Below are 115,343 nucleotides of genomic sequence, written 5' to 3'. Positions count from 1 at the left end.
AAGAGGAAATTTACTCACCTATAAAGAGCGGAACGGGTCGACGACCAAGTTGGAATACTTCGGCGTAGCGGATATTGGCAAAACAGATCTGTTGAAAAAGCGCACTGATTTTGAAGGAACCTCGCTGCCGCATTCTTCCGCCTATACTTACAAGCCCCTGGTGGGGGTTGAGACAGAGTCAGATGTGAATTCAAAAGTCATTTTCTATGAATACGACGATTTCAATCGCCTCAAAAGCACCCGTACCGCCAATGCAGCCGGAGCAGTGCGCTCTTCTTATTGCTACAACTATGCCGGACAAGTAATAGAATGTGCCGCCCTGGCGCCCACTGGCAGTATCGCGGCCAGCACACTGGTGCTGTTGGCTGAATCAGCATTGCCTGTGACGCTACTGGAATTCATTGCGACAAAACTAGAAGACTCTGCATTGTTGAAATGGTCGACTACTAACGAAACTAACAGTGAGCGATTTGATATTGAACGCAGCCCGGACGGAAAACAATGGATGAAAATAGGTTCTGAGCAGGCAATGGGAGAAAGTGATTCGCTAAAATCCTATTCGTTTATTGATGTCAATCCAATGGGCGGCGAGAACCTGTACAGGTTAAAAATGGTGGATGCAGACAGCACTTTTGCTTACAGTCGCATTCAGAGTGTAATTTTTGACGAGGACGAAAAAGTCGCACTCTATCCTAATCCGGTTACCGTTGAAAATACATTGAACCTGCGGATAGAAGATTTAAGCAAAATCAGCAACATCCGAATTTTCGATACCGATGGCAACCTGGTCAAGGAAGAGACCGCAGCCAGGGAAATCAATACCAGCAAGCTGACCGCTGGATTGTACATCATCCAAATTACCTACACCGATGGAAGTATCGCCACTCACCGAATTGTGAAACAGTAGGGCGGCTTTCGGCGATCAGCTTTCGGCCATCGGCAAAAACAATGGTTAGCGGTCAATGGCCGAAAGCCGATAGCCGACTGCCGACTGCTCCACCAACATCCTTTTCCATACATGAACAACAACATAAAAATGAACCATCTTCACAAATACATTATCACTCTCCTGCTCTTCCTGTTCCCGGGAATCGTACTCGCGCAGCAAACCAACAGCCGCAATTATATCATTTCACGCACTTATAAACAGTCGGGTGCCAATTCCAATGATGTGAGCAAGGTAGTTACACAGGTGCAATATCTGGACGGTCTCGGTCGGCCACAGCAAAACGTCACCGTCGGACAAAGCCCTTCTGGCAGCGATTTTGTGGAACCCATTGAATTTGATGCGGCGGGAAGGCAGACCAAGCAATATTTGCCTTATGTAGCTTCGGGCAATGGCGCTTACCAAAACAATGGAGTACCCAGTGCTGCGACTTGGTACATTGCCAATTCTGCGGGTTTACAAGCGACCGATCTGGCCAGACCATACACGGAAAGTTTTTTTGAACAATCACCTTTAAGCCGGGTGACTGGACAAAGGGCACCAGGAGGAAAAAGTGCCAACTCCAATGTAAAGTACAAAACCAATTGTTGCGGTGAATTAAAACGATACGATTATGACATCCCCACCAATGTGATCTCGCAACCCGGAGGCTATGCGCCCGGAACAATAACTTACGTACAAACTACGGACGAAGAAGGAAAAACGGTTACAGAATATACCGATTTGCTGGGTCGCATGGTTTGCAGGCAGGTTGTCGCCGTCCCGGGGGTCGGGCCATCCGCGGTAATCTTGTCGACTTACTATGTGTATGACGACATTGGTTTGCTGCGTGCCGTGTTACAACCTCAATACCAGGATCAGGCCTCGCTTACCGACTTCGCCTTTACTTACGATTATGACGAATTCGGAAGGGTTGTTATTAAAAGAACCCCGGGTGGCGGCATTACCGAACTCGTCTATGACCAGTTCGACCGGCTCGTGGCATCGCGTGACGCCAACCAGTTTGCCCGAGGAGTATGGAGCTTCACCAAATACGACGCTCAAAACCGCCCGATAGTAACGGGTGAAATTGCCACGAATGCTACCCGTACGACCTGGACATCGAACGTCGCCGCCATTGCAGAGCACCATGAGGAACGGAGTAATGGTACAACAGCAGGCTATACTTTGAATAAAACGGCTCCATTGAATGCTACTGAGGCTGATTTGTTGACTATTACTTTTTATGATGATTATGGGTTTTCGAAGGCGGCGAACCTGGCTTATAATGCTCTTTACTACCCTTCAAACAATGCTAATGTGAAAGGGCAGGTTACGGGAGGCCGAGTACGAATGCTTCCCGGAAATGGTGCGACAGGTGGCTGGCTGACGAGTGTTACTTATTATGATGGAGAATATCGGCCAATCCAAACTGACAGGGAGCTTTATGATTTGGGAGCGGGGACAATTGAACGTACTTGGAGAATGTACAAATATGATTTGGCCCCTATAATTGACATTCAGACTACCGTTCACCTATTCCCCGGGAATTTCAATACAGGGTATGAAATATATTTTCAACATGATCATGCTGACCGTGTTCTGGATGCGGTGGAGACAGTTGACTTTGACGATGATATAATTGAAGTTAACACCTCCGCTTATCGCTACAACGCACTTGGCCAATTGCAAAGCAAATGGTTTCATTCCATGGATGGCGTGAACTATGTGAGAAGGACTGATTACACCCACAACATTCGTGGCTGGCTTACAGACGGAAAAACTGTTTACAAGAAGGCTGTTGGCGATCCACCTTTACCCTTTTTTGGATTTGGCCTAAGTTATGCCGACGGTGCAAGTTATACGAATGGTAACATTTCCCAAATGCAATGGCAAAACAAAGATGAAATTGCTTTTACAAAAGGATTAAATTTCAACTATGACGGTGCGAACAGAATATTAAGTTCCACCGGATTGAATGGTTATGCCGAAATCGAAAACGGGCTCACTTATGACAAGAATGGAAATATCAAAACACTTGTCCGTGGCGGTGCCGTCTTGGATAATCTGACCTACACATACATCGGCAATCGGCTGTCAGCTGTCAACGATGCCTCAGGGAGTAATCTGGGAGTGAAAAGCGGTGCAAGTAGTTACGGATATGATGGTAATGGCAATGTGACAAGTGACGGGAATCGCGGTGCAACACTAACCTATAACTATTTGAATTTTCCTAAAACCGTAACGATGGCTGGTAAGACTTTCATCTACGATTATGATGCTGCTGGTTCGAAACACAAGTACGTGACCGATACTATGACTGTAAAGTATGCGGGTGGATTTGAATATCGGCAAGTTGGCGCAACTAATCAGTTATATCGTATTCCATTGCAAGAAGGGCAAGCTGTTCTCAGGGGAAATAAGGTAAGTTTTGAATATTTCCTTAAAGATCATCTGGGCAATGTCAGGGTTGTGTTCAATGCGAAAGGGGAGTTATTGCAGCGGACGGATTACTATCCGTTTGGATTGGAGATTGATAGAAACAGCCCAATTCAGACCCCAGCGGCACGGAATGCCGTTAATCGCTACAATTTTTTAAATCGAGAAACTCAAATTGGCACCGGATATGTTGATTTACTGGCCAGATTCTACGATCCGACGACAGGGCGGTTTATGGCAGTGGATCCGGATACGGAGGGACAAGATGGATTTTCTCCGTATCATTACTCGTTCAATAATCCGATACGGTTCTCTGATCCGGATGGAAGATGGCCGGAATGCTGTAAAGGACTCGGCGATTTTGTAACCGGTATAGGATCAGCATTAAATGACGACATTCATGGTGGAAATCCTATTACCGCGACACCAGGTTATGTAGGTGCCTACAATAGCGGCAGAACGGCAGGTCATTATGCAGCTATGGTTGTTGGAGCAGCGGAAATTGCTGGTGGTGCACTTGTTGCAGGCGCATCTGGTTTTGGAACAGCAGCAAGTGGTGGTGCCGCGTTGCCTATTACATTAGCTGGCGCAACTGTTGCCGTAGCTGCGATGACCCAAGGAGCTACTATCAGTATCAATGCGGTTGATAATTTGAAGAATGATAAGGGGAGGGTAAATGCAAGTTCTACTGAAAATACTGGACGGGGCAGCAATCACTTAAAACCAGATCCAAAAGCGCTAGGGGACCATAGCAGGTTTAGAACCGATTCTAAAACAGGTAAAACAACGAATACAGCAACGTATAAGGAGAACCCGAAAAATCCTAGCGGATTTCAAGAAACCAAGAGAGTTGATATAACGGGGAATCAGCATGGTGGAGTACCAACACCACATGTTAAGGAGCCTGGCACTAAAACGGTACGTCCAGCAAGAAAAGATGAAATTCCTAACCAATGAGACCCATGGAAAACACTAAATATAAAGAAAACTGGAACGATGCCGACTTCGAGAAAATGGGCTGGCATGATTGTAAAATCTATTCCATTCTTTCTGATGATAGTAATTTTAGGTTAATACTTGATATTGACTATATTTTTGAATGGATCACGGATTCTACAAGTGAGTACTATAAATTCCTACTATCTCCATCCACCCTGGTTTTTCACAATGTATGGGATTTGAAAATTGATTTAGAAACTGATGGAGAAATTGAGATTTCAGACATACATAGAGAAAACCCTCGAAAGCCAAAGAACGAAGAGTATATAGATAAAAAAACAGAATGGGACTGGTTGATCGAAACACAGAGCGGAATCATTTCTTTTAGATCTGTCGGTTTTGATCAGTACAGCCGCGACACCCCTGTTTTATCTGAATTTCAAAGTTTGGGTCTGAGTAGCAGGATGGAAATGCTGAAACTTTATAAAATACCAGATTTAAATTTGAAAGAGCCTGAATTCAAACGAGTCAGGCCCGCCAGGCAAGATGAATTACCACGACAGTGAAAAAAGGGCTTTACAGCTCTAATGTAAGTTGAATCAGGCCAACTGTTATGATTAAGCCCCTAAACGTCCCGTATGGATCATTTTAGGGGCTTTTTAAGTTTTCAGACTGAAACTCAATATTTCGGACTTAATCTTTTCTCTTCCAGATTTCCCAACCTACTACACCCCCGTTACCTTTTCAACACATTACCGTATTACATAAAGTAAATACTGTAAACCACAATTCGCATGAAAAGGAACTACATCTCCCCTAAGAACGCAGCAATGACTATGATCATGATGCTAATCTTTGTGTTTAGAGCTAATGCACAGGAAAATTTCCAAATTAAATGGTCAATGGACTACAATCAGGCAGGAACTTCAAGCCATGCCAACTTTTCACCGAGTGATGCATCTTTGCTAGGAGGGGTCAATACCTACTCCTTGCTTAGCGTTTACAGTGCAAGTGGAGCCGTGGTTGTTGGCTATGTCATTAGACCTTGGCCTGCTGCTTTTTCCGCGGGTCGTTGTATGGAGTTTTCATTTAGCGCGAATTCTTTCAAATACAACATAACCTCGATTTCGTTTCGCCTGCGACGCTCTACTGTTGGTCCATCAGCATTTAAATTGCGTACAGTACTCGACAATTTTACGTCAGATGTCGCGGCATCAACATTAATAACTCCAGATGCTTTCTACTCTTACAACATTCCTGTAAGTTTTAACAATCTTTCTAACAACAACTTTTCATTTCGGATCTATGGATTCAATGCCGTGAATTTTGTCAATGGCACCCTCTGGTTCGACGAAATCATCATCAACGGCCAAGTCCTAGCCATCGTCCTCCCCATTGACATTACCTATTTCAAAGCTGAAAAATCTGAGGAAAAGGTAATGCTCTCCTGGGAAACTGCCTGGGAGAAAAATAGCAAGGAATTTGTCGTTGAACGCAGTGCAGACCTCAAAGACTTCCAAGCGATAGGAACATTGAAAGCTGCTGGCGAAACGACAGGCAGAATGCAGTACGAGTTCATTGATGATAATCCATTGACCGGAGCGAATTACTATCGCCTGCGCATGGTGGATCGGGATGGCAGCTTTTCATTTTCCAAGACTTTGGATGTCATCACACCTACCCCGGAGAGCGCGATACAGGTACTTCCCAATCCAGCCTCTCCTGAAAAAATTACAATTTCCGGACAAAATATCGACCCAAACTTCCTCCTCCTCTCCAACCAATCCGGCAACTCAATTTCCTTCCATTTTGAGCCAATTCAGGGAAATTTAATCCATTTATATCCCGAACAACTACTAATTTCTGGTTTATATTTCTTAACTTATCAGAAAAATGGCCGCAAAGAACATGTTAAAATACTAGTTCCATAAGTCATTCTGAGTTTAATTTGTAGAGAATAAGTATAAAAAGGGGCGACCATTTGTCGTTAATAGATCAACGTTCCAGAAAAATTACCTATGTTGAAAAAAGTGCAGCCGAAAGTGTGGTGGGCGGCATTAGCTGTCCTGGTAATCCTTGTAGTGTCGTGGGGATTGGTAAGAAAAAGTAAGTCTAACCCTGAGGAAGTGATCGTCGGTGGTAAGGTCATGGCGAAGCTTGACCCAGTCCCGGTAAAAGATCCAGACACCGAAACTGCCCTCAAAATCTCTAAAATCGAGGATATTTTCAGAAGGAAGAAAAACGCTGGCTTTAATGGCAATGTCCTGATCGTTCAGAAAGGTCAGGTGCTTTACCAGAACTCCTTCGGCTTTGCCCATATCAAACAAAAAGATACGCTTACTGCCGATTCCAGGTTCCAGCTGGCTTCGTTATCCAAGCCATTTACCGCTATTGCGGTGCTGAAATTGATTCAGGAAGGAAGGGTTAATCTCGACGATTCTGTTCAGCGGTTTTTTCCAGAATTTCCCTACCATGGCGTAAAAGTCGATATGCTTTTGAGCCATCGCAGCGGTCTTCCCAACTACATTTACTCATTTACCGATAGCATTCGTCACGGCAAAAAGTACCCTGACAACCTGGACATCATGGATTGGTATGCCAAGGTGGTGCCCACCCCTACTCCCTACAACCGCCCAGGCCGATCATTCAATTATTGTAATACCAATTATTGCGTACTCGCTGCAATCGTTGAGAAAGTGTCCGGCGAAGATTTCGGAAAATATTTATACCACCAAATTTTCGCGCCGCTGGGTATGTTGAATACATTTTTGGTTACTGATACTTCCAGCGCAGCAGTAAAATACAGAACTGACGGCCATCAGTTTGGCCGCAAGCTAGAAAAGGACTACTATGACGATGTCGTCGGCGATAAAGGACTGTATTCTACTACCGGGGACATTTATCGCTTTTACAATGGCCTTACCAAAGGCTTGCTACTGGACAAAAAGCTGCTTGACGAGGCATTCAAACCCCGCAGCTTTGAACGAAATGGCATCAGAAATTATGGCTACGGCTTCCGTATGCACATTAAGGAAGACAATTCTCCACGTTTTATCTACCACGGTGGCTGGTGGAAAGGCTACAATACCATGCTTTGGGTTTGCCCCGAAGATGAAGCCGTCATTATCGTTCTTGGAAATTCTTATAACCGGTCCACCTACGACCTCCGCGAATTGCTGGAAGTAATCCACGGCGGCGCCAAGATTGAGGATATTGAGAAAGACATCTAGCATTGTTTGAATTCGGCCGCGAATTAAGGATATTTGCCGAAACAAACGAATTCCCGCACCTTATGCCCGATTCTGCATACCTGTTACCTGCTTATCTGCTGCTGGGATTGCCGTTTTTGGGTTTTTTATTGCTTTGGATTGGCGGAAAAAGTCTAAATAAAATTGCCGGCTGGGCTGGCGCACTTGTTACAGGAGCCGGGCTTGTTATCTCCCTCCTCTATTCCGATCCAGGCGTTTTGCATTCAGTTACCTTCCATTGGCTGACGATCGGCGATACCTCCATTGACATTTCATTCCGTTTCGATACGCTTACCTGCGTTATGTTGGCGGTTGTGCATTTCGTCGCATTACTGGTTCAGCTGTACTCGACGGCCTACATGCATGATGATAAAAATCTGCACCGTTATTTTTCATTTATCCAGCTGTTCCTTTTTTCAATGATCGGAATTGTGCTCTCCGGGAGCCTGCTGGTCATGTATATTTTCTGGGAACTGGTAGGCCTTTCCTCCTATCTGCTCATTGGTTTCTGGTATTTCAAACCGCGAACGGTATGGGCTGCGCAAAAGGCATTTGTAATGAACCGTATCGGCGACGCCGCCTTTCTGACGGGTATACTTATGCTGTTTTACTATATTGGTTCTACCGACTTTGAGGTACTTTCTCTTAAAATCGATTCCATTAATCCAGGCATCCTTACTGCTATCGGTCTTTGCCTGTTTGGCGGCTGCATGGGAAAATCAGCGCAATTTCCACTTTCAGGCTGGCTGCCCGACGCCATGGAAGGCCCTACCCCCGTTTCAGCATTGATCCACGCCGCTACTATGGTGGCCGCCGGTATATTTTTATTGGCAAGAATATCCTTCCTGCTCACATTCGACGCCAGACTGGTCATTACGATTATAGGAACCATCACCATGCTGATCGGTGCATTCAAAGCGATGAAAGTATGGGATATCAAACGTGTCCTCGCCTACTCCACCATGTCACAGCTCGGCCTGATGGTCATTGCGGTTGGATTTGGTAGCTGGCAAACAGCACTTTTTCATTTGGCGACACATGCATTTTTCAAAGCAGGCTTGTTTCTTTCCGCAGGCTCGGTGATCCATGCCGTAACACCATCTGAATCAGACCCATCATTTGACCCTCAGGATATGCGGACCATGGGCGGGTTGCGAAAAGCATTGCCTATAACATTCATATGCTTCTCAGTTTGCGCAGCCGCATTGGCAGGTTTACCATTCTTCTCAGGTTTTTTATCCAAAGACGCCATTATCACCGAAGGCTTTCTATGGGCGGCCAGATACGGAGCTCTGGGATACATCTTCCCGATTATCGTCATTTTTTCAGCCGGGCTAACAGCCTACTACATGTTCCGGCAAATATGGCTCGTGTTTTTTGGAGAAACCCGGTCCCATGTCAGCCCCTCGGTTCATCCTCATGAATCCCCGGTGGTAATGTGGCTGCCTATGGCTCTTTTGGCAATGCTATCCCTGTTTTTCTGGTTCTCATGGAATCCTTTTGACGCGGCAGGTTGGTTCCTTTCATTCATCGACCCTCACGAAAGCGCTCATCTCGCCTGGGTTCCGGCAGTAGCAAGCGCGGTCACTTTTGTTGCCATCTGTTTGGCATACAGAGAAATGAGGACTGAAAATCCATTCCATGTAAAAACGCCTGAAAGCAACACCATGGCAGCAAGCAAACTATCCTGGCTGCGGGACTTCTTCAATGACCATTACTTCATTATACCTTTTGATTTCATCACCAGGTATTTAAAAATATTTGAAAAACATGTTATTGACGCATTCATTGACCTTATTGCAAAAGGAAGCGTCGTACTTGGGCATCTCATCGGCTGGTTCGACAAGATCTTTGTAGATGGCGGTGTTAACCTGACTGTTTTTTCAATACGCTCCGCAGGACAGGCTGCCCGAAGCTTACAAACCGGGAAAATCCAGTCGTACTACATTGTGACTGCGGTGGGTGTCTTTTTATTGATATTATGGCTGGTAGTGATGTGAAAATCCATTTCCCCGACCGCCTTTTAAATTAATTTTGGATGATTGATCATATACTTACCTTACTCATTGCAATTCCTCTGCTTGGTGCCGCAGCAGTAGCGGTCTGGCCCGCGCATCGGCCTGAAAATTTCAGGATCATTGCACTCATTGCCCTTGTTCTGGAATTGTTGATCTGCGTAGTACTATATTTCTCATTCGAAAATCAAATTCCCGGACATCAGCTAAGCGAGGTAGTCGACTGGATTACGCTGCCTATTGGCTCGCTCGGCATTGTCTCCATTGATTATGCCGTGGCTGTCGACGGTATTAGTTTTCCGCTAGTCCTTTTGGCCGTTATCGTGCTTTTTGCTGGTGTGATCAGCTCCTGGAACATTACGCAGAAGGCCCGTGCCTATTTTGCATTATACCTGTTGCTGACGGGAAGTGTTATCGGCTGTTTTCTCGCGCAGGATTTCTTCCTTTTCTATCTTTTCTTCGAATTCATGTTGCTGCCTATGTATTTTCTCATCGGCTTGTGGGGTGGCCCGAGGCGGGAGTATGCAGCATTGAAATTCTTCATTTACACGTTTTTAGGCTCACTTCTGATCCTCATCGTCATGATCGGCCTTTATCTGTCGGTTATTGATCCTCTGGAAACAGCCCGGGTCGTGGGTGTTCTTGGAATGGAGGACGCCGTTCATCCTGATCTCATTCCTCAAATTCAACAGTGGCTGATCGATGGAAAAATTGCCCCCGAGCAAATCGTCCATACTTTCCGTTTCGCATACCTGGCAGATCCCGGCAACTACATCCCCGGATCTCTTTTGAATGTTACTTCCGAATATTTTGTAGCCAATACCCATTTGCGTTTGCTCGCTTTCTGGTTCCTGTTCATCGGTTTTGCCGTCAAACTCCCAGTGGCTCCGCTTCATACCTGGCTACCTGATGCGCACGTGGAAGCTCCCACACCGATTTCCGTGGTTTTGGCAGGGATACTTCTAAAAATCGGAGGCTACGGATTTATCAGGATCGTCGACGGATTTTTCCCGATCGAGGCGCAATACAGCGCGGTACCGCTGGCTGTTCTGGGAATGATCTCCATTATTTATGGAGGTTTCAATGCGTTGGGTCAAAGTGATTTAAAGAAAATGATCGCCTACTCCTCCGTCTCCCACATGGGATTTGTCCTGTTGGGTATCGCCGCATTCACAGCTGAGGGAATCAACGGCGCTATTTACCAAATGGTAAGCCACGGCATACTTTCGGCTATGTTATTTTTACTCACCGGCGTCATCTACGATCGTACCCACGATCGCCGCATCGATCATTACCGCGGTCTCATCGGCGCCATGCCGAAGTACACAATCCTTACTGGAATTGCATTTTTTGCCTCATTAGGCTTACCCGGTTTCTCAGGTTTTGTTGGAGAACTTTTCACGTTAATGGGCGCATTCCAGTCCCAGTCATTACCCGTCTGGATTCCAGCATTATCGACATTGGGTATTGTTCTGGCAGCCGCCTACTTCCTCTGGACCTACCAACGCATGTTTTTCGGAACATTCTGGTATAAAAACGGCGACAGTCACGTCCTTACCGACCTCACCCGCCGCGAAGCCGCTATGCTCATTCCGCTGGCTTTCCTGGCCGTGCTGCTGGGTATCCTTCCAGGAATCCTGTTCGACATGACGGGCCCTACTGTCGAGGCTTGGCTGGAAGGGTTGAAATAAGGAAGATTACAAAAAGTATGATATTTTCGGATTCAAATCCAAAATAACCATAATAATCAAGGATTGTAATCCAAAATAATTACGTTTTTCGCGTTTTGGCCCCTACTTCCCGAAGATCTGATCCAGGCTAAATCTGCCTTTTTTGGCCAATGCCTGCAATGTTTGTTCCTGCTCTGGGGTAAGGATGTCTATAATTTCAAGTCGTTTTTCTTCGGCTAGTCTTTTTTTGTCACTGCGCCTGGTATCGTCTCGACGTGACAATTTCCTTTCCAGCCTCGCGTATCTCTTATCTATTTTTTTCAACTGCTTTTGCTGGCGCTTGCTCAGGTCCAGTTCCTTTGCGAAGCGGTCCATGTTCTTTTCCAGGCGACGATTGTTGAGCTTACTGTTGGCTAGCTGCTCTTCTGTCCGGTAGGTTTCATTGTCATCGCGAGAATTGGCCGTGTTGGAAGTCGCACATCCTGAAAACCATAAGCCAACGACTACGAAACACAACATCAACGATTTTTTCATGGGGTGAAATTTTATGGGTTAAAAGTTGATGCTTATAACGCAAACCAATGGTTCTGAAATATATATTCTTTCATTATCCTGACTAGTAATATGTTTATTCAAATAAATGTACTTTTGCCGGAAAGTATAAATAGTATTTTTTGCAATCTTTACAGTAAACACAATAGGTTTTTATTTTAATGTATGGCCTTTTTTCCAAATTATATTTCCCTTCACCCTTATTTATCAGATGAAAGATAGTCCTCCTTCGCAAAGGTTATTGTCGCTGGATACGCTTCGTGGTTTTGACATGTTTTGGATTTCAGGAGGCGAAGAAATTTTCGCGGTACTGGCAAAAGTCACAGGTTGGTCGTGGGCTATTTTTATGGCGCACCAGTTCACTCACCCCGACTGGAACGGTTTCCGGGCATACGATCTTATTTTCCCGACCTTTCTCTTTATGGCCGGAGTTTCCACACCATTTTCATTGGGAAGCCGCCTAGAGAAGGGAGTACCAGCTTCTGAACTGATCAAAAAAGTGATTCAGCGGGGCCTTATCCTGGTACTGCTGGGTATCATTTACAATAATGGTCTGTTTCAAACGGAGTGGCATAATATGCGCTACCCAAGTGTGCTCGCTCGCATTGGTTTGGCCGGTATGTTCGCACAGATCATTTATTTATACACAGGAAAAAAAGCGCGCTGGATCTGGTTTGCAGGTTTGCTGATCGGCTATTACCTCTTTATGATGTTTTATCCGGTACCAGGCTGTGGTGCGGGTTTACTGACCATTGACTGTAACCCCGCGAGCTATATTGACAAAATGATCATTCCCGGCCGCCTTCATCTAACCATTCACGATCCTGAGGGTTTGGTTTCGACCATTCCGGCCATAGCTACGGGTTTAATGGGCATTTTTGCGGGAGAACTTTTGAGAACCAGCGACGAGGTGGTTTCTAAAAATAACAAAGTAGTCTATTTGCTTTTTGCAGGTATCGTCAGCCTTTTGGTATGCCTGGTGTGGGATTACTTTTTCCCGATCAACAAGAATTTATGGACCAGCTCGTTTGTGCTTTGCGCAGGCGGTTTCAGCACATTGCTGCTGGCATTGTTCTACTGGGTCGTGGACGTGCTGAATTATCGCAAATGGACATTGTTCTTTGTGGTGATTGGGATGAACTCCATTGTGATTTACATGGTGGGCCGTTTCATCGACTTCGCTTACACAGCCGATGCCCTATTTGGTGGGATACTAAGTTATCTCCCGCACCCGGTTGAAGCCATGGGAGAAGTAATCGCCTTCATTATGGTTCAATGGGCATTTATGTACCTGTTATTTAGAAATAAATTGTTTTTGAAAGTGTAAAAAATAGTCAATAAGTCACTGGGTCATGTGTTGTCTATTGCCGATAGTCACAGAACACATTCAGTCACTCATTCACTCATTCACTCATTCACTCATTAAAAATTCAGTCATTAAAAATATGTCCATCGAAGTTACCAATCTCACCAAAGTATACGGCGCGCAGCGGGCGATAGATGGAATTTCTTTTGCATTGAAAAAAGGAGAAATTGTCGGTTTTCTTGGCCCTAATGGCGCAGGAAAATCGACAACTATGAAAATCCTGACGGGCTACCTTAAACCTAGCGAAGGCGTCGCAAAAGTGTCGGATTTTGATGTGGTAAATCAGCCCATGCCGGCCAGACGCTCCATCGGCTACTTGCCGGAGCACAATCCATTGTACCTTGATATGTACGTGACGGAATTCCTGCTTTTTTCAGGAAAACTGTACGGAATGAGCGGATCGCCCCTCAGTGCGAGAGTCGACGAGGTGATCGCAATGTGTGGTCTTGAAGCTGAAAAGAGAAAAAAAATCGGTGAGCTTTCAAAAGGTTACCGGCAGCGGGTAGGTCTCGCACAATCGTTCTTGCACAATCCCGATGTACTGATCCTCGACGAACCTACCACGGGACTCGATCCCAACCAAATTCAGGAAATCAGGGAAGTAATCAGGACTGCAGGCAAGGACAAGACGGTGCTCTTTTCGACTCACATTATGCAAGAGGTGGAAGCGCTATGCGACCGTGTCATCATTATCAATAAAGGTAAAGTGGTGAGCGATAGCACATTGGAGGCACTTAGAAAAACAGGCGACTCGCTGGAAGAAATTTTCAGGGGCCTGACAAACTAGGTCTAAGAGCTACTTTAATTGTTAAAACCACAATCGTTGAAGCAATTATTAGAATTGCCTTAAAACTGTAATTTTTTAGATTTAAAGCCGTCGTAATTTGTTATCATTGTAAGTTTTCATAAAACTGTATTAGCATTGTCGAAGTCTTAAAACCTAACATTCCCTCGTTAAAATCAGTGATCCAGGTATGAAAAATTGGTTGTTTAGCCGGTTTCGTGTTGTTGTAAGTGTAGTCGTGCTGGTCATTCTAAGCTCAATGGTTTCCGTTGCGTGGAAGCTCATTACCGTTAAAATCAAACCTGCAAAAACTGAAACTGCCGTTGCCTCCAAAAAGAAGGTACACACTCCGAAAAAGCGCCTGGCCCCTGTACTTGTGCTTCCTGAAAATGAGTGGGTCGACAGCACATTGAAATCCCTTTCGATCGAACAGAAGATAGGCCAGCTTTTCATGGTCGCTACTTTCTCCAACCGCGACGAAGCACATTACAAATACATTGACAGGCTGATCGATGACTTTCATATCGGAGGTCTGATATTTTTTCAAGGCGGGCCGGTAGGCCAGGCATTACTTACCAATCGGTACCAGTCACATTCCAATATCCCGCTTTTTGTAGGGATTGATGGTGAATGGGGCCTTGGCATGCGACTGGACAGTACGATGTCATATCCCAAACAAATGGTACTCGGTTCCATCCAGAATGATGAACTCGTTTACCGCATGGGCAGCGACATTGCGAGGCAATGCAACCGGCTGGGAATCCAGATCAATTTCGCGCCGGTTTCGGATATCAACAGCAATGCAGGCAATCCGGTGATTGGTATACGATCATTTGGTGAGGATAAAGAAAATGTAACGCGGAAAGCCGTAGCCTACATGAAAGGCCTGCAACATCATAAAGTGATCGCCACAGCAAAACATTTCCCCGGCCACGGCGATACGGACGCCGACTCGCATTTTACATTACCTGTGCTGGGCCATTCAGCCGCGCAGTTGAATGAAACTGACCTTTACCCCTACCGTGAAATGATCGCTGACAGCCTGATGGGCGTTTTGAGCGGACATTTATTTATTCCTGCGCTCGACAATACACCGAACCAGGCCAGCTCACTTTCCGAAAAAGTAATCACCGGCCTCTTACGTAAAGATCTTGGCTTCCGCGGGCTCGTATTTACCGATGCCATGAACATGAAAGGTGTTTTGAAAACAGGTAAGGCCGCCGAAGTGAATTTGAAAGCATTAATCGCAGGTAATGACATATTGCTATATCCCGAAAGTATTGCCGAAACGGTTGCTAAAATCAAAGATGCGATCAATCAAAAAATCATCAGTGAAAAGATTATTGACGATAAAGTAAAAAGGATTCTTCAGGCGAAATACTGGGCCGGATTGAGCAAGTACCAGCCTATTGATATCACCAATTTGTACGATGACCTTAATACGGAAAAAAGTAAGGAATTATACCGTGAGCTTTGCGAGGCTGCGGTGACCGTTGTGAAAAATGATAATAATCTGATTCCGATCGGGTCGGTCATTGATAATAATATGGCTTCGGTGAGCCTGGGTGAAGGAAGCAGTGCCGCTTTTCAGAAAATGCTTTCGACCTACAAGCCGATGCGGTCGTATACATTTTACGACGGGCCAACATCACAGGAAGAGATTTCCGAAATGCTGACTTATCTGCAGCCTTACAATACTATCATCGTTGACATCCATGGTATTGCGTCCAAGCCAACAAGAAATTACGGCGTGACGAGCGGTATGACGGATTTTGTCAACCAATTGAAACAAAAGAATAAAAAAGTGATCCTTTGCCTCTTCGGCACACCATACAGCATTCGGTTTTTCCCTGAAACCGATGTACTGATCTGTGCCAGCCAGGACGGGAAAGATCAGCAGGAGATTGTACCGCAGATTATTTTTGGTGCTATGAGTGGCGAAGGAAGGCTTCCGGTTTCAGTTCTTTCGTACAGATCGGGTAGCGGCGTAAGCACTACGCCTATCAACAGGATCGCTTTTGGCACACCTGAGAGCGTGGGAATGGATGCAGGCTCATTGAAAAAAATAGATGAAATCGCCACGGCTGCGGTGAGTGACCATGTGTTCCCGGGCTGCGAAATATTAGTAGCCAGAAAAGGCAAGATCATTTACGAAAAACAATTCGGCGCACTGAATTACCGGACGCCGGAGCGGGTAACTTCCGAAACCATTTACGACCTGGCTTCGCTGACCAAAGTTTCAGCAACATTACAGGCGGTCATGCTCTTGTACGACCGCAAACAGATTACCCTGGACGATAAAGCCTCTACGTATCTGCCCGAATTGGCAGGAACCAGCAAACAGAATTTCACCATACGCGACCTGTTGCTGCATCGTTCGGGATTGATCTCGTTTTACCCTCCGCTTTGGGACAGGACCAAAACCAGCGCCGGTGGCTTGCTACCCGAATATTACAGTTCCAAATCAGACACGGCCTACTATTTGCAGGTTGCTCCAAAGCTCTTCGCGAAAGGTGCATTGAGAGATTCTGTCTGGAAATGGGTGGTGGAGTCACCTATGAACAACAGAAAAGACAGGTCGGGGAACTATGGATATTTGTATAGCGACCTTGGATTTTTGACATTACAAAAGATCGTTGAAAAGGTAACCGGTCAGCCTTTGGACATTTTTGTTGCCTCTAATATTTACGAACCGTTGGGTCTTTCCTATCTCGGTTTTAATCCACTGCGCCGTTTCCCCGAAAAACAAATTGCACCTACTGAAAACGACTATCGTTTTAGAGGACAGCTTCTGCAAGGTACCGTTCATGATCAAATGGCGGCCATTGTCGGTGGTGTCGCAGGCCACGCAGGGCTGTTCGGAACGGCACGGGATCTGGCTATTTTATTCCAGATGAACTTATGGAAAGGTAATTACGCTGGTAAAAGATACTACGAACAAACCACCGTTCCTGTGTTCGCACGTGGATACGACGAGTCACATCACCGCGGACTGGGCTGGGATAAAGCACCCTCTGACGGCAATAGCTCATATGTGTCACCGCAGGCCTCATTGAACTCATTCGGGCACACTGGCTTCACCGGAACTATGGTTTGGATGGACCCGGAAGAAGATCTTCTCTTTATTTTTCTCTCAAACCGCGTGAATCCGGACGCTGAAAACACCAGTATCACTACCCAGAGAACACGTCGAAAAATACAGGATGTGGTATACAGCTCATTGCTCGAAAGGAAAAGCGAGCTTCCGTAATACATAGGAAAGTGTATTTCAAAAATATCTCTAACTTTACCAGTCAAACAGGTTAGCGGAAAGATATTAAGACAGATACATGAAAAAAACATTTATTAAAGAGAGTCTATTTGCCATTCTAGCCACGGTTTTCAGCCTGGCATCTTCATTCGGACAAGCAACAATTACAACAGGGGTACTAAACCCAACCACAGTTTGCCAGGGAGGTAATGTGTCAGTACCGTACACAACCACAGGAGTTACCGCGCCATTAACCAATTTTGTCGCTCAATTATCCGACGCCGCAGGTGCTTTTGGAGCACCCGTAGAAATTGGTTCTGCCTTAACTACGCCCATTACTGCCACTATTCCAGCAGGAACGGCAGCGGGTACAGCTTATAAAATTCGCGTCATTTCTGTTCTGGCCACTGTAACTATTGCAACCGGCACAGAAAGCGCAGCGCTTCAAGTAAATGCGCTGCCTGCCGCTCCGGTAGTGGCTTCACCTGTTCCATATGTTCAGGGCGCTACCGCCGTCGCGTTGTCAGCAACAGGAACTGGCCTACTATGGTATGACGGTGCAACAGGCGGTACCGGGAATGCAACAGCCCCGATTCCCACGACAACCGCTGTTGGTACTACCAGTTATTATGTAAGCCAGACCGTCACTGGTTGCGAGGGCCCACGCGCTAAAATTGATGTGAATGTAACGGCTTGTACACCACCCGCTGCACCAACAGTAGCGAATAAAAATTATACCGTTGGAGACGCTGCCGTTCCATTAACAGCAACTCCCAATACAGGACTACTGTGGTACGATGCTGCAACCGGAGGAACGGGTTCAGCGACGGCTCCATCCCCTTCTACGGCATCCGCAGGCACAAAAAGTTACTTTGTAAGCCAGACTGTGAGTAACTGCGAAAGCGCGAGAGCTGAGATCGTTGTTACCGTCACTGCATGTACACCACCCGCTGCACCAACAGTAGCAAATAAAAATTATACCGTTGGAGACGCTGCCGTTCCATTAACTGCGACAGGAACCAATTTAAAATGGTACGATGCTGCAAGTGGTGGCGTAGGCTCAGGTACGGCTCCAACACCTTCTACGGCATCCGCAGGTACAAAAAGTTACTTTGTAAGCCAGACAGTGAGTAGCTGCGAAAGTCCTCGTGCGGAAATCGTTGTGACCGTCACTGCATGTACCCCACCCGCTGCTCCAACAGTGGCCAATAAAAGTTATATAGTGGGCGACGCAGCCGTTCCATTAACTGCGACAGGAACCAATTTAAAATGGTACGATGCTGCAAGTGGTGGCGTAGGCTCAGGTACGGCTCCAACCCCTTCTACGGCATCCGCAGGCACGAAAAGTTACTTTGTAAGCCAGACTGTGAGTAGCTGCGAAAGTCCTCGTGCGGAAATCGTTGTGACCGTAAGTGCTTGTACGCCACCCGCTGCTCCAACAGTTGCTAATAAAAGTTATACCGTTGGCGACGCTGCCGTTCCATTAACTGCCACTGGAACCAACTTAAAATGGTACGATGCCGCAACCGGTGGCACAGGGTCAGGTACAGCTCCGACACCTTCTACGGCTTCGGCAGGTACAAAAAGCTATTATGTATCCCAAACCGTTGGTAGCTGCGAAAGCCCTCGCGCGAAAATCGATGTGATCGTAAGCAATTGTGTACCACCCGCAGCACCAGGCGTAAGTGATATTTCTTATTGTATCAATGGCACAACTGCAACATTAACTGCCACAGGAACTGGTTTGAAATGGTATGCGGCTTCGTCAGGTGGCGCAGCATTGGGCGCAGCTCCCAAGCCTTCCAGTGCCGTAGAGGGAACTACAAGTTACTTTGTAAGCCAAACAGTAGGTGGTTGTGAAAGCACCCGTGCTGAAATCAAAGTAACTATTAACAAAACAAATCCTCCCGCAGTTGAAGATATTACTTACTGTCTCAATGTAACCGCATCTACGTTAACCGCAACCGGGACCGACTTGAAGTGGTATGCTGCCGCAACCGGTGGAACTGGCTCGGCATCTGCACCAACCCCTACAACCAATGCTGTTGGTACAAAAAGCTATTATGTAACTCAGACATTAAATGGCTGTGAAAGCGCAAGGGCTGAAATTAAGGTTACTGTAAAAAACCTTTCTGCTCTGCCTGCTGTAACCGCCATCGTTAATATTTGCCAAAATTCAACGGCCACTGCGCTGACTGCAACCGGAACGGATTTGAAATGGTACACCGCAGCAACTGGCGGTACTGCATTGGGATCAGCCCCTGTACCAGCTACGGCTACGGCTGGAACAACCAGTTATTATGTAAGCCAAACTGCCGCCGGACTGTGTGAAGGCCCTCGTGCGAAGATCGATGTAGTAGTGAAAGACACTCCCGCAGCGCCCGCTGTGACACCTGTCAACTATTGCGTTTCAGCCAAAGCAGTAGCATTAACTCCTGCCGGTGGCGTTTACAAATGGTACACAACCCCAACAGGAGGAACCGGCTCGGCTACAGGCCCAGTTCCAACCACTACTACACCGGGAACGACATCTTATTATTTGACACAATCCAATACTTACGGAAGCCTTTCCTGCGAAAGCCCACGTGCCAAACTGGACGTAATCGTCAATGCAACCCCGGCACCATTGCCAACCGTTTCCGATATTTTCTGCCAGGAACGTGCTGATAAAACTTATACTTTCCCAACGCAGGCAGCAGAAGGAAATACCATTAACTGGTACACAGCTGCGACGGGCGGGACGGCCAGTACTGCTACACCTTCTGTTAATCTGAAGACAGCGGGTGAAACGATTTTCTACGCAACGCAGATCAGCGGAAAAGGCTGCGAAAGCACTACCCGCATTGTTCAGAAAGTGAAAGTAAAACCTCTTCCGGCACTTCCGGGAATTGAAAAACCACTCATTGAATATTGCCAGTTTGTACCGGCCGTTCCATTGACTGCTACACCGGTTACCAATGGAATTTTGAATTGGTACAAAACTAACGACCAGGGTGAAGCTCCTAGCGCTGCTGCGCCTACTCCATCCACAGCAGAAGGCGGTACTACTTCTTTTTATGTAGGTCAAACTTTGGAAGGTTGTGTCAGTGACCGTGCCAAAATTGATGTGAAAATCAATACAACACCGAAGCCTACTACCAAAACTTCCCTGGCCTATTGCCAGAATGAAGTGGCTCCGGTACTGGATGCGACCGGAACTGTGCTGAAATGGTACCGCGAGGCAAATGGTACAGAATGGCAGGGTGTTCCTTTTACGCCATTCACTGAGAAAGTGCAGGACTATTCCTTCTACGTTACTCAAACAGGGGCAAATGGTTGCGAAAGTCCAAAAGAGGAAATTAAAATACATATCAAATCATTGCCTTCTGCTACGATTTCTGGTAGCTCTACCATCGATCTGGGGCAAACCGCAACTGTGACGATCAAATTTACTGGTGACGGACCATGGATATACGCATTGTCCAATGGCATAACTGATACCACCGACCAGGCTAATCATCAGGTTCAGGTAAAACCAAGCACGACCACTTCTTACCTCGTAACAGAAGTTTCCAATGCCTGCGGAAAAGGTCTTCCGATCGGTAGCGCGCTGGTGACTGTGAAAATCCCGACGATTAGCTCAGGAAATCCTTCTGTGGCAGAGGCTTGTGCAGGTAAGACATTCAATGTACCATTCCAACAATCAGGGGACTTCCCGGCTGGAAATACGTTTAAATTACAAATTGCAACCGTGAACGAGGACGCCAAATTCAAGACCATTCCTTCGGTAGCGACGAGCAATTCTGTTACCGCTACATTACCGGATACTACCAAAGGCGGAAGTTACTTTCTGAGAGTGATCAGTTCAGGTGCTAACCCGGATTTCACTGTCAAAGGAAGCGTGAGCGCCATTACCATTACGGCCAGCCCGCTGCCAGTAGCAACATTGACAGGTACGCAAACGATCCTGATCGGCGAAAGTGCTGACCTGAAAGTAGAGATCACAGGGAAATCACCCTGGACATTCAGCTTGAACAATGGCGTGAAGGATACGTTGATCACTGCGGCTGCAACACCATTTACATTCAAAGTAGCACCGAGAGTAACCACGACTTATAACATTACGAAGTCAACAAATGGCTGCGGAACCGGAACGGGTGCTGGCTCGGCAAGGGTACAGGTCGATCCTATCCTCGGTGTTGAACCTCCTGCTCCTGCTGACTGGGTGAAGGTTTATCCTACATTGATCGATTCAAAAATTACGGTTGAAATCACTGGCGTTGTTTCTCCAAAAGAAGCGAGCGTTGAGGTGATCGATTTGAACGGGCGATCGAGGGCGACCAAAGCAATCCGTCAGAAAACAACCGACGTTGATTTTGGAGGTTATCCTTCGGGGCTGTATTTGATCCGCATTCAAAACGGAAATCTAAACACAGTTCAGCGTGTTATGAAACCTTAATTTGCATTATAAAACACTGGATGGGACATTTGTTGCTTAGCGATAAATGTCCCATTTTTTATCACCTATTGGGAAAAGACATTGGATATCCAGACCGACATTCTCGATCATCATTTTATGGCAGAGGCGCTACGTCTCGCGCAGGTTGCGTATGACGAAGGCGAAATACCCGTCGGTGCGGTGGTTGTGATCGGAGAGCGCATTATCGGCAAAGGCTATAATCAGACCGAGAAGCTCAATGATGTGACCGCCCATGCCGAAATGATCGCCATTACGGCTGCTTCTGACCACCTGGGGTCAAAGTACCTGCAGGACTGCACATTGTATGTGACGCTTGAACCTTGTGTAATGTGCGCAGGTGCGCTTTACTGGACACAGATGAAGCGGGTGGTACTGGGCGCGATGGATGAAAAACGTGGTTTCTCTAAATTAGGAAAAGGTATTTTGCACCCCAAAACAAAGTTGTCAAGCGGAATTCTAGCCGCGGAATCGCAGGAGTTGTTAGTCAAATTTTTTAGGCAATTAAGAACATAAAGCGTTTTTCTGCTGTTAGCCAACTAATCAAGCATATTCATTTTTCATTTAAACTACACTTAAAATGGCATTTACACTAGATCCCTTACCTTACGCAAACAATGCATTGGAGCCGCATATCGATGCATTGACCATGGAGATACATCATGACCGTCACCACCAGGCCTATGTTACCAATTTGAATGCAGCAGTGGCAGGTACCGAATTGGAAGGCAAAACAATAGAAGAAATTATCGCCAATATCAGCAAAGCGCCGGCACCAGTTCGTAACAATGGCGGAGGTCACTGGAACCACTCATTTTTCTGGAAATCACTTTCTCCAAACGGGGGCGGCGAACCAACGGGCGAGCTAGGAAAAGCTATCACAGCGAAATTCGGTTCATTCCAAGCATTTAAAGACGAGTTCAAAAAAGCTGCCACAGGTCGTTTCGGCTCAGGCTGGGCCTGGTTGATCAAATCTGGCGACGGCGTAGCGATCACTTCTACCCCAAATCAGGACAACCCATTGATGGACATTGCAGAAGTAAAAGGAACGCCTATCATCGGTTTGGACGTGTGGGAACATGCTTATTACCTGAAATATCAAAACAAACGCCCGGATTACATCGACGCATACTGGAACGTAGTGGACTGGAAAGCCGCTGACGCTCTTTATGTTGGAGCTAACTAAGGGTTGAAAATATAGATTTAGGTTTGAAGGTTGAAAAAAAAGTGCACTGTTGGACTTGCAACCTTCAAACCTTTTCCTAATTTTGTGTCCTCGAAAGGGGTTTTCCCATCAGAACGGAGGTTGTAGCTCAGTCGGTTAGAGCGCTAGATTGTGGTTCTAGAGGTCGCGGGTTCGAGACCCGTCTCCCTCCCATTTTAAGTATTCAAAGTCAAACAAAATGCCTGTAAATCAATGATTTATGGGCATTTTTGTTTTTGGCAGTATGCCAAAATATTCAAAAAAACCCATTCTTTTTGAGCGTCATTCGTGTAGTCTTTTTAAAGACGCTCGAAATAGCCTCCAAAACGGGGTTAATTCATTGATTGTCAAGATGTATGTACGCTGAACATCTTGATTTGCAAGCGCGGCGACTCGACATTTGTTCATTCTAAACGCTTGTGTTATGTTAGAAAACAGTTTCGGGTTGTTTTTCTATTTGAAAACAACGAAAAATCAAAAGGAAGGTTTACGATATGTTTACCTTAGAATTACAGTCGATGGAAAGTATATCGATTTGTCTACCAAACGTCTCTGCAACCCAAACAGGTGGAGCACGGAAGCAGGGCGGGCTACCGGAAATAATGAGGCTGCCAGGACACTCAATGCCTATTTGGACACCTTGACCTCGAAAGTCTTCCAGGCAAGAAAAATGCTCATTGACGATGATAAGCACGTAACCGCAGAAACATTGAAAAATGTTTTGCTTGGTAAAAGCACTGAAAAGCGTACAATCCTGGAAGTGTTTGAGCACCACAACAAACAAATGGAAGCACTTGTTGGCAAAGAGTTCGCACCCTTAACCTTGAAGAGGTACAAAACGGCCCGGGAACACACCCAATCCTTCATTCAGTGGAAATACAAAGTGGATGACTTTCTCATCAGCGATCTTGACTTTGAATTCATTTCGGAATTTTCCTTCTGGTTAAAGACTGCCCGGGGTTGCAATCACAATTCAGCAATCAAATACATGTCCAATCTTAAGAAGATTGTTCTCATCTGTGTCAATAATAAATGGCTGAAAAAGGATCCGTTTCAAGGGTTCAAACTGACGAAGAAAGAAGTCGTCAAAAATCCACTGAGCAGAGAGGAGCTAAAACGTCTGACGGAAAAAGTATTTGAAGTGGAACGGATCAGCCAGGTGCGTGATATTTTCCTGTTTTGCTGCTACACAGGATTGGCTTATGTCGATGTTAAACATTTAAAACGCACGGATATCGTGATCGGAATGGATGGAGATCCCTGGATTGATACAACACGCCAAAAAACCGATGCTCCAACAAGAATCCCATTGCTCCCAGGTGCTCTTGAAATAATGGACCGATACAAGGATGACCCACAATGCAGCAATCTCGGCGTTGTACTTCCGGTTCTTAGCAACCAAAAGATGAACGCCTACCTGAAAGAGATTGCAAGTCTATGCGGTATCTCCAAAACGCTTACTTTCCACATTGCAAGACACACCTTTGCTACCACCGTCACGCTGAGTAATAAAGTACCGATAGAAACGGTTTCGAAGATGCTTGGGCATCGGTCTTTGAAGCAAACTATGATCTATGCGAAGATTTTGGACATAAAGGTTAGTGAGGATATGAAAGCACTGAAGGAGAAATTGAGGAACTTTTAACAGCGCGTGACCGAATCTGTATGGCACTACCGTTGGAACGGTAAAAGCAGACTGTCGCTACCGATCTGAATTTTGCCCTTGTCCCAATCTGCTTTGCTGCTTGAAAAAATCTTCTTTTTGTAATCCGAAATAACCCTTTCCGTCTCAGCAGCAGCCTCTTTTGCAGTAATACTTTTGGAAGAAGGCTGCGCAAACGTGAGCGAAACGAGCAAACAGAACAGGGAAATAAGAGCTGCTTTGAAAAAGGACATATGGAAGTGAAATGTTGGACGTTAATAGAAGAACTGAAATTCGTTGGCAAATAAACAAAAAAGGACAGTCGCTAGCAGTCCTAGAATCTCTAAAATCTACCTTGCAGTTGCTCGCAGCGCATTGCTGAATACCCCAGTGAGGCCAAATGAAACCATAAATTTGCTTTGTTGTCCGGTTTGTTTTGCTTTCATTTGGGTTGTTACCAACATGTTCCACCTCAATGAAAAAGCACATTTCCCTGATAAGTTTGTTGGTCGAGGATTATGACAATGCGATCTCCTTTTATGTGCAAAAGCTGGGGTTCGTATTGCTCGAAGATACGATGTTGAGTGAGACCAAACGGTGGGTACGTATTGCGCCAGGTGCGGCGACCGAATCCTGTTTGCTTCTCGCAAAGGCAGTTACGGGAGAGCAACGGGCCCATGTAGGTGATCAAACTGGCGGACGAGTCTTTCTTTTTCTGAACACCGACGACTTTTGGCGCGACTACCATAATTTGGTTTCAAATGGTGTTCGAATTGTCCGGGAGCCGTCGGAAGAAAGTTATGGTACTGTGGCAGTCTTCGCCGACCTTTATGGTAATCTGTGGGACCTGATCGAAATGAAAAATTAATCAATGCTTATTTCTTCTAGTATTAGAAAAAGCAAGGAAAGAAATTGACATCAGTTTTGGTCTCGGGAATGCAATGAAAAACCTAGGAGTTTAATTCTGAATGAAAATGGATAAATCAAACGGATACGAAGAGAACGCAGCGACATTCATTCGCTGTCGCTCGACGGGCATCAATGGCGTAGGCGTGGCATCGGTTCGGAATTGGGCAAGGTCACTGTTTCTAAATGCAACGGTGCTGGACATAGGCTGCGGTACGGGCCTGCCCATTTCGAAGACATTGGCAGATGAAGGTTTGACCATTTATGGAATGGACGCGTCGCCTTCAATGGTCCAAATCTTCAAGCAGAACTTCCGAAATAGTCCCGTCGCATGTGAAGCCGCAGAAGATTCCTCATTTTTCAACCGGCAGTTCGACGCCATCATTGCCTGGGGGCTCATGTTTCTCTTACCTGAAAAAACACAGAAAGTTGTAATTCAAAAAATAGCAAATGCGCTATCCAATGGTGGAAAGCTGCTATTTACGGCACCTGCTCAGAAAATGAAATGGGAAGATGCCATTACAAGAATCGAATCGGTATCGCTCGGAGCGGAGAGTTATAAAGAGCTGCTGGTAGCGTCGGGGCTTTCGGTTATTGAGGAGTTTGAGGATGAGGGCGGGAACCACTATTATCATGCGGAGAAGCATTAACTACAAAAAAGGACTGTCGCCAACAGTCCCTCATTCCTAAGCTTTCGCCTCCATCTTCTCAAACCCTTCCCAAAGCACCTTCACATCAAAAAGCGCCGATTTTTCAGCCTTATCAAACGGAATATCCGAATGATAAAGCGCCAGATCATGGATCATTTTAAGCGAATGCGCCAGTTCCTTGCAGCCCTGACATTCTACGAGATACCAAAACTTGGCTTGGGACTCTGTCAGCGGATCGCCGACATTTGATGCGTGACGTGCATTAACCGCTGGGTTGACTGAATTTGCATTCGCGTCAACACCTGAACCATCCGAAGTTTGCATTTAAAATGGGTAAGTGTGAATAAATAAGGAGAGGTCACCGCAAACTTCGTCAAAGAGCTAACTTTGATAGGTCTCGGGACTTGCACCCGTATGCCTCTCCAAGGCCATTTTGTCCTAAATTTTAACATTAGCTCTATATTTAATTCTCAAAGTTTGCGGGGCAAATATAGGGGAAAGTTTGGTTGGGTGGGTAGGGGGCTAAAAGGCAAAATCTAATCTTTGGAAACACGACAATGCCAATCAAACAGATTTGCACAACTGCATTCGAAATGTTAACCGATAAATAAATGCTTTCTGCTCCGGCAGGTAGATTTTGTATTTTACAGGAAAAATCTTGAACCTAACCTCTATTTTATGACTGCCGTAGTGGGAATACTAAATAAGACCGCGGTGGCTTTGGCTGCCGATAGCGCTGTGACTGTAACAGGCCCAAACCAAAACAAGATTTATAATACTGCCAATAAGATTTTCAAACTATCCAAATACCATCCGGTGGGAATTGCCATTTACGGTTCCGCGGAGCTTCTCACAACGCCTTGGGAAATCATCATTAAATCCTTCAGAGAATCACTGGGCAACGATAAGTTTAATACATTACTCGAATATCGTAACAAATTTATCGAGCATGTCCAGACAAGTGACAAATATTTAACTCAAGTTGCAAAGGGTCAAGCCATCAGAAGATTGTTGGATGAATTCATACAAAGGCATGTTGGAAAGAAACGATTCAATCCAGCTGGATTTGATCATGCAGCATTCATTTCGTACTTGGACCGGCAGCACAACCGGTTTTCGAATCGGGCAGAAGCGGGTAGCTCTGGAATTGCCCCCAATACTATCAATGATTTTATTGATGCTTACGATTTGCGGCATTTGATAACCCAGCGCGGAATTAATGCAGGCAACGGTGTTTTTGAGGCGGTACGTCGAACAATTGTTGCTTATTTTCAGTCAGGAGAATTTTTTGACAATCTTTCTTCTGGTTTAGTTTTTGCGGGTTATGGAGAAAATGAAATTTTTCCATCTTTACAAAGTATAACCCTTGGGGAAATAGTTGGGAATGTCGCAAGGTGGGTAGAGGGGAAGTCCGATATTATAGATGATTCAAACAGTGGTTCAATCGTACCATTCGCGCAAACAGATGTGATGGAAATGATGATTACAGGAATACATCCCTATTTGACGAGGGTTTATCACAATGGAATAGAGCAAGTTATTACTGATTTATTGAATACGATATCTGGATTTCCCTTGGATCAACCGGCAGTAGATCAACTCAAAGCTCATCTTTCAAGGATAGATGTAGGAGAGTTAGTAAAGAGATTCGACGATAATGTCCAAGGCGCGTCATTTCGATATTATGTTGAACCAACAGTAAGTACCGTAGCGTTCTTATCAAAAGAAGATTTGAGCGACTTAGCTGAAAATCTTATTTATATGACATATATGAAGCGCAGAATTATGTCCGCGGAAGAAAGTGTAGGGGGACCAATTGATGTAGCTATAATTTCTAAAACAGATGGGTTTATATGGATGAAGAGGAAGTACTATTTCAAGCAAGATCTAAATCCTCATTTTTTCCATATATATTATAAAGAAAAAAATAACGCTAATTTTGAACAATCATAACCAATTCATATATGACTTATCCAAGAGAAAAATCAAAAAAAGAAACAGGCCCGTTTTCGTTGCGAGGACATCGTCCCGTGAATTCTGATGTTCTCGGTCAAATTCGAATTGACACTCCCCCGGAAAAAACCGCTTCTATAATTTCGGACAATCTCCGAGACTTAGTCAGTAGGCAGCTGTTCAATGGCAACAGCCACTAATTATAATATACCTTTTAGGCCGGTTCAACCGGCCTTTTTTATACCACATTCAATATAACATCCCAAACATCCAAAGCGGAACCTTCGAGCCATACCCAACTTCAATTCCATCCGCAGCGACATAAGCATCTTCCAGGCCGACAAGCTGCTGCCGTGACTTATTGGCTCCGCCTACTTCGATTGTAATTTGGCGGTCGAGCTTGAAATCACCCTTTTCGGTATATTCTACTTTATGCAAAGGTTGGACCTGGCTCAGAAAAAAGCTCTCGCGCAAAGTGCCCATATCCGGTCTGCTTTGGTGTAATGCGTATTGAAGATTAGGGTGACTCAGGTAGACCTTCTCCGGTTTTTGCAGGCGAGTAATGCCAGAACTATCCCGATGCAGCAACATCAAAACGCCAAGCTCTTCCAGATAATGCATATACTCCACCACCAATGCCCTACTGGTATTCAGTGTCTCACTTAATTTGCTGACATTCGGTTTCAAGGGAACACTCTCTGCCAACACCACCAGCAATTGTTTCAGCTTATCAACCGACGCGTAGCTGATGCCATAAACCGCAGGCAGATCAAGTTCCAAACTCAACTGAATTGTTTCGGTGAGCTTTTGCGCATACACTTCTTTGTTTTCCAGAAAATAGGGGTAGTAACCGTGTTGCAGGTAATCATTCCAATGCGCAAGAGGTTTGATTGTTTGCGTAAGATCGAGGGCAAGCTGCATGTGTCCGCTCAGAAGATCTGAAAGAGTTATAGCCGGCCAGGAAACGATATCCTGAATTTGAAGAAATTCCCGAAACGAGAGTCCATGCAAATGGTACATCACGGCTCGTCGGCTCAAATCACCTTTGCTACGCTCCAAATGCATAATAGATGAACCGGTGAAGACAATACGCAGATTTGGGAAATCGTCGTAAAGATTTTTGATTTCCTGCGACCAGTTCGCATACCGGTGCACCTCATCCAAAACCAGCAGCTTTCCACCAGTCTTCACAAATGTTTCTCCCAGATCGTACAGACGATGTGCACTGAAATATAGGTCGTCCAGACTTACATACAATGTTTGTCCGGACGGAAGAGCCATTTGCTTCAAATATTGAAGTACCAGCGTCGTTTTACCGGCACCCCGTGCACCTTTGATTCCAATCAGCCGATTGTGTTCCCAATCAATCTGATGGATCATATCCCGCACGAACTTTGTAGATGTGCGCTGTAACTTGGCCAGGTATTTTGTGAAAGGAATTTCCAAAGTGTTATTTGTAAGTTACAAAAGTAGTAATATTTTGTAATTTCCAAATAACACTTTGATGTATGGCGAGTTGGAAGAGACCTTACCTAGCCAGCTGCAAATCCGCAATACTCTTAATCCGATTCCGTTCCAAAAACGCATCAATCGTCTCAAAATGCTCGATTACGCGCTTATCCTTAAACTCAAAAACCTTTTGAGATAACCCCTGTAAAAAGTCACGATCGTGGGAAACCAGCACCAATGTTCCGTCAAAGTTCCGGAGTGCCTCTTTCAAAACATCCTTTGATTTCAAATCCAAATGGTTTGTAGGCTCATCGAGAATCAATAGATTCACCGGTTCCAGAAGCAGCTTCACCATGGCAAGGCGGGTTTTTTCTCCTCCGGACAACACACTTACTTTCTTGTCGATATCTTCTCCCTGGAACATGAAAGCGCCCAAAATATTCTTGATCTGGGTTCTTACGTCTCCTTCCGCGACTTCGTCGACCGTTTGGAAAATCGTCAGGTTCGGGTCCAATAAGGATGCCTGGTTTTGGGCAAAGTAGCCGACTTTCACATTGTGGCCAAGCTGGCAGGTTCCATCCACATTGATCTGCCCCATGATGGCTTTGATCATTGTCGATTTTCCTTCGCCATTCCGGCCGACGAATGAGACTTTTTCGCCTCTCGAAATGGTCATACTGGCGTTCTTGAACACGACCTGATCTCCGTAGGATTTTGAAACGTCCTTTACCGTAACCGGATAATCGCCTGATCGTGGCGAAGGTGGAAAACGGAGTTTCAGGGCTGAGTTGTCGATTTCGTCGATTTCGATGATTTCCAGTTTCTCCAGCATGCGTTCGCGGGAGGAAACCTGGTTGGTTTTGGAGTATGTTCCACGGAAGCGTTCGATGAATTGCATGTTATCTGCAATCATTTTCTGCTGTTCCTGATATGCCTTGATCTGGTGTGACCTGCGTTCCTCACGCAGCACGAGGTAATGCGAATAGTTGGCTTTATAATCAAAAATCCGTCCCATCGTTACTTCAATGGTCCGGTTGGTAATGTTGTCGATGAAGGCGCGGTCGTGGGAAATGACCATCACCGCATTGGCCTTATTCACTAAAAAATCTTCCAGCCACATCACAGATTCAATGTCAATGTGGTTGGTAGGCTCATCGAGCAAAATAAGGTCTGGCTTTTGCAACAGGATTTTAGCAAGCTCAATGCGCATGCGCCACCCGCCGCTGAATTCCTTGGTTTGCCGCTGAAAATCTTCCGGGCGGAATCCCAATCCTTTTAATGCTTTTTCAACTTCGGCGTCATAATTGACTTCTTCGAGCTGGTAATATTTCTCACCTATTTCTGTAACCTGCTCGATGATGGCCATATATTCATCGCTCTCATAATCAGTACGGGTTTCGAGTGCGAGATTCAGTTTTTCCATTTCGGCACGCATTTCAAAAACCTGCTTGAATGCCTTGGCGGCTTCCTCGAAAACGGTACAGTTATCCTCGGTGAGTAAATGTTGTGGCAAATAAGCAATTACGGCGTCTTTCGGCGCGCGAACATGGCCGCGATTGGCTTTTTGCTCACCAGCAATAATTTTCATCATTGTGGATTTCCCCGCTCCATTTTTACCCATCAGGGCAATTTTATCGGTAGGATTAATAACGAAGGAAACTTCGCTAAAAAGGACAGAACCGCTAAATTCAACGGCCAAATTTTCAACTGTAATCATCTTCTCATTTTTTGAAGCCGCAAAGGTACGATGATACGATTATTGACCAACAGTATTGAATCAATTGTTAATCAGGAACGTTTTTAAATAAAGGCACGAGGCCCTACTAAACTATTTTAAAAGAAGATAAACAACTAAAATATATGGACTTACGCACAACATTGTCAGTCAATGAGAGCTTTATGGAAATGCTGACAGATATAAAAAATCGTGGAGCAAAAGCAGAAATGATCCTGGACATCAACGGATTGGAACGGGCCGAGGGAGTTATTAAGGAAATTCACGCTGATGATCCAAACCCTTACATCGAACTGCAAGATGGGACGAAGATTGTAGAAAAAACGATTGCCGCGCTTAATGGACTTTTCCGGCCTGAGTATGCCGGGTGTTAATGGCTTTAAAGTCACAAAAAAGGACTGTCGCCAACAGTCCTCCAATTCCTACACTTTCGCCCCCATCTTCTCGAAGCCTTCCCAAAGCACTTTCAAATCAAAAAGCGCCGACTTTTCGGCCGTATCAAACGGAATATCCGAATGATAAAGCGCCAGATTGTGGATCATTTTGAGTGAATTCGCCAGCTCCTTACAGCCCTGACATTCTACGAGATACCAAAATTCGGCTTGTGATTGCGTCAGCGGTGTGCTGACATTTGATGCGTGACGTGCATCATTCGTTGGGTTGACTGAATTTGCATTCGAGTCGACACTTCCTTCATTCGTTAAAGTTTGCATTTGACCATGAAAAAAGAGTGAGAAATAAGGAGAGGTCACCGCAAACTTTAACGAATGAAACTACATCGGTCAGGTCTCGGGACTTGCACCCGTATGCCTCTCCAGGACCATTTTGGTCTGACATTTGAAAATAGCTTCATAAAAATTTATTAAAGTTTGCGAGGCAAATATAGGGGAAAGTTTATCACATCTTCAATACAAATTCTGAGAAGAAATGCCGTGACGCAAAGCTTCTTGAAAAATTATCCAAGTTTCCCATTTTTGGGAAAATTCGCTGTATCTTGCATTAATAATCTAAATTTTCAACGTGACAATGGGAAACAACGACATACCGATCAACATTTCGGATTTGTTTGAACAAGTAGGAAGTGGCCCCTCTGTAAGCTTTTCGGAAATGGTTGAACAGAAAAAATTAGAGCTTGGCATTACAGACTTTCAAATGTCAAAAATCCTGGGGATACCAAAGAACACCTTTTATCGAATGACAAAGAGGATATCCGAGGGAGATGTAGAGTCACTTGATTATTTTTCAATTATAAAAATTAGCCAGCTCTTTAACCTCGACGTCCAGGATTTAACTAAGACTTACGTTGGCTCATTGAACTCGGAACATATCGGACAAATCGAAGACGCCCGAAAGGCCAACTATATCTTACGAACCTTCGACGTCAAGGGCCTTAAAGATTTAAACTTCATTTCATCGACCACCGATTTCCAACACATTGAGAATCGCATCAAATCATTTTTCCATCTTGATTCGATTTTTGATTACAGTCATGAAGTTGGCAGAGTGTTGTTTAGCAAACTGCACAATTCCAATGATAAAATGAGAGAACTTTGGGTTCGATCAGCTTTTTTTCAGTTTGAAAAAATTGAAAATACAAACGAATTCAATCGCGAAGTATTACTGAGTCTTGTCAAAAACATCAGGCCATATACAAGGTATGAAGAGAAAGGATTTCTGACGGTAATACGTGCTCTATTTGGTGTTGGAATTACAGTAATTGTTCAACCTTCTCCACCGAAGGCCAAAGTACGAGGGGGAACGTTTGTCGTAAATGGAAGACCCTGCATCGCTATTACTGACTACAATAATAACTATGCGACGTTATGGTTCGCTCTAATGCATGAGCTATTTCATGTTTTGAATGACCTGGATCAACTAAAAGTCTTGAAATATGCGCTTACAGAAGACGGTGCAGCAGATCTGTTTCTTCTTCAAGAAGAGGATGCTGATTGGTTTGCCCGGGAGATGCTCTTTCCGCGTGAATTCATGAACTACATTAAACATTTGATCAACTCTCCTACATCCGTTGCGAAATATGCCGAAGAAAAACGTGTTCATCCCGCAATAATTTATAGTTTCTTTTGCTACGAAGCTAATAAGGAAATGGGCAAGAACTTGTATGGTCTATATCAGCAATATTTTGGTAAAACTGATACAGCCTTGCGATCATTAAAAACGAATCCTTTCGGCAAGGAATCAATTTTTGAAGAAATATCATTGATAAAAAAAAGACTAACAGTAGAAACAAACTAATCAAACTATATTCTGAAAAATGGAAAGTAAAAAGCCGCAGAAGACTCAGACAGATCGCCTTGAAGAGATGAAGAAATTAATCGAGCAATCGAAAGATATGACATCGATTCAACCTTTATTATTTCCGCTCGAAGAACTCGGAGATGAAGATATCAGCTTTGACTCCAACATATTTAATGACATTGCAGACCCTGACAAGTCTCATCGGTTGTATTTTACTATGCAAAGAATGCTTGTTGACAATCTTCCAAGAGGAAAGGAAAATAAGCCCCTTCGTCAACAAGTTTATGATCAAAAGAATCTATTTCTAAACAGGGGTAAAGCTCTCGACAAAAATGGGATCCGCCATAGCTCTGGCCAAATGACCTATATTTCCACCTTTTTGGAACCAGCATTTAATGTAACCGCTAATTGGGTAAAGTCGGGAGGAGGGCCAATGCACATTTTTATGGCGTTTTATGATCTCAACAAAGCCAATGGTTTTAGCCTTGAGTCATAAATCTATTGTCCACCCGAGTGTAGTATTACTAGCGTTATTTCTCTCATGAAATTAGGCTAGTTCATTCAAGAAGCGCGCCAGAAGAAATCCAAGGTCTTCGAAAATTCCGAATACCTGCGACTGATAGGATAAGCTATTTTGACGACATATTGAATAATCCCGGTGCAGAGAGGCATGATATGGTAGTGTCGTTTATAATTTCCCCAAACTCAATACAACAACCCAAACATCCAAAGCGGCACCTTCGCTCCATACCCCACTTCAAGTCCATCCGCCGCTACATAGGCATCTTCCAGGCTAGCAAGCTGTTTTCGTGACTTATTGGCTCCGCCTACTTCAATTGTGATTTGGCGGTCAAGCCGGAAATCTCCTTTGTCAGTGTACTCCACTTTATGAAGAGGCTGGACCTGGCTCAGAAAAAAGCTTTCCCGCAAAGTACCAGTATCGGGCCTGCTCTGGTGTAGCGCGTATTGAAGATTGGGATGACTCAGATATACCTTTTCCGGCTTTTGCAGACGGGTAATTCCGAAACTATCCCGATGCAGCAGCATCAAAACTCCCAGTTCTTCCAGATAGTGCATATACTCCACCACCAAAGCCCTACTGGTGTTGAGAGTCTCGCTTAACTTGCTGACATTCGGCTTCAATGGAACGCTTTCGGCCAATACCACCAGCAATTGTTTCAGTTTATCAACAGACGCGTAGCTGATGCCATAAACAGCTGGCAAATCCAATTCCAAACTCAGCTGAATTGTCTCGGTGAGTTTCAGCGCGTACACCTCTTTGTTTTCAAGGAAATAGGGATAATAGCCGTATTTCAGATAATCATTCCAGTGCGCAAGAGGCTTGATTTTCTGTGTAAGATCGAGTGCAAGTTGGGTGTGCCCACTCAGAAGATCTGGCAGCGATATGGCTGGCCAGGAAACGATATCCTGAATCTGAAGAAACTCCCGAAATGAAAGCCCGTGCAAATGGTACATCACCGCGCGGCGGCTCAAATCGCCTTTGCTGCGTTCCAAATGCATAATGGATGAGCCGGTAAAGACTATTCGCAAATCCGGAAAATCGTCGTACAGGTTTTTGATTTCCTGCGACCAGTTTGCATACCGGTGCACTTCGTCCAAAACGAGCAATTTCCCGCCAGTCTTCACAAATGTTTCTCCCAGATCGTACAAACGATGCGCACTGAAATAGAGATCATCCAAACTCACATACAATGTTTGTCCGGACGGGAAAGCTATTTGCTTCAGGTATTGAAGTACCAGTGTTGTTTTACCGGCTCCTCGCGCACCTTTGATTCCAATCAGCCTGTTATGCTCCCAATCAATCTGATGGATCATATCGCGCACGAATTTAGTCGACGAGCGCTGTAACTTGGACAGATATTTAGTGAAAAGAGCCTCCAAAATGTTATTTGCAAGTTACAAAACTAGTATAATTTTGAAATTTATAAAATACATTTTTGGATATTTACGTAGTTGACAGATCACTTCATTGTCTTGCTCAGCCGCTAACTCGCATTAATTACTTTCATTTGTACTTTCATACCGACTCCCATGCCCATCCACGTAGCCATCACCCGCAAAGTGCTTCCCGGAAAAGAAGAGGAATTCAAAGATGCGCTGCGGCGTTTTCTGGGAGATTCGTTTCTGCATGGCGGCGTCCACGGCGCGGCCATGATGACTGCTCTTCCGGGCAGTGAGAGTCGGGAAATCGGGATTTTACGGACTTTTGCCGACCAGGCCGAGCGAGATGCTTTTTACAACTCACAGTTTTTCAAGGATTGGGAAGCATATGCGTCGACGCTGACGGAAGAGCCGGTTTACCGGGAGCTGACTGGCCTGGAAGCATGGTTTCGCTCGCCTGTTCCGCCGCCAAGGTGGAAAATGGCAGTTGCAACGCTTTGCGGCGTGTATCCTACCAGTTTGTTGCTTTCCTATGTGCTTGGTCCTCACATTCAGGGACTTCATCCCGCATTCAGAACTTTGATTGTGGCCGGATGTATGGTGGCGATGCTGACCTGGATTGTGATGCCTCAGGTTACGAAAACACTTAAACCCTGGCTTTCCGCAAACTCGAAGAGCAACAAATCAGCTTGACTATAATGCTCCAAGGTTCAAGTCACTGACCAGTGTTAACCTTCACATCTTTGAACATCATCGCATTGTCACTAACCCTCACTGCTTTCCCGCTGGCGGTCGTTACATTCTTTAAAATAACTTCCTTAGTCTTCACATAAGGAAATTTCTCTTTGTAGGAATCATCCCTCATTTCCGGGTTGAAATTGGCAAAAATGGCTGGCCCCTCGTAATTCTCCGGATGCTGTGAGTCATCGATACGGAGATTTTCAATGGTGATTTTTTCGGGCATATAGCAGGTGTAGCCGAAGTCATGCTGGCCTGAATTGGACCCGCCGATGAGCGAAGCGCTGAATGGTTTACCGTCTGCCGGCACGAAAACACAATTGCGGATCACCAGCTCTCCCTGCCAGGTACTACCGTAGTCAGAGCGTAGGTTAACAATATTTCTGCCACGAATGCTCGAATTTTCCACTAATAAACGTCCGGTTCCAATCGCATTGATCCCCATATGCCCCAGCGTCGAATTGCGGATCGTAGCGTTGGCAACTCCCTGGTGAGCATCGAACCGTGAGAGGGTACATTGGTCATAAAGCATATTTTTACAGAAATTAGAACCCAGAATACCCCAGTATTTATTGTCGTTGATGTCATTGGTCTGGGTGCAATTCACGAAGGATACATTCAGCGCACGGTTTGCAGACAGATCGTAAGAACCCATTGAGACAGGCTTATCCGCCGCGCCAATGGTGCTATACGTTTTGTGTCCGGTCAAAATCGAGTTTTTTACCGCTACATAGGAGCAGTCACCAATGTTGATGAATCCTCCATATGGCGCGCCGTGATCTTCTTCACCGGTAATGCGGTGTTCCAGCCCTTCCACAAGTACATTGGATCGCCGGATCGCGATGTTCCGGTTGTAGTAAGTATACTTTGATTCTGCTTTATTGGCAATGGTGGTGAAGCGCCCCCCGGTAATTTTCAATGGTTTCTCGTCGATAGGAAGCGCGGTGAGTTCGGTGATCTGGTCGAAATTCCAGATGATCGGGGCATTCATATCCACATTACCGTTTTTGTCAACCACAAAGATATCCGTCTGTGAGGATCCATTGTTTTGGTTCAGCCCAAATCGGATGTATTGCTTCACGTTAGCATTCGTGACCGTAATCAGGCAAGGTCCGGGCAGCGACGCGTCGATTTTTTTCTGGTTTCTTTTAAGTGCACGTATCGTTTCCAGCTTAAACGGTTTGAGGCCCGAACCGACCATGAAAACAGAAGCATTTCGGTTTTGCACTTCGGTATCGTCAATGATGAAGGCAGCCTTGCCAAAATCAGTGTCAGTCCTGATCACCACAGTACGCTCTTTCCCTCCGATGTAGTAGGTGGCATTGTCGTCGGCTTTCACCGTAAGTGCGTGCAAATTGGCAAATGCATGGGTTGCTGCGATAGCATCTATATCATCCGTCTTGCCATCGCCCTTGGCTCCAAAATTGCTGTAACGGACAGTCCCGACGGATTTATATTTAGCGACATTTTTTGCCGATACATTTACATTCAAAACCCCGTTTTCATCGGTATGCACCCGGGTAGTGCCTTTTTCGGACGTGATCACTACGTTTTCAACGGGATCCTTAGTCTGCCCCTGTGCCACTAGTGCACAGATTGCAAAAACGAGTAGCAGCAGATATTTCATCACAAAAGTTTGGTTAGTCGTCATGAATTTTAAAAAGCAAGATTGCCCGATGGCTACTCTGCAGGTCGTTATTAAAAGAACGTTGTGGCACAATCAAAGGAAAATCTGCAATTATTCGGTTAGAATTAATTTGACTAAATCGATTTTTGACTGTAAATTTTTTGTGTAGCTTTGGTTACATAATTACACAACGACCCTATTCTATTTCTTTTTATCTATCAGTAAAAATGCTTAAAAAAGTTCTCGCAGTCTCTTTCGGCATACTGCTCCTTGCCGGATGTGCCCCTAAAATCCGGACGAATATTTCACAAAAGTATCCGCCGCTCAATTTTCAGGAGGAAGTATGGACGATCCCACAGGCAATCACCCCGCCGGTAGGAGCCGAAGTACTTGGGACAGTGCGGGTTGGCGATGCCGGCATGACTACCAATTGTACCTACTCCGTGGTACTGGAAAGGGCAAAAGAAGAGGCGAGAAAGTCAGGCGGCAATGCCATTCATGTCACCGAACACAAAACGCCTGATTTCATGAGCTCCTGCCACCGGATCACAGCCGAAGTATTGCGGCTCAGCCAAGATCAGATAAGCATGTTTCGACAGAATGAAACTGAAAGCGACTCGCTGATCGATCACGCGGTCCTGTATGTATACCGAACCCGAGGTCCCGGTGCATTAGTATCCTACAATATCAATCTGGGAGACTCGGTGATTTGCCGGGTCACGAACAAATTCCGTCAAAAAATCGAGATCCGAAATGAGGGAGCCTACGAACTCTGGGCAAAAACCGAGTCGAAAGCCTCCGTACCAGTTAATTTCAAAATCGGCCGGACTTACTATCTGCGTTGTGGGGTAGGCATGGGCCTGCTCGTAGGCCGCCCCACACTGGATATCGTTGATCCTGCCACCGGCAAACAAGAATTCTTCGGCAAACGCAAATAAACCCTTCATATGAAAAAAATACTGTTCATTTTGCTCGTCTGCGCTATGCGGACAGGCACCAGCTATGCCCAGGACCTGATCGTCACAAGCGCCGGTGATTCCATATATTGCAAGATCACCCGCGAGCGCGATGGCTACGTGTATTTTAGTTACAACAAAGAAGGCGTACCCACTAACACATTGATAGCTAGCGACTCCATTGCAAACAAGCAAAAGGGATTGTACAAAACACGCATCAGGTATGCCGGTCAGGAAAGCTTCGCACGCTGGCAATATCGCGTACAAGGCGAGTTACATTGGGGCTGCTTTTCGGGAAGTAGTGAATGCTACCCCTCCCCTCTACCATTCCTGAATCACCACCCCAAGCTGCTTGTCAGTCACTGCAAATTCCTTCGCGCCCCAGGGGCGGAGTGTGATTTTGTTCAGGTTCGGGTGAAGGAACTCGGGGTGGGTAGATGCAATTTTTTGATATACAGCGGCGATGTCGTCTGTTTCCAGCCTGAATTCAGGATTGTGCTCTGCTGCCAGGTGTTTGTCTTGGAAAAGATTAATCCTCAGCCCATTTTTTTCAAGAACACAAAATGGTTTGTGGCTTGCTAATTCACTATGCCCGATTGTAAATTCGAGGCAATCAACGAACAGTTTGAGACCATCATGAATGTTCGTGTAAAAAACGTTTGGAACTAGTCTGGTGAAATTCATAGGTTCATTTTTTAGTAAATTCTCCAAAGTGCCACAGGATGCCGGATGGATCGTGTACGAAACATTCGCTGCCCCAATGGTCAACCCGGATCGGGGTTAGTCTTACATTTTTGTATTTACCTGGCAGGTCAAGGGTGACCAGCTTATCCCAGAAAACCTTTACATCCTCCACTTCCAGGAAAATCATGGTATTGTCGATCCAGTCTTTGACATTGGCGTCTTGGAGATAAAACCCTAGATCGGCCGTTTTGAACAATGACATATCTGGCGACAGAACCACTTCCTGGAAACCCAGGTCCCGATAAAAGCTTCTGGATAACTCAAAATCAACAGCTCCAACGAATGGCCTGATGGAGACGGCTTTATGTTCCATATTTTTGCCTTTTTTGAAATTTCTAAGACCCAAAAATAGCATATTGAAACGACTAGCCCGCTTGATCGTAATCAAGAAATGTCTTCACCCCTCGCCATTTTTTCCCTGACCCTGCTGAGCGTTTCTGGTGTAATTTTTAAATAGGACGCGATCATTTTCAACGGAAAAACCTGGACCAGCTGCGGTCGGGTTTTGAGTATGAACTGGTATTTTTCCAAAGGCGTCATAGCTTGGTCAAAAAATTGCAATCTCGACACGGCTCCTTCCAGAACTCTGTTCAATTGAAGAAATGCTAAGGATTTGCCGGTAAGGTAATGTACCGTTTCAAGGCTCAGTTCAATGATCCGACTATCGGCAAATGCTTCAATGAACGTTTCGGACGGCTTTTGACCCAGAAGACTCGTATAATTGAAAACCCATTCATTGGGAAGATGCAGGTCGATAATGTCTCGTTCTTTTTCTAAATTGTCTTTATACTGAAACACGGCTCCTTCCAAAATTAAAGCCAGCGACCGGCATACCTCTCCCTTCTGAAGCAGCACTTCGTTTCTTCTAACTTCGCGTACGCTGACTACCCTTTCAAAGAGCCGGACATCCATGTCACTGTACATCCCGGTTGCCCGCAATATTTCCGAAAACATAGGTGGATCGTGGTAAATCGTTATTTCATTAATTTTGGTTATGCAGATCAAAGAACCATTTTTTCGACAATACAAGCAACACGATAAACTTCCGGTCCGGCTGATTTCGCCAACTTTCGGACACCTGCCTGCGGGCGAGCTGAGTAAGTACGGTCTCACGCAACGCAAAACGTACTACTTTTTGATCCTGGTTTTGGAAGGCTCGACGCGGCATAGTGTCGATCTGAAACAGTTTGATATCAAAACCAATGAGCTTCTCTTTATCCTTCCCCACCAGATCCACGAGCTGCCGTCGGCGAACCAGGCGATTGACTATTTCAAAATCGGTATTGATGAAAGCTGTCTTTCCATGCTCCCGAAACAGTATCCTTTCTTGGTGAATCCATTGAATCAACAGAAGATCCGGTTTGAACCACAGGCTGCTGCAAGGTTAAAATCGATCTTTGGAAATCTTGCTGACTTACTAAGCGATATGAATTCAGATTCTCAGCTCATTCTCGCTCACCTGAACAGTTTGCTTGCCGAAATTAATGCAGGCTACTTCGCGACGGACAAAAATCTGGTCGACGGAAAATTGTCCAAATACATTGGTTTCAAAGAATTTGTGGAAAACAATCTGTCCGATCACCCAACGATCCGGCACATCGCCCAGGCACTTTCCCTCAATACCAACAGCCTGTACAATATCGTCAAGCATTACTCTGGCCTTTCGCCAAAGGAGTTCATCACGAACCGTCTCATACTGGAAGCAAAACGCCGCATTTACTATTCCGAAAGTCGTTCGATCAAAGAGTTGGCCTATGAGCTTGGGTTTAATGATCCCGAGTATTTTTCGCGTTTGTTCAAAAAAGAAACCGGACAAACTATGAGCATGTTCGTTCAGGATTTGTCAGGGATGTAATACGTTTTGTCCGGCTACATTCTTCCACTGTTCCAGACCTTTGTGCAGGAAATAAAAACTTGAATGATGAACAGAACACTTGGAAAAAATGGCCCTGCGGTATCAGCAGTAGGCCTGGGATGTATGGGAATGTCTGGGGCCTACGGGCAGTCGGACGAGAAGGAATCCATTGCTACGATCGAAAGAGCCCTTGAAACCGGGCATAACTTCCTGGATACCGCTGATTACTACCTGGTCGGTCACAATGAGGAGCTGATTTCACAAGCCATTAAAGGAAAGCGGGAAAAAGCGTTTCTCTCCGTAAAAACCGGTCAACTGGTAGCACCTGGGCCAAATGGAGCAATGGGACCGGGGGCGGTAAGCGGGCATCCGGACTATCTTCGTAACGCGGCTTTTTACAGTCTTCGCCGGTTGAAAACCGACTACATTGATCTTTACACACAGGGAAGGGTCGACCCCAATATTCCGATCGAGGAGACTGTTGGGGCATTGTCTGAACTTGTTCAAAAAGGGGTGGTCCGTTACATCGGGCTTTCCGAAGCATCGGCAGATTCCATTCGCAAGGCTGCCAGCGTTCATCCGATTACTGCATTGCAAATTGAATATTCGCTTTGGACCCGCGACATTGAAGCTGAAATCCTTCCTACTATTCGTGAACTGGGGATCGGGCTGGTTGCTTATGCTCCATTAAGCCGGGGCTTTCTCAGCGGCGAAATCAGGACGCCCGAAGATTTGAAAGACAGCCGTATCCATATGCCTCGGTACCAGGGCGATAATTTTTACAAAAACCTCGAATTGGTCGAAAAAATCAAAATATTGGCCATCGAAAAAAGCTGCACGCCATCGCAGCTGGCGATTGCCTGGGTACTCGCACAAGGCGAAGATATCATCGCCATTCCCGGTACCAAACGCATCAAACATCTCGACGAAAATATCGCAGCAGAAACGGTACATCTTACAAACGAAGATCTGCAAAGCATTGAGGCAATGATGCCGGCCGGAATAGTGTCGGGGACCCGCTACCCGGAAAGGTTTATGAATGCATTGAACCGGTGAGGGCTCCCCTCACCCAGGTTTTTCCGCATTATGGCGACGACTTTTAATATTTTACATACAAAACATAAATTAATAAATCTGTTTTACATACATTTGGTTAGAATATTAGAAAAAAGAGCATAAGTACATGAAAGGAGCCAATCTGGGGGAATTCGAGGAGATTGTACTGCTGACGATCGCTTCACTGGCGAGCGAAGCATACAGCGTCGCCATTTGCGATGAACTTGAAAAGTATACCGGCCGCACCGCCAAGCTTGGTGTGGTACATTCGGTACTGAACCGTCTCGAAGAAAAAGGGCTGGCAAAAAGTCGGCTGGGCGAGGCCACAAGTACGCGTGGCGGTAAAAGAAAGCGCTTTTACGAAGTTAGCCACGCAGGTAAAGTCGCGTTAATGAAGGCCAAAGAGGTTCGTGAAAGCATCTGGCGCAATATTCCCGGCTTCAACCTCGAAGGTTCGATATGAAACAAAAGGATCAATCCACGCCGCCGCGCTGGGCCACCCGGTTCCTGCATTGGTATTGCCGCCCCCGGCTGCTTGAAGACCTCGAAGGCGACCTGAATGAATACTTTGAGCGCAATGTGAAGCGAAAAGGGATCAAAAAGGCCCGATTGATCTACGCCATTGATGTGATCAAGTTTATGAGACCCTATACCATCCGAAAAATAGAATTCTTTACTCTTTTCATTCACTGGATCATGATCGGCAGCTATTTCAAAACTTCCCGGCGAAGCCTCGTCCGCAACAAATTGTTTTCTCTGATCAACATCGTAGGACTGGCCGTGAGCATGTCGGTTGGCTTATTGGTCATATCCATCGTTGCCGATCTTTACTCCTACGACGATTTTCAGGAAAAGAAAGACCGGACTTACAGGGTGATTACCAAAACAAAGGAAAAAGGACAGTCGTCGGAAATGAAGTTGGCTTCTACTTCCATTCAGGTAGGAGAAAAGATCCGGGAGGTGATCCCAGCCATTGAAGATGTTTCCATCATCCGGCCCGGCTTTTCGGGGGACGCCACCGTCGGGGACGCCACCGTCGGGGACGCCAAAGTTGGGGAGGCGACATTTCCGTTAGAAGCGACCTGGGCTGATAATTCCTTTCTAAAAGTCTTTTCATTTCCCCTGATCAAAGGCGACGTAGTCACGGCACTCAAAGACCCTTATTCTTTGGTACTGACCGAAAAAACGGCGAAAAAATTATTCGGAGAGTCTGATCCACTGGGCAAAACGGTCCGGTTTGACACCGTCAACTATGTCGTCACCGGGGTAGTGCAGGATGTTCCGAAACTCTCTCATATGTCTTTCGAAGCATTAATTTCTCTTGCTTCGTTGGACGCTGGACACAAGGACGCCGATCTGCACAGCTGGGCCAACATCTGGCAAAATTATGTGTACGTCACCTTCCCCGAAAAGACGGATCCGGCAACACTGCAAGCCGCGCTCGACCGGCTGAGCAAACAGGAGAATAAATCCCTGACGAATCGTACAGTGTCGGTTTCACTCCAGCCATTGAAAGACATCGTCCTGGGCGAGTCCGTGTCCAACAATATCGGCCCTGCGTTTACACCACCCGTTATGTGGACGTTGTGCGGGCTGGCGCTTGTGATCATTCTCTCGGCTTGTTTTAACTATACCAATCTTTCCGTCGCCCGATCGATGCGCCGGTCACGCGAAGTAGGAATTCGCAAGATCATCGGTGCTCAGAAAAGCCACGTACTGGGCCAGTTTATGGCCGAATCGGTGATTATTGCATTGCTGGCATTGGTGTTTTCATTTGCATTGTTTTTGGTATTACGCAAACAATTTCTAGGGCTCGACAGGCACGTAACGGACGTTTTCTCACTCGAAATTTCTTTCCGTACCATCCTGTATTTCATTCTGCTGGCGATCGTCACAGGTATTGCAGCCGGGTTTATGCCCGCATTGTTTTTTTCCAAAATGAATGCATTGCAGGTGATGAAAGACGCTTCCAACATGAAACTGTTCCGTCGCATTGGAATGCGGAAAGTACTGATCGTAGTACAGTTTACCCTGTCGCTCATTTTCATAGCAGGCACGCTGATCGGTTACAATCAATACAAAGGCCTCATCACATTTGACCTGGGTTTTAAAACGGAGAACATTATAAACATCCGACTGCAAGGCAATAAAGGGCAGATTTTAGCGACAGAATTATCCCAGGTCCCGGCAGTAAAAGAGATATCGCAATCGATGATGATTACCAGTCTCGGGAGCATTCATGGAACAAACCTGACTTATAAAACGGATTCTTCCATGGTTTGGCTCAATAACGTGGATGAGCATTATCTGCCGCTTCACCAGCACAAGCTCCTTGCCGGCAAAAATTTCCAGTTAAGGCCTGAAAAAGGGAAAGAAAGTGAGATTATAGTAAATCAGCAGGTGCTGAAACGGTTCAATATCGCCAACCAGGATCCTGAAAAAGCATTGGGTACGATCGTCAAGGTGGACGGGCAAAAGCTGACCATTGTGGGTGTGCTCAAAGATTTCCACTATGGCTCCCTAGAAAACAAGATCGAGCCGGTAATGTTCCGTTATTCGGCCGACCCGGCGAGCTACCTTAATGTGAAAATCGCTTCAAAAGATCTGCCTGGAACGCTGGCCAGCATTAAAAGTGCGTGGCAAAAAGTGGATAAGGTACATGAGCTGGACGCGAAATTCTATGACGAGCAGATTGAAGAAGCCTATGCCCAGTTTTCACTAATGATCAAGGTCATCGGTTTTATTGCATTCCTTGCGATTTGCATTGCATCGTTGGGATTGTTCGGAATGGTGGTATTTACTACGGAAACAAAACTGAAAGAGATCAGCATTCGCAAAGTGCTGGGTGCCAGCGAAGTGGGACTGATCTACCTTTTGTGTAAAGGCTTTTTAATCCTGCTCGTCATTTCGACATTAATCGCATTACCACTCACTTATATGTTTTTCGATAAGGTAGTTTTGACTAAATTCCCATATCATCAGTCTATCAGCCTGACCGAAATGCTTGGCGGATCGCTGTTCGTAATGTTATTTGCCTTCTTCCTGATCGGATCGCAAACTGTGAAAGCGGCAAGAAACAATCCTGCGAAGGTTTTGAAAAGCGAGTAAGTAAGGGCTTTGGAATTTCTTTTCCAGCAACGTAGAAATTGCATATGGCTAACAATAGCGAAAAAGCGCCTCCACAGTATTTACGCGACCTCCTCGAAGCCGCGGTTGGCCAAAAATCGATGCGGTGGACGGTACCCGACTGCGGGTTGTCGTCAGCGCACAGGTTCGTGGTGCAGCTGGAAACCAATCACAGTGTTTTTGTCAAAGCGGCAACCGATGAAGAAACCGAACAATGGCTGCGTACCGAACATTCTGTACTGTCGGCCGGTGCGGGAAATTTTATGCCAGATATCATCGATTGGCTTGATCCGCCCGGAATGCGGCCAGTACTAATCACAGAAGACCTGAGTAAGGCATATTGGCCTGCAAGCCATGCGGGTGTTACCTGGCGAAAAGGAGATTTCGATCTGTTCTTTGACGGCCTGAAAGAACTGTCGGCATTCAAAACAGATTTGACGCTCCCAAAGTTGAAGAATCCGACCACCCCTCTCTGGTCTGAAATCGCAGATGATCCTACGTTGTTTTTACAACTTCAATTGTGTTCAGAACAATGGCTCAGCAAGTCGATAGGTACTTTGATCCAAGCCGAGAACAACGTGAATCTGACGGGCGACCGCCTCGTGCACGGGGACGTCCGCAGCGATAATATCTGTTTTGCGGGATCACAGCTGATCCTGGTGGATTGGAGCCATGCGGCACGTGGCAATGCGCTTCACGATCTTGCCCACCTTCTCCCCACATTACATCTGGAAGGAGGACCAGAACCCTATCACATTATGCCCGACGGCGGAAGTATCGCGTCTTTGCAAAGTGCAGGACATATTTGGCGTATCATTGAAGATCACTCGATGCCACAATGGTTGCAACAAGTATTTAAGAAACTTATCGCCATAGAACTTGAATGGGCCGCAAGTTGCCTGGGTTTAGAAACGCCTGACGGGCTGGTGTGGCGACGGGAGGAATCGCATTCGCGCCCATAGTACAGAAAGGTGCCAAAAAATTCTTCGATCGGCGAGGATTGATCTAGTTTTGCAAATTGGGTAAGCAAAATATACACACATGCATATTGAAAAGTATATCACACACAATATTTCAGAGAATGAATTTCAATTTTTTAGTGAAGGAGACGCAGGAAAGCCTGCTATCTACTGATGTCTCTTTGTCAGGCTATACGACTTTTGAGCGTAAGGCCGAGGAGATGAAAGTTTTCCTTTCTCATAATCCGATCCCTGAGGAGTTCCTGAATAAGAAGTAACCGAGGCCTGCTGCTTGAATGTTACAATAGCAATGTTCTTATAAGAAAAGGGACAACCAGCCCAATGCCGATTGCCCCTTCCCTACTCCCTACGTGGGCCGCGCTTACTTCTTCATCTTCCCAACATCCTGGAAGAAAAACACAAGCTCCCGGAAAGAAACGAATCTGTCACTCCCACGAGGATCATACCCAGACTCCTGAGCGAGGACCGTGTAGCCGGTGTACATCTGCCAGAGATGTTCGATCCAGGTCGCAGCGTCGCTTTGAGACAGGAGCTCCTGAACTTTTCGGCCATAGGCGCGATGGAGGGAGTCCGCAGACGCGCAGTCCGCAGACGCGTAGTCCGCTGATGCGTAGTCCTCCGACTCTTCATTTTGATTTGTGTGCATAAAAAACCGCGTTTTGAAAGGATAAATGATGCGCCCTGCCTAAGGTGTCCTTATGCACGCGGTACGAGCATCCGGGGGATTTTCACCGCACCCGCACCATAGCAGGGCATTTCTTTTGAGATTTTTCATTACTACCGCGTTTAATTTAAAGGAATGCGAATATTCGTAGGATTTTGGTCGGAAGCAAATTTGGGTGGGGGGAGATTTTGTAGTTGACAAAAGATATTAACCAGTATCAAGAGGCACTTATTCGCTTTACACAGACATCACCTGCTACTAAACGTCTCGTGGCTTCTTTTTCACGCAAGAGTGCACATGCCACAGGTCGATAGAATATTAGTGTAGTAAAGCTGATCTACTCCTTTCCTAGAAAACATGAATTTAAATCCCACAAAACTAATTCCCGAAGAAACACTCTTTCTGTCAAGTCTAAATGGGAGTCGTGCCAGAGGATCTTATAGCACTATGCAATTTGTGTTACGGCTTCGTGACGATGTTCGGACCATACTCGACGAAGAACAGTTTGATCAAGAATGGTTGAAAGCCAATTCAACAGCACTACACGAAAATATACATTGGTGGCAGAACATAGGTTCAAATTTCGGTTTTCTGCTGAGTTTGGCAAACCCCGGATTTTCGTCGATGTGTATTGACCACTTCAAGGGCTTGGTGGGAAAGAAAATGCTTTACAAACCCCTCATCGAATTCGATAAACAATATCACGACAAATACCAGAAAGCTGACATAAACGAAATCAACATTATTTTAAATACTTATTTTGATTTCGAGTACGCGAAACGATTTATGTTCGACAACAAGAATTTTGAAAAAATATATGAGGATAAAAGGTTCTTTCTGAACATGGGTCATTGTTATCACGTCTTTTGGAGTAAAGGAATAAATACCATAGCGTCAACAACTAACAAAGGATATGAATTCCTTCCCGATGTAGGTGAATGGATACCAAATTTTCAAGATCTTTCAAATAGAAAAGTCGAAGGATTTTTTATCGAATCACCTATGACTATCTCACCCCTTGGGATTAAAGCGATATATGAAGGTCAAGCCATATTCAACCAACTGCAATATCTTACCTTAGTTTTAGATGAGAATTTGGGATATCAAGATTTTAAAGATCAAGGAATGTTACATGGAATGTATTTGGAAGCATTTGAGCTATATTTACATGTGACTGGGTTCATGGAGCCAGCCAACTTGTTAGATCCCGTAGTTGGTTTGTTCTTATTGGTTTGCGATATGTCTATAAATCCTACAAATGGATTTCCTGTGCAAGTGTATGATTATGAGAACTTCATAGTCAAAAATGACCCTGGAATCAGATTCACACTGCTTTGCAAGGAAATTAAAACATGCAGTGAATATTACTTGGATTTGTTAAAAGAATATTCCAAGGAAGAATATATCAAAATTGAAGCAATCTTATCGAAAAAGCTCGGCTATAAATCCGCGTATGATGAGTTAAAATCAGTATTGAAATGGTTTGATAACCCAGAAATAGTAGATTTATTGCAGGAAGAAAGTGTGTTTAAATATGCCAATTATAATCTACCCATTCGAGTTTTGTTTTCTAAATTTCTAAGATTCCAAGAAGATAAATACCTTCACCCAAATGTCTTTTGTTGGTTCGGGCTATACGCATCATCAAAAAGCACAAATGTCGAATATGAAATTGTGCAGAATTTGTACAAGAAACATCATGCCCTCTTCATTGACGATTATGATAATGAGGTCAAGCCAGTAATCTTCGAAGGAGTTGAAGAAGAGAATATTTCAGAGACCTTTAACGCATTCTATCAATACTTCATATTGCTTGATATGATTTTAAAATGGGTAAATGAGAAGGGTGAATTTAAATTTGACTACAAATGGCTATCTAACAAAAGTGCAGATGAAATGATACCAGTAATAAAGGAAGATTTTGCTAAAATGTTTAAAATATCTCCGAACGACATTACTATTCTGTAAGATTTTAGAATTACCTGTAACTTAATCGACTAACTAGCATCTCAGCCAACACTCAACTCAATTTCGTCTCAATCACAAAATTGTTACTTCCCCCTCACCTAGGAATTTACCGTTTGAGGAATTACTTTCAATTTCTCCGCCAAATCCTTCCGGCTTTTAAGAAAAAGATGTTATGCATTGCGTAACAATATCGCCAATGTCCGCCAGCCGAACTTGTTAACATTTCCCACAAAAACAAAAATTTCCATTACTTTTGTAACAAATCCAGCAGCACATGACCGAAGATCACATCATAGGAAATAACATCAGGCAGTTCCGAGAGCGCTTAGAAATGAGCCAGCAGGAATTGGCTGGCTTTCTTGGTGTTACCACTCCATTGATCAGTTACTATGAAACCGGCAGCCGCTCGGTGCCAACTGATAAAATTGATAAGCTTGCTTCCCTTTTCGGGGTGGATGCCTACGATCTTTTTGAAGAAAATGCGGCTCACCACACCGCCAACACCGCTTTTGCTTTCAGGGCCAGCGAGCTCGTAAATTCTGATTTGGAGCAGATCGCGCAGTTCAGAAAGGTTGTTAAAAATTATATCAACATGAAAACCTTGCTTCAACGTGGCCAAACAGAAGAAAGAGAAGGTTCAGGTTCTTGAACAAAAAGCAATTTTGCAAAGACAAAAGTGGAATTATCATTCCACTGAGCCCATTCAGTTAAAGAAACTTCTGTTTGAGATCGGCGTAGTAGCATTGTTCAGACCGATGAGCCTGCAATTTTCAGGAATGGCAATTAGAATTCGAAAGGGCGGTGAAACTTTCAGGTTCATGATGATCAATTCCGATATGCCTGTGGGGCGGCAAAACTTCACGATCTGTCATGAGTTATACCATCTTTACGTTCAGGAAAACTTCGAGACCCGCATTTGCAAGGTCGGGAGTTTTGACAAAAAAGACCCGGAAGAATACAATGCTGATACTTTTGCCGTACACTTCCTGCTACCCGCCGAAGCACTACTTACAAGAATCCCAGCGCAAGAACTTGATAATAGGAGCATTAGCCTCAGTACTATTCTGCGCATTGAGCACTTGTTTGAATGTTCCAGAGAATTTCTACTGATAAGACTTAAAGAACTTAATTTAATCACCGACCAGGAACGTGAGCAATTTCAAAAATCCGTAAAAAGTACTGCTCAGCGTTACGGTTTCCCACCTTATCTCTACACAAAAAGTGCCGCCGAATCTGTTGTAGGCGATTACGCTTCACTGGCGAACGATCTGTTCGACAGCGAACTCGTTTCCGAAAACCACTATTACTCACTCATGGAAGATCTAGGCTTCGACCTTTCTGAAATTGATTTACAGGAAGATGAAGCAGAGTGAGCGAATCATTTTAATTGACGCAGATGTTGTCTCCCATTTTCTGACTGGCGGATGCATTCTTGTACTTCCAAAAATCTTCCCTTATCCTATCAAGGTGCTGACGCAGGTCTACGCCGAACTTGAAAGATTCCCGAAGCGAAAAACGGAGGTCGATAACTTGTTAAATCTGAAACTGATAGAGAAAATACCTTTCCCGGAAGAGGATATGAACATTAAAAAGGAGTTTCTCAGACTTAGCAGAGAAAGAGGTATTGGGGAAAGTGCATGTATGGCTGTCGCTCGCTTTCGAAATAATATCCTGGCAAGCAGCAATCTCCGAGACATTAAAACGTATTGCGAAGCCAACAAAATCGTTTACCTCACCACAATGGATTTTCTATGCCGGGCTCTTAGCTCCGGCAAAATGTCGCTGGCCCAATGCAACGATTTCATTAAACGGGTTAAGGAAGTGCGCGGCAAACTGCCTGTTGATAAAATGGAAGATTTTAAATGCAGACAGATCGATTTTAATAGCTGATTTGAGTTAATCCATCACCCCACTCTTCAAAATTCCGCTGCTTATCAGCTCGATAGCTTCATTGTTTGTCATAAAACGTCTCTAATTAACAAGAAAAATGCCCGCAAGACCAGCTCACAGGCATTCCTCTAAATCACACAAAAACCTCACTTCTTAGCCCCTTTCACTGCCTTAATCGGGAAGTCGCCGTATTGAGATGATATGATGCCGGTTAATGTGTCGCCTTTTTGCATGAGGCTGTATTTGAACACGCCGTTTTGGTTTTCGGTTGTAAACGTGACTTTGCCCTGATCCACGTTCAGCTCCTTTACTTCCTGCTTTTCAGCGGCCTCTACGTATCCTACCGTTTTGTTTTCCTTTTGCTCAAATATAAAAAATCCCGATTCGTACTCAGGAGGAACATCGCTGATCAGATATTTCCATGTGCCAACCAGGTCGTCGGCCGTGACTGCCGTTTTTGCCGCAATTGAAAAGATGCCAATCGCAATTACCATCAGGAAATAATACTTTGTTTTCATCTTGGACCAGTAGTTTAAAGTTTGAAAGCCTTGACATTTAGCCTAAAAATAAGCACAAATCCCGATTTTGTTCAAAAACTTTAAAAGAAAAACATATCATAATATCTCTATGTATCCATCCGTTCCATTAACCCGGATCCGCTGCCCGTCTTTAATCAGTTTGGTTGCATTTTCGACCCCGACAATGGCCGGTATGCCATACTCACGGGCAATCACCGCTCCGTGGGTCATGAGCCCGCCTACCTCGGTGACCAGGCCTGCTATGGACACGAACAATGGCGTCCAGCTGGGATCGGTAAACGTGGTCACTAATATGTCGCCATCCTCTATCTCAGCATCTTCCATGCTGAGGATCACCCGCGCCCGTCCTTCAATCACGCCGGAGGAAACAGCCAGACCTGCAATAGCGCCCGCCGGAAGGTCTTCCCGCTTGTACGCACCTGTTACGATCTCTCCATCAGATGTCATCACACGCGGCGGAGTCAGTTTTTCATAGTTTTTAAAATCATCTTTTCGCTGGTCGATGATCTGTTGATCCAGCTTATCGGTCCGTACCACTTCGCGGAGTTCTTCAAAGGTGAGGTAATAGATCGCCTTTTTTTCATCAATCACATTGGCATGAATGAGGCGTTCGGCTTCTTTCAGTAACGCTTGCTTATATACGAAGTAACGTTCAACAAGGCCATACTTTGGATATTCACGATAACCGCTCAGATTCCGGACCAGGTCGACCATTCGTTTTGTTTCCTTCGCCTTTTCCTCGCCATCCGGTAGTTGCTTCAATCGGTCGAGTAACTCTCGTTCTTTTTGCTGAGCCTCCTCTCTCCCCTGCTCAAATTTCCGTTTGCCAGCATTGGGCTCAAAGTTTTTGATGTTACTCAGAATGATCGGGATCAGCACAGCTGGTTTTTCACTCCATCGCGTCTTGGTAATGTCGATTTCACCGGCGCACCGCATTCCGTATTTATTGAGATAATCATAGATAGCATCCCGGGTTTCTTGTCCACCATTAAATTGAATGAGTTCTTCCAAAAAGTGATCATTTCTTGTCGTTTTCAAATAAGCAATTACTTCGGGATAAGGGCGGATCACGTCTGCCACATCCAGTAGTGCCAGACCCATCTCCGAGGTAACATTGTTAGGTACGGATTGGGAAATCGTGTCTGCCGCATTTTTCTCACCCAACCATTCATTCATTTTTTCATTGATCCATGAAGCTGCATTCATGCCCGTCATAATCGCACCAAAGCTCTGCGGCGCATGCAATGTCGTCTTCAATTGCGCGATATCTTCCCGGATGAAATCAAACAGTTCCGGCCCTGATTTCGTCCGGATGTTTTGTTTTAATGCTTCCATTGATGACTCACTACGTCTGATCAAATCAGAAACGACTGCCGCCGGTCCGCCTTCCGAAGTATAATCGTTTAGTGCCTTGTAATTCGTAGGCGACGCAGCTTTGTCGCTTTTACCGGGACTTGTTTCTATTTCTGCATCTGGTAATGATTTTATAACATCTCCCCGGTCTATAATTGTTGTGAGTGCGTCTTTGATGAGCGGATCGAATTTTCCCAGGGTGTCTATGATCGACAACCGGTTGGCGGGCGAAGCGAGCATGGGCGTAATATCAACAAACAACCTCCCCCCAGCTACACGCATTGACGCAGGGGTGGTTAACAGCCAAACTGACAATCCCAATGGCTTCATCGCATCGGTCATCATCTGTTGATGGCCAACCGACAAATAGACGTGCGTGTCTTCATCATTCGCTTCGGGGATCGGGTACAATGTCGTGATGGGCCTACTCTGCACAATATAAAATGTGTCCCCAGCCAAACACCATTCAATGTCCTGTGGGCGACCGAAATGTGCTTCGATCTTTCTTCCTATACTGGCCAATTCTAAAATCTGCTCATCCGTCAGCGCTTGTATGTTTTGCTGAGCTGGTTCAATCTCTTGTTCCTTGGTACCGCCTTCTTTTAATGCATTAATGGCCAGTTTCTTCGTAGATACCTTCTTGTCGATCACCTTGCCTTCACGTACTTTATAAACATCAGCATTCACCAGACCGGAAACCAATGCCTCACCCAACCCAAAGCTGGCATCAATGGATACCACTTTTCTATGACCATTGACGGGATCGGCAGTAAACATGATCCCTGCTACTTCGGGGAAAATCATTTTCTGAATAACAACGGACAAATGCATCTTGCCGTGATCAAAATCATTTTGAATGCGGTAAATGGCAGCGCGATCCGTAAACAGCGATGCCCAGCATTTGCTGATATGTGCCAGGATCGCTTCCTTTCCAATGATGTTCAAATACGTATCCTGCTGGCCTGCGAAGGAAGCTGTCGGAAGGTCCTCAGCCGTGGCACTGGAACGTACCGCATAAGCATTCATTTCTCCATACTTCGTGAGGTGCCGCGCAATCTCCTCTGCTATTTCGTTGGGAATAGACTGGGCCTCGATGGAAGCACGGATTTTTGCACAAATTCTGCTGATCGCAGCTCTCTCCTCAGCTCGGAGGAGTGACAATTCATCCAGCAAGCTACTAAGCTCCCGATTGTTTTCGGTCACTTCTTTGTACGCCCGGGTGGCAACACAAAAACCCGTTGGTACCTGTATCCCCCGGATCTTTGACAACTCGCCCAGATTGGCCCCTTTGCCACCGGCTACCGTCAACTTCGATCTGTCGATCATCTGAAAATCAAATACGTAAGTGTTCATTTTCACAGCTTTTTTGAAATGTGCAAAGCCAAAAATAGATGGTCTGATGTATCAAAACATCGTTTTTCAACTATAGTTTTTTATGCACAATACCGCAGAAAGTAGGGACGTTATCCATACAAAAAAGAGCAAAATTTTTCTTTCCAAACCGCTCCATTGTGCAATGAATCTTGCACAACAATCCGCAACATTCCAGTGGCTCAGCCGGGATTTCAATGGTATAAATTGAATAATGACGCAAATCGCCCTTCATTTGTCGCATCCGGCATCGTTATGTTAAAATGAGTTTTTTCACCTTTGTAACAGAAACTATTCACAAACAAAAACGAAAAAAACAATGACTGCGACTGCACAAAAAATCACCGTGGAGACCTTAATCAATGCACCGGTTTCGAAAGTTTGGACAATCTTCAATGCGCCGGAACATATTACGCAGTGGGCCACCGCCTCGGAGGACTGGCACACGCCATACTCAGAAAACGACCTGCGTGTAGGAGGAGCTTTTAAAAGTACAATGGCCGCAAAAGATGGCAGTTTCAGCTTCGACTTTGGTGGTATTTATTCAAAAGTGGAAGACGACGCCTACATCGAATACGACATGTCCGATGGCCGCAATGTGGCGGTTACATTCACAAAAGAGGGCGATTCTACGAAAGTAACAGAGGTTTTCGACGCTGAAAATACCCACCCGGTAGAAATGCAGCAAGCTGGCTGGCAGGCTATCCTCGACAATTTAAAGAAACACGTTGAATCTGTTTAACGCGTTTTGAAAGAGTTAAAGCATATCGATATTAGCCGTGAAAAGGTTGGAGAGGTAGCAGATCGAATGCTACCTCTCCAACCTTTTACAATTTCAGGATAGCCCTGGCTTCCTCGGCACTGTAATATGGGCCGATTTCGGATTCGTCAATGATTTCCTCAATCTGCTCGTAACTTGGAGGTGCAGTAGCCGTCTTGACCTCGTGGATTTCGATCAGTTTTTGATCTTGTAACTCCTGCAGAACATGCATTACTTTTTCCGAATCTGTTTCGGTCAAAATTGTAATTTGAAGCGTCTTCATTTTGTGAAAGATTTAAATGTTTGTCAATGTTATCATGCGTGCACGCCTTTACGCTGCGTAGCAAACCAGCTTTCAAAATCGATCATACCAATGTACGGATTTTGCCTGGAAACAAGTATTTCGTCGGTCAATTCTGAAATGAAATAGCGGGCATGTTTGTCGCAACGGCCAGGTAAGTTTCACAAAAAGGCGCGCGATTCGTTACCTTTGCCCCGTAAAGCATTCATTGATCTTTTGTTAGCACCCACCATTTTACCACCAGACGCGCTCTTCACGCCCTTTGATGACTCTGCAACTGACTATCCTTTACCCGAGAAATTCAGTTTTCCGCTTGGCTATCATCCTCATCCGCTCGGCTTGCGGGCAGCTGAAATGCTGCAATCACACCTCGAAAACCAACAGGAATGGCAACACAATTTTGGTTTGTCGAATGATACAGATAACGTGATCGGGAAAATGTTTGGTGTGCTGGTAGTGAGGACGGAGCAGAATGAAATTGGTTACCTGGCTGCATTCTCAGGCAAGCTGGCAGGCGGAAATCATCATGCCAAGTTTGTGCCCCCGATCTTCGACGGCGTAGCAAAAGGCGGCTTCGTCAATGCCGGAATGACAGAACTTGGGAGGATTAATGAGGAAATCAGAATGCTGGCGGAGGAAAAAGATGAATCCCGCGAAACACAAATCCGGGATCTGAAAGAAATGCGAAAAAAGCATTCTGTTTCGCTGCAGAAGGAAATTTTTGATCAATATCATTTTCTAAACCAAGCTGGCGACCGGAAGAGCTTGCGTACGATCTTCTCCGATGCCTCCTACAAAAATCCGCCCGCCGGTGCAGGTGAATGTGCGGCTCCCAAATTACTTCAATATGCTTTCCAACACCGAATGAAGCCGCTTGCTTTGGCTGAGTTCTGGTGGGGAATGTCGCCCAAGTCTGACTTTTGGAAACACGGTCATTTTTATCCCGCATGCCGTGAAAAATGTGCGCCTATACTGGCCCATATGCTGGCAGGAATGGAAATCGAAGTGGAAGCGAATGCTTTTTGAAGCAACTCGCTTCCGCCAAATCAAGATTAGAGAAAAGGCATCCCTTCTATTTAAATCCGAATATCAATGGGAATATGAAAGTTACGATGATGGTCCAGACAACGTAAACCGGCAGATAGAACGCCATCGCCCGTCCGACTCCGGCCAAGTCTGATTTTTTTGAAATCACCCAGTAAAGTCGTGCTGTTACCAGGAGCATATTGATTAATATTAACACATTACTACCCAGTACTGCGGCCCTGTTGGGCGTAATTCCCCACTCTGCAATGCGGAACAAAATCGCTGACAATGCTATTCCATTGACAATCACCGTCACAACAGATAGCAGGAACAGCACCCAAATCTCCGGTTGACTTTTCGCTTTCTTGGATGTCTCGGCCACAGAAAAGAAAATAATGGCCATCACCCCGATCAGTAACACATTAAAAATCAACAGGAATTCTCTGTCATTATAAGGGTCTTTTCCGGAATAAACGATTGCCGACAGATAAATCAGTAACATCACCAACACCAGCGGACTGAATATTCGGGCAATCACAGGCGACACTTTACCTACCAGCTGCGGGTTCGTCTGTGTAAGATAGGTACCTACAATTGGCGCGGAGGAAAGTCCGAAAATTCCCACATATTGAAAATAAAATTCTTCAATTTTAAGGCCGATCAACCCGAAAAGATTGATGGTCACAGCCGTCATAATCGCACCTGATATCAAAATGAGCGCAGTCATTACGATCAGGTCACCATTGTACCTTAGATAGCCGAGCCGTTTCTCCACATCACTTCGCTCCTTACCTACAAAAGCCAAACCTAATATCGCCCATAAAAACAAGGCTAAATGAATGCATGATAATACAAGCGTATCGCTTTCCTTGACATCGGGAAGAAAATTGATAAAAACCGCAGCGGCAAGCGTTGCACCGGCCATCAAACCTATCTGGGCAGCGGATAACTTATTTTTCCATGCAAAGTAGGCTGATACCACCGGAAAGCCGATAAACCCAATATTTCTGGGATAGAAAAAATCTTCGCTTACAGATAAAATTGCAGGAAGCTTTGCGATCACCCCAGCGACGAAGCAAGCAAGGAGGATAAACAGCAATTCCCGGTTCGTCCCAAAGGAAATTTCTTCGCTTCCGAAGTTGAGTCGTTCGTTCCAAAAGCCTGCGAGAGACTTGTCTTTGAGTTCCGGATACAAAGCTTTGAATGCGCGCTTAAAAGTCGGTTTGTCCGTCCGATACAACCTTTCGAGCTGCCCGGGATTGTCGAGGTTTAACAGGATTTGCTCTTCCATAATACAATGCTATGATTTTGTCGGTGTTTTTAAAAGTACTTTGCATTACAAAGTAAATCATTTCCAAAGATATAATCCAAGACAAATTCTATTTTTTTATTTGCATTCTTTTTTAAGATCCTAATCGTGTGAAATCTCTCGTAAATTGCTCTAATAAAAGACGATATCACTCCTCTCCAAACTCCAATAAATCCCCGGGCTGGCAATCCAGTGCTTTACAAATAGCTTCCAGCGTGCTGAAACGAATGGCCTTTGCTTTTCCTGTTTTGAGTATCGAAAGATTGGCCAATGTTAAATCCACTTTCTCAGAAAGCTCATTCAATGACATTTTTCGTTTAGCCATCATCACATCAAGGTTCACAATAATGGGCATGGCCTATGTAGTTAATTCGATCAAATATCAATAATATTTTATTGATAAATAATAAATACAGATTCAAGAGATTAAATTAAGCATATAATATTACTGCGCTCAAATGTAAAACGACGAAATCCTGGAAAATCAGGACCCCGTCGTTTTACATTGAAGTAAGACTAAAAATGCTAGTACTTCAACTCTTTAAGCTTCGCCACAACCCGGTTTGCAATGATCTGATAACCTTTGTCATTGATGTGGATATAGTCCGCCTTATTATCAGGACGCAAACCTGTCGGGAAATTCATGTTTTCAAGATCAGCCAGGTCCTGTGATGTCGGCGTGTAATTGATTGCCGCCATTTCCGCGGCAGTAGGCGGTGTCATCGGTACAAATGCCCGACCATACTTCGAAGAAAGTTTCTCGTTGATCGCGATCACTTTGTTGTATCTGTCGGTGCCTTTTACTTCCGGAACGGCAAGCAGTATACCCAGCACAATGTATCGTTTCGGGTCGGTAATGTAAGCGATTGAGCTGTCCAGTGCCGAAATGATCTCGTCCTCGGCAGTTACGTGATCCATGTTGTTGCGGCCGTACCACAGGATCTGTGTCGCGGATTTGAGCCGAAGCGAATCTTCAATCACAAATTCAGACCCCGCCGGAATAGCAGCAGTACTCTCGGAATCAGGCGTGAGCGTATACATTTCCCCTTTTTCTTCATTGGCCATCCTGGTAACAGTGCATTTCACGCCGGCAATGGTGCCCGCTCTGCTGTAAGTGTTGTAGTTGATGGGCGTAGACAAAAACTCGTTGCTCAATTTTGTAATCTTTACCGCCTTGGCACCATTCAGTTTATCACCTTCAACCGATAGCTTAATTGGTGTTCCGCCCTGCCTGCATGCAATTGAGAGGGCTATTTGTCCTCCGATACCGTCGCTAACGATGGGCCTCCCGGGCAACATTGCTCCCACGAGTGTCCCGTACGGGAAAGTCCCGCCCGCACCGATGGTCAGGCTGTCGCCAAAAAACGCCAGTGTCTGGTCCCTTTTCGGCTCCTCCGCCATGGGCTCCGACTCCTTGTCATTTTTTGAAAGGACGTTGTCCAGTAAATCACTGCAGGATGTCAATAATGTTGTGGTCAAAATGGCTGCGCCCGAATGCAGAAAAAAGCGTCTGCGGCTAAAATTGTTCCGGCTCTGAGAGCCCGGCCTATGGGGATGATCGTCCATTATTCTGGTTAAAAGAAGTGTGAGTAAATTTCAAACCTCATTCAACAATAATCATTCCAGCATTTTGACCCCGAATGTAGCTTTGGGATGTGTCCGCGCGGTTATTTCCTTACTTCGGCCACCATTGACATATCATGTGAGCCGTTATATTTCTTGCTTTTGAACGTTAAGTTCGTAATATTTATTCTAAGGCTTTTCCCTGGTTAAATGATGTAAATCCGACACAATGAAGGCTCATATCCTCTGCACATTAGTGATTTTGATCACGCTGCCCGTTTTTGGACAGGTAGAAAAAATCCGGAACCTGCAGCAAAGCCTGCCTTTAATCAAGGATAGTATGCAATATGTGGATGTGGTCAACCGTATATCGCTGCTTTTTTACGAACAAAATGCCGACAGCACACTTTACTACGGACTCCGTGCCCGCGAGATCGCTTTCCGGCTGCATTACGCAAAAGGACTGGCCGATGCGACTAATAATCTGGGAGTTGTTTTCGACATAAAAGGTAACGTTCAGCTCGCGCTGCGCTATTATAATGATGCTTATAACGAGTACACAATCCTGGGCGATTCCTCAAATATTGTGCAAACACTGATGAACATTGCCACAGTTTATGGAATCAGTGGGAAAGATCAGAAGGCGCTTTCCAATTTTGGCCGCGCGCTTTCCCTCGGAAGCCGGATTTCGCACGACTCTATTACGGCGCTGGTCATTTACAACTACATTCTGTCCTTTCCCCAAAAGTTTAGCGACAGCAAAAAGAAAGAACTCACTGAAAAAGCTAGCCAGATCGCAACGAAATATCGCGACGCGCGACTGAAGCTGGCGATCCAGCAACTGCAGGCGGACAATCTGATCGCAAATAATGAGCGCGAAAAAGGAATGCAGCTCCTGGAAAGCACCCTGGCCAGTGCACTGAATATGCAGCTGTACTACCTCAGTATGGACCTGCTGCTCGATTTGGGGGATAATTATTTTGCCAATGAGCCCGATAAGGCCCTCCGATTCTATACGCAGGCCCTGAGACTCGCCGAAGAAAAAAGCTATCGGATGTATGCCAAGGATATTTGTAAAAAACTATATGACATTTATCTCTCAAAAGGCGATACCCAAACCGCATTCATTTATAGCCAGAGACTGCTCAAACTGTACGAAGAGCAAGCGGAAATAGACAAAGTTTCGGGGATCGATTACATTGAATATGCGGTGAAAGATCAGCAGCTTATTTCGCAGCAGGTAGCAGCCGATTATAACACCAAGATGCTCTGGCTGGCCATAGCGGTTTGTTTTCTGACCATTCTCAGCATTATTTTTCTATGGAGAAACTGGAAGCTCACCGGAAAAACCAACGAAGTGCTGACCATGCAATTCCGGCAGCTTGAATCCACGACGGAAGCGCTTGAAAGTAGTAACCAGAACTATGCAAGGCTGATCAAAATGGTGGCGCACGACTTGCGAAACCCCATAGGAGGCATTCATTCGCTTAGCGCCCTGCTCAAGGAAGGAGACCTGCCCCCGGACACAGCTTCTGAGTTTATCCACCTGATTTATGAATCCAGTAATGGTTGCCTCAAGTTAATCGGCGACCTGCTACAGACCGATTTTGATTTCAAAGAATCGGAGCTTCAAAAGGAGGAATTCAACTTGTCCCGTTTTCTTCAGCAAGCCATTACCCTACTGACTTTTAAGGCGAACGAAAAAAACCAGCAGCTGATCCTGGAAGACTCGGTGCAAACTATGATCACCGCGGATCCAGACAAGTTGTTGAGAGTGCTGAACAATCTGATCGTCAACGCCATTAAGTTTAGTCCTGATGGAGAGGTTATCGAGGTTAATACGGAACAGTCTAGTAATGGCGTGGTCATTTCGGTGAAGGACAATGGTTTGGGGATTCCTAAATCCTATGCCGCAAAGCTGTTTGACCCATTTACCCCTTCCAAAAGGAAAGGAACTGCCGGCGAACAGCCGTTTGGCCTGGGGTTATATATCTCCAAGCAAATTGTCGACGCCCACCGCGGCAGGATCTGGTTTGAAAGCGAGGAAGGAAAAGGCACGACGTTTTTCGTGTTCCTGCCCGAGGAAAAATCCTTTGTTACCGAAACCACAAACGTCCGGGACAAAGTCAGCGGAAGCTAAAACAGGCTCTTGTCGCAACTCGCTTTTTTAAGCTTCATAAGCTGTAACAATTGCGTGGTGTACACCGTATCAATGTTTGCTTTCGGGACAAAGGCGGCTAGCAATTCCGGATCGTCGGACAAAATGTAGTCGTAGCAAAAGTCATTCTGAGCGTTTTTAAGCACCATCAGCTCCTGATTGTAGCGAATGTATTCCATCCTTCCCGGGTTCTTGACCGTCGCAGCTATCGCACTCCAATAGTGGTAAAAACCATTGTTATGCTTAAAGAATATCCCGACATTCTTATGATCGCCTTCAATGTGCCCCAGTAATGGTTTAAAGCTGAGGTAATTGTTAGGATGGCTAAGGAAATACGCCCTGTCCCGGCCCATACTCAATATATTTGACGAGCGGTCCTGATCGTAGTACCCGACTTTGGTCAGTAATGCAAACACTTTCGTCCTTTCACTATAATCCGGCCATTTTTTAAGGGGATGACAACCATCTTCACCGGGGAACGTGTAGTAAGCCCCAAGGTACTTTTCATATATCTGACGCTGTGTACCCCCATTTTCACAAATGGCGATTGGAATGTGACCAAGCAGCTTTCGGGTGAGATAATTGATGGAAACAAGCTCCTTACTTGGGTTCCCGTACACAAACGGAACAGAAAGCAGCATCAGGGGTGCTGCCAGCCAGGCGAAGCTCCATTGTATTTTACGACAATAGATGTAGGATATCATCACAGCGCCCATTGCAAAAAAAGGCATTTGCGTCCTGGTACTCCAGAGCTGGAATTTCATCAGTGTACAAAACACAATGAAACCCATCGCTGAACAGATCCAGAACCATTTGATACTCCATTGCCGCACTGCAAACAGCATGACAAAGCTAGCGACCAGGATAAGCCAGAAGTGGATCGTGTTCGGTATCATATCCTCATGCACCGAATACTTGACCGAAAACGGATCCAGGCTAATGTCCGGATCATCGATCTCCACGCCCATTGCCTCATGCAGGCTCCTGATCTGGCCATCAACGATCCGGTTGAAACGGGTATCGGGTAAGCCGAGGTTCAGTCCGGCGTTCTTAATGAGGGTAGAAAACGTGAATAGTGCAGAATGTTTGTTAGCAGGCAGCTCTTCGGAAGCAAAAACGGTATTTCTCAGCGGGCTCATAATATGCCCGAACAATGTATAATTCCTGTAAAAAAAAGGAGCAAATGTCCCCGTCAGCAACACGATAGCCAATCCTAAAACTTTTAGAGCATACGAGATCCGGTATTGAACCAAAATCCGGATCGCAAAAAATACAGTGAACGGAATGGCAAAAATAAAAATGGTGTATTTCGAAAAACCTCCAAACGACAGGGACAGGAGAAACATCACCAAAGTCAGTACAGAGCGTTTTTCGAGCAGCTGAAAACCCAGATACACGTAAGAAATGAAGAAAAAGCAAGCACAATAATCAACTTGTGTGCTGGTACTTTCGAAGATACTGATCGGTAATGTGAGCAGAAATATGGCAGTGAGTAATTGTCCCTCCTGCTTTAAACCAAGCCGTTTGGCAAGCAACGAGACCCCGGCCAGCGACCCTATAAAGGATCCAAACTGAATCAGGCCTGCAAACTGGTCCGAGCCGGAAAGCAGGATCGTGTCCAGCACCAGGTATTCGGCAAAGACATTCAGGTAGAGCTGCTGTAAATGTAAGGTTGGAAAATGATCCAGATTGCCATTGTTGATCCAAAACAGTACCCTGTTGAGGTGGTACATATGAGAATCAAAGTTGTTCGGAGCTGCATATACGGCCAGGAACAGCAATGGAAGAATGTAAAATAGCAACGCTGAGACGATCACCACCTTATTAACTGTCTTTAAGCCACTGAGCCGGACAGTCTTTTTCAATGAAGCCAGTTTTGAAAAACGAATCGCTCCGGTCTTGTTCCAAAAAAACAGCAAGGCAGAAATGCATGTAACCGTTATCAACCAGAAAATCAGCGCTGTTTTTGCGTTAACCTGATTGAATGCGGATGCCGATTCATTATATACAAACACCAGGACAGCATTGGCGATCAGCGAATAAATAAACGATTCACGCGCATTGGTATACAGGTCATTTCTGGATGAATGAAGAAAGAAGCCAGCAAAAACCAATGCAACCGACAGCAGTAGTAAACAAAATCCCATAAAGTTTTATAGAAGGGGTGCTATTAACGCGTAGAATATCTATTACTTGCTGATAATCAACCGCTTTAAATACAAATATATATGATTACCGGCCTATTAAAAGCATTCCGATTCTCAAACGGCACACATTCCATATCAACCGGTTTGAAGCTAGTTGGATTTTTATTTTGGACTATTTCCAATAACAAGGATATTTTCCATATATTTGGATACTTCAATCTATTAGCCATGTGCTCTAATGGATAATTGGGTATATAAGGTTGTACAGTTGAAAACACCCTGCAGGTCTTGCCCGCAGGGTGTTTCTGTATTCCGGTTGGTTAGTTTAGCTTTGTAATGCTAAAAACCACCATGCATTTGGCACGAATCATCGAATCATTATTATGGAAAAAGAGATCAGAATACATTTTCGTCACTGGGTATATATTGATGAAATGAAGTTTTTCGGACCGGGCCGCGTTGAACTTCTTGAACTTATACAGGAAACCGGTTCTATTATGAAAGCGGCCAAAGCCATGGGGATGTCTTACAAAAAGGCCTGGGCCATGGTCGACCATATGAATACCTATGGCCGGCAACCTTACGTCATTACCCACAAAGGCGGACAGCAGGGTGGCGGGACTGAGCTGACCGAAACTGGCAAAAGTGTGATCGAGGCCTACAAAAAACTAACCGCAAGATTACAGGAGATCGTGGCAGCTGAAAAAGAGCTCCTGGACCTGATCTGACAATTTTCCAAAAACAGGGGTTTTCAAAAGGCCTCTAATTGATAACAACCACTTTCTGCTGGACGACTTTTTCGCGGTTGCTCATCCGCACAATGTAAATTCCCGATGCTGCCGGTTGGATAGGAAGGCTAACCGGCCCGCTCCTTCCCGAAATTCCTTCTTTCAGGAACACCACACCGCTTGTGTTTATTAATTCCACGGACTCGAAAGGCTGGTCCAAAACCATGGTCAATGTACTGTTACTGATCAGTGACGGCCTGACGAAGTTTCCGCTCATATCTTCATCGCCGGTTTTTACAGTAATGATCCTCGAATATTCAAAGCTGTCGTCGGTATCGATCATTTTCAGACGATAGTAGAGATTTCCCCGATCATTTACCAAATGTGAAAAGCTGTACCTGAAACCTTTGGCCGCATTCTCGCCCTGAATGGTGCCTACTTTCTCAAAACTGCTGACATTAAGGCTGAATTCTACATCAAATGCTTTGAAATTTTCTTCGGAAGAAGTTTCCCAGGTCAAATTAACCCCCTCATTACCTGGCAGTCCTGAAAAATTGACCAATGTAACAGGCAATGCATCCTCAGCTACAATGCTGTAAACAGAACTGCCCGCTACCGCATAGATCTCACCAGCTTCGTCTTCCCCAATGTTGACAGTATTGATAAGTGCCGAGGTTTGAAAAGTTTTGAAAGAGTTGTCTGCCAAAATCTTGTGAATATCTCCTGAATATACATCCGTTCCGATGTAGTAACCATACATCAACGGCCAGTTGGTACCGCGGTAAACCACGCCTCCCACCACTGATTTCCCATTGACGGAACCGGTCACATAAGTGTAAACCGGGGGAGTGTAGGTAACACCCGGTGCATCGCATCCAGTCCGATCTGCTATACCCGGCGTCGCAATATCCCCTTCATAACACCGCCAACCAAAATTGGCCCCCAGTGCAGCCGCAGTGGTAATGTGGTTTATCTCCTCGCGTGCACTCTGCCCCACATCGCCTATCCACATATCATGACTAAGTCTGTCGAAGCTCCACCGGAACGGGTTTCGCAACCCAATGGCATATACTTCGCTAGTGTAAGGATTATCGGCAGGTATTGAGTAATTTTTTCCTGTACTGGCAACGTCCACATTGATTCTCAGCATTTTGCCCAGCAGGCTACCCGTGTTTTGTGCATTTCCGCTGGCATCATTACTACCGCCGCCGTCGCCGGTAGACAGATACAGCAACCCATCGTCATACCCAAAACGCAGGACGCCGCCATTGTGATTACTATTAGTGGGATGCGGGATTTTAATGATTTCGAGTCGGGTACTGGCATCGGCGGAATTACCTGTGGCGGTATACCTCGCCACTACGAGATCACCCGGGATATCGGTATAGTAAGTATAAAAATAGCCATTGGTCTCAAAATCCGGATGAAAAGCTATGCTCAGCAAACCACCCTCTCCTGTCTGCGACACCGTAGGGGCGATGCTGTTCATATTCAAAAAAGTAATGGGCGTACCCAATGCACCGGGTTCGAAGTATTTAATGATTCCCGCCCTTTCCGCAATGAAGATCCGGTTGGAACCATCACCTGCGTGCACAAGTTGCATAGGCGATGTCAAGCCTGTGATGACAGCAGGCTGTTTTATGGTAACATTTGGTTCCTGTGAAAATATCCGTTCTGAAATGGTGAGGAAAAGTATTATCAAACAGAATGTTAATACATGACGATGGTCAATTCTTTTCATAGCACACACATTTAAATTGTAGATGAAAATTACATAATACTATTTCGATGTTAATTGTAAATTTATACTACAATACTTGTGCCCGATTGAGACAAACACAAGCCAGTGGAACAAAAAAGCCTTTCGGCGACTACACCAAAAGGCTTTCAAATGAGCTACGCCTGCCTATTCGTAGAAGAACGTACCAAATTCGCTCCTTATCGTCAGTTTCTTCACAGGTGACTCCTCTACCCTGCCAACAATCTGAGCATCGATTCCAAATGATTTTGAAATTTTGATCACCCTTTCGGCATGTTCAGGAGCGAGGTATATTTCAAGCCTGTGGCCCATGTTAAACACCTTGTACATTTCCTGCCAACTGGTACCACTTTCTTCCTGGATCATTGCGAACAATGGCGGGACCGGCAACAGATTGTCTTTGATAATGTGAAGGTTATCAACAAAATGTAGAATTTTTGTCTGCGCACCGCCACTGCAGTGTACCATGCCATGAATCTCCGGTCTCAGCTCATCGAGCAGCGCCTTCGCCACAGGAGCATAGGTACGTGTGGGCGAGAGAATAAGTTGGCCTACATTGAGGGGGGTACCTGCTACGGGATCCGTTAGTTTTTTGCTTCCGCTGTAAATGAGGTCCTCATTTACTTCCGGGTCAAAACTTTCCGAATATTTGGTCAGGTACTTTCCTAAAATATCATGTCTGGCAGAGGTAAGACCATTGCTTCCCATTCCACCATTATAGCTTTGCTCATAGTTGGCCTGCCCGTAAGAGGCCAGTCCTACTATCACATCGCCTGCTTTAATATTAGCATTATCCACCACTTCCGACCGTTTCATGCGGGCAATGACCGTGCTATTTACAGTTACAGTCCTTACCAGGTCACCCACGTCAGCTGTTTCACCGCCGGTACTGTAAATCTCCACGCCGTAGCTGCGCAGCATGTCCAGCACCTCTTCCGCGCCATTGATCACCTCGGCAATGACTTCACCGGGGATACGGTTCTTATTACGGTCAATGGTCGAAGAGTAGAGCATAGGTCCGGTGGCGCCTACACACAAAAGATCGTCGGTATTCATCACAATCGCATCTTGCGCAATGCCTTTCCAGACGGATATATCACCTGTTTCTTTCCAGTATAAATAAGCCAGGGAAGTTTTGGTACCGGCCCCGTCAGCATGCATAATGGTGCAATAATCAGGGTCACCGGCTAATGTATCAGGGACAATTTTGCAAAAAGCTTTGGGATAAAGCCCCTTGTCGATCTTTTCAATTGCTTTATGTACATCTTCCTTGGATGCCGATACGCCGCGCTGGAGATAACGGTCGGTAGTTTTCATCTGAGCTTTTTTTATTAAATATAGCTATCCTCTTTGAGCCACAAAAGTAGACAAAAAGGGGGCTTAAACCTTTACTTTAACGAAAGTACTCCTCGTTTTAGAAAATCAATTAGTTACAAAAAATTGCAAATAATAACTGTTTATTAAAATTAGATAAATGCAAATTTCTGGTTAGCTTTACAAACCCAAGGTAATTACAGAAAAAACCATAGAATCTATTGTCTGATAGTTTTTAATACCTGACCCAAACTTATCCTTCATGCCTTTTTTGATTCGTTCTGTTATTTTATTTGCCCTCCTGATCGTTGGAACCGCTTTTCACCATGTATCCCAGGCGCAAGCCGTAAAGGCTGCTCAGGCAGAAACGGACACCCTCAGTGCCATGCAATCGCTCGTTTCATTTGCCACCAAGCATTTACATATCCCTTACCGTTCGGGAGGATCCTCCAAAAGAGGCTTTGACTGTTCCGGTTTTGTACGCTATTGTTTCAACCAGTGGAACATTTCACTTCCGCATTCCAGCGCAGCGCAGGCCCAGCATGGCGAAACCGTGGAACTGGACGATGCCAAACCCGGCGACCTGATTTTTTTCAAAGGAAATAGTACAAAAAGCAGCCGCATCGGCCATGTTGGAATTATCACAGAAGTGACGCCAGGCTATGTACGGTTCATTCATTCTGCATGGAAAGGTGGCATTCGCTACGATCTGCTCAATGCGTCCTATTACCACAAAAGGTTCGTGGCGATCAAGCGGATGATCGACTGATACCATCTGCCTTGCTTTTCCTATCACATCAAAAAAATCAATTTCCGCTGCCATTTGGTAACGGTTTCATTTTATTGCGCGTAAATTTGCCGGATCGATCTGATCATTACTTTACAAACTGCATTGCATTTTGAAACTCTGGCAAAAAGAAAATACGGTTACTTCTGAAAAAATAGAAAAATTCACGGTGGGGCGTGACCGGGAAATGGACCTGCACCTCGCTGAATATGACGTATTGGGAAATCTGGCCCATGCGACTATGCTGGAAACCATCGGCCTGCTCACCCCGGAAGACCTGGACGCTTTGAAAACCGAGCTGAAAGTGATCCATTCTCAAATATCGAACGGCGATTTTGTCATTGAAGACGGTGTCGAAGATGTACACTCGCAAGTAGAACTGCTGCTGACCCGCAAATTGGGCGATACCGGCAAGAAAATCCATAGTGGGCGTTCGCGTAATGATCAGGTGCTGGTGGATATGAAACTGTACACCCGCGCCCGTCTTTTTGAAGTGGTAGAAGCTACCGAAAAGCTTTTTGAAGTACTTGCAAGCCGCTCCGAAGAACATAAAAACGACCTTTTGCCAGGCTATACCCATTTGCAGATTGCGATGCCTTCGTCGTTTGGTCTCTGGTTTGGAGCTTATGCCGAAGCGTTGATCGATGACATCATCCAGCTCAATGCAGCATACCGCCTTGCTAATCGCAATCCGTTGGGCTCGGGCGCAGGCTACGGATCCTCATTTCCTCTGAACCGTCAATTGACAACCGATTTACTAGGTTTTGAAGGCATGCATCACAATGTGGTGTACGCGCAAATGAGCCGCGGACGTACAGAGCAAGCTGCACTGACCGCGATATCTTCATTAGCAGCAACCGTTTCGCGGTTGGCGATGGACGTGTGCTTATATAACAGCCAGAATTTCAGCTTCATTGTTCTGCCTGATGACCTGACGACGGGCAGCAGCATTATGCCGCATAAAAAGAACCCGGATGTGGCCGAGTTGCTTCGAGCAAAAACCAACCGCATGAAGGCATTGCCGATGGAAGTAACGATGGTACTGAGCAACCTGCCGTCGGGATACCACCGGGATATGCAGCTCCTGAAAGAAATCCTCATGCCTGCATTCGACGAAATACTGGATTGCCTTGACATTGCTGCTTTCATGCTCGAAAACATGCAGGTAAAACAGAACCTGCTGGACGATGTCAAATATGATCTGCTTTTCAGCGTTGAACGTGTGAATGAGCTGGTGATCAATGGTGTGCCCTTCCGTGATGCTTACCGCCAGGTAGGCGCGGCAATTGGCGATGGAACGTACACCGCGCCCCGTGACCTGAAACATACGCATGAGGGAAGCATTGGCAACCTTCAAACGGCTGAAATCCGTGAACGAATGCAGCAGGAACTCGCAGCTTTCGGATATGACAAGGTTACCGCCGCTCTGGAAAATCTTTTAAAATATTAGATCAAATGAAAGCATTGGGGGTTATCAGAGGAATTTTATTAGGATTAATAATCCTTTCGGGAAATACATTTGCGACCCAGGCGGCTTCCGAGAAGTTGAAGGTGATTTTTTTCCTTGACCCTGAATGTCCGATTTCCAATGCTTACATGAAGGAGATCAAAAGCATATATGCCGACTACTCGGTGAAAGGAGTAACATTCGAAGCAGTTTTCCCAACGTCGACGGTAACGGATCAGGAGATCAAGGCATTTTTGAAAAAATACAATGCTACTTTCCCGGGTTACACGGATGCGAACCTTCAAAAAGCAAAACGATACCAGGCGACTGTGATGCCAGAGGTGGTTCTGGTCAATTCGGCTGGTATCGTCGTTTACAGAGGCGCTATTGACGACTGGTACTATGGCCTAGGCAAAAGCCGCCCGAAAGCAACTGAATTCTACCTGCGCAATGCTATCGACGCAACCCTGGACGGCAACCAGGTCATGAAAAGCCGGACGGAAGCTTATGGGTGTTTGATTAATTTGTGATTTGGGTTAAATTTTCTGCAAGCGCTTCACATAAAGGTCATTTTGCCTCATAATTTCGGTATAAACAAGCACCATATCTGCCCCGGATTTATTCCCCATTTTACTAAAATCTGATACCAATTTTTTGTTCAATTCCCGGTATTTTGGGTGCTCACGAACTACAAGGGTAGCAGCAAGCCTGATCTTTTCCCTGGGCCATACTTTTTTCAGTTTCTCCAAAGAACATAACATCAATCCCGGACAGTAAGTATGCTCTTCCAGCATGATATTGGTATAAAATGCCAACGCATTTAATCCCTCCTTTGATTTGTCTTTCAATAAATCGGTACTTGAAAGCATGCGTTGAGCGCATTCCTGGCGGTAGTAAGAAAAGTATTGGTCATCATCGTATTTTTCCAAAAAAGCATGCACCTTTCCGTCCTCCTTTTTCCAGGGTATCGCCATTAGGTATTTATCGTTATCCTTCCTTACTGGGTAGCTTTTGTCCCAAAACAGACCTTCCTTAAACATTGTGTTGGTAACCACCAAAATGTAGTCGCCATCTAGCGTGTCCATCCCGGACTGGTTCATACAAACTTGCATCAAGCTAGGGTCCCTGGTCTTATAACCCTTCTGAAATTTTTCCAAAACGGATGCAACGTTGGCCGTTTTCCCTCCGGCGCAATTCATCAGCAGCAAAGCTGCGCCCAAAACAATTACGTACACCTGCAATCTCTTCATTTTTCGATGACATTTTAGTTTGCAACCTTTTTGACCAATGATATAAAAATAGCAAGGCTGTTACATATAATCAATTGGTATTCATAATATTGAAAGGATAGCCCCGAAAATCTTGCATGCCTGACGGCATTTTAAATTCCTTCATAAATCCTGTATTTCCTACCGAGGTTGCGTGCCTACGGCACTGGATGTTGCAAGGATGAGTAACACTGCTACCATTCATGAACATTGAAAAAAGTCGCATAGCGACGAAACATCGGTAGGAAAACCGAGGCAGCACAGCAGAACCAAAATCCCGTCAGGGATGAAACAAAACGTGTGGTACTCCCGAATTCGCCTCAAAAATCTTGCATGCCTGACGGCATTTAAATTCCTTCATAAATCCTGTATTTCCTACCGAGGTTGCGTGCCTACGGCACTGGATGTTGCAAGGATAAGTACCACTGCGACCATTCATGAACATGAAAAAAGTCGCGTAGCGACGAAACATCGGTAGGAAAACCGAGGCAGCACAGCAGAACCAAAATCCCGTCAGGGATGAAACAAAGCATGCACAAACATCATAACGCATGCCCCATCGCATCACAAAAAAAGGTAAGCCAATGGCTTACCTTTTTCCCTCTAACTAAATCTAAAATATAAAATCAAGGCTTATCCCACCAAACACGGCCGGTAGCATCCTGTGGACTCGCTCCGAATCCCGGAATTGCTGCCATGGCAGCATAAGCTGCTTTTTTGTTTACCGCATTAGGATCTGTGTCGTTGATCAGCCCAAGTGGAGCACGACGTGGAATTGTCAATACTACATTCAGGTTTTTCACAGGAACAAGTGGAACAACCGAAGTAGCGTTAGGATATCCCGTACGTTTCCATAGATCCCATCCTTCTGCTGGTTGCTTCATGAAGTTCAGGTAAGACTGGCTCGCGATCTGATCCAATGCTTTTGTCGCATCGTATGCAACACCTGGTTGTGCCAGGTAAGCAGTAATCTCAGCAGCAGTTACAGGAGTATAGTCAGTCAGCTTGCTTCCGCTACCCACTTCATCATACCACTCGATAGAGCTTTTCACACCAGCTTCATACCAATCTTTTGCAGTTCCTGTACCGATGCCTTTCAAAGCAAGTTCGGCACGTGTAAAGCAAAACTCAGCATAAGTGATCACCGGAAGGTAAGAGAAGCCTGTTCCTGCATTTCCAGCTGCATCGTTACGTCCTGCGCTGAACAAACGTGGTTGCAGGTAAGACAATGTATCTACTGTCGCCTTGGTCGAAGGGATGATTTTTGGCGTGTAGTACTTCTGAATGTTGGCTGTGATTTTCGCATCATCAGGACTTGGGAAGCTACCTACATAACGTCTTCCTTCTTTGGTACCTGCCGGCAACACACCATCCTTAATCAGGATATCAATGTTAGCCTGCGAATACTGGTTAGGCGCGAAGAACGCGTCAACACGAGGATCTTTGTTAGCGACCATGAAGTCCACCATCGGCTTCGCAGCACGCAGTGTCGCTGGATTCCAGTTACCACCATCTCCTGTTCCTGTAAATGCAGCATTGGATTTGAAAACCCATCCATCTGCATTCGAACTCATCAGATCTGTTGCGGGTGAAGCAAGTACTTCATTGATAATAGCAGCTCCCGCAGCAGCATCTACTTTCTGAACACGGATCGCCATTTTCAATCTCAATGCATTGGCAGCTTTAACCCATTTCTGAGCATCACCTTTGTAGTACTGATCGTATGCGCCTATTGCAAACTGCGCAACTGGCTGAGAAGTTTTCAAAATTGCGATTGCAGCTTTAAGCTCTGCATCCAGTTTCGCAAAAATCTCCTGCTGGCTGTCGTATTTAGGTTGCAATGTACCGCCGTAACGTCCCTGGAATGCTTCCGAGTAAGGAATGCTTCCGTAGATATCCGACACGTAGAAAGTGTAGTTGGCTTTCAGAATGTGCGCCATCTGAACCATATGCACATAACGTGGCTGGTCAGCAGCTTCCAATTTCGACACCAGTTGTTCCAGATCATACAACCTGTCACCTACACCATTGTATAACCGGCCGTATCTCTGAGAGAAGTTGTCCCAGTTTTGCGTATACGCTCCCTGGTTACCGTTTTGGTCCGTGTTGTACTGCATCCATGGCATGATACGACGATAAATGTCATAGTAGTATTCAAAATCCACACTATGCATACTGATGGTTGCATTCAGAAACTGGTTCTGAGGCGGTACTGAGGTAAGTGCATCCGGGTTTTTGTTGATATCCACGAACGCCTGCTTCTCGCAGGAATAAAGAAGTCCCGCTGCCGCCAGTAATATTAATTTATGTTTTAAAAATTTCATGATAATAATTTCTGTTTTGAATTGACCGAAATAATTCCGAATTACAATCCGATATTGACTGAAAAACCAATGTTACGTGATAGCGGCAAACCACCGTACTCCATGAACTCACCAGCCCTGTTGCTGTAAAGTCCTTCTGGGTTAACTCCGTCTTTCGCAGTTTTGTACAGGTAACCAAGGTTACGCCCGACAAGGCTCACACGCAGTGACTGGATTTTCGCTTTGTTCAGCAATGAAGCAGGAATGTTGTAGCCCACCGAGATTTCACGAAGTGACACCCATGAGTTCTCAAATGTAGAATACTCACGAATACCTGATCCCCACTGAGTAAGGTTGTAGTAGTAAGCGTATGCAGGAATTGGCTTCAAGTAACCTTTTTCAACCGCCTCAGCATATGGCATTCCACCCAGATCGACCAATTGGTCGTTCACATTCACTTTGTATCCATCGGCAAGAACTCCTTCCGGAATGATACCATCCGTTTTTGCATTACCATCAGCATCAGTATAAGAAACCCCACCCAGTGCGGTGTTACGTCCTGGCAATGTGAATGCAAATGCACCTGTAGATGAACCATATTGGTGTGTAGCAGAAGCCATCAGACCACCGATCTTCGCGTCAGCCTGAACCGTTGCAGTGAAGTTTCCATAACGGAATGAGTTCACATTGCTGGCAAGGAATTTCTCCATAACTGTACCCAGTTCTTTTGAACCCTGACCTTGGTAAGCACCGCTTCTCAAATAAGCGATACCGCCTTCTGCCGAGCTGTTCGCACCGATTACGCGTTTGCCATTTGAAGGATTACCTGGCTGGCCCTGGTAAGTTGCAAATGCATAAGAAGTAAGGATTGTTCCGTAGTCTTTTCCAACACGTGCCACAGACGACATATCAGCTCCGAAACCAAGTGCAAGCGTATAAGTATCAGTACCTTCTACCAGTTCAAGCACCTTGTTGCGGTTACGTGAGAAGTTCACGCTTGTGTTCCACTCGAATTTACCCTTTTTGATAGGAGTTGCAGAAAGCAAAATCTCCACCCCTTTGTTCTGGATTCTACCGGCATTAACAACTTTGCTGCTTACACCAGACTCAGAAGTCGTTGCAAGGCTAAGGATCTCATTCTTGGTAATTTTGTTGTAAACAGTTGCATCAATACCTAATCTGTTATTGAAGAAACGAATGTCTGCACCAAATTCAACCTCACGTGCCAGACGGTTTTTCAATCCGTAGTTAGGCAATGTGTTATCACGGAAACCTGACAGGTTAACCAATGATCCGTCAGCCTGAGTATAAGTTCCGTTTGGCTGGTATATACCAGTTTGGTTAGTAGCCCATGCATCCGTATCACCACCTGTGTAACCTAAGCTTGCGCGAAGTTTACCGAATGACAACCAGGTAGGAAGTGTTTTGATAGACTCAGTTGCGATCCATGAAAGACCTACAGAAGGATAAGAGTAGGTATAGTCTCCACCTCCGTCAGCATAAGTCAATGTAGAAGACCAGTCATTACGGAAACTTGCAGAAAGTGTTAACGCGTCTTTGTAAGTCAAATCACCATAAGCATAAAGCGCATCAATACGTTTAGATGGGCTCAATGGATAAGTCAGGTTCAATGGATTGGTTGTGTTCGCCAAAGAGAACACATCCGGAACACGAAGACCGCCGGTTGTATTAACTCTGTAGTAACGTCCACCGATCAATCTGTTAGTTTCTCCGCCGACAGTGAAGCTCAGGTTGAAATCAGGAGTCAATTGCTTGTTTGCGCTTAACAATCCCTGGAAACGGCTTTGTGATTTGTTTTCTGAATATTCGCCATACTCACCTCCTGTAAAACCTACGCCTGCACCACGGTCTTTGTTGTTACCTGTGTACAACTCAGTTTGTACGTTTCCACGAACTAACAAAGTCAACCAGCTGGTAAGATTAGCAGTAAGGTCAATGTTTCCGCGGAACACTTTCTCGTTACGAGATTGTGTAAACTGGAAAGTCTGGAACATAAATTCTGTAATATTGTAAGGATCGGCAGCTCCCTGACGACGGCCACCTGCAACCGGATCGATATAGTTTTTAGACCAGTAATCGATATCCATTGAACGTGGACGGTTGTATACAAAACGGAAAACCGGGTTGTAGTTACCACCCTGACGAATCGGGTTCACCATGTCATTGTCGGTATAATCCGCGCTGATATCCAGGTTCAGAATTTTTCCGATTTTCTGTGTTCCTCTGATGTTGAAGTTATTACGCTTCAATTCAGTACCCGCAGGCATGATAGAAGTGTTTTTCAATGTAGAGAATGACGCACGGAAAGAACTACGCTCGCTTCCGCCTTCTACTACAACGTTATGGTTGATGTACTTACCAGTCTGGAAAAATTTCAATGGATCGTTAGCTTTCCATTGTACCATTCTTCCGTCAAGATCACGTACTGTCTGGCCTTTGAACTCAGGACCGTATGACCAAGGAAAGTTTGCACGATCTACTTCGTCAACACCGTCAGTACCTTTAAGGAATTCAGGGCTTAGACCTGCTCCAAACTGGTTTTGAAGGTCAAGGAATTTGTAAGCTGTTTCAAAAGTAGAAGTATGGTTGTAAGTTACACCCAAACCTTTTTCTGTACGTCCTTTTTTAGTCTGAACCACTACCACACCATTCAAAGCCTCAGAACCATAAAGAGAACTTGCAGCAGAACCTTTCAATACGGTCATCGACTCGATGTTGTCAGGGTTGATGTTTTTCATGATGTTACCAAAATCCTGTCCGGCTCCCCATGAGTCAGCACCTGTTGTTCCAGGGCGGATCAAAACACCGTCCACAACGAAAAGTGGCTGTGTGTTAGGGCTTAATGAAGCGTTACCACGAATACGGATACGTGAAGATGACATTGGACCACCAGTTCCCTGGTTGATCATTACACCTGCAACCTTACCCTGAAGTGCATTCACCATGTTGGCATTTGCAGTTCTGGTAATGTCATTTCCCTGAACCGACTGAACTGAATAAGCAAGCTTTCTAGCCTCAGTTGACATACCGAAACCAGTGATTACTACCTCGTTCAAAGTCTTGTTGTCTTCTTCAAGGTTAACTGTGAGCTGGCTCGCGTTACCTACTTCCACTTCTTTGCTTACAAATCCGATGGATGAGAAAACAAGTACCGATGTGCTCGAAGGCACATTTACGCTAAACTTTCCATTTGCATCTGTCGCACCACCTGTGTTGCTTCCTTTAATAAGGTAAGAAACGCCGGGTAAAGGATTTTGTTCCTTGTCGAGCACCGTTCCATTAACGGTCTTTCTGTCCTGGGCCATACTCCATGTGCTTCCTGTAAGGAGGAGGAGCAATGTTACCAGACGGGTTAAAGTTGTAAACTTTTGTCTCATGGTAAACTTGGTAAATTGAATTTTGGGTGGTTTAAGTTACTCGCACAACGTACTCTGATTCAGAGATAGGGTCTGCCAACGTTTGTTGATTCCCAACTTTTTCACATCATAATCATTGAATGTCAAAAATAAATATTTTTATTAACAAAAACATAACATTTATTAAAAAATATTAATAATTAACATACAATCGTAGTAGACTATTTGGCTATTTTATCGTTTGAGCTTTATTTTAAGAAGTACCTGCCTGCCAATCCCTGCACCTTGTACCTGACCGTTTTCAATGGCCGACCGATAATGTATTCCGCCGTACAACCGGCTGATAGCGGCTTCATTACATGCATTTTTAAATGAAGCAAAGTGTCTCATCGGAAGACCGTACTCTGTCTCAGTGTAGTCGTCGTACCCGAAATTGTCCCCCAGAAGCGCTGTTAGTACCTCGGCGGCTGCGGTGGAGATCACACTGTGCCCGCTGGTATATTCAGGAAACGGCGGCGTCTGTAAAAAAGGCCGCCACTTCTCATCAACATATGCATTGATCATTGTTTCGGGCCGGATCAGCTGACTTCTGTACTTTTCATCCCAGCAACTGATAAACCCGTCGAATAATGCAATAGATGTTAACAAATAGGTTGACGAGGTTTCAATCCAGTTTTTCCCCGCACTTTCAGTTGCCTGCCCGACAATGGAAATCCAGTGACCACCGGGAGACAATTTTTTGGTCGCAAAGTTGAGATGCCCCTGAGTATTAAGGTAAAATGGATTACAATCCCAGAAGCTTGCGATCGCAATTTCTTCCTTGCTAAGCTTTTGGGTAGCGCGATATACTTCCAGCACTTCTTTCATAAAGCGGCTGGTGGTATCAGTACTGTAAGCAGGTGGTGGCACCGGCTTGAACTGACCAGCCGAGTCGAGCGATACCGACCGGATCTGGCTCCAATAAGGTTCAACGGCATCAATGTACCCTGGCGGCGTAGGTGTCCATTTCCCTTTTTGCTTACTATATGTGTACCTTCTTTTCTTTCTTGTTAATGCATAATTATCCCTGGTCGACCAGGAAATGATACTATCGCTGACCATCTGCCCTAATTTCAGAGAGTTATCATACACCATCCGGTCCTTCTCACGAAAATCAGCCAGAATTACTTCAATACTGTCTTTTAAAAGGTACTCTGAAAATACAAGTTTGCCTCCTGTTTTGAAAAAGGCATAAACCGCTGCCAGCTCATAATTCACTTTACCAGTATTTTGAATCCCGGGAACATCAGGAAAGTTTTGGATCTGACCATGCAGGCTGTTATACTGCGTGTTACCCATTGCCAGCGTCTCATAAGCGGCTGCATTGGCATATAGATAGATCCGGCTGGCAACCGGGGGCGAGAATACATCATGCACAATGGTACGTGTCAGGTTCTTTTCAGCTCTTTGAAGAAGCCTCGTCGAAGGTTCCTGCTCGAAGCCTTTGCTCTTTCCAGCTACTAAAACGAATATCGTCAGTACCAGCACATTTTTCAGCATTACCTGTTTGTTCATCGGTTTATAATTTGAAAAATAACGGGCTGACCACCATTAACGGAGCACACTATACGCTTCTCATCCAGCATTTCAAGCCCACGGATGTCACCGGTAGCCCAAAAACCCGTCTGCCCTGCGGGCACAGATTCAAATTGAAAGGCAGCCGTTTGTTTCAATATCGTTCCTAGCGACGCATCACACTGCCCGAGCTGGACACGATATGGAGAGAAGTTTCCGGCCAGTATCAATTCAGGTTTTTTATCCTGATCAAAATCGTAAGACGCGATGCCGCTTACCCGTGATACCTGTGCTTCTTGCGGCAGCTCGTGCACCTGAAACTCAAAATTTCCCTTGTTCTCCAAAACAATGCTGGAAAGCCGACGGCAATAAACCTTACTGCTTTTCTCCACAGCGTCTTTTCCAAACACGTCCTCCACAGTAGCGTCAGCGTAAGCTTCGTAACTCGTATATTTCCTTTTTAGAAATACCATTTGATCGAGCATCTCATCTCGGGAAAACATCGGGTAGCTTTTTTCGCCTATATAAAAAGTACATATTGGATCGACTACCCCATTCTTGTCAAAATCGTCATAATAGATCGTTACGGGTTTTTCGGCGGATGCCTTATATTGACTATTCAGTCCCGCATTTCCCGCAACAAAATCCAGGTCACCGTCCTGATCGAGATCTATTGGCATTAGCGCCGCCCACATTCCGTCCGAGTTCTTCAATGATGCTATTTGCTTTTCTTCAAATGCATTGCCCTTATTTCTGAACACTTTAACGGGCATCCAGTCACCGACGAGCATTAAGTCCGGCTTTTTGTCCTGATCGAAATCTGTAAAAGTTGCTGCCGTGATCATACCGGGATTCAGTAAATCCTTGCTCCATTCCGCGGTAATGTCGGTGAATTTAATGTTGGTACCGTTGCTGTCATTTCTTAAAATGTAGCTTCTTGCGGCCATCGGAAATGATCCCGGAATCGCCCGGCCGCCAACAAAAAGATCAAGGTCACCATCGCCGTCAATGTCTGCATGGGCGACACATTGTTTCGGATTTTTCATCGATGGTAAGGCCAGTACCTCTTCATGCAGGTTTCCTTTTCCGTCATTGATGTACAAATGGTCGCGGTACTCAGGGGCTTGTTCTTCAAACTCATTGCCGCCGCTGACAACGTATAAATCCAGGTCACCATCTTTGTCTGCGTCGAAAAACAATGCATTCACTTCCTCACAAGCCGCATTTTGCCGCCACGGCTGAGCAGTCGCACCGGTAAATGTACCGTCTGCCTTTTGCAAATAAAGTACTCCAAATTGGTTGGAGGCCCCACCCAGAAACACGTCTTCCAGGCCATCACCATTCACATCGCCTTTTGCTAACGCCGGCCCTAGCTTCGACAATTGGTACGGCAGAAGCACCTCGACTTTGAAATCAACAAAATCATTTTCCTGATGCGCAAAATCGATCCCAATGCTATCGGCAGAGATTTTTCGAACCCATTTCCTGGCAGTCACAGCGCCATTTATAACCGGTACTTCTTTGGCATCAGTTTCTTTGAAAGTGAGTAAAAGCTGCTCAGGCTTTGCAACCAGCGTCATTTTACCGGATGGCCAGAGAATTTTCAAGGAATCGGCTGTAGTGTTTTTGCCCAAGCCAAAGTGCAAGTCCGTAGTTACCGTAGACTGGTAACCTCGCACCGGATACAGCTCAGCATATTGGGTAATGCCATTGGAATAAACCCAAACCTTACTTCCCAAAGCCTGCGCATTCTTACCTAGTCCAGCCAGTTTTACCGTCAACCCGCCTTGATTCGTATTGTTTTGATAAATAGAAACAGGTTCATTGATATTGGATATCACAATATCAAGGTCGCCATCCCCATCGAAATCCGCGTAAGCCGCTGCATTGGAAACTGCCTCATCAGTAAAGCCCCATTTCTTCGAAACGTCCTCAAAAGCATACGTAGAGCTCGACGCCTGATTTCTGAACAAGTAATTTCTCAGCTTGTTGGAAGGCATTTTCTGCACAAGGTTGTAGGTCTTGAAATTCAGGTTACCTTTTCCAACTTCCTTCATTTGCTCGTCGGCAACGGTGTATTTGAGGAAATCCATGTTGGTAAAATCCCTCAGATATCCATTGGTAATGAGCATATCCTTCCAGCCATCATTATCCAGGTCGGCCATTAAACCCGCCCAGCTCCAATCGGTATTGGATACACCAGCCAGCTGCCCTATCTCACTGAATTTCACATTGCCGCTAGCATCAGTACCTCTGTTCAAATGCAGCATATTCCGCATATTCTGGTGGTAGTAGCCACTGTCGAGCAGCAAATGGTACTGATCGTAAACATCCGGGCCTTTCAATAATTTTTGGCGATGATTGTCTTCCGGAAGCATGTCCAGAGTTAGCACATCCGGTTTTCCGTCGTTATTAAAATCGCTGACATCCGCGCCCATTGAAAATTTGGAAACGTGGGTAAACGATTTTTTCAATGATTCCGTGAATGTTCCATTACGATTATTGATGTAGTAGCAATCGACTTCGGTGTAGTCGCTTGTTGTGTAAAGGTCCGGCCAGCCATCCTGATTCATGTCCGCCACAATGACGCTCAGCCCGAAATTCAATGCATTATTGATGATACCAGCCTTCTGGGTAACGTCTTTAAATTTCAGTTTGCCGTTTTCACTGATGTTTTCAAAAAGCCTGTTGCCGAAGTAGGGATTAGGCGTCGCGCGCATTTCACGCGTGTTCAAAAAAGGATTGACACTGTGATTGGAATGGTTCAGCAGAAACATATCCAGGTCGCCATCACGGTCGTAATCAAAAAAAGCGGCCTGGGTAGACTGCGAACCGATCGCATTCAAACCACTTTCTACGGCTGCTTCTTTAAAAACCGGAACCCCTTTTTTGATACCTTGATTAATGAACAGCTCATTGTTCTTATCGGAAAGCTTTCGGTAAAAACCGGAATGACAAACGTAGATATCCAGCAGACCGTCACCATTCACATCAGCCACGCTCACGCCTGTCGACCAGGTTCCATTCCCTTCGATCTTCGCCTTTTTGCTGATATCCTCAAATTCTATTTTCGCCTTACCAGATCTGTTCAGGTATAGCTTATTCGCGACGGTATTTCCTGAAATAAAGAGATCAGGCGCACCGTCATTATTAAAATCACCGATGCCCAGCCCATTCCCGTTGTACAGATATTCGTACCGGAAAATGTGCAGGGAGTCGTTCTCCTCAATTTTATTCACAAAACCAACCTTGGTATCCTTTGGAGAAAGTTTGGTAAAAACAGTTTGTGAAAAGCCCTGAGAAAAAACAAAAAGAAAGAATGCGAAGTAAAGTCTACCCATGCTGTACGGTTAAAAGAATCCGGTGAAATTTCAGTTCCATTTAAAAACCAGATTGTCATCTCCGGCCTCGCGCTCCACATACATCAAAATCAATGTCAACATTTCCTGATCACTGCGCATATTCCCCGTCGACATGACCAGCTGTGGCGGATTGTGCGGGTTGGCCGGATTGGAGGCGGTATTGTCATAAGTACCCTCCACGTGCACCACTGCGCCCTTGGGCAACAGCAATGGTTTTTTGTATTTGTAAATCTCCTGCCAGCGGAAGTCCCAGGCGGGGATATGAACCAGTTTCACAGTATCGCCGGGTGCGGCCACTGCATATGCTTTAAACTCCTTGCCCAGATAATGCATGTGTGGCCAAGCATACAGCAATGAAACATCAGGCTGGTTGTTAGCGATTCTCAACCGGAAGCTTTTCACTTCATCGGCAAAAATCATAAATGGCGGACTGATATCTTTTTCGCCGATACCACCCGAGCCCAGACTGATCACCTTTACTTTTCTTTTTATCGGGGTGCTTTTAAAGAAAATATTGACGCCATCAATGCTTTCGGCATCAATGGACGAAGGCCCGAAATGTACCGTAACCAGCACAACGCCGCGTTTCGGCATTATCCAGCCCATGTCTTCCGGGTAAGTCTCCACAGTCGTACCGGGAATCCAGCCACCATAGTAAGTCATTTCCTTCTTGTACTTCACCCACTCGTAATATTTGTCAGCCGACGGGCCATTCAGATCAACGAAGTCAACGGAATTATGAAGATCAACAGACGCGTCAGGTACGGGGTGGATCGCGAAATTGGCGTGGTGAATGAGTTTTTTGTTATTCGAGGTAAATTCAATGGCTTCTACATTGGCTTCCTGCGCCATTTCAAAAGGAATTTTGAACATTACAAATCTTTCTGCTGCATCACCTTTAACCTGGTATGCCTGCTTGATTTTCAGACTAAGATCAGGCTTTCTTTTGTAAGCCGTACCTGCATCCACCCGCGCCTGTAAGTCCTGCTCCGCTTTCAGATTTTGTTTTCCTTTCGGAGTACCCCCATCGATCCAGCTGGTGATGGTCTTAATATCCTTATCGCTCAATGAACGATCATTGGCAAAAGAATTGAAGTGATTATCGGCTTTCCACGGCGGCATAAAACGGGAGCTTACGACCTGCTTGATGAACTTGGAGCGCTTGGTAACGTCTTCAAAAGTGATCAGTGGAAATGGTGCTGCTTCTCCGGTACGGTGGCAGGGCACGCAATTAGCGTGAATAATGGGCTGCACATCCTTATAAAATTCCGGTACCTGGCCCAAGCACAAGTTGCATAACAACATAAGTGCTAGAAAAAGGACTTTACGAAACAGCATGGTAGTGAGTGGGTTTGACCCATGCAATTTAGTAATAGAAAATTAATTTTAAAAAAATTTAATAATTACCCTTGCATTGAAATCCTCGTCCCAGCCGCCGACGCCACCGCCTGTGCCAGATCATCTGCATGACAAATCGTGACCTGCGCTACGCCGGCCTGCAATGCTGCAAATGCATTGTCCAGCTTTGGGATCATACCTTTATTGATCACTCCTGACTCTTTATAATCTGCGTAGGATTGGGGATTTAGGGATGAAATGACAGCGTTATCATCGTCAGGATCAGACAGGACGCCTTTCTTTTCAAAGCAATAAATAAGGTTTACTTCATAAAATCCGGACATCGCTACGGCAGTTGCAGAGGCCATGGTATCTGCATTGGTATTCAATAAAAGTCCCTCAGAACTATAAGTAAGCGGAGCAATGACCGGAACAAGGCTACTCTGAAGCAATGCATTGATCTGTTGACCATTTACCTCTTCAATATCCCCTACAAAACCATAATCAATGGTTTTCACCGGCCGCTTTACCGAACGTATGATCCCGCCGTCAGCACCGGTGAGGCCGATCGCATTACTTCCTGCTGCCTGTAATTGCGCAACAAGATTCTTGTTGACCAGCCCGCCATATACCATTGTTACTACGTCCAGCATTGGTTTATCAGTGATCCGGCGCCCGTCCACCATTTGTGTTTCGATCTGCAATTTGGCGGCAATTTGAGTCGCTACCTTTCCTCCTCCGTGAACGAGGATCTTCTGCCCTTTCAATTGGGCAAAATCATTCAGAAATTTGGAACATGCGTCGGGATTATCAATGACATTACCGCCGATTTTAACTACATAAAGTGCCTGGGACATGGAAACGCTGTTTACTATTCTGAAATTGAGGCGACAAAGGTAGCAGAAACAACTTTTGCCAGAAAAGGGAATTTTAATTGATGAATTTTTTTAGCAAAATTACGTTGAGTATGCAAAGCCGTATAAAACTCTATCAAATTAATAGATAACATCGCCGATAAACCGAAGGCTCAGGCATTCAGCTTAATCCACAAACTGCAACATGAAACGTAGTATTTTCCTTTCTCTGGGTATTTGTCTTTTTCTTACCTATTCCGCATTCGCACAAATACAAAAAGCCAAGGCACATTGGACTTACACGTTTTCGAAGCCGGAAGTTAAAAAAGGCGAGACCGTTGACCTCGTTTTCACCGCAGTGATCGACAAGGATTGGTACATGTATTCCTCCGATTTCGATCCGGACCTGGGACCAATGCTGACCACTTTTACCTTTGAAAAAAACAATACTTTTGAAGTAGTAGGAAAACTGAAACCTCAGAATGCCAAGACCAAGTTTGAGGAGGTATGGGGAGGAAATGTAAAGTATTTCGAAGGAAAAGGCGTTTTTAAACAAACGATCAAAGTACTCGCTGATAATCCAGTCATTAAAGGAAGCTCAGAATACCAGACCTGCAGTCACGTCACCGGCCTATGTATTCCGGGCAATGATGATTTTGAATTCAAAGGGTTAAAGGTGGTAGCCGCGGCGACCGGACCATCCGAAGAGCCTAGTGTGGGAGCAGCAGCACCCGCCGATGACAAAGCTCCGGTATCATCCGCTGAAACCGTTACCTCTGCTACCCCCGAAACCGATACTACTGCAAACACCGCTAATATATCATCCGATTCTGCTTCAAAAACCGAAATAAAAAACACCACGACAACCGATCCACTGGCCGAGGAAGATTCTACGACCGACAAATCACTCTGGGGTTTTGCATTGGCCGCATTCCTATCAGGCCTGGTTGCATTGCTTACGCCGTGCGTCTTCCCGATTATTCCGATGACGGTGAGCTACTTCACCAATCAGGAAAAAGGCAAGCTGAAAGCATTCATGTACGGCATTTCCATTGTGTTGATTTATACATTGATAGGTACTGTGGTTTCGAGATTAAATGGCCCGGCTTTCGCCAACTTTCTGAGTACGCACTGGATTCCTAATCTACTTTTCTTCGCCATTTTCTTTGTATTTGGCCTGTCCTTTTTAGGTCTTTTTGAAATCGTGTTACCCAGCGGTTTTGTCAACAAAATGGATCAAAAAGCGGATCAGGGCGGCTATGCTGGTGTTTTCTTTATGGCATTTACATTGGTACTGGTTTCATTTTCCTGCACAGGGCCTATTGTCGGAAGCTTGCTGGTAGCCTCAGCGGGTGGTGAAGTTGTGAAACCTATTATCGGAATGGCGTCGTTTTCTGCTGCATTTGCGATACCGTTTACATTGTTTGCCCTTTTTCCACAATGGTTAAAATCTTTGCCCAAATCCGGCGGCTGGCTGAATACTGTAAAAGTTGTTTTGGGCTTCTTGGAACTGGCATTGGCATTGAAATTTTTCAGCATTGCCGATCAGGTTTATCACTGGCGTTTGTTAGACAGAGAAATATATCTGGCTTTCTGGATCGTCATTTTCGGCTTGCTAGGTTTTTATCTTTTGGGTAAAATCAGGACACCTCACGATTCTCCGACTGAAAAAGTAAGCGTTCCAAGATTGCTGCTATCCATTGTGACACTCACATTCGTAGTATATATGATCCCCGGCATGTGGGGCGCGCCTTTGAAAGCATTGGCTGGTTACCTGCCTCCGCAATCCACATTGGATTTTGACCTTAATAAAAGAACCGCCGGAGTTGCCTCTACCATTGCTCCCGGCGAGGCCCGGAAGTATGCCGATCTTTTCCATTTACCCCACGAACTCGATGGTTTCTTTGATTATAAAGATGCATTGGCCTACGCCAGGAAGGTCAACAAACCCGTTTTCATCGATTTCACTGGTCATGGGTGCGTGAATTGCCGTGAAATGGAAGCGAGGGTTTGGGTAGATCCGGCCGTGCAGCAACGTTTGCGGGACGATTACGTGATCGTGGCATTGTATGTCGACGACAAAACGGAGTTGCCTGAAGCGAGTTGGTACACTTCAAAATACGACAACAAAGTCAAAAAAACTATCGGTGCCCAGAATGCCGATTTGCAGATCGTGAAATACAATAACAATGCGCAGCCACATTATTGCCTGGTCGATCATGAAGGGAATTTGCTGGTAAAGCCCAAGAATTACGATTTGAATCCCGCGAATTTTGCAGCGTTTTTAGATAGCGGGAAGGCTGCGTTTGGGAAATGATTCTTCTTGGTAGGTCCGTCCGCTAAAGCAGACAGTTATTGTTAGTTGGCGGTTCACTTATATCCTGTATTGCCGGAAATCGGAAAAATGGTATCTTGCTATAAATGATTAGAACATGGAAGAATTAGCGAGAAAGGCAGCTCATTTCTTTAAGGATAAGCCGGTAAAAAAAGCTTACATATTCGGTTCTGCTGCGCGCGGAGACCAAAAAGAATCAAGCGACCTGGATATCCTTGTCGATCTTGACTATGAAAACGGTGCTGACTTCTTTACTTTTCTTGACATGCAAGATCAGCTTACCACATTGCTCGGCACCGCAGTTGATTTAGTAAGTTCGAATGGTCTTTCACCTTACATTAAGCCTCAAATTGATCAGGAAAAGAAACTGATTTATGAAAGAGTCTGAATATGACAAAGCAAGGCTTCTGCATATCCTCGAAGCAATTAACTATATAGAAACTTTTGTTGAGGGAAAGGTCAAAGATGATCTTTACAGTGACGCCATGTTACGCTTCGCGATTGAGCGTCAATTGGAAATAGTAGGCGAGGCTGCCAATCATATTTCCGAAAAAACAAAGCTGGACAATCCTGAAATAGAATGGCGAAGAATTACCGCTTTCCGGAATTTCATTGTTCACGAATATTTTGGAGTTGATCTTGAACTGGTGTGGGACATTGTTGTTAACAAAATTCCGGGCTTGAAAATAGTTGTTGATAGAATGCTATCGATAATGTGACGCCAGATAACTCTTTATAAATTTCACTAGCTTATTTTTAGGGATCAAATTGATCCCTTTTTCATTTCTTAACATTTATAATTATTCAATGTCTAGACCTTGGCTTCTGGTACTCTTCATTTTTGCAACACTTACCACATTTGCCCAACCCTTCCGCCCGCCAGCTGTCCCGCTCATTACCATTGATCCATACACCAGCGTGTGGTCTTTCGGCAGCGAACTGGCAGGATCCAATACCAAACATTGGACCGGCAAACCGCAACCCATGGACGGATTGATCCGCGTTGATGGCAAAACATATCGTTTTATGGGTGCGCCAACTCCGGTGATGAAAACCATTTTACCAACCGCCAAACAGTACGGATATACCGCAAAGTTTACAACCGTAAAACCAGACCCGGAATGGTGGTACAAGGAAGGATATAACATCAGCAACTGGAAGCAGGCACCTGCGCCATTTGCTACAAAAGAAAAGAATGACGCGATGCTTAGAAGTGGCACTGAATTCGAGAAAGAAGTTTGGTACCGTCGTGAATTCACATTGACCGCGGTTGACTTTGAGAAACCAACTCTGAACATTTTTCATGACGACGATGTACAGGTTTACATTAACGGCGTCCCGGCCTACGATTGCGGGCCGTGTTTTACAAGTGATTATGAGTTTAAGCCAATAAGCGCTTCTGCTCGCAAAGCTTTGAAAAAAGGGAAGAATACCCTGGCTGTATATTGTAAAAACGGTGTGGGTCCAGGGTATATCGATGTGGGACTGGTTGACGAAATAGCGCCCAAAGGCGACGACGTAATTCTCGCAGCGAAGCAAACCGCTTTTGAAATGAAGGCTACGCAAAGCATTTATACCTTTGAAGCAGGGCCTGTAAAATTAAAAGCCAGCTTTGTGGCTCCATTGATACTGAAAGACCTTAATATGGTTTCACGGCCGGTTAATTATGTGGTTTTTGATGTGAAAGCAACGGACGGAAAAACGCATCAGGTCGAAATATTAAATTCGGTTTCGGGGCTCTGGGCTGTGAATGATGCGAGCCAAAAAGTGAATGGTAAGAGCGAAACTCAGAATGGGCTTTTAACACTTTCATTGAGTAATACTGAGCAAAAACCGTTGGGTAAAAAAGGTGACGACGTTCGCATTGACTGGGGCCGCGCGTATCTGGCTGCCAATGCAACGAATGCAAAAAGCTCGGGATTGGGCACGCCGGAAGAATTGATCAAATCATTTTCGAAAAGTGGAGCCGTGAATGCAAATCAATCCACAGCTGCGAATGCAGATACAAAATCCATGGGGATTGTCCTTGCAGAGAAAGTCGGCGCAGAGGCAAAGTCGCTGCATTTGATGCTTGGTTATGACGATGGGTATTCGGTTCAATATTTTGGTCAAAATCTGCGGCCGTGGTGGAATAAGGACGGAAACAAAACCATTCAGAGTGAGTTGAAAAGCGCGGAAACTGATTTCGCCAAAATCCTGAAAGAATGCGAGGCGACGGACGAAATGATTTATCAGGATGCGCTGAAAGCAGGTGGTAAGCAGTACGCTGAACTTTGCGTGCTGGCTTACCGTCAGGCCATTGCAGCCCACAAGCTGGTCGCAGATCCGGCGGGTACTCCATTGTTTTTGTCCAAAGAAAATTTCAGTAATGGCTCTATTGGAACGGTCGACGTGACTTATCCTTCGGCACCGTTATTCTTGCTTTACAATCCGGTTTTGCTGAAAGGAATGCTGGAACCGATCTTCTATTATTCCGAAAGCGGTAAATGGACAAAACCTTTCGCTGCGCACGATGTGGGGACTTATCCGTTGGCAAACGGGCAGACATACGGCGAGGACATGCCTGTGGAAGAATCCGGAAATATGTTAACACTGACCTATGCGATTTGCAAAGCAGAAAACAACATTGAGTTTGCTAAAAAGCATTGGAAGGTACTGAGCGTCTGGGCAAACTATCTCAAAAAAGAAGGTTTTGATCCTGCTAATCAGCTTTGCACCGATGATTTCGCAGGTCACTTGGCTCGTAATGCAAACTTGTCGATCAAGGCAATCATGGGTTTGGCATCTTACGCGAAAATGGCGGAGCAGCTTGGAGAAACCAAAGAAGCTGCGGAAGTAAATGCATTGGTAAAAGACTTCGCGAAAAAGTGGATGGAGCTGGCCGACAGCGGCGATCACTACGCGCTGACTTTCGACAACAAAGACTCATGGAGCCAGAAATACAACATTGTGTGGGACGAGCTTTTAAAACTGAATGTATTCCCAAAAACCGTAGCCGAAAAAGAGATCAAATATTACCTCGCCAAACAAAAACCCTTCGGCCTCCCACTAGACAGCCGCAAAACATACACCAAATCCGACTGGATCGTATGGACTGCGACATTGGCATCGGATCCAAAGGATTTCGAAGCTTTGATCAAACCAGTCTACAAATTCGCAATGGAAACGCCCGACCGCATTCCGCTTTCGGACTGGCATGAAACAGTGGACGGGAAGTCGGTTGGTTTTCGGGCGAGGTCGGTGGTTGGCGGGTATTGGATGAAGGTTTTGGGGGAGAAGTGGAAGTGAGGAGTTTCATTTAGACTATAAAATGAGAGAGGCCACGTGAAAAAATTTTCACGCGGCCTCTGTAAAAAATACTAGTTCACAAATCTTTGTGTTCTAGTTCAATTGTTTGATTGCATTTTTGTTTACAAACATATGAGCATATGAATACCCTCCGTTTTGAGGTACAAAAGCACTGAAAGAGATGCTCATTTCAGTACTTATTGCATCAAAAATTACAGTCTTTTTAACCCAGGTTGCTTCTTTACCCTCAACATCGATACCGTGGGAAATAGGATCTTTCACATTTGACAGGTCCACGTAAATTGTGTTCGCATACAAAGGAGTGAATGCATTTTGATTTACACTGCAAATAGTACTAGCAACATAGAATGAAATTTCATACTTCTTTCCCGGTTTTAGATTAGTGATTTTTGTCTTGGCTGCCGAATTCTTACCATTTGACACGTTTTTGCGATAGCTAGTAGTTGTGACAATTGAACCAAAGTTAACGATCGAGGCGCCGCTTGCAATTGTGGGGAGACCTTTTTTCCAAGGCAACATAGGATTGCCCCATAAACATGACAAATTAGATGTTCCTGTAGGCAACTCTTGGGAGTTATTTGAATAGTATGGGTGAGTGTCCCTTTCCCAATCAGTTGGGTAAACATCTAGTCCTGTTGAGCCTTTTGTAGAAGGAAAATAGGGAAGTGTAATCACTAATGCCGCTGCGCCTTCCTTCAAACTCGAATGCGCATTAACAATCTCCGTTTGCGGCTCCGGAGTCAGAGCATCCTCCTTAGAGCAGCTGCTCATAAACATCAAACAAGCCAGGCTCAGCCCTATCGGCAATTTTTGTACTAAATTCATTTTTTTTGTTTTTGTAGTTAAACAATTGATTTTGTTACTGGCTACAAAACAAGCCTTTCTTCTACGAATAAAGGCTTGAAAGTGAGCAGGTGGGCGGTGGTGCTTATTAGGCGGCAAAAAGAGAATTCACTTTACCGATTAGTAATTTTCGAATAGTAGTTAGTACTGATGTAGTGTTCGATTTAGCTCTATTTTTTAGCCATTTTTATTGAAAAGTGCTTACAATTCTTCAAACTAATATTAGTTAAAACTAGAAGTCTAACGGTATGTCCTCTTACACTATGAACAACCAAGCGTGCTATTTGGAGGGTATTGGATGAAAGTTTTGGGGGAGCGGTGGAAGTGAGAATTATAATGCATATTTAAAACAAAGAGGGTGTCTTCTATGTTGTTGGGGATAACAAAATCTTTACAGGAACTTTCTTAATTCAGCTCCTTAATTGAGTCCTTGTCAACAAAGATATGTGCATAGGAATATTGTCCTGGCTGCGCGGTGTCAGCACTAAAGGTAAAAATCGCCTCCGTATCATGAGCCTCGAAAGTTATCGTATTAGCTATCCATTGAGCTTCTTTTCCGGCCATATTAATGTAGTAATGCATGACACTATTTGCGTATCCTATCTGCAACACTGCTCGTTCTGCATAGGCTGGAACAAAACCCGGAACATTTCTGATCGTGCTCGCAACATAAAAAGTAATAGCATATTCTTTCCCTTTTTTCAGTTGTTTAATTTTGGTCTTAACTCGCGAGTAATCATTTGAAATATTCGATGTTAAATGATGATTAGTTGCAACTGTGACAATTGAGAACATATCTCTGACACCGAGAATTTTGGGCAGTGGCTTCACCCACGGCACTAGCTCTTTCCCCCATAAATGTGTTAAAGTAGAAGTTCCGGTAGGAAATGCTTTAGAATTGTCAGGAAGTTTAATTACCAACCTTGCCCAATCGGGCGGAAACGTGTTAATGCCTGGTTGACCATTCGTAGCTGGAAAATCGAGTAACCCGCTTAAAACTCCTCCTTGCTCTTTTAAATTTGAGCTTGTAATGATACTTCCAGTCTGAGGTTGGATAGTCTGGATGTCTTCTTTCGAGCAGCTACTTACAAACATGACACAAACAAGGCTTAGGCCTATCGGCAATTTTTGTACTAAATTCATTTTTGCTGTTTTTTAGTTAAACAATTGATTTTGTTGTTGGCTACAAAACAAGCCTTTGTTTACGGAACAAGGTGCTGAAAGTGAGCACGAGGGCGGCGGTGCTTATTAGACGGCAAAAAGAGGGTTTTCTTTACCGAATAGCAATTTTCGAATGGTAGTTAGTGCTGATGTAGTGTTCGATTTAGCTCTATTTGTTAAATGTTTTGTTCAAAAATAATCTACAAGCTTTACAGTTATTGCTAGTTTGTTGATCGGTTAACTAACTCACTGCATGAATACTGATCATTGATGGCATACACAAAAAAAGTAACGCCGCCCGGGATCCCGAGGCGGCGTTTACATTAAATACAAAATGACGGCAAGCTCCAATTAGTTTAGCTTCTCAATTGCACCATATCCAACAAAGAGGTGTGCGCAAGCATACTGTCCGGGATATTGAGGTGATGCAGAGAATGCAAAATCCATTTGTGGGCTCAATGCAGTGAAAGTGACAATTTTCTCTACCCAGCAAAATTTGTAATTGGTCAGATCCACAACGGTCTCCTGAGATACAGCTTGATTACTCACGGTTAGTAAGGCCTTCTTCGCGAAGGTTGGTGAGTATTCTGCCGGATCCCCTTTCGGAAGAGTCGACGATACATATACTTTCAGAGCATATTTCTTCCCAACCGAAAGATTATAGATTTTGGTTTTTACGGAAGATTTGTTTGACTTATCCAAAATACCCCTGGTGGTCACCGTAACAAAACTGCCAATACTTGTGGCGCCTGGAATTACGGACAGACTTTGTACAAACGGAATTGAAGGATTTCCCCATAGCCGAAATCTGTCAGAAACGCCTGCCGGATATGCTTGCTGATTATTAGAATAGCCACCAACTACATTCCTCACCCAGTTTGCAGGAAGAATATTAATGCCCGTGAACCCCTTTGTTGATGAAATAAACGGGGGAGGAGCATCTACATCTACTCTAAGGTTGGAACTTGTGTTCACACTCTCCGTTTGCGGGGTGGGCGTTTGTAGATCGTCTTTCGAGCAACTGGCGAACATCATACAAGCGATAGCCAGGCCGATTTGTAATTTTTGTACTAATTTCATTTTTCTCCTTTGTTTTAGTTAAACAATCAATTTTACTACTTGCAACAAAATACGGCCTTAAAAGCCAAATAAAGCCATAAAATGAGTGTGAGGATCGCTTCACTTATCTCCCGGAGAAAATGCATGATCGTACAACAAATAGTAATTTTCGAATAGCTAGCTAGTATTAATATGTACTTCCATTTATATCGACATGGCAATAAATGATACTTCCCATAGCAAAAGGAAGCCGCCTCAGATGTTCTGAGGCGGCTTCGATTATTCAGTCAAGGTTAAATTGAAAATCCCAGGCTACTGTTGCCAAACTGCATCCTGACCAACGAAAACGTGTGCATATGCAAATTGCGATTCGTTGGCCGCCAATGCGCTAAATATAAACTCCATTTCTGATGACTTGGCCTTGAATGTAATCGTTGTTTCGACCCAGCAGTTTTTGTAGCTTGTTAGATCTACAGTATATTTTTGAGACTCTTGCCCACTACTGGCTATCCAAACATTACCTTGCTTTGCAAAACTTGGCAGCTTACCGGAATCATTCGCTTTTGGAACTGATGAAGCTACATAGAATTTGAGATGATAATTTTTACCCGGCGTCAAAAATCTAATTTTAGTGCTGGCAAACGCCATCTTTTTTGCATCCCATTTGCTTGAAGTTGTGACGGTAACAAACGACGGCGCAGGATTATCTGGCGTTGCGGACAATGGATTCCACCATGCGTAGGAGATTTTCCCCCATAAGCCCGTCCGGGTGGAAGTACCTGCTGGATGAGTTGATGGACTAGCATAATTGGGGTTATTAAGTCTTTGCCAAAATTGCGGGAAGGCATTATTGCCTGAGACACCCTTTGTAGATGCAATCCAGGGTACTGCATCCGTCTTCGCGCTCGAATGCTCATTAACACGCTCCGTTTTGGGCTCAGGGGTTAGAGCATTTTCTTTGGAGCAGCTGCTCATCATCATCACGCAGGCCACGCTCAGTCCAATTGATAGTTTTTGTACTAATTTCATTTTCCTCTGTTTTGTATTTGAATATTTGTATTTGTAATCGCTACAAAACAAGGCTATATTGATTTAATAAGATACTGATAATGAGCCGCTGGGCGACCCCGATTATTCCACGGTAAAACTTGTAGCTCTTTTACCGAATAGTAATTTTTTAACAATAACTATTACGGGAAAGGCCATCGATTAATGTCTATTAGTTTCCTATTTGGCTCCAAAGAGTACTTGGCGATATTACAACTAATGCTGTTTGTCGCTTGCCTGGTGACGTATTTGTTCGATCCTTTTTACAAACCGCTGCCCATTTGTTTAGTAGAACACGAACGAAAGAGATTATTACACAATATCCCCTACCCCAATTTGCATTTCTCCTCACAAAATCTGAATATTCGCATTCCTATAATGCTAACTCTTATGAAAAATTTTGAAGAACTGCCCTGTTATGGTGCGGGTCGGCGAAAGCCCCCGGATGTCTGCTTAGCAACATTAGGACACCTAAAACAGGGCGCCTCATTTTCCATCCTATAATGCAAGCAAAATGAACAAAACACACTCTGACGAGTCTCCGGACTCGTTGCCCCTGGCTTACGGCCAACTTGTGCAACAATTATTTGAACTCAACACCCCCACCGAAATGGCTGAGCATCTCTGGGAGATTTACAGCGGTTTTCAGAGCTATGACCAACAAGCCGGTCACAATCCACGCAAGCTGGAAATCTTCTACACGTTTCGGGATTTAGTGTTTTTCTGCCAGAATGTGGCGGCGATGAAGGCGGCGTAGGGATAATGTCATGAATTGTCAAGAGTGGTCAGGTGGTATAAATAGTTGCCTGGCTACTTTTTTTTGCATTGTTAAAATTAAAGTTCTCAAATCTGTTACTTCTAATCAAAGTCAGCGTCCAAAGATTTAATCTAGACACGCGACAAGATGAGGATTTACTATGTCTACATTTTAAAATGCTCCGACGACAGTTATTATACGGGCGTTACAAATAATCTGGAAAGAAGATTTACAGAGCATACCTCAGGAATACATCCCACCGCCTACACTCACAGCCGACGGCCACTTCAATTGATATTTTATCGGAGCTTTAAATATATCAATGATGCAATTGCTTTTGAAAAGCAGGTTAAAAAATGGAGCAGGAAGAAAAAAGAAGCTATTGCAAACGAGTGTTGGGATGAATTGAGCACTCTGGCAGAATGTCAAAATGAGACGCATTCGAAAAATAAGAAAGCAGAGGAAAAGTAGTTGCACATAAAAGCAAAATCCCCTTTTTGGGGATTTTGCTTGATAGAAGAGTTTAACGAATATCTAGCCTGTCCTCCCTTCGGCTCCGCTCAGGGGGACAACGTTGGGTGACTCAGGGGGATAGGTTGGTTTGGTGGTTTACGGTTCCAAAACCAGCTCTTCTTTCTTTTGCTGCTTTTTCGCTTTCCTTCCTGCAAACCGTTCCTTCACCCTATCCACAACATAATAAACACTAGGAACCAGGAACACTGTCAGCAGCAATGAGCTTGTCAGACCACCGATGATTACCCAGGCCATACCGTTTTTCACTTCCGCGCCGTCGCCTGAGGCTAGTGCGATTGGGAGCATACCAGCGATCATGGCGATGGTGGTCATCAGGATCGGGCGAAGACGTTCTTTGCCGGCTTCGATCAATGCATCTTTCAATGCGTGGCCTTCTTCCTTCAATTGGTTCGTGAAATCGACGATCAGGATCGCGTTTTTGGCTACCAGACCGAGGAGCATGATCATACCTACGATTGAGAAGATCGTTAAACTTTCCATCGTCAAAGCCAATGCTGTCAATGCGCCGACTAATGCAACCGGGATCGAGAACAATACTACGAATGGGTAAATCGTACTTTCGTAAAGCGCGACCATGATCAGATAAATGAGCACAATACCGAGTACCAGCGCCAATCCAAGGCTTCCGAACGCGTCGGCCTGGTTTTTCAGGTCACCACGGTATTCGATGAAAACTCCCTCAGGAAGTTTCACATTGGCCATTTTGGCCTGAATGTCGGCACCGATGGAACCGGATGGACGACCTACTACCTGTGAGTTAATGGTGATCGAAGACAAACGGTCGATACGTTGCAAGACGCTCTCTCCCATTCCTTCTTTGATCGTCGCGAACTGCGATAATTCGAATGCTTGCCCTGCACTATTTACAAAGCTCAGGTGGCGGATATCATCAGCTTTGGAACGGTTAAACTGGTCCAAAGTGACCATAATGTCATACTCCTTACCATTTTCCTTGAATTTCGAACGGTCGTCACCACGGAATGCGGTTTGCAATGCAGCCCCTACTTCGGCAGCATTGATACCCAATTGTGACATTTTCTCACGATCGAGCGTTACGCCAACCTCCGGTTTTGGATCGTCTACCGAGTAATCCACGTTGGCGGCTCCTGGCACAGAAGCTACAATTTGTTTCACCTGCGCTGCTGTTTTACGGATCACGGCCATGTCGGTACCTTTTACAGCCACCTGGATCGGCGCCTGGTTGGCATTACCGGTAATGGAAGTTGGAGCAACCGTCACTTTTACGCCAGGTATTTGCAGGATCTCCTTCTGAATTTGAGTACCAAAATCCTCTGACGACATGGTACGGTCCTTTTTATCAACCAATTGAACCGTCAAATCGGCAATATTACTGTTGGACGTAGTTCCTAAACCTGTACTGCTGTAACCGACATTCGTAAATACTTTGGTAACTTCTTTTCTGCCCAAAAGCAATTTCTCAACACGTTGCGCTACCTGATTCGTCTGGTAAATAGACGCGGTTGGAGCCAATTCAATGGATACATTCAATTCTCCACGGTCACTTTGCTGCATAAATGCTGCTCCGATAAAACCTCCCGGTACCAAGGCTATTGAGCCCACAATTAATCCAAGAGAAAGAATGAAAACATATCTTTTATGACCCAAAACCCAAGTCAGCATTCTGCCGTATTCGTCTTTGATTTTATCCAAAAAGTTTTCAAAACCAATGTTCAGTTTGCCCCAAAGGGTGTTTTTGTCCAAAATTTCAATTTTACCAAAACGCGAAGCCAAAAGCGGGGTGAGCGTGAATGAAACGAATAAACTCATCAATGTCGAGAACACCACCACAAGAGAGAATTCTCTCAGAATATTACCGATCAAGCCTTGTGTTAATGCAAGTGGTACGAACACCACGACGTCCACCAATGTGATCGCGAGGGCCGTAAAACCGATTTCCGCACGTCCGTCCAACGCTGCTTTCCATCTGCTTTTGCCCATTTCCATGTGGCGGTTGATGTTTTCCAAAACCACAATCGAGTCATCGACCAGGATACCTACCACCAGCGAAAGCGCCATTAACGTCATCAAATTGAGTGAGAAACCCAGTAGGCTCATCAAAATGAAAGTCGGGATCATAGAAGAAGGCAACGCTACGAGGATAAACATCGAGCTGCGAACACTGTGCAGGAATAGTAACATTACTACTGATACGATCAAAACCGCAAGTCCTAAGTCAAACACCACAGCGTCCGCAGAAGCCAATGTGTAAATGGATTGGTCGGATGCAATATTGAATTTCAAGCCAGACGAAGCATATTGTTTTTCCAAAGTCGTCAGACGTTCGCGGGTCAGTTTACTCACATCTACTGCATTGGCATCGGACTGTTTCTGAATCTGCAAAGCCACAGACGGGCGACCATTAATGTGGTTCACCGCAGTAGCATCGGCCGTGCCGTCATATACTTCGGCAATGTCTTTCAAAAATATCTGCCCGCCAGTACTGTTACGACCTACGATCACATTTCTAAGATTTTCGACAGTCGTCAGTTTCGCATCGAAACGGATCGAAAGTTGGTCTTCCTGCGTTTTCACCTGACCGGCTGGGTACGAAGTATTTGCATTGTTGATCGCCATTGAAACTTGCGCAATCGACAAGCGATATGCTTTCAGTTTGTCCTGGCTGATATTTACCTGGATCTGACGCTCGGTACCACCGATAATCGTCACCTGGCCCACGCCCGTAACATTCGAAAGCTGTGGTTTCAGCTTGTCGTCGATCAGATCGTAAAGTTGCGACGGCGACAAATTTGCCGTAACACCCATTCTCAAAACCGGTATTTCGTCGGTTGAGAACTTGTTGATTACAGGACGGTCGGCATCGTCGGGCAGTAATGAAATCACCTGCTCTACTTTACGTTGCGCTTCCTGCTGCGCCAAATCGACGCTGACGCCTTGTTTTAATTGAATAATAACAGACGAAACACCTTCCTGAGAAGTTGAATTGATCTGGTCCAAACCTTCGATCGCCGAAACGGCGTCTTCAATATGTTTGGTCACATTGGTTTCGACTTCGTCCGCAGCCGCGCCACGGTAAGTCGTCATTACACTCACTACATTGGCCTCAAACTTTGGTAATAAGTTGTAGGACAATTGCTTATAGCTGATCACACCAAATAGTATCAACACCGTGAATACTACTATGATGAAGAGCGGTCTTTTTACTGCTACTTCGGTGATTGACATAACATTCTGATTTGCTGATGGATACTATTTTGTAACATTCACTGCCGCGCCTTCACTCACATTGATCTGGCCAGTCGTGATCACAGTTTCACCCGCTTTCAATCCTGCCAAAACTTCGATATTGTCGCCTAACTCGCGGCCCACTTCGATTTTGCGTTGTTTCGCCTTGCCATTTTCAACGGTGTAGACGTAAGGATTACGTACACTTTCTACCAATGCACTTCTTGGGATCAACAATGCCTGCTGGCTGCTTTTCTGGCTAAATTCAACACTTACGAATGTCCCAGCGCGCAATTGGTTTGAGTTTTTGATCACAATTTCCACCGGATAATTGTGCGATTCGTCACCCTGAGGAGCAATGTAGGAGATCAGTCCGTCGATTTTTTTATCAGGAAAAATGCTGGACCCTACTTTCACGTGCTGGCCTTCTTTCAATTTGTAAACATCATTCTCAGAGATCATTACCTGTACTTTCAGACGTGAAACATCCAGGATCGTCCCCAGCGAAGTACCTACATTCACAAACTCGCCCGGCTCAATGTTTTTCTTGATAACCCGGCCGCTGATCGGCGCTGCAATTGAAGCATCACTGATCTGCTGCTTAATCTGTTCAGCCTGGTTCAATGCATTTTCGTAATTGTATTTGGTATCGTTCACCTGAACTTCCGTCGCAGCATTTCCCGCCAAAAGTTTGTTATAACGATCCGTGTCTTTTTTCAATTTATTGATATTCAATTCAGTAGCTTGCAGAGAAAGCTCTTTCAATTTGCTATCAACCTTAACAAGTGCCGAGCCCTGAGAAACGTAAGTACCAAGCTCGTATTTAACAGCTAGTACTTTACCAGCCGAAGTAGCCATAATTTCCGCCTGTTTAAACGGAATCAGACTTCCTGTGCGGATCAATTGCTGATCTGTGCTGCCTTCGATCACCGATACAGCCGTCACGGGAATCGTAACGTTCTTATTATCAGGCATTACCTTCTTTGCGTCCATCTTGGACTTGTTGGCAACCAGACGGAAGCCGATGAGGAGGCCAATGACAGCTATGGAGCTTATAATGATGAGTTTCCTTTTCATAACTAATGACTAATGACTTAATTAGTGAATGACTGAATGAGTGAATGACCGGGGTCGCCGGTGCGATGAATGTTTTTAATTGACAATTAATGACTCAATGACTATTAATGACCCAATGACGATCAAGGTAGAGCTGTATAAAAATCATTAAGTGTACCCAATGACTGTTCGATGCCCAGTTGAGCCTGGTAATAGCTTAGCATTGAATTGATATAGTTGGTTTGTGCTTCTTTATAGGAAGTTTCGGCATTGAGCAGGTCGGATAATGGTACCGTTCCTTCTCTGTATTGAAGTGTGGTCACGTCGTAAACCTCTTTGGCCAAAGTGACATTGCTTTCGTCGCTCGCCAGGTTAAGTTTCGCTTTTTGAAGCTGCGTAGTGGCGTTACTGTTCTGCAATTCGTAGTTCAATGTGTTCAGTTTCAATTGTTCCTGCTGCGTCATCAGGTTCAAATCCGCCTGCTTGTACTGCGCATCTCTTCTGAAACTATCGAAAATCGGAATGGTCAGTTTCAACCCAACCGCTCCATAGCTGAACCAGTTTCCCCACGAGTCACCGAGATGGTTGCCAAGCGCCTGCATACCGTAACGACCATATACTGAGACTTTTGGAAGATAGCCAGCTTTAATGCGTTCCTTTTCGATTTGTTGCAATTGCATATTCACATTCTGGATCCGGAAATCAGTCAGGTTTGACGCTTCGAATTTCCCTGGCTCGATCAATTTGAAAGGCTTGTTTAAGGGGTTGTCTGTCAGTTCCAATTGTTCCGAAAGTGGCATACCCATCTGAAATTTCAGCTGGTTGTTTGCAAGTATCAGGTTACTTTCAGCCAATGTCAATTGCGATTTGATGTTGTTCAAACTCACCTTTGTCCGGTCGTAATCCACTTTCTTGATCACTCCATTGTCCAGTTGCAATTGCAGCGTGCCGAGAATTTTGGAAGTTTTATCCAAGTTATCTTTCAGAAGATCAATCTGTTGGCTTGTGACAAATACCTGATAGTAGGCATCTGTTACATTATAAATGATCGTTTCTTTTATTTTCCTCGAGTTCAATTCTGCATTGGTAATGTTTGGCTTATTGGCCTTGATACCCGCCAACAGCGCCTGATCAAAAATCACCTGATCCACCTGGGCCGAAACGTTGGTTGTGTACTTTGTTCCTAACGCGACCCGTCTGTCTTCCCCACCAAACAACGCCCCCGGAAGTACCGTCGATTGCAGTTTAAGGTTATCATCAAGCGCACCGTTGCCTGTTACCTGAGGTAAATAGTAAGAAAGCGCTTCCCTCGATTGCTGATCGGCGACACCTTCTTTATACTGGGCAATTTTAACATTGCTATTGTTTTTGATCCCGTAGGCAATGCAGTCCTTCAAGCTAAGCTTGGTCGTCTGCGCCGAAGCAGCCCCCGCGATCAGGACCAGAGCGAAAAGGGCCCATATCTGTTTCAAATTCATTGGATTTTTCATTTAATTATTGTGGCTAATCTTTTAAATAGTTGATATATCTACTGGTGATATGTCAACTATTGATCTAATTTTTTTATTTTTCAATGACCGACACAACTCTGTCCAGAAAGCCCAGAAACTGCTTGCGCTCTTCTTCCGAGAAATGCTCCATTACTTGATTGTTGAATGCGATTACCAGGGCCTGTATCCTTTCGCATACAAACTTACCGCTGGATGTGAGCGACACCATATTCTTTCTTTTATCCTCAATATCGCTTTCAATTTTCAAAAATCCGTCCTTATGCAATGTTTGCACTGACCTCTGTATACCGGCTTTATCCTTTTGAAGTAGGTTTGCGATGTCCTGCTGGGTCATGGCCTTTTCCTGGAAATATACAACCATCAGGATTGGCAGTTGCTCGGCCAGTACCGGAATACCTTCCTGAACCAACTGCGCATTCACTTTTTTAAAAACCATCTTCGTAACAACTCCCAGCTTAAACTGAAGTGAGTTCTTCAGATCTTCTTTCAGATTGGTAAATTTATTCATTGTCGTGTTCATAACGTTACAAAGGTAAATTGTGTTGACATATCAACCAAATATTTATGAAAAAAGTTTTTGAATGGTTGAAAGTTCAGGATGAGCGGTTTGGATACAAAAAGAGCCCCGCAAAGCGGGGCTCGGTGGCTGCGCCTGACGACTACTAACCCAGGGTTTAAACCCTGGGTTAGTAGTCGTCAGGAATGGGGACTATGCTATTTTCCTAGTGTCTTGATCAGCATGCCTTTCGTCACTTTGTCCGAAAGTGCCATTCCATTGATTATCGCCAGTTCGTCCAGTTTGCTATCCGGCTGGTTATTGTCTTTCAATGCGTCTTTTAATGAACCATCGCGCTGTACCGATTTGATGCGGATACGCTCCGGCTGACGATTGATAATATTGGGATCGTTTACTGACTTGAAGCCTTGCGCCACCGATTTGAACTGACCTACATTTCCTCCAAAATTAGCCGCCTGAGCTACCCCATGAATCGCATAAATATTACCTCCGTACTGGATCAGCCATGTTGCTACTTGTATTGAATTTGCAGTCGCTGCTGCTTGCTGGCCAGTCTGTGACTGCGCAACCTGCGTCGATATCATCGCAATCGCCGGATTCCCGTTGATAGTAGTCTTGTTGTTTTCAGAAACCTGCAAGCTGTAATTTTTAATGACCGTCTGTGCAGCTTCATCAAGGCTTTTGCCCGGTGCCAGCGTGAAAAGCATCATTGATTTACCATCCTTCGCAGCCATCTGGAATTGTGCAGGCGAGTTTTCATATTGCCAGCCGCTTGGAACCGGCAACTGGAATTTCAATTCAGGGTGGTAAAACACTCCGTTTTCAACAAATCCTTGTTTGGGGTCGGTACCATATATAATACCATCAATTTTGCGCATGTACACATCCCGGTTCACATTGTATTTGGCGGGATGCTCAGTCTGGTATTGCGTGGCTAGTTTCTCCACTTTATTTTGCCTGTCGCCCGGGTCCGGGTGCGTGGATTGGAACGTAGGAATGGTTTGCCCGCTTTTTTCACTTATCTTTTTTAGTGTTCCAAAGAAATCCGCCATTTGGTGTGCATCGTAGCCTATTTTACTGGAATACTCCACACCGATTTTATCGGATTCTGTTTCGTGCTCCCGGCTATAACTCAATAATAATAACCCCAAAGCCTGCTGCGTCTGATCGGCAAGACCTCTCACAGTTTCGGAAAGCACCATTCCGGCTAATAAGCCTACCTGTCCAAAGATCTGCGAAGTTTGCTGCCGTGCTGAATGCCGCGCCGTAATGTGGCCGATTTCATGGCCCAACACACCCGCGAATTCCGCCTCATTATTGAAGTGCGCCATAATACCCCTGGTGAAGTATACGTAACCGCCGGGCACAGCAAAAGCATTCACAACCGGAGAATCTACAATGAAGAATTGATAAGGCAGATCCGGCCTGTGCGAAATATTTGCCATCGCTTTTCCCTTCTCATTAATGAAGGCTTGGAGGTTTTTATCATCATAAATCCCCATTGTAGCCACAATAGAGGGATGTGATTCGGCACCCAGGGCAATCTCTTTTTCCTTGGACATAAAGATAATTTCCTTCTTGCCAGTTACTGGATTTTTGGAACATCCCGACAACATTCCCACGGCTAATAAGCCCGCCAGAATGTGAAATTGAAATTTCATTTTCATATAATTGATACTACGACTGTGACTATGGAGTTGGTCAAAATTAAGTTATGTAATGTATTTTACGAAAGAATCATGCCAATTCCTTAGCACGAACCCGGCACAACCTGTGCCGACAAAAATATATTTTACATTAACTCTGCTTATTACATAAATTACGTCCGATTGGTACAAAAGTTGTTTTTGTAACCATCATTCCCAAAGCCGGGCAAATGGCCGAACACCTGACTTAAACTATGAATTTGAAGAAGCGTACATACAGTTTGTTACCGTCCTGGCTGGTCGGCCTCGACTTTTTTGGCATTTTTGAAAAGGATCCATTTGGCAACTCCCTGCTCCTCAAACGTTTCTTCATATTTGTATTTGGTTGGTTTACTTACTACCGATATACTGCCGTCAACAAGATCAACATTACGGGAAGCGATCAGCTGCTGGAGCTGCCGGATAACGGAGTGCTTTTTCTCTCCAACCATCAGACTTACTTTGCGGATGTAATCGCATTTTACCATATTTTCTGTGCTATCAAATGGGGCTATAAAGACACCATTTCTCCCCCATTCTACCTTTTTTCTCCGCGAGCGCGATGCTACTACGTGGCGGCAGCGGAAACCATGAAGGGCGGAATATTGCCCAGGTTGTTCAGCATTGGGGGCGCTATCACCATCGAACGTTCGTGGAGGGCTAACGGTGAGAATGTCGCCCGGCAGCTCGACAATTCTGCGCAGGACCGGATAGGAATGGGCCTTAGTCACGGCTGGGTAGTGAGCTTCCCACAAGGTACTACCAAACCCTACGCGCCGGTAAGAAAAGGCACCGCTCATTTAATCAAAGATCATCAGCCTATTGTCATTCCCGTGGTGATTAACGGTTTCCGAAGAGCATTTGACAAAAAAGGGTTGCGTTTTAAGAAGCGTAACACTAAGATAACCGTTCATTTCAAACCTGCTATGCATTTCCTGCCCGACGAATCGATCGACAGCATGATCGAGCGAGTTACCAGGGCCATTGAGCAGGAAGCGCCCAACGATGGGTCTGTTCCAATTACTCAGCAATAGAGGCTGGTACGCTTTTTAAAGCTATATAATGTATGGGCAAAAAAGTATTGATTACCGGAGGAACAGGACTGATCGGAAAGCGACTCACTGAGATTTTATTAAAGAAAGGCTACAATATTGCTTACCTCAGCCGTAAAAAGAAATCCATTCCATCTGTTCAGGTATTTGAATGGGATGTGAGCAAAGGCTACATAGAGGAAGGCGCATTGGACAATGTACACTTCCTAATTCATTTGGCAGGCGCAGGGGTAGCCGATAAACGCTGGACCGAGGAGCGTAAAAAGGTTATCATTTCCAGCCGTACCGATTCCATTCAATTAATTTCGGAGAAATTAAAAGAGAAAGGAATATTCCCCGCCGCCTTCGTATCAGCATCCGGCAGCAGCTATTATGGTGAAGATACCGGGGATGTACGCCATACCGAAGCCTCACCACCGGGTAACGATTTTTTATCCAAAGTGACAGTTTTGTGGGAAAAAGCGGCAGACTCAGTTGGCGCACTGGGTGTCAGGACTGTAAAGCTACGAACGGGAATCGTGCTCAGCAAAGATGGCGGTGCGCTCGAAAGAATGGCACAACCTGCACGTTTCGGGTTTGGCGCACCGCTAGGCTCGGGCAAACAATGGATGTCATGGATTCACCTGGACGACCTGTGTAACATGTACATTGCAGGACTAGAAAACGACAATTGGCACGGCGCATACAATGCAACGACAGGCGTCGCAACGAACGAAGAACTCACCAAGGCAATTTGCCGTGCACTGGACAAACCACAATGGCTACCCAATGTTCCCGCTTTTGCACTACGGATCGCTTTTGGAGAAATGGCCAATATTGTACTGGGTAGCAGCTATTTGATCAATAAACGGGTCAGTGAAGAAACGGATTTCATATACAAATTCCCTGACCTGGAAGCTGCTTTGAAGGAAATATTCTAGTGACTTCGGCTGTCGGCTGTCAGCTATCGGTTTTTATTTAAATTATAGATTTTGCAACTACTTGACGGCCGACTGCCGAAAGCCGACAGCTAAAAAACTATTCCTCTTCCTCTTCCAGTGACAAAACCTGCACCGTCGCCAACCATTTATCTCGCTGCAATTTCGCTTTAAAGTCGTCCAGTACATTCAATTGAATGTTGCCATTACTGAATGTGGACATTTGCAAGCCAACAAATGCCAGTGCTTCATTCAACCTGAATTCCAGTGGTTCACTGGTGAAAATACAGTCATTCCAGTACCATTCGAGCGTTTCACCGGCTACTTCCTCCACCGAACTGATGTAATCTTCCAAGGTATAGCCGACAAAAGGCTTTCCAAAACGTACCCATAGCAACCGCATCACATCGTCCAGGGACTGCGCGTGATTTGATTTTTTTCTTAAAAATAAATCAAGGATCAGCGCTACCAACGCACCTTTGTGATACACTGAAACCTTACGATTAGGAATACCTTTTTCATAACCATCGAGCCAGAGGTCGAATGAAGAGTCAGCCAGAGACTGCGTGGCATGTGCACTGTTTTCAAAATGCCGCTTCATGTAAACCTGCAATTCCTTAATGTAAGTTTCGTCGGTGAAAACCCCTGCGCGTTTCAGAAAAACATCCCCATAATAGGTTGTGCAGCCTTCCGCGACAAAACAGGTACGGAAGTAATTCTCTTTCGTAAAATCATAAGGAAGCATTTCCTTCGGCCGGATCCTGATGATATTCCATGCATGGAACAATTCATGCGAGCTCACGCCCAGCAAATCCGCATATAATCCTTCCCCCTCATCGTCCGGTCCGAGCACGATCATCGTAGAATTATGATGCTCTACGCCGTGATAGAATGCCGTAGGAAGGATCAGGTTCAGGAAATGATAGTCTGTTTCAGGAAACTCCCCCATTGTCGCGATCTGCTCGCGGGAGAAGCGCCGGAAATCCCTTTCAATGCGCCGCCAGTTGGGACGAAGATTTCCGTGCATCCATATCTTAAATTGCACACCACGGACTACATACTCACACTTTTGCAGGGATTGGGAAGCCAGCAAAGGACTGTCGACAAGCTGATAAAAGTCTTTTGCTGACAATACATTACCCGTGGAAGGTAACCCGCAGGCGATCTGATAACCTTCCGGCAGTTCCAGATGAATAGTATAAGGTTCGGAAATCCGTCCCTCGGTGTACATGCAGAAGTTGATAAAATTCAGGTACCAGAGCTCTTCGTCCACATAACTGGTTCCTGCGTTCTGGCTGATCGCGTAATAAGCATAGCGAATTTGTACCTCTTTTTCGCCGGCCGTTCCAACCCGCCAGCGGTCTTTCGTTACTTTATGAATAGATAGTTTCTGCTGGTCGGCGGAGATCGCTTCGATAAATTGAATATTTTTGGCGAAATTTTGAATTTCATACCGCCCCGGCCTCCATGAAGGTAATTGAATTTCGATATAGTCATCATTGATTTCAGGAATTGTATAGGTAATCAACAATAGGTGAGACTGAGGATCTGATACCGAAACGTTATAATGCATAGATAATTAAATAGTGGTTACCGAATTAGAGGGTTTCTGCGTTACTACTTACAATATTATAAAATAAACGATTTTAAGATGAAAAGTAAAATCCTCCTGCTATGCATCATGCTGCTTACCATTTTTATATGTCCTTCATTAATGGCCCAGGACGAGTATTACCGCCCCGATTCTCTTAAAAAGGAAAGACCAGAGGAAAAACCTGTGCCGCCGGTAGAATATAAAAAATTGGAAGAAAAAAAGAAGCTGGCTGATTTTAAGGACCGCCCTTTTCTCGAACGCGTGCGCCTGGGAGGTAGTTTTGGACTTAGCCTGGGAACCGTAACCAATATCAACTTGTCTCCTATGGCGGGTTATGAGCTTACCGAAAAACTGGTCGGCGGTGTCGGGGCAACTTTAATGTATTTCAGATACAAATATTATGACATCAATACTGTTTACTATGGCGGCCGTGGTTTCTTAATGTACAATGTGGTACCGGTAGTCAACATTATAGCGGAATTTGAGGCATTGAATGTCGAAGGATCTTATCAAAAGAGGAAATGGCTCGGTTCACCGATGGTCGGAGCGTCCTACTCCCAGCCTATCGGCGGACGCTTCATTAAAGCCGTTCATTTTACAGCATTATATAACCTGAGCTACAACAGCCAGATCGACCAATACAGCGGACAGAACCTTTCTCCATACGGCAGTCCTTTCGTATTTCGCGTAACTTTCCTTTAAACCGGTCTTATATATGTAGTACTGCCGGCCGGGCAGTGGCTTGATTTTTTAGTCATCTGCGGACCTTCCTGTCTGTGATGACTTTTACTTATTTAATACTTAATTATATGGAAAACCCCGTTTTAATTTTTGGCGCAGGAGATCTGGGCGTTCAGGCCCTTGATATTTTCAGACGAAACAATGTGCTGGTTTACGGCCTGCTTGACGATCATAAAGACCTCCATGGAAAAGAATTTGGAGATGTAAGTGTATTGGGAGATACCGATGACACTGGCTTTCTCAGCATAATTGGCTCAAAATGTGAGGCATTTGTCGCTATCGGCGAACGATCGGTACGTGAAAGACTCGTGGAGGCACTGACTAATGACTATAAAACAATGCCTGTCAATGCAATTCACGACAGCTCTATCATTTCGGATATGGCGGCGATCGGGCATGGCAACCTCATTAGCGCCCGGGTTGTCATCGGCGCAAAATCCAAAATTGGCCATCATTGCCTGGTACAAACTGCCGCAGTTGTCGATACTTCCGTAGAGGTTGGTGATTTTGTCACGATCGGTGCTGGCGCTATTATTAATGATCGTGTCAAACTGAATAATGGCGTTTTTATTGGTTCAGGGGCGATTATCGTGGCGGGGATCGAGATCGGCAAAAATGCGCGCGTAGGTGCCGGATCAGTCGTTGTTGAGAATGTGCCAGCCGGAGCTACCTATTTTGGCAATCCTGCGAGAAAGATCTGACCCTAACCAACTGGTTTACGGCAGTAATAAAATTTCTCCATAGTTTTTTTATTAAAACGAAAGACATTACCTTTGCAGTCCTTTTTGACAGAAGAAGTGAAAGAGCTAAGTAAATACAACATAGACATTTACGGTTTGGAAGACAAACAGTATGACTATGACATGGAATCCGGTGATGCATTTTTTCAGGAACTGGAACAGGATCTGATAGAGCACGGCTCGTTCAAAACACATGTTGTTCTGAACAAATCCGCTACCATGATGCAGCTTAATTTCCAGACAAAAGGGACAGTAACCCTGATTTGTGACAGAAGCCTGGAACCTTTCGAGGAACCGGTTGATTCAAACGAACGTATCATATTGAAGTTCGGCGATCACGATGAGGAACTGACTGATGAGATTGAGATTATAAACCGGAATACCAACAGGATTAATATTGCCCGTTATATTTTTGACTTTATAGCCCTTTCGCTGCCCATCAAAAAAATACATCCGGATTTGCGTGATGAAAATGACGAATCTGACCCGCTGGATGAAGAAGATGGGGTGCTTGTTTACTCATCAGGAGACGAAAAAGGCGTAATTGACAACGAAGAAGAAGAAAAAATTGACCCCCGCTGGGAAGCATTGAAAAAACTGAGAGGGGAGTAATGGTTAGTAAGACCGATAATTTTATAACCAGGGGTTTCAACCCTTGGATCAAAACAACAAAAATAAACAACAGAACATAAAGCATCATGGCACATCCTAAGCGGAGACATTCCACTACACGTCGCGATACACGCAGAGCGCATGACTTCCTTACCGGAAAGCAATTAGGCACTGATTCTTCAACCGGAGAAATTCACCAGTTACATCGTGCTCACGTTCACGAAGGCAACTTGGTTTACAGAGGAAAAGTGGTAGTTGAAAACTACACTAAAACAGTTTAGTTTCAGTCGATGAGCATATCAATTTCGCAGCAGCCCTATAAAAGTTGTTGCGAAATTCTTTTTTACTACGACACATCTGCTAAATTTACACCTTCGATTTCTAACTTATTAGTCTAAAATAACAGCGTGTAAATGAAAATTGCGGTAGATGCTATGGGGGGAGATTTAGCTCCACAGGCAATTGTTGAAGGGGTTATCCAGGCCGCTTCTGAGCTACCATCCGAGGCGAGAATCGTTTTAATTGGCCGTGAAAGTGTTATTTGGGAAATTTTTAACCAAAACAATTTCACTCCTACTAATGTTGACGTCGTTCACGCAGAAGATGTTATCGAGATGGGTGAACATCCAACGAAAGCCCTTTCTCAAAAACCTAATTCCAGCATAGGAGTGGGTTTCAAACTTCTGAAAGAAAAAGAAGTCGATATATTCTGCAGTGCAGGAAATACCGGAGCAATGCATGTAGGCGCCTTGTTTAGCATTAAAGCTATCGAAGGAATTATCAGACCTGCCATTGCCGGATTTGTACCACAGGTCGGCGGCGGATATTCTATCATGCTTGATATCGGTGCCAATGCTGACTGCAAACCCGAGGTTCTTGCCCAATTCGGTGAGATCGGTTCTATTTTTGCCCAATATACCTTTCAAATAGATCGTCCGCGTGTTGCGCTGATGAATATTGGAGAAGAAGAGCAAAAAGGCTCACTCACTTCCCAGGCGACCTATCCCCTTCTCAAACAAAATAAGCGAATCAATTTTATCGGAAATATTGAGGGAAAAGACCTCTTTACCAACAAAGCGGATGTAATTGTTACGGACGGCTTTACCGGTAATATTTTGTTTAAATTGGGAGAATCGCTGTACGAAATTTCCAAAAAGAGAGGTTTTCAGGATGATTTTATAGATCAGACTAATTACGAATCAATTGGAGGCAGCTCCATTATCGGGGTAAACGGGAATGTTATGATCGCTCATGGAATTTCTTCACCTTTAGCGATAAAGAATATGATCGGCTGGGCGTTTAAGCAGGTCAAATCCAAGGCATATTTGCATATAGCACAAGCATTGAATTAGTCTCTGTAAGCGACAACCACATTATGAATAAACTGATACTGTCCTTTTTACCAAAATCTATTCGGAGTTTGAATAGTTAATTTTATCATGACCCAAATCAAAGCCTCTATAACAGGAATACAAGGGTATGTGCCTGATTATATTTTGACAAATGCCGAACTGGAAACAATGGTGGCGACGAACGATGAATGGATCGTAAGCCGCACTGGTATCAAAGAAAGGCGTATCCTCAAAGGTGAAGGTTTAGGAAGTTCACATATGGGTGCCGAGGCTGTAAAAGGGCTGCTTGCCAAAACCAATACACGCCCGGACGAAATTGATCTGCTGATTTGCGCCACTACTACCCCTGATTTTGTTTTCCCGTGTACTGCCAATCTTATCTGTGATATGGTAGGCATCCGCAATGTCGGAAGTTTCGATATCCAGGCTGCCTGCTCAGGTTTTGTATATGCGCTCACACTGGGTTCGCAATTCATTGAAACAGGAAAATATAAAAAAATAATCATCGTCGGTGCCGACAAAATGTCCGCTATCGTAGATTATACCGACCGCAAAACCTGTATCCTTTTTGGTGACGGTGCCGGAGCGGTTTTGCTCGAACCGGATACCGAAGGAAATGGTATCATTGATTCCATTATCAAATCCGACGGTGTAGGTTACCCTTATCTCAACCAAAAAGGAGGAGGAAGCCGGTACCCGCCCACGCATGAGACTATTGACAAAGGAATGCATTACGTTTTCCAGGATGGCGCGCAGGTTTTCAAGTTTGCCGTTACCAACATGGCCGACATTTCCGCTGAGATCATGGAAAAGAATGGACTTACAGGAGACGATATCGCCTGGCTGGTACCACATCAGGCCAACCGCAGGATCATAGAAGCCACCGCTCACCGCATGGGCGTGGGGATGGATAAAGTGATGGTAAACATCCAGAAATACGGAAACACCACGGCAGCAACAATACCTCTTTGCCTGTGGGATTATGAATCACAGCTTAAAAAAGGAGATAACCTGGTACTGGCCGCATTTGGAGGAGGTTTCACCTGGGGTTCCATTTACTTGAAATGGGCTTACGGTGCTTAACTATGTGATTGACCAAAAAAGCATTATTATAAATTTTATTGAATAAAAATGGCAACTACTGCAGATTTGCGTAATGGGTTAGTGATACATTATAACCACGATCTTTTTCAGGTTATAGAATTTCAGCACGTAAAACCTGGTAAAGGAAACGCCTTTGTACGCACCAAACTGAAAAGCCTTACCTCTGGAAAAGTGTTGGATAATACTTTTTCTTCCGGTGCAGGTATTATTCCCGTTCGCGTTGAAAGACACAAATTCCAGTTTTTATATAAAGACGAAGTTGGTTTCAACTTTATGAATTCCGAAACATTTGACCAGGTGTTGATTGACGAAAAACTGGTTACCAATGCCGACCTGATGAAGGAAGGGCAAGAAGTGGAAATTCTTATCAATACTGAAAATGATGCCGCTTTGCTTTGCGAGCTGCCTCCGTTTGTGGAATTGACCGTAACCTACTCTGAGCCTGGCTTGAAAGGTGATACCGCCAACTCTCCTAAAAAAGCAATCGAAGTGGAGACAGGTGCAAGAATTATGGTTCCTTTGTTTATTGAAGAAGGACAAAAAATCAAAGTCGATACCCGCACATACGATTACGTAGAAAGAGTAAAATCATAAATTTTGTTTTCTGTGAAGGTAAATGGTCCGGCTTACCTGCTTATTACAAAGCCTCAACGGATATTCCCCACAGTTTAAATTTGACTAAATGGAAACCAAAGAAATCCAAAAATTGATTGACTTCATTGCCCAGTCGGGTCTTGATGAAGTGAACATTGAAACTGCTGATCTGAAAATTAAGGTAAAACGTTACGGTTCCGCGCCTACGGCATCGGTTACTACTACGTCTCCTGCCGCTCCTGCGCCATCTTACGCGCCAGCGGTACCTACGGCTCCGGTCGCGCCGTCAGCTCCTGCAGAACCAGTGGTTTCCACCGAAGCGGCTTCTAACCTAATCACGATCAAATCCCCGATGATCGGTACATTCTACCGCGCATCCAGCCCAGAAACTCCTGCATTCTCTAACATAGGAGATGAGATCAAGCCGGGCAAGGTAGTTTGTGTGATCGAAGCGATGAAGCTTTTCAATGAAATTGAATCTGAGGTTTCAGGTAAAATTGTAAAAATACTAGTTGAAAACGCCACGCCGGTAGAATTTGACCAGCCATTATTTCTTGTTGAGCCTATATAAGGGCAATGGACGATCTGTAAAACTTAATTGATTTTCATGTTTAAAAAGATACTCATTGCTAACCGGGGTGAAATCGCATTACGTGTGATCAGGACCTGCCGGGAAATGGGAATTAAAACCGTAGCGGTTTATTCCACAGCCGACCGCGATAGCCTTCATGTACGATTTGCTGACGAAGCAGTATGCATAGGGCCTCCTCCAAGCAGACAATCTTACCTAAGTATACAAAATATCATTTCAGCAGCGGAAGTTACCGGCGCGGACGCAATCCATCCCGGGTACGGATTCCTGTCTGAAAATGCTGAATTCTCCCAGATATGTGCCGATTATGGCATTAAATTCATTGGCGCAACTGCTGCGCAGATCAATGGAATGGGTGATAAAGCTACTGCAAAAGCGACCATGATCGCAGCTGGTGTTCCGGTAGTACCAGGCTCAGAAGGATTACTGGAATCTGTTGAACAAGGCAAAAGATTGGCCGAAGGAATTGGCTATCCGGTGATCGTGAAAGCGACGGCCGGTGGTGGTGGACGTGGAATGCGTATCATTAACAAGCCCGACGAGTTCGAAAAGGCCTGGAATGATGCCCGTACTGAATCTGCTGCTGCATTTGGCAACGACGGTTTATACCTCGAAAAATTTGTAGAAGAGCCGCGTCACATTGAAATCCAGATCATCGGAGATCAGTTTGGTAAGGTTTGCCACTTGTCAGAGCGCGACTGTTCTATTCAGCGTCGCCATCAGAAGCTGGTTGAAGAAACACCTTCTCCTATCATTACCCCCGAACTTCGCGAAAAAATGGGTGCAGCTGCTATCAAAGGAGCGCAGGCCATTGGTTATGAAGGGGCCGGTACCATCGAGTTTTTGGTGGACAAGCACGGTGATTTCTTTTTTATGGAAATGAATACCCGTATTCAGGTTGAACATCCTATTACGGAAGAAGTTACCGATTTCGATCTAATCAAAGAGCAAATCAAAGTTGCTGCGGGTGAACCGATTTCCGGTGTTAATTACACGCCTAAGCTTTTTGCAATGGAGTGCCGTATTAATGCCGAGGATCCTGGAAACGGTTTCAGACCTGCTCCTGGAAAAATCACCAATCTGCACTTCCCTGGTGGACACGGCGTACGTATCGATAGTCATGTTTACAGCGGCTATACTATTCCGCCTAACTATGATTCCATGATCGCGAAATTGATCGTAAGTGGTCAGTCGCGCGAAGAGGTGATCACCCGTATGAAGCGTGCATTGCAGGAATTTGTGATCGAAGGGATCAAAACTACGATCCCATTCCACATTAAACTAATGGACGATGCAGGATTCAAATCAGGAAATTTCACGACGAAATATCTTGAAACATTTGACTTCTCGTCGTTGAAAGGATAACATTTCAATATCAATAAAACAGCCAGCCGAAGTGATTCAGCTGGCTGTTTTTATGGGGTCAATGGTCTATTACTCAATCGATGCCAACATTTTTTGCGTAGCATCCAATCCCTCTTTTATGGTTCTTACAGATGGTGTGCCGTGATAGTATCCAGCCAAATGCAAAGTATCGTAGGCCTCGTTCAGATAGGACAGTAAAGTCTTGTTATATTTTCTCAATCTATTTCGGTATTCATCAATACTTTTAGGTTTGATAAATTTATTCCCCTCTTTCCTCAAAAGGTACTGATCAGCAATCATCAAGGCCGCATTGTAAGCCGTACCGGACGCCATCTGAACATATTTGATGTCTCGATACTCATTTCCTTCCTTTTTTGCCTTCGTACTGAGAATTTCCTTTGCGTTCGCTAGGTAGCGGCTAATTTCCTGATTGGGTTCCATGTGTGTATTGATAGATAAAAGTTTAAATACCAGTCTTTAAATGCTAAGTTACGATAAAAAGTTATCGTGGATTCATTGATATCCGTGTACCTGGTATTCCAAGTCTGCTAGGCATTTTCAGCGTATACGGTCGATTAAAGGCCTTTTGATTAACCTTAAAATGATCTGCAAGCTTTCTGATGACTTCTTTTGACATTCCCTTTCTGTAATGTAAAATATCAGAAACGTAACCTTTGCTTACATTAAGCAAGTCTACAACATCTTTTGCCCTCATTTCATGTTCATTCATGAGGGATTGAAGTAGTGTAACAGGGTCAACCTCTCCGAATGTATCGTTTTCAGAATCATACTTTTCAATCAAAAGCGTAAGTAGCTCAATTTCGTCAATATTCTCATCTGAATTTTGACCTATCAACAGCTCTTCCAATGCATTACAATAATCCTTGTACTGCTTGCCGTCTTTTATTATCCTATATTTTAGTGTTTCCATAATTTAAAACTGATTAACCGTATACTGCTCGCGGTTCTTGCATAAAACAGTGTAATCCGAATGCGTACCAATCCAGCAAACAAATAAATGGACATGTTTCTGGCCAAAAACGTACTTCGCTATCAGCCGATAGTTATTTCCTCCAATGTTAAACACAACCCTGTTCGTTCCGTCTCCTAGCAAATCCGCAGAGCCGAAAGTAGCCTTGACATGCTCTGGCTGTGTCCAGTCGGCATATTTCAACTTATTCAACCAATCCTCGCAAGAAGGTTTGCTCTTTGCATTACTTCTCACAAAATCCTCAATGCTTTTCTTTTTTATAAGATGTACTTTCATCAAATGTGTGTATAAATGTAGCAAAAGTTCTGCAAAAGAGAACTTTTGTAATAGTAAAAAGCCCGGAATATCCGGGCTTTTAGAAAAACTTAATTTATACTACTACACTACCTGCGGCAGTGAATATGGGGCGCGGTACTTTCTGGTCAGGTACTTGTTCGCGTCATCGTCTCCTACAAACTTCTCAGTCTTAGGATCAAATGTCAGCGCTCTTCCTGTTCTGTAAGCGATATTACCCAAATGTGCCAATCCTGACGAAAGATGAGCAGTTTCAACCGGTCCATTGAGTAATGAAGGATCTTTCGCTACTACTGCATCAATGAAGTTTTTGTAGTGATCGCCTCCTGCTTTGCGTGTTGGCCCAGGTTTCTTTTCCTTACCCAAAAACGTTTCGTAATAGTCATACCCTTTTACAACCATATATCCCTCCGAACCATAGAATATGTTTCCGATACCAGCACCGCCTTCATCGTTGGTCATCCAGGGACGTACTTCAAACTCAATGATCTTTTTCTCTTTTGGATAAATAAATGAAGACGTCAGCAACTCAGGTGTTTCCTTCGCATCATTCCACAAAAACTTGCCTCCCGACGATGTGATCTTCTCGGGAAAGCTATCGACGCCCAGCCCCCACATACACATATCCGTCTCATGAATTCCCTGGTTTCCAATATCACCATTTCCGTAATTCCAATGCCAGTGCCAGTCATAATGCACATAGTTTTTGGAGAACGGCTTCATTTCGGCCGGACCTGTCCACAGGTCATAATTAAGCCCTGCCGGTATCGGCTCGGTACCTTTGTCGCCAATATCAGGTCTCCATTTGTACACA

General features: G+C 44.9%; 98 protein-coding genes and 1 tRNA gene (2 of these 99 running past the window's edge). 58 read left to right on the top strand and 41 right to left on the bottom strand.

The window, feature by feature from the left end; translation table 11 throughout:
- From ON006_RS27465 to ON006_RS27435, 7 genes are all read left to right on the top strand, one after another.
- Positions 1-907: the 3' end of a T9SS type A sorting domain-containing protein gene (locus ON006_RS27465; RefSeq protein ID WP_244821388.1), read on the top strand. The gene continues 2,732 nt to the left of window position 1, outside the view; the window shows 907 of its 3,639 coding nt (coding positions 2,733-3,639); the start codon falls outside the window, past its left edge; it ends in the stop codon at positions 905-907.
- 111 nt (positions 908-1,018) lie between these two features.
- Positions 1,019-4,321, top strand: coding sequence for a DUF6443 domain-containing protein (locus tag ON006_RS27460; protein ID WP_244821387.1), 3,303 nt, complete (start codon positions 1,019-1,021; stop codon positions 4,319-4,321).
- 5 nt (positions 4,322-4,326) lie between these two features.
- Entirely contained in the window at positions 4,327-4,869 is a 543-nt protein-coding gene (locus ON006_RS27455) for a hypothetical protein (protein ID WP_244821386.1), read from the top strand.
- 228 nt (positions 4,870-5,097) lie between these two features.
- Positions 5,098-6,234 carry a hypothetical protein gene (locus tag ON006_RS27450; protein ID WP_244821385.1) on the top strand — a complete coding sequence of 379 codons (1,137 nt, stop codon included), beginning with the start codon at positions 5,098-5,100 and terminating at the stop codon, positions 6,232-6,234.
- Between the two features lie 87 nt (positions 6,235-6,321).
- Positions 6,322-7,533, top strand: a complete 1,212-nt coding sequence (locus ON006_RS27445) for a serine hydrolase domain-containing protein (protein ID WP_244821384.1) — start codon at positions 6,322-6,324, stop codon at positions 7,531-7,533.
- A gap of 62 nt (positions 7,534-7,595) precedes the next feature.
- Positions 7,596-9,551 (top strand): NADH-quinone oxidoreductase subunit L, encoded by a 1,956-nt coding sequence (nuoL, locus tag ON006_RS27440; protein ID WP_244821383.1) that lies wholly within the window; start codon positions 7,596-7,598, stop codon positions 9,549-9,551.
- A gap of 38 nt (positions 9,552-9,589) precedes the next feature.
- Positions 9,590-11,257, top strand: a complete 1,668-nt coding sequence (locus ON006_RS27435; protein ID WP_244821382.1) for a complex I subunit 4 family protein — start codon at positions 9,590-9,592, stop codon at positions 11,255-11,257.
- Between the two features lie 102 nt (positions 11,258-11,359).
- Here the strand turns inward: ON006_RS27435 and ON006_RS27430 are convergent, their stop codons facing one another.
- Positions 11,360-11,770 carry a hypothetical protein gene (locus ON006_RS27430; RefSeq protein ID WP_244821381.1) on the bottom strand — a complete coding sequence of 137 codons (411 nt, stop codon included), beginning with the start codon at positions 11,768-11,770 and terminating at the stop codon, positions 11,360-11,362.
- Positions 11,771-11,999: 229 nt separating this feature from the next.
- Between ON006_RS27430 and ON006_RS27425 the strand changes: the two genes are divergently transcribed.
- The 8 genes from ON006_RS27425 (at position 12,000) to ON006_RS27390 (ending at position 24,493) form a co-directional block, all read left to right on the top strand.
- The gene (locus ON006_RS27425; RefSeq protein WP_244821380.1) at positions 12,000-13,115 is read left to right on the top strand and encodes an acyltransferase family protein; all 1,116 of its coding nucleotides are present in this window, start codon (positions 12,000-12,002) and stop codon (positions 13,113-13,115) included.
- Between the two features lie 118 nt (positions 13,116-13,233).
- Positions 13,234-13,941: an ATP-binding cassette domain-containing protein gene (locus ON006_RS27420; protein WP_244821379.1), complete on the top strand. Its 708-nt coding sequence runs from the start codon at positions 13,234-13,236 to the stop codon at positions 13,939-13,941.
- 187 nt (positions 13,942-14,128) lie between these two features.
- Positions 14,129-17,188, top strand: a complete 3,060-nt coding sequence (locus ON006_RS27415; protein WP_244821378.1) for a serine hydrolase domain-containing protein — start codon at positions 14,129-14,131, stop codon at positions 17,186-17,188.
- Positions 17,189-17,267: 79 nt separating this feature from the next.
- A complete protein-coding gene (locus tag ON006_RS27410; protein WP_244821377.1) occupies positions 17,268-21,626 on the top strand; it encodes an Ig-like domain-containing protein in 4,359 nt (1,452 codons plus the stop codon).
- Positions 21,627-21,743: 117 nt separating this feature from the next.
- Positions 21,744-22,160 carry a nucleoside deaminase gene (locus ON006_RS27405; protein ID WP_244821780.1) on the top strand — a complete coding sequence of 139 codons (417 nt, stop codon included), beginning with the start codon at positions 21,744-21,746 and terminating at the stop codon, positions 22,158-22,160.
- Positions 22,161-22,224: 64 nt separating this feature from the next.
- Complete coding sequence (locus tag ON006_RS27400) at positions 22,225-22,830, top strand: superoxide dismutase (RefSeq protein WP_244821376.1); 606 nt, start codon at positions 22,225-22,227, stop codon at positions 22,828-22,830.
- A gap of 115 nt (positions 22,831-22,945) precedes the next feature.
- A tRNA-His gene (locus ON006_RS27395) sits at positions 22,946-23,021 on the top strand.
- Between the two features lie 251 nt (positions 23,022-23,272).
- Positions 23,273-24,493, top strand: a complete 1,221-nt coding sequence (locus ON006_RS27390; protein WP_244821375.1) for a site-specific integrase — start codon at positions 23,273-23,275, stop codon at positions 24,491-24,493.
- Between the two features lie 26 nt (positions 24,494-24,519).
- Here ON006_RS27390 and ON006_RS27385 read toward each other — a convergent pair whose 3' ends face one another.
- Complete coding sequence (locus ON006_RS27385; RefSeq protein ID WP_244821374.1) at positions 24,520-24,744, bottom strand: hypothetical protein; 225 nt, start codon at positions 24,742-24,744, stop codon at positions 24,520-24,522.
- A 221-nt stretch (positions 24,745-24,965) separates the two neighbouring features.
- On the opposite strand from ON006_RS27385, the gene ON006_RS27380 reads away from it, so the two are divergent.
- Together ON006_RS27380 and ON006_RS27375 are read left to right on the top strand one after the other, a co-directional pair.
- Positions 24,966-25,358, top strand: coding sequence for a VOC family protein (locus ON006_RS27380; protein ID WP_244821373.1), 393 nt, complete (start codon positions 24,966-24,968; stop codon positions 25,356-25,358).
- A gap of 106 nt (positions 25,359-25,464) precedes the next feature.
- Positions 25,465-26,046, top strand: coding sequence for a class I SAM-dependent methyltransferase (locus ON006_RS27375; RefSeq protein ID WP_244821372.1), 582 nt, complete (start codon positions 25,465-25,467; stop codon positions 26,044-26,046).
- A 36-nt stretch (positions 26,047-26,082) separates the two neighbouring features.
- Here the strand turns inward: ON006_RS27375 and ON006_RS27370 are convergent, their stop codons facing one another.
- Positions 26,083-26,370: a hypothetical protein gene (locus ON006_RS27370; RefSeq protein ID WP_244821371.1), complete on the bottom strand. Its 288-nt coding sequence runs from the start codon at positions 26,368-26,370 to the stop codon at positions 26,083-26,085.
- Between the two features lie 354 nt (positions 26,371-26,724).
- Here ON006_RS27370 and ON006_RS27365 point away from each other — a divergent pair, with 354 nt between their 5' ends.
- Complete coding sequence (locus tag ON006_RS27365; RefSeq protein WP_244821370.1) at positions 26,725-27,999, top strand: Ntn hydrolase family protein; 1,275 nt, start codon at positions 26,725-26,727, stop codon at positions 27,997-27,999.
- A 249-nt stretch (positions 28,000-28,248) separates the two neighbouring features.
- Here ON006_RS27365 and ON006_RS27360 read toward each other — a convergent pair whose 3' ends face one another.
- Together ON006_RS27360 and ON006_RS27355 are read right to left on the bottom strand one after the other, a co-directional pair.
- Complete coding sequence (locus ON006_RS27360; protein ID WP_244821369.1) at positions 28,249-29,445, bottom strand: ATP-binding protein; 1,197 nt, start codon at positions 29,443-29,445, stop codon at positions 28,249-28,251.
- A gap of 82 nt (positions 29,446-29,527) precedes the next feature.
- Complete coding sequence (locus tag ON006_RS27355) at positions 29,528-31,165, bottom strand: ABC-F family ATP-binding cassette domain-containing protein (protein WP_244821368.1); 1,638 nt, start codon at positions 31,163-31,165, stop codon at positions 29,528-29,530.
- Between the two features lie 143 nt (positions 31,166-31,308).
- Between ON006_RS27355 and ON006_RS27350 the strand changes: the two genes are divergently transcribed.
- Entirely contained in the window at positions 31,309-31,557 is a 249-nt protein-coding gene (locus tag ON006_RS27350; RefSeq protein WP_244821367.1) for a hypothetical protein, read from the top strand.
- Between the two features lie 48 nt (positions 31,558-31,605).
- Here the strand turns inward: ON006_RS27350 and ON006_RS27345 are convergent, their stop codons facing one another.
- Positions 31,606-31,896 carry a hypothetical protein gene (locus ON006_RS27345; protein WP_244821366.1) on the bottom strand — a complete coding sequence of 97 codons (291 nt, stop codon included), beginning with the start codon at positions 31,894-31,896 and terminating at the stop codon, positions 31,606-31,608.
- A 313-nt stretch (positions 31,897-32,209) separates the two neighbouring features.
- On the opposite strand from ON006_RS27345, the gene ON006_RS27340 reads away from it, so the two are divergent.
- Both ON006_RS27340 and ON006_RS27335 read left to right on the top strand, forming a co-directional pair.
- A complete protein-coding gene (locus tag ON006_RS27340; RefSeq protein ID WP_244821365.1) occupies positions 32,210-33,436 on the top strand; it encodes an ImmA/IrrE family metallo-endopeptidase in 1,227 nt (408 codons plus the stop codon).
- 19 nt (positions 33,437-33,455) lie between these two features.
- Positions 33,456-33,935 (top strand): hypothetical protein, encoded by a 480-nt coding sequence (locus ON006_RS27335; protein ID WP_244821364.1) that lies wholly within the window; start codon positions 33,456-33,458, stop codon positions 33,933-33,935.
- A 209-nt stretch (positions 33,936-34,144) separates the two neighbouring features.
- On the opposite strand, the gene ON006_RS27330 is transcribed toward ON006_RS27335, so the two are convergent.
- The gene (locus ON006_RS27330; protein WP_244821363.1) at positions 34,145-35,275 is read right to left on the bottom strand and encodes an ATP-binding protein; all 1,131 of its coding nucleotides are present in this window, start codon (positions 35,273-35,275) and stop codon (positions 34,145-34,147) included.
- A gap of 216 nt (positions 35,276-35,491) precedes the next feature.
- Here ON006_RS27330 and ON006_RS27325 point away from each other — a divergent pair, with 216 nt between their 5' ends.
- Positions 35,492-36,034 (top strand): putative antibiotic biosynthesis monooxygenase, encoded by a 543-nt coding sequence (locus ON006_RS27325; protein WP_244821362.1) that lies wholly within the window; start codon positions 35,492-35,494, stop codon positions 36,032-36,034.
- Positions 36,035-36,056: 22 nt separating this feature from the next.
- On the opposite strand, the gene ON006_RS27320 is transcribed toward ON006_RS27325, so the two are convergent.
- Entirely contained in the window at positions 36,057-37,706 is a 1,650-nt protein-coding gene (locus ON006_RS27320) for a hypothetical protein (RefSeq protein WP_244821779.1), read from the bottom strand.
- Positions 37,707-37,933: 227 nt separating this feature from the next.
- Here ON006_RS27320 and ON006_RS27315 point away from each other — a divergent pair, with 227 nt between their 5' ends.
- Together ON006_RS27315 and ON006_RS27310 are read left to right on the top strand one after the other, a co-directional pair.
- A complete protein-coding gene (locus tag ON006_RS27315; RefSeq protein WP_244821361.1) occupies positions 37,934-38,644 on the top strand; it encodes a hypothetical protein in 711 nt (236 codons plus the stop codon).
- Positions 38,645-38,653: 9 nt separating this feature from the next.
- Complete coding sequence (locus tag ON006_RS27310) at positions 38,654-39,244, top strand: hypothetical protein (protein ID WP_244821360.1); 591 nt, start codon at positions 38,654-38,656, stop codon at positions 39,242-39,244.
- A 106-nt stretch (positions 39,245-39,350) separates the two neighbouring features.
- Here ON006_RS27310 and ON006_RS27305 read toward each other — a convergent pair whose 3' ends face one another.
- Positions 39,351-39,719: a VOC family protein gene (locus ON006_RS27305; protein WP_244821359.1), complete on the bottom strand. Its 369-nt coding sequence runs from the start codon at positions 39,717-39,719 to the stop codon at positions 39,351-39,353.
- 71 nt (positions 39,720-39,790) lie between these two features.
- Positions 39,791-40,360 carry a Crp/Fnr family transcriptional regulator gene (locus ON006_RS27300; RefSeq protein ID WP_244821358.1) on the bottom strand — a complete coding sequence of 190 codons (570 nt, stop codon included), beginning with the start codon at positions 40,358-40,360 and terminating at the stop codon, positions 39,791-39,793.
- A 40-nt stretch (positions 40,361-40,400) separates the two neighbouring features.
- On the opposite strand from ON006_RS27300, the gene ON006_RS27295 reads away from it, so the two are divergent.
- The 6 genes from ON006_RS27295 to ON006_RS27270 all read left to right on the top strand — a co-directional run bounded on the left by ON006_RS27295 (position 40,401) and on the right by ON006_RS27270 (position 46,680).
- Positions 40,401-41,261: a helix-turn-helix domain-containing protein gene (locus ON006_RS27295; RefSeq protein ID WP_244821357.1), complete on the top strand. Its 861-nt coding sequence runs from the start codon at positions 40,401-40,403 to the stop codon at positions 41,259-41,261.
- 63 nt (positions 41,262-41,324) lie between these two features.
- On the top strand, positions 41,325-42,317 hold the full coding sequence (locus ON006_RS27290; RefSeq protein WP_244821356.1) for an aldo/keto reductase: 993 nt from the start codon (positions 41,325-41,327) through the stop codon (positions 42,315-42,317).
- Between the two features lie 127 nt (positions 42,318-42,444).
- Positions 42,445-42,780 carry a PadR family transcriptional regulator gene (locus tag ON006_RS27285; protein WP_244821355.1) on the top strand — a complete coding sequence of 112 codons (336 nt, stop codon included), beginning with the start codon at positions 42,445-42,447 and terminating at the stop codon, positions 42,778-42,780.
- Entirely contained in the window at positions 42,777-45,425 is a 2,649-nt protein-coding gene (locus tag ON006_RS27280; protein ID WP_244821354.1) for an ABC transporter permease, read from the top strand. The genes ON006_RS27285 and ON006_RS27280 overlap by 4 nt, the downstream gene beginning before the upstream one ends.
- Positions 45,426-45,469: 44 nt before the next feature.
- On the top strand, positions 45,470-46,405 hold the full coding sequence (locus ON006_RS27275; protein WP_244821353.1) for a phosphotransferase: 936 nt from the start codon (positions 45,470-45,472) through the stop codon (positions 46,403-46,405).
- A 119-nt stretch (positions 46,406-46,524) separates the two neighbouring features.
- Entirely contained in the window at positions 46,525-46,680 is a 156-nt protein-coding gene (locus ON006_RS27270) for a hypothetical protein (protein ID WP_244821352.1), read from the top strand.
- A 112-nt stretch (positions 46,681-46,792) separates the two neighbouring features.
- Here ON006_RS27270 and ON006_RS27265 read toward each other — a convergent pair whose 3' ends face one another.
- Positions 46,793-47,053, bottom strand: coding sequence for a hypothetical protein (locus ON006_RS27265; protein WP_267609918.1), 261 nt, complete (start codon positions 47,051-47,053; stop codon positions 46,793-46,795).
- A 391-nt stretch (positions 47,054-47,444) separates the two neighbouring features.
- Between ON006_RS27265 and ON006_RS27260 the strand changes: the two genes are divergently transcribed.
- The 4 genes from ON006_RS27260 (at position 47,445) to ON006_RS27245 (ending at position 50,945) form a co-directional block, all read left to right on the top strand.
- On the top strand, positions 47,445-49,055 hold the full coding sequence (locus ON006_RS27260; protein WP_244821350.1) for a hypothetical protein: 1,611 nt from the start codon (positions 47,445-47,447) through the stop codon (positions 49,053-49,055).
- 274 nt (positions 49,056-49,329) lie between these two features.
- Positions 49,330-49,704, top strand: a complete 375-nt coding sequence (locus tag ON006_RS27255) for a helix-turn-helix transcriptional regulator (protein ID WP_244821349.1) — start codon at positions 49,330-49,332, stop codon at positions 49,702-49,704.
- Entirely contained in the window at positions 49,667-50,428 is a 762-nt protein-coding gene (locus ON006_RS27250; protein ID WP_244821348.1) for an ImmA/IrrE family metallo-endopeptidase, read from the top strand. Before ON006_RS27255 ends, ON006_RS27250 begins: the two co-directional genes overlap by 38 nt.
- Entirely contained in the window at positions 50,415-50,945 is a 531-nt protein-coding gene (locus tag ON006_RS27245; protein WP_244821347.1) for a type II toxin-antitoxin system VapC family toxin, read from the top strand. The genes ON006_RS27250 and ON006_RS27245 overlap by 14 nt, the downstream gene beginning before the upstream one ends.
- A gap of 146 nt (positions 50,946-51,091) precedes the next feature.
- On the opposite strand, the gene ON006_RS27240 is transcribed toward ON006_RS27245, so the two are convergent.
- On the bottom strand, positions 51,092-51,463 hold the full coding sequence (locus ON006_RS27240; RefSeq protein ID WP_244821346.1) for a hypothetical protein: 372 nt from the start codon (positions 51,461-51,463) through the stop codon (positions 51,092-51,094).
- A gap of 96 nt (positions 51,464-51,559) precedes the next feature.
- Positions 51,560-54,190 carry a phosphoenolpyruvate synthase gene (gene ppsA, locus ON006_RS27235; RefSeq protein ID WP_244821345.1) on the bottom strand — a complete coding sequence of 877 codons (2,631 nt, stop codon included), beginning with the start codon at positions 54,188-54,190 and terminating at the stop codon, positions 51,560-51,562.
- 337 nt (positions 54,191-54,527) lie between these two features.
- On the opposite strand from ppsA, the gene ON006_RS27230 reads away from it, so the two are divergent.
- The gene (locus ON006_RS27230) at positions 54,528-54,950 is read left to right on the top strand and encodes an SRPBCC family protein (RefSeq protein ID WP_244821344.1); all 423 of its coding nucleotides are present in this window, start codon (positions 54,528-54,530) and stop codon (positions 54,948-54,950) included.
- Between the two features lie 85 nt (positions 54,951-55,035).
- Here the strand turns inward: ON006_RS27230 and ON006_RS27225 are convergent, their stop codons facing one another.
- Positions 55,036-55,251: a hypothetical protein gene (locus ON006_RS27225; protein ID WP_244821343.1), complete on the bottom strand. Its 216-nt coding sequence runs from the start codon at positions 55,249-55,251 to the stop codon at positions 55,036-55,038.
- 156 nt (positions 55,252-55,407) lie between these two features.
- Between ON006_RS27225 and ON006_RS27220 the strand changes: the two genes are divergently transcribed.
- On the top strand, positions 55,408-56,295 hold the full coding sequence (locus ON006_RS27220; protein ID WP_244821342.1) for a pseudouridylate synthase: 888 nt from the start codon (positions 55,408-55,410) through the stop codon (positions 56,293-56,295).
- Positions 56,296-56,341: 46 nt separating this feature from the next.
- On the opposite strand, the gene ON006_RS27215 is transcribed toward ON006_RS27220, so the two are convergent.
- The 3 genes from ON006_RS27215 to ON006_RS27205 form a co-directional block, all read right to left on the bottom strand.
- A complete protein-coding gene (locus ON006_RS27215) occupies positions 56,342-57,586 on the bottom strand; it encodes a hypothetical protein (RefSeq protein WP_244821341.1) in 1,245 nt (414 codons plus the stop codon).
- Between the two features lie 166 nt (positions 57,587-57,752).
- Entirely contained in the window at positions 57,753-57,959 is a 207-nt protein-coding gene (locus ON006_RS27210) for a helix-turn-helix domain-containing protein (RefSeq protein ID WP_244821340.1), read from the bottom strand.
- Between the two features lie 170 nt (positions 57,960-58,129).
- On the bottom strand, positions 58,130-59,170 hold the full coding sequence (locus ON006_RS27205) for an SGNH/GDSL hydrolase family protein (protein ID WP_244821339.1): 1,041 nt from the start codon (positions 59,168-59,170) through the stop codon (positions 58,130-58,132).
- Positions 59,171-59,396: 226 nt separating this feature from the next.
- Here ON006_RS27205 and ON006_RS27200 point away from each other — a divergent pair, with 226 nt between their 5' ends.
- On the top strand, positions 59,397-61,307 hold the full coding sequence (locus tag ON006_RS27200) for an ATP-binding protein (protein ID WP_244821338.1): 1,911 nt from the start codon (positions 59,397-59,399) through the stop codon (positions 61,305-61,307).
- On the opposite strand, the gene ON006_RS27195 is transcribed toward ON006_RS27200, so the two are convergent.
- The gene (locus tag ON006_RS27195) at positions 61,304-63,472 is read right to left on the bottom strand and encodes an ArnT family glycosyltransferase (protein ID WP_244821337.1); all 2,169 of its coding nucleotides are present in this window, start codon (positions 63,470-63,472) and stop codon (positions 61,304-61,306) included. The two genes, ON006_RS27200 and ON006_RS27195, sit on opposite strands and share 4 nt — an antisense overlap.
- Before the next feature lie 383 nt (positions 63,473-63,855).
- Between ON006_RS27195 and ON006_RS27190 the strand changes: the two genes are divergently transcribed.
- Entirely contained in the window at positions 63,856-64,200 is a 345-nt protein-coding gene (locus ON006_RS27190; protein ID WP_244821336.1) for a winged helix-turn-helix domain-containing protein, read from the top strand.
- A gap of 34 nt (positions 64,201-64,234) precedes the next feature.
- Here ON006_RS27190 and ON006_RS27185 read toward each other — a convergent pair whose 3' ends face one another.
- Complete coding sequence (locus ON006_RS27185) at positions 64,235-65,941, bottom strand: PQQ-dependent sugar dehydrogenase (RefSeq protein WP_244821335.1); 1,707 nt, start codon at positions 65,939-65,941, stop codon at positions 64,235-64,237.
- Positions 65,942-66,106: 165 nt separating this feature from the next.
- Positions 66,107-67,276 (bottom strand): AIR synthase-related protein, encoded by a 1,170-nt coding sequence (locus ON006_RS27180; RefSeq protein ID WP_244821334.1) that lies wholly within the window; start codon positions 67,274-67,276, stop codon positions 66,107-66,109.
- Between the two features lie 259 nt (positions 67,277-67,535).
- Between ON006_RS27180 and ON006_RS27175 the strand changes: the two genes are divergently transcribed.
- From ON006_RS27175 to ON006_RS27165, 3 genes are all read left to right on the top strand, one after another.
- On the top strand, positions 67,536-68,042 hold the full coding sequence (locus ON006_RS27175) for a C40 family peptidase (RefSeq protein ID WP_244821333.1): 507 nt from the start codon (positions 67,536-67,538) through the stop codon (positions 68,040-68,042).
- Positions 68,043-68,172: 130 nt separating this feature from the next.
- The gene (gene argH, locus ON006_RS27170) at positions 68,173-69,510 is read left to right on the top strand and encodes an argininosuccinate lyase (protein WP_244821332.1); all 1,338 of its coding nucleotides are present in this window, start codon (positions 68,173-68,175) and stop codon (positions 69,508-69,510) included.
- 5 nt (positions 69,511-69,515) lie between these two features.
- Complete coding sequence (locus ON006_RS27165; protein ID WP_244821331.1) at positions 69,516-70,037, top strand: redoxin family protein; 522 nt, start codon at positions 69,516-69,518, stop codon at positions 70,035-70,037.
- Positions 70,038-70,043: 6 nt separating this feature from the next.
- Here the strand turns inward: ON006_RS27165 and ON006_RS27160 are convergent, their stop codons facing one another.
- The 7 genes from ON006_RS27160 to argB form a co-directional block, all read right to left on the bottom strand.
- A complete protein-coding gene (locus ON006_RS27160; RefSeq protein WP_244821330.1) occupies positions 70,044-70,757 on the bottom strand; it encodes a hypothetical protein in 714 nt (237 codons plus the stop codon).
- 644 nt (positions 70,758-71,401) lie between these two features.
- Positions 71,402-73,099 carry a SusD/RagB family nutrient-binding outer membrane lipoprotein gene (locus ON006_RS27155; RefSeq protein ID WP_244821329.1) on the bottom strand — a complete coding sequence of 566 codons (1,698 nt, stop codon included), beginning with the start codon at positions 73,097-73,099 and terminating at the stop codon, positions 71,402-71,404.
- A gap of 41 nt (positions 73,100-73,140) precedes the next feature.
- Positions 73,141-76,476: a SusC/RagA family TonB-linked outer membrane protein gene (locus tag ON006_RS27150; protein ID WP_244821328.1), complete on the bottom strand. Its 3,336-nt coding sequence runs from the start codon at positions 76,474-76,476 to the stop codon at positions 73,141-73,143.
- 213 nt (positions 76,477-76,689) lie between these two features.
- Entirely contained in the window at positions 76,690-78,009 is a 1,320-nt protein-coding gene (locus ON006_RS27145) for a vanadium-dependent haloperoxidase (RefSeq protein ID WP_244821327.1), read from the bottom strand.
- The gene (locus ON006_RS27140; RefSeq protein ID WP_244821326.1) at positions 78,006-81,350 is read right to left on the bottom strand and encodes a VCBS repeat-containing protein; all 3,345 of its coding nucleotides are present in this window, start codon (positions 81,348-81,350) and stop codon (positions 78,006-78,008) included. The genes ON006_RS27145 and ON006_RS27140 overlap by 4 nt, the downstream gene beginning before the upstream one ends.
- 30 nt (positions 81,351-81,380) lie before the next feature.
- Positions 81,381-82,709, bottom strand: coding sequence for a c-type cytochrome (locus ON006_RS27135; RefSeq protein ID WP_244821325.1), 1,329 nt, complete (start codon positions 82,707-82,709; stop codon positions 81,381-81,383).
- Between the two features lie 65 nt (positions 82,710-82,774).
- Complete coding sequence (argB, locus tag ON006_RS27130) at positions 82,775-83,566, bottom strand: acetylglutamate kinase (protein WP_244821324.1); 792 nt, start codon at positions 83,564-83,566, stop codon at positions 82,775-82,777.
- A 202-nt stretch (positions 83,567-83,768) separates the two neighbouring features.
- On the opposite strand from argB, the gene ON006_RS27125 reads away from it, so the two are divergent.
- From ON006_RS27125 to ON006_RS27110, 4 genes are all read left to right on the top strand, one after another.
- Positions 83,769-85,880, top strand: coding sequence for a protein-disulfide reductase DsbD family protein (locus ON006_RS27125; RefSeq protein WP_244821323.1), 2,112 nt, complete (start codon positions 83,769-83,771; stop codon positions 85,878-85,880).
- A gap of 115 nt (positions 85,881-85,995) precedes the next feature.
- Positions 85,996-86,286, top strand: a complete 291-nt coding sequence (gene mntA / locus ON006_RS27120) for a type VII toxin-antitoxin system MntA family adenylyltransferase antitoxin (protein WP_244821322.1) — start codon at positions 85,996-85,998, stop codon at positions 86,284-86,286.
- Entirely contained in the window at positions 86,273-86,617 is a 345-nt protein-coding gene (locus ON006_RS27115) for a HepT-like ribonuclease domain-containing protein (protein WP_244821321.1), read from the top strand. The genes mntA and ON006_RS27115 overlap by 14 nt, the downstream gene beginning before the upstream one ends.
- An 88-nt stretch (positions 86,618-86,705) precedes the next feature.
- The gene (locus ON006_RS27110) at positions 86,706-89,186 is read left to right on the top strand and encodes a glutaminase family protein (protein ID WP_244821320.1); all 2,481 of its coding nucleotides are present in this window, start codon (positions 86,706-86,708) and stop codon (positions 89,184-89,186) included.
- 93 nt (positions 89,187-89,279) lie between these two features.
- On the opposite strand, the gene ON006_RS27105 is transcribed toward ON006_RS27110, so the two are convergent.
- From ON006_RS27105 to ON006_RS27090, 4 genes are all read right to left on the bottom strand, one after another.
- Positions 89,280-90,032 (bottom strand): hypothetical protein, encoded by a 753-nt coding sequence (locus tag ON006_RS27105; protein WP_244821319.1) that lies wholly within the window; start codon positions 90,030-90,032, stop codon positions 89,280-89,282.
- Between the two features lie 423 nt (positions 90,033-90,455).
- Entirely contained in the window at positions 90,456-91,193 is a 738-nt protein-coding gene (locus ON006_RS27100) for a hypothetical protein (RefSeq protein WP_244821318.1), read from the bottom strand.
- Positions 91,194-91,562: 369 nt separating this feature from the next.
- On the bottom strand, positions 91,563-92,291 hold the full coding sequence (locus ON006_RS27095; protein WP_244821317.1) for a hypothetical protein: 729 nt from the start codon (positions 92,289-92,291) through the stop codon (positions 91,563-91,565).
- A 291-nt stretch (positions 92,292-92,582) separates the two neighbouring features.
- Positions 92,583-93,299, bottom strand: coding sequence for a hypothetical protein (locus ON006_RS27090; RefSeq protein ID WP_244821316.1), 717 nt, complete (start codon positions 93,297-93,299; stop codon positions 92,583-92,585).
- Between the two features lie 532 nt (positions 93,300-93,831).
- On the opposite strand from ON006_RS27090, the gene ON006_RS27085 reads away from it, so the two are divergent.
- A complete protein-coding gene (locus ON006_RS27085) occupies positions 93,832-94,074 on the top strand; it encodes a hypothetical protein (protein WP_244821315.1) in 243 nt (80 codons plus the stop codon).
- A 147-nt stretch (positions 94,075-94,221) separates the two neighbouring features.
- Positions 94,222-94,545 carry a GIY-YIG nuclease family protein gene (locus ON006_RS27080; protein WP_244821314.1) on the top strand — a complete coding sequence of 108 codons (324 nt, stop codon included), beginning with the start codon at positions 94,222-94,224 and terminating at the stop codon, positions 94,543-94,545.
- A 138-nt stretch (positions 94,546-94,683) separates the two neighbouring features.
- On the opposite strand, the gene ON006_RS27075 is transcribed toward ON006_RS27080, so the two are convergent.
- From ON006_RS27075 to ON006_RS27055, 5 genes are all read right to left on the bottom strand, one after another.
- The gene (locus ON006_RS27075; RefSeq protein ID WP_244821313.1) at positions 94,684-97,812 is read right to left on the bottom strand and encodes an efflux RND transporter permease subunit; all 3,129 of its coding nucleotides are present in this window, start codon (positions 97,810-97,812) and stop codon (positions 94,684-94,686) included.
- Between the two features lie 24 nt (positions 97,813-97,836).
- Entirely contained in the window at positions 97,837-98,889 is a 1,053-nt protein-coding gene (locus ON006_RS27070) for an efflux RND transporter periplasmic adaptor subunit (protein WP_244821312.1), read from the bottom strand.
- 122 nt (positions 98,890-99,011) lie between these two features.
- Positions 99,012-100,346, bottom strand: coding sequence for a TolC family protein (locus ON006_RS27065; RefSeq protein WP_244821311.1), 1,335 nt, complete (start codon positions 100,344-100,346; stop codon positions 99,012-99,014).
- Positions 100,347-100,431: 85 nt separating this feature from the next.
- On the bottom strand, positions 100,432-100,899 hold the full coding sequence (locus tag ON006_RS27060; protein WP_244821310.1) for a MarR family winged helix-turn-helix transcriptional regulator: 468 nt from the start codon (positions 100,897-100,899) through the stop codon (positions 100,432-100,434).
- 194 nt (positions 100,900-101,093) lie between these two features.
- A complete protein-coding gene (locus ON006_RS27055; protein ID WP_244821309.1) occupies positions 101,094-102,563 on the bottom strand; it encodes a M48 family metalloprotease in 1,470 nt (489 codons plus the stop codon).
- A 233-nt stretch (positions 102,564-102,796) separates the two neighbouring features.
- Between ON006_RS27055 and ON006_RS27050 the strand changes: the two genes are divergently transcribed.
- Positions 102,797-103,615, top strand: coding sequence for a lysophospholipid acyltransferase family protein (locus tag ON006_RS27050; RefSeq protein WP_244821308.1), 819 nt, complete (start codon positions 102,797-102,799; stop codon positions 103,613-103,615).
- A gap of 32 nt (positions 103,616-103,647) precedes the next feature.
- Positions 103,648-104,553, top strand: a complete 906-nt coding sequence (locus ON006_RS27045) for a TIGR01777 family oxidoreductase (RefSeq protein WP_244821307.1) — start codon at positions 103,648-103,650, stop codon at positions 104,551-104,553.
- A 97-nt stretch (positions 104,554-104,650) separates the two neighbouring features.
- On the opposite strand, the gene ON006_RS27040 is transcribed toward ON006_RS27045, so the two are convergent.
- Entirely contained in the window at positions 104,651-106,123 is a 1,473-nt protein-coding gene (locus ON006_RS27040) for a M61 family metallopeptidase (RefSeq protein ID WP_244821306.1), read from the bottom strand.
- A gap of 78 nt (positions 106,124-106,201) precedes the next feature.
- On the opposite strand from ON006_RS27040, the gene ON006_RS27035 reads away from it, so the two are divergent.
- From ON006_RS27035 to accC, 9 genes are all read left to right on the top strand, one after another.
- A complete protein-coding gene (locus ON006_RS27035) occupies positions 106,202-106,846 on the top strand; it encodes a hypothetical protein (RefSeq protein ID WP_244821305.1) in 645 nt (214 codons plus the stop codon).
- Between the two features lie 107 nt (positions 106,847-106,953).
- Positions 106,954-107,586, top strand: coding sequence for an acetyltransferase (locus ON006_RS27030; RefSeq protein ID WP_244821304.1), 633 nt, complete (start codon positions 106,954-106,956; stop codon positions 107,584-107,586).
- 72 nt (positions 107,587-107,658) lie between these two features.
- Positions 107,659-108,237, top strand: coding sequence for a YceD family protein (locus tag ON006_RS27025; protein ID WP_244821303.1), 579 nt, complete (start codon positions 107,659-107,661; stop codon positions 108,235-108,237).
- An 86-nt stretch (positions 108,238-108,323) separates the two neighbouring features.
- Positions 108,324-108,518 carry a 50S ribosomal protein L32 gene (gene rpmF / locus ON006_RS27020; RefSeq protein WP_215234912.1) on the top strand — a complete coding sequence of 65 codons (195 nt, stop codon included), beginning with the start codon at positions 108,324-108,326 and terminating at the stop codon, positions 108,516-108,518.
- A 132-nt stretch (positions 108,519-108,650) separates the two neighbouring features.
- Entirely contained in the window at positions 108,651-109,589 is a 939-nt protein-coding gene (plsX, locus tag ON006_RS27015; protein ID WP_244821302.1) for a phosphate acyltransferase PlsX, read from the top strand.
- Positions 109,590-109,676: 87 nt separating this feature from the next.
- The gene (locus ON006_RS27010) at positions 109,677-110,672 is read left to right on the top strand and encodes a beta-ketoacyl-ACP synthase III (RefSeq protein WP_244821301.1); all 996 of its coding nucleotides are present in this window, start codon (positions 109,677-109,679) and stop codon (positions 110,670-110,672) included.
- A gap of 48 nt (positions 110,673-110,720) precedes the next feature.
- Positions 110,721-111,287: an elongation factor P gene (efp, locus tag ON006_RS27005; protein WP_244821300.1), complete on the top strand. Its 567-nt coding sequence runs from the start codon at positions 110,721-110,723 to the stop codon at positions 111,285-111,287.
- 88 nt (positions 111,288-111,375) lie between these two features.
- A complete protein-coding gene (gene accB / locus ON006_RS27000) occupies positions 111,376-111,858 on the top strand; it encodes an acetyl-CoA carboxylase biotin carboxyl carrier protein (RefSeq protein WP_244821299.1) in 483 nt (160 codons plus the stop codon).
- A gap of 36 nt (positions 111,859-111,894) precedes the next feature.
- Positions 111,895-113,244 carry an acetyl-CoA carboxylase biotin carboxylase subunit gene (gene accC / locus ON006_RS26995; RefSeq protein WP_244821298.1) on the top strand — a complete coding sequence of 450 codons (1,350 nt, stop codon included), beginning with the start codon at positions 111,895-111,897 and terminating at the stop codon, positions 113,242-113,244.
- A gap of 69 nt (positions 113,245-113,313) precedes the next feature.
- On the opposite strand, the gene ON006_RS26990 is transcribed toward accC, so the two are convergent.
- The 4 genes from ON006_RS26990 to ON006_RS26975 form a co-directional block, all read right to left on the bottom strand.
- Positions 113,314-113,685: a DUF5618 family protein gene (locus tag ON006_RS26990; protein WP_244821297.1), complete on the bottom strand. Its 372-nt coding sequence runs from the start codon at positions 113,683-113,685 to the stop codon at positions 113,314-113,316.
- A gap of 61 nt (positions 113,686-113,746) precedes the next feature.
- Positions 113,747-114,175, bottom strand: a complete 429-nt coding sequence (locus tag ON006_RS26985) for a helix-turn-helix domain-containing protein (RefSeq protein WP_244821296.1) — start codon at positions 114,173-114,175, stop codon at positions 113,747-113,749.
- Between the two features lie 3 nt (positions 114,176-114,178).
- Positions 114,179-114,511, bottom strand: a complete 333-nt coding sequence (locus ON006_RS26980) for a type II toxin-antitoxin system HigB family toxin (RefSeq protein WP_244821295.1) — start codon at positions 114,509-114,511, stop codon at positions 114,179-114,181.
- Positions 114,512-114,613: 102 nt separating this feature from the next.
- Positions 114,614-115,343, bottom strand: the 3' portion of a protein-coding gene (locus ON006_RS26975) for a Gfo/Idh/MocA family protein (RefSeq protein ID WP_244821294.1). The gene runs 578 nt beyond the window's last position; the window shows 730 of its 1,308 coding nt (coding positions 579-1,308); the start codon falls outside the window, past its right edge; it ends in the stop codon at positions 114,614-114,616.

Origin of the sequence: Dyadobacter pollutisoli, from assembly GCF_026625565.1 — a bacterium.
Classification (GTDB): Bacteria; Bacteroidota; Bacteroidia; order Cytophagales; family Spirosomataceae; genus Dyadobacter; species Dyadobacter pollutisoli.
The sequence above is the reverse complement of the archived record's forward strand: the minus strand, read 5'-3'. Positions and strand labels throughout refer to the sequence as shown.

What these genes read in the sequence shown, in the direction of transcription:
- ppsA (WP_244821345.1), bottom strand. Translation starts at nt 54,190, where the DNA reads ATGAACACTTACGTATTTGATTTTCAGATGATCGACAGATCGAAGTTG.
- ON006_RS27105 (WP_244821319.1), bottom strand. Translation starts at nt 90,032, where the DNA reads ATGAATTTAGTACAAAAATTGCCGATAGGGCTGAGCCTGGCTTGTTTG.
- ON006_RS27080 (WP_244821314.1), top strand. Translation starts at nt 94,222, where the DNA reads ATGAGGATTTACTATGTCTACATTTTAAAATGCTCCGACGACAGTTAT.
- ON006_RS27385 (WP_244821374.1), bottom strand. Translation starts at nt 24,744, where the DNA reads ATGTCCTTTTTCAAAGCAGCTCTTATTTCCCTGTTCTGTTTGCTCGTT.
- ON006_RS27175 (WP_244821333.1), top strand. Translation starts at nt 67,536, where the DNA reads ATGCCTTTTTTGATTCGTTCTGTTATTTTATTTGCCCTCCTGATCGTT.
- ON006_RS27060 (WP_244821310.1), bottom strand. Translation starts at nt 100,899, where the DNA reads ATGAACACGACAATGAATAAATTTACCAATCTGAAAGAAGATCTGAAG.
- ON006_RS27115 (WP_244821321.1), top strand. Translation starts at nt 86,273, where the DNA reads ATGAAAGAGTCTGAATATGACAAAGCAAGGCTTCTGCATATCCTCGAA.
- ON006_RS27090 (WP_244821316.1), bottom strand. Translation starts at nt 93,299, where the DNA reads ATGAAATTAGTACAAAAACTATCAATTGGACTGAGCGTGGCCTGCGTG.
- ON006_RS27260 (WP_244821350.1), top strand. Translation starts at nt 47,445, where the DNA reads ATGAATTTAAATCCCACAAAACTAATTCCCGAAGAAACACTCTTTCTG.
- ON006_RS27085 (WP_244821315.1), top strand. Translation starts at nt 93,832, where the DNA reads ATGAACAAAACACACTCTGACGAGTCTCCGGACTCGTTGCCCCTGGCT.
- ON006_RS27405 (WP_244821780.1), top strand. Translation starts at nt 21,744, where the DNA reads ATGGCAGAGGCGCTACGTCTCGCGCAGGTTGCGTATGACGAAGGCGAA.
- ON006_RS27045 (WP_244821307.1), top strand. Translation starts at nt 103,648, where the DNA reads ATGGGCAAAAAAGTATTGATTACCGGAGGAACAGGACTGATCGGAAAG.
- ON006_RS26985 (WP_244821296.1), bottom strand. Translation starts at nt 114,175, where the DNA reads ATGGAAACACTAAAATATAGGATAATAAAAGACGGCAAGCAGTACAAG.
- rpmF (WP_215234912.1), top strand. Translation starts at nt 108,324, where the DNA reads ATGGCACATCCTAAGCGGAGACATTCCACTACACGTCGCGATACACGC.
- ON006_RS27345 (WP_244821366.1), bottom strand. Translation starts at nt 31,896, where the DNA reads ATGCAAACTTTAACGAATGAAGGAAGTGTCGACTCGAATGCAAATTCA.
- ON006_RS27290 (WP_244821356.1), top strand. Translation starts at nt 41,325, where the DNA reads ATGATGAACAGAACACTTGGAAAAAATGGCCCTGCGGTATCAGCAGTA.
- ON006_RS27150 (WP_244821328.1), bottom strand. Translation starts at nt 76,476, where the DNA reads ATGAGACAAAAGTTTACAACTTTAACCCGTCTGGTAACATTGCTCCTC.
- ON006_RS27315 (WP_244821361.1), top strand. Translation starts at nt 37,934, where the DNA reads ATGCTTAAAAAAGTTCTCGCAGTCTCTTTCGGCATACTGCTCCTTGCC.
- ON006_RS27180 (WP_244821334.1), bottom strand. Translation starts at nt 67,276, where the DNA reads ATGAAAACTACCGACCGTTATCTCCAGCGCGGCGTATCGGCATCCAAG.
- accC (WP_244821298.1), top strand. Translation starts at nt 111,895, where the DNA reads ATGTTTAAAAAGATACTCATTGCTAACCGGGGTGAAATCGCATTACGT.
- ON006_RS27430 (WP_244821381.1), bottom strand. Translation starts at nt 11,770, where the DNA reads ATGAAAAAATCGTTGATGTTGTGTTTCGTAGTCGTTGGCTTATGGTTT.
- ON006_RS27065 (WP_244821311.1), bottom strand. Translation starts at nt 100,346, where the DNA reads ATGAATTTGAAACAGATATGGGCCCTTTTCGCTCTGGTCCTGATCGCG.
- argB (WP_244821324.1), bottom strand. Translation starts at nt 83,566, where the DNA reads ATGTCCCAGGCACTTTATGTAGTTAAAATCGGCGGTAATGTCATTGAT.
- ON006_RS27035 (WP_244821305.1), top strand. Translation starts at nt 106,202, where the DNA reads ATGAAAAGTAAAATCCTCCTGCTATGCATCATGCTGCTTACCATTTTT.
- ON006_RS27195 (WP_244821337.1), bottom strand. Translation starts at nt 63,472, where the DNA reads ATGGGATTTTGTTTACTACTGCTGTCGGTTGCATTGGTTTTTGCTGGC.
- ON006_RS27410 (WP_244821377.1), top strand. Translation starts at nt 17,268, where the DNA reads ATGAAAAAAACATTTATTAAAGAGAGTCTATTTGCCATTCTAGCCACG.
- ON006_RS27100 (WP_244821318.1), bottom strand. Translation starts at nt 91,193, where the DNA reads ATGAATTTAGTACAAAAATTGCCGATAGGCCTAAGCCTTGTTTGTGTC.
- ON006_RS27225 (WP_244821343.1), bottom strand. Translation starts at nt 55,251, where the DNA reads ATGAAGACGCTTCAAATTACAATTTTGACCGAAACAGATTCGGAAAAA.
- ON006_RS27135 (WP_244821325.1), bottom strand. Translation starts at nt 82,709, where the DNA reads ATGCTGTTTCGTAAAGTCCTTTTTCTAGCACTTATGTTGTTATGCAAC.
- ON006_RS27420 (WP_244821379.1), top strand. Translation starts at nt 13,234, where the DNA reads ATGTCCATCGAAGTTACCAATCTCACCAAAGTATACGGCGCGCAGCGG.
- ON006_RS27205 (WP_244821339.1), bottom strand. Translation starts at nt 59,170, where the DNA reads ATGGACGATCATCCCCATAGGCCGGGCTCTCAGAGCCGGAACAATTTT.
- ON006_RS27125 (WP_244821323.1), top strand. Translation starts at nt 83,769, where the DNA reads ATGAAACGTAGTATTTTCCTTTCTCTGGGTATTTGTCTTTTTCTTACC.
- ON006_RS27145 (WP_244821327.1), bottom strand. Translation starts at nt 78,009, where the DNA reads ATGAACAAACAGGTAATGCTGAAAAATGTGCTGGTACTGACGATATTC.
- ON006_RS27110 (WP_244821320.1), top strand. Translation starts at nt 86,706, where the DNA reads ATGTCTAGACCTTGGCTTCTGGTACTCTTCATTTTTGCAACACTTACC.
- ON006_RS27245 (WP_244821347.1), top strand. Translation starts at nt 50,415, where the DNA reads ATGAAGCAGAGTGAGCGAATCATTTTAATTGACGCAGATGTTGTCTCC.
- ON006_RS27255 (WP_244821349.1), top strand. Translation starts at nt 49,330, where the DNA reads ATGACCGAAGATCACATCATAGGAAATAACATCAGGCAGTTCCGAGAG.
- mntA (WP_244821322.1), top strand. Translation starts at nt 85,996, where the DNA reads ATGGAAGAATTAGCGAGAAAGGCAGCTCATTTCTTTAAGGATAAGCCG.
- efp (WP_244821300.1), top strand. Translation starts at nt 110,721, where the DNA reads ATGGCAACTACTGCAGATTTGCGTAATGGGTTAGTGATACATTATAAC.
- ON006_RS27380 (WP_244821373.1), top strand. Translation starts at nt 24,966, where the DNA reads ATGAAAAAGCACATTTCCCTGATAAGTTTGTTGGTCGAGGATTATGAC.
- ON006_RS27270 (WP_244821352.1), top strand. Translation starts at nt 46,525, where the DNA reads ATGAATTTCAATTTTTTAGTGAAGGAGACGCAGGAAAGCCTGCTATCT.
- ON006_RS27390 (WP_244821375.1), top strand. Translation starts at nt 23,273, where the DNA reads ATGTTAGAAAACAGTTTCGGGTTGTTTTTCTATTTGAAAACAACGAAA.
- ON006_RS27140 (WP_244821326.1), bottom strand. Translation starts at nt 81,350, where the DNA reads ATGGGTAGACTTTACTTCGCATTCTTTCTTTTTGTTTTTTCTCAGGGC.
- ON006_RS27030 (WP_244821304.1), top strand. Translation starts at nt 106,954, where the DNA reads ATGGAAAACCCCGTTTTAATTTTTGGCGCAGGAGATCTGGGCGTTCAG.
- ON006_RS27040 (WP_244821306.1), bottom strand. Translation starts at nt 106,123, where the DNA reads ATGCATTATAACGTTTCGGTATCAGATCCTCAGTCTCACCTATTGTTG.
- ON006_RS27275 (WP_244821353.1), top strand. Translation starts at nt 45,470, where the DNA reads ATGGCTAACAATAGCGAAAAAGCGCCTCCACAGTATTTACGCGACCTC.
- ON006_RS27375 (WP_244821372.1), top strand. Translation starts at nt 25,465, where the DNA reads ATGGATAAATCAAACGGATACGAAGAGAACGCAGCGACATTCATTCGC.
- ON006_RS27400 (WP_244821376.1), top strand. Translation starts at nt 22,225, where the DNA reads ATGGCATTTACACTAGATCCCTTACCTTACGCAAACAATGCATTGGAG.
- ON006_RS27340 (WP_244821365.1), top strand. Translation starts at nt 32,210, where the DNA reads ATGGGAAACAACGACATACCGATCAACATTTCGGATTTGTTTGAACAA.
- ON006_RS27435 (WP_244821382.1), top strand. Translation starts at nt 9,590, where the DNA reads ATGATTGATCATATACTTACCTTACTCATTGCAATTCCTCTGCTTGGT.
- ON006_RS27165 (WP_244821331.1), top strand. Translation starts at nt 69,516, where the DNA reads ATGAAAGCATTGGGGGTTATCAGAGGAATTTTATTAGGATTAATAATC.
- ON006_RS27370 (WP_244821371.1), bottom strand. Translation starts at nt 26,370, where the DNA reads ATGCAAACTTCGGATGGTTCAGGTGTTGACGCGAATGCAAATTCAGTC.
- ON006_RS27185 (WP_244821335.1), bottom strand. Translation starts at nt 65,941, where the DNA reads ATGAAAAGAATTGACCATCGTCATGTATTAACATTCTGTTTGATAATA.
- ON006_RS27280 (WP_244821354.1), top strand. Translation starts at nt 42,777, where the DNA reads ATGAAACAAAAGGATCAATCCACGCCGCCGCGCTGGGCCACCCGGTTC.
- ON006_RS27200 (WP_244821338.1), top strand. Translation starts at nt 59,397, where the DNA reads ATGAAGGCTCATATCCTCTGCACATTAGTGATTTTGATCACGCTGCCC.
- ON006_RS27295 (WP_244821357.1), top strand. Translation starts at nt 40,401, where the DNA reads ATGCAGATCAAAGAACCATTTTTTCGACAATACAAGCAACACGATAAA.
- ON006_RS27300 (WP_244821358.1), bottom strand. Translation starts at nt 40,360, where the DNA reads ATGTTTTCGGAAATATTGCGGGCAACCGGGATGTACAGTGACATGGAT.
- ON006_RS27455 (WP_244821386.1), top strand. Translation starts at nt 4,327, where the DNA reads ATGGAAAACACTAAATATAAAGAAAACTGGAACGATGCCGACTTCGAG.
- ON006_RS27160 (WP_244821330.1), bottom strand. Translation starts at nt 70,757, where the DNA reads ATGAAGAGATTGCAGGTGTACGTAATTGTTTTGGGCGCAGCTTTGCTG.
- ON006_RS27445 (WP_244821384.1), top strand. Translation starts at nt 6,322, where the DNA reads ATGTTGAAAAAAGTGCAGCCGAAAGTGTGGTGGGCGGCATTAGCTGTC.
- ON006_RS27450 (WP_244821385.1), top strand. Translation starts at nt 5,098, where the DNA reads ATGAAAAGGAACTACATCTCCCCTAAGAACGCAGCAATGACTATGATC.
- ON006_RS27325 (WP_244821362.1), top strand. Translation starts at nt 35,492, where the DNA reads ATGCCCATCCACGTAGCCATCACCCGCAAAGTGCTTCCCGGAAAAGAA.
- ON006_RS27055 (WP_244821309.1), bottom strand. Translation starts at nt 102,563, where the DNA reads ATGAAAATGAAATTTCAATTTCACATTCTGGCGGGCTTATTAGCCGTG.
- nuoL (WP_244821383.1), top strand. Translation starts at nt 7,596, where the DNA reads ATGCCCGATTCTGCATACCTGTTACCTGCTTATCTGCTGCTGGGATTG.
- ON006_RS27335 (WP_244821364.1), top strand. Translation starts at nt 33,456, where the DNA reads ATGGAAAGTAAAAAGCCGCAGAAGACTCAGACAGATCGCCTTGAAGAG.
- ON006_RS27075 (WP_244821313.1), bottom strand. Translation starts at nt 97,812, where the DNA reads ATGTCAATCACCGAAGTAGCAGTAAAAAGACCGCTCTTCATCATAGTA.
- ON006_RS27230 (WP_244821344.1), top strand. Translation starts at nt 54,528, where the DNA reads ATGACTGCGACTGCACAAAAAATCACCGTGGAGACCTTAATCAATGCA.
- ON006_RS27305 (WP_244821359.1), bottom strand. Translation starts at nt 39,719, where the DNA reads ATGGAACATAAAGCCGTCTCCATCAGGCCATTCGTTGGAGCTGTTGAT.
- ON006_RS26980 (WP_244821295.1), bottom strand. Translation starts at nt 114,511, where the DNA reads ATGAAAGTACATCTTATAAAAAAGAAAAGCATTGAGGATTTTGTGAGA.
- ON006_RS27350 (WP_244821367.1), top strand. Translation starts at nt 31,309, where the DNA reads ATGGACTTACGCACAACATTGTCAGTCAATGAGAGCTTTATGGAAATG.
- ON006_RS27240 (WP_244821346.1), bottom strand. Translation starts at nt 51,463, where the DNA reads ATGAAAACAAAGTATTATTTCCTGATGGTAATTGCGATTGGCATCTTT.
- ON006_RS27190 (WP_244821336.1), top strand. Translation starts at nt 63,856, where the DNA reads ATGGAAAAAGAGATCAGAATACATTTTCGTCACTGGGTATATATTGAT.
- ON006_RS27215 (WP_244821341.1), bottom strand. Translation starts at nt 57,586, where the DNA reads ATGGAAGAGCAAATCCTGTTAAACCTCGACAATCCCGGGCAGCTCGAA.
- ON006_RS27155 (WP_244821329.1), bottom strand. Translation starts at nt 73,099, where the DNA reads ATGAAATTTTTAAAACATAAATTAATATTACTGGCGGCAGCGGGACTT.
- ON006_RS27425 (WP_244821380.1), top strand. Translation starts at nt 12,000, where the DNA reads ATGAAAGATAGTCCTCCTTCGCAAAGGTTATTGTCGCTGGATACGCTT.
- ON006_RS27070 (WP_244821312.1), bottom strand. Translation starts at nt 98,889, where the DNA reads ATGAAAAGGAAACTCATCATTATAAGCTCCATAGCTGTCATTGGCCTC.
- ON006_RS26990 (WP_244821297.1), bottom strand. Translation starts at nt 113,685, where the DNA reads ATGGAACCCAATCAGGAAATTAGCCGCTACCTAGCGAACGCAAAGGAA.
- ON006_RS27365 (WP_244821370.1), top strand. Translation starts at nt 26,725, where the DNA reads ATGACTGCCGTAGTGGGAATACTAAATAAGACCGCGGTGGCTTTGGCT.
- ON006_RS27415 (WP_244821378.1), top strand. Translation starts at nt 14,129, where the DNA reads ATGAAAAATTGGTTGTTTAGCCGGTTTCGTGTTGTTGTAAGTGTAGTC.
- ON006_RS27310 (WP_244821360.1), top strand. Translation starts at nt 38,654, where the DNA reads ATGAAAAAAATACTGTTCATTTTGCTCGTCTGCGCTATGCGGACAGGC.
- plsX (WP_244821302.1), top strand. Translation starts at nt 108,651, where the DNA reads ATGAAAATTGCGGTAGATGCTATGGGGGGAGATTTAGCTCCACAGGCA.
- ON006_RS27095 (WP_244821317.1), bottom strand. Translation starts at nt 92,291, where the DNA reads ATGAAATTAGTACAAAAATTACAAATCGGCCTGGCTATCGCTTGTATG.
- ON006_RS27210 (WP_244821340.1), bottom strand. Translation starts at nt 57,959, where the DNA reads ATGCCCATTATTGTGAACCTTGATGTGATGATGGCTAAACGAAAAATG.
- ON006_RS27460 (WP_244821387.1), top strand. Translation starts at nt 1,019, where the DNA reads ATGAACAACAACATAAAAATGAACCATCTTCACAAATACATTATCACT.
- ON006_RS27265 (WP_267609918.1), bottom strand. Translation starts at nt 47,053, where the DNA reads ATGAAGAGTCGGAGGACTACGCATCAGCGGACTACGCGTCTGCGGACT.
- ON006_RS27010 (WP_244821301.1), top strand. Translation starts at nt 109,677, where the DNA reads ATGACCCAAATCAAAGCCTCTATAACAGGAATACAAGGGTATGTGCCT.
- ON006_RS27330 (WP_244821363.1), bottom strand. Translation starts at nt 35,275, where the DNA reads ATGATCCATCAGATTGATTGGGAGCATAACAGGCTGATTGGAATCAAA.
- ON006_RS27355 (WP_244821368.1), bottom strand. Translation starts at nt 31,165, where the DNA reads ATGATTACAGTTGAAAATTTGGCCGTTGAATTTAGCGGTTCTGTCCTT.
- ON006_RS27050 (WP_244821308.1), top strand. Translation starts at nt 102,797, where the DNA reads ATGAATTTGAAGAAGCGTACATACAGTTTGTTACCGTCCTGGCTGGTC.
- ON006_RS27320 (WP_244821779.1), bottom strand. Translation starts at nt 37,706, where the DNA reads ATGAAATATCTGCTGCTACTCGTTTTTGCAATCTGTGCACTAGTGGCA.
- ON006_RS27285 (WP_244821355.1), top strand. Translation starts at nt 42,445, where the DNA reads ATGAAAGGAGCCAATCTGGGGGAATTCGAGGAGATTGTACTGCTGACG.
- accB (WP_244821299.1), top strand. Translation starts at nt 111,376, where the DNA reads ATGGAAACCAAAGAAATCCAAAAATTGATTGACTTCATTGCCCAGTCG.